This is a genomic window from Micromonospora sp. CNZ303, assembly GCF_004345505.1.
Window position 1 is genome coordinate 115,344 of the sequence record NZ_SLVT01000005.1, and the last position, 115,343, is coordinate 230,686.

General features: G+C 72.7%; 86 protein-coding genes and 1 pseudogene (2 of these 87 cut by a window edge). 42 read left to right on the forward strand and 45 right to left on the reverse strand.

What is annotated here, in order from left to right:
* Positions 1–2,069, reverse strand: the 5' portion of a protein-coding gene (locus EV374_RS10870; RefSeq protein ID WP_132234186.1) for a penicillin acylase family protein. The gene continues 1,117 nt to the left of window position 1, outside the view; 2,069 of the gene's 3,186 nt are visible here — the first part of the coding sequence; the start codon lies at positions 2,067–2,069; the stop codon falls past the left edge of the window.
* 398 nt (positions 2,070–2,467) lie between these two features.
* Between EV374_RS10870 and EV374_RS10875 the strand changes: the two genes are divergently transcribed.
* Both EV374_RS10875 and EV374_RS10880 read left to right on the forward strand, forming a co-directional pair.
* Positions 2,468–3,121: a hypothetical protein gene (locus EV374_RS10875; protein ID WP_132234188.1), complete on the forward strand. Its 654-nt coding sequence runs from the start codon at positions 2,468–2,470 to the stop codon at positions 3,119–3,121.
* 38 nt (positions 3,122–3,159) lie between these two features.
* A complete protein-coding gene (locus EV374_RS10880) occupies positions 3,160–4,407 on the forward strand; it encodes a DUF6357 family protein (protein WP_486485708.1) in 1,248 nt (415 codons plus the stop codon).
* Between the two features lie 137 nt (positions 4,408–4,544).
* Here the strand turns inward: EV374_RS10880 and EV374_RS10885 are convergent, their stop codons facing one another.
* Positions 4,545–5,096 (reverse strand): sugar O-acetyltransferase, encoded by a 552-nt coding sequence (locus EV374_RS10885; RefSeq protein WP_165947753.1) that lies wholly within the window; start codon positions 5,094–5,096, stop codon positions 4,545–4,547.
* Between the two features lie 89 nt (positions 5,097–5,185).
* On the opposite strand from EV374_RS10885, the gene EV374_RS10890 reads away from it, so the two are divergent.
* Entirely contained in the window at positions 5,186–6,115 is a 930-nt protein-coding gene (locus tag EV374_RS10890; RefSeq protein WP_132234192.1) for a LysR family transcriptional regulator, read from the forward strand.
* 33 nt (positions 6,116–6,148) lie between these two features.
* Here EV374_RS10890 and EV374_RS10895 read toward each other — a convergent pair whose 3' ends face one another.
* Entirely contained in the window at positions 6,149–6,718 is a 570-nt protein-coding gene (locus tag EV374_RS10895; RefSeq protein ID WP_132234194.1) for a hypothetical protein, read from the reverse strand.
* 148 nt (positions 6,719–6,866) lie between these two features.
* Here EV374_RS10895 and EV374_RS10900 point away from each other — a divergent pair, with 148 nt between their 5' ends.
* Positions 6,867–7,991, forward strand: a complete 1,125-nt coding sequence (locus EV374_RS10900) for a hypothetical protein (protein ID WP_132234196.1) — start codon at positions 6,867–6,869, stop codon at positions 7,989–7,991.
* 103 nt (positions 7,992–8,094) lie between these two features.
* Here the strand turns inward: EV374_RS10900 and EV374_RS10905 are convergent, their stop codons facing one another.
* On the reverse strand, positions 8,095–9,345 hold the full coding sequence (locus tag EV374_RS10905; protein ID WP_132234198.1) for a serine hydrolase domain-containing protein: 1,251 nt from the start codon (positions 9,343–9,345) through the stop codon (positions 8,095–8,097).
* Positions 9,346–9,551: 206 nt separating this feature from the next.
* Here EV374_RS10905 and EV374_RS10910 point away from each other — a divergent pair, with 206 nt between their 5' ends.
* The 4 genes from EV374_RS10910 to EV374_RS10925 all read left to right on the forward strand — a co-directional run bounded on the left by EV374_RS10910 (position 9,552) and on the right by EV374_RS10925 (position 14,072).
* On the forward strand, positions 9,552–9,866 hold the full coding sequence (locus EV374_RS10910; RefSeq protein WP_132234200.1) for a hypothetical protein: 315 nt from the start codon (positions 9,552–9,554) through the stop codon (positions 9,864–9,866).
* A 287-nt stretch (positions 9,867–10,153) separates the two neighbouring features.
* Positions 10,154–10,327, forward strand: coding sequence for a thiazolylpeptide-type bacteriocin (locus tag EV374_RS10915; protein WP_132234202.1), 174 nt, complete (start codon positions 10,154–10,156; stop codon positions 10,325–10,327).
* A gap of 129 nt (positions 10,328–10,456) precedes the next feature.
* Positions 10,457–12,145: a hypothetical protein gene (locus EV374_RS10920; protein WP_132234204.1), complete on the forward strand. Its 1,689-nt coding sequence runs from the start codon at positions 10,457–10,459 to the stop codon at positions 12,143–12,145.
* Positions 12,135–14,072 (forward strand): TOMM precursor leader peptide-binding protein, encoded by a 1,938-nt coding sequence (locus EV374_RS10925; RefSeq protein WP_132234206.1) that lies wholly within the window; start codon positions 12,135–12,137, stop codon positions 14,070–14,072. Before EV374_RS10920 ends, EV374_RS10925 begins: the two co-directional genes overlap by 11 nt.
* Positions 14,073–14,133: 61 nt before the next feature.
* On the opposite strand, the gene EV374_RS10930 is transcribed toward EV374_RS10925, so the two are convergent.
* Positions 14,134–15,852, reverse strand: coding sequence for a thiopeptide-type bacteriocin biosynthesis protein (locus tag EV374_RS10930; RefSeq protein ID WP_132234208.1), 1,719 nt, complete (start codon positions 15,850–15,852; stop codon positions 14,134–14,136).
* A complete protein-coding gene (locus EV374_RS10935) occupies positions 15,845–18,475 on the reverse strand; it encodes a lantibiotic dehydratase (RefSeq protein WP_132234210.1) in 2,631 nt (876 codons plus the stop codon). Before EV374_RS10935 ends, EV374_RS10930 begins: the two co-directional genes overlap by 8 nt.
* A gap of 572 nt (positions 18,476–19,047) precedes the next feature.
* On the opposite strand from EV374_RS10935, the gene EV374_RS10940 reads away from it, so the two are divergent.
* Positions 19,048–21,753, forward strand: a complete 2,706-nt coding sequence (locus EV374_RS10940; RefSeq protein WP_132234212.1) for a LuxR C-terminal-related transcriptional regulator — start codon at positions 19,048–19,050, stop codon at positions 21,751–21,753.
* A gap of 97 nt (positions 21,754–21,850) precedes the next feature.
* Here the strand turns inward: EV374_RS10940 and EV374_RS10945 are convergent, their stop codons facing one another.
* Complete coding sequence (locus EV374_RS10945; RefSeq protein WP_486485693.1) at positions 21,851–22,081, reverse strand: ferredoxin; 231 nt, start codon at positions 22,079–22,081, stop codon at positions 21,851–21,853.
* Positions 22,078–23,301 carry a cytochrome P450 gene (locus EV374_RS10950; RefSeq protein ID WP_132234214.1) on the reverse strand — a complete coding sequence of 408 codons (1,224 nt, stop codon included), beginning with the start codon at positions 23,299–23,301 and terminating at the stop codon, positions 22,078–22,080. Before EV374_RS10950 ends, EV374_RS10945 begins: the two co-directional genes overlap by 4 nt.
* A gap of 439 nt (positions 23,302–23,740) precedes the next feature.
* Here EV374_RS10950 and EV374_RS10955 point away from each other — a divergent pair, with 439 nt between their 5' ends.
* The gene (locus EV374_RS10955) at positions 23,741–24,223 is read left to right on the forward strand and encodes an SH3 domain-containing protein (protein ID WP_132234216.1); all 483 of its coding nucleotides are present in this window, start codon (positions 23,741–23,743) and stop codon (positions 24,221–24,223) included.
* 312 nt (positions 24,224–24,535) lie between these two features.
* Here EV374_RS10955 and EV374_RS10960 read toward each other — a convergent pair whose 3' ends face one another.
* The 4 genes from EV374_RS10960 to EV374_RS10975 all read right to left on the reverse strand — a co-directional run bounded on the left by EV374_RS10960 (position 24,536) and on the right by EV374_RS10975 (position 29,896).
* A complete protein-coding gene (locus tag EV374_RS10960) occupies positions 24,536–25,960 on the reverse strand; it encodes a hypothetical protein (protein WP_132234218.1) in 1,425 nt (474 codons plus the stop codon).
* Between the two features lie 345 nt (positions 25,961–26,305).
* Positions 26,306–27,316 (reverse strand): hemolysin family protein, encoded by a 1,011-nt coding sequence (locus EV374_RS10965; RefSeq protein WP_132234220.1) that lies wholly within the window; start codon positions 27,314–27,316, stop codon positions 26,306–26,308.
* The gene (locus tag EV374_RS10970) at positions 27,316–28,629 is read right to left on the reverse strand and encodes a hemolysin family protein (protein WP_486485694.1); all 1,314 of its coding nucleotides are present in this window, start codon (positions 28,627–28,629) and stop codon (positions 27,316–27,318) included. Before EV374_RS10970 ends, EV374_RS10965 begins: the two co-directional genes overlap by 1 nt.
* Before the next feature lie 325 nt (positions 28,630–28,954).
* Positions 28,955–29,896: a cation diffusion facilitator family transporter gene (locus EV374_RS10975; RefSeq protein ID WP_132234458.1), complete on the reverse strand. Its 942-nt coding sequence runs from the start codon at positions 29,894–29,896 to the stop codon at positions 28,955–28,957.
* 547 nt (positions 29,897–30,443) lie between these two features.
* Between EV374_RS10975 and EV374_RS10990 the strand changes: the two genes are divergently transcribed.
* Together EV374_RS10990 and EV374_RS10995 are read left to right on the forward strand one after the other, a co-directional pair.
* Positions 30,444–30,824, forward strand: coding sequence for a YccF domain-containing protein (locus EV374_RS10990; RefSeq protein ID WP_132234224.1), 381 nt, complete (start codon positions 30,444–30,446; stop codon positions 30,822–30,824).
* A 321-nt stretch (positions 30,825–31,145) separates the two neighbouring features.
* The gene (locus EV374_RS10995) at positions 31,146–31,727 is read left to right on the forward strand and encodes a hypothetical protein (protein ID WP_132234460.1); all 582 of its coding nucleotides are present in this window, start codon (positions 31,146–31,148) and stop codon (positions 31,725–31,727) included.
* A 95-nt stretch (positions 31,728–31,822) separates the two neighbouring features.
* Here EV374_RS10995 and EV374_RS11000 read toward each other — a convergent pair whose 3' ends face one another.
* The 6 genes from EV374_RS11000 to EV374_RS32905 are packed head-to-tail and all read right to left on the reverse strand — an operon-like array spanning position 31,823 to position 38,279.
* Positions 31,823–32,938: an endonuclease/exonuclease/phosphatase family protein gene (locus EV374_RS11000; protein ID WP_132234226.1), complete on the reverse strand. Its 1,116-nt coding sequence runs from the start codon at positions 32,936–32,938 to the stop codon at positions 31,823–31,825.
* Complete coding sequence (locus EV374_RS11005) at positions 32,935–33,972, reverse strand: glycosyltransferase family A protein (protein WP_132234228.1); 1,038 nt, start codon at positions 33,970–33,972, stop codon at positions 32,935–32,937. The genes EV374_RS11000 and EV374_RS11005 overlap by 4 nt, the downstream gene beginning before the upstream one ends.
* The gene (locus EV374_RS11010) at positions 33,969–34,982 is read right to left on the reverse strand and encodes a glycosyltransferase family 2 protein (protein ID WP_132234230.1); all 1,014 of its coding nucleotides are present in this window, start codon (positions 34,980–34,982) and stop codon (positions 33,969–33,971) included. Before EV374_RS11010 ends, EV374_RS11005 begins: the two co-directional genes overlap by 4 nt.
* Positions 34,979–35,947 (reverse strand): UbiA prenyltransferase family protein, encoded by a 969-nt coding sequence (locus EV374_RS11015; RefSeq protein ID WP_132234232.1) that lies wholly within the window; start codon positions 35,945–35,947, stop codon positions 34,979–34,981. Before EV374_RS11015 ends, EV374_RS11010 begins: the two co-directional genes overlap by 4 nt.
* Before the next feature lie 11 nt (positions 35,948–35,958).
* On the reverse strand, positions 35,959–36,975 hold the full coding sequence (locus EV374_RS32900; RefSeq protein ID WP_207914018.1) for an NAD-dependent epimerase/dehydratase family protein: 1,017 nt from the start codon (positions 36,973–36,975) through the stop codon (positions 35,959–35,961).
* Positions 36,969–38,279 (reverse strand): aspartate aminotransferase family protein, encoded by a 1,311-nt coding sequence (locus EV374_RS32905; RefSeq protein ID WP_486485709.1) that lies wholly within the window; start codon positions 38,277–38,279, stop codon positions 36,969–36,971. Before EV374_RS32905 ends, EV374_RS32900 begins: the two co-directional genes overlap by 7 nt.
* A 268-nt stretch (positions 38,280–38,547) precedes the next feature.
* Between EV374_RS32905 and EV374_RS11025 the strand changes: the two genes are divergently transcribed.
* From EV374_RS11025 to EV374_RS11035, 3 genes are all read left to right on the forward strand, one after another.
* On the forward strand, positions 38,548–39,558 hold the full coding sequence (locus tag EV374_RS11025; RefSeq protein ID WP_132234234.1) for a glycosyltransferase family 2 protein: 1,011 nt from the start codon (positions 38,548–38,550) through the stop codon (positions 39,556–39,558).
* Complete coding sequence (locus EV374_RS11030) at positions 39,555–40,271, forward strand: polysaccharide deacetylase family protein (RefSeq protein WP_132234236.1); 717 nt, start codon at positions 39,555–39,557, stop codon at positions 40,269–40,271. Before EV374_RS11025 ends, EV374_RS11030 begins: the two co-directional genes overlap by 4 nt.
* Before the next feature lie 182 nt (positions 40,272–40,453).
* Positions 40,454–41,260, forward strand: a complete 807-nt coding sequence (locus EV374_RS11035; protein WP_132234238.1) for an AfsR/SARP family transcriptional regulator — start codon at positions 40,454–40,456, stop codon at positions 41,258–41,260.
* 80 nt (positions 41,261–41,340) lie between these two features.
* Here EV374_RS11035 and EV374_RS11040 read toward each other — a convergent pair whose 3' ends face one another.
* Genes EV374_RS11040 through EV374_RS11050 form a run of 4 tightly spaced genes read right to left on the reverse strand, consistent with a single transcriptional unit; the run spans position 41,341 to position 45,333 of the window.
* Positions 41,341–41,961, reverse strand: a complete 621-nt coding sequence (locus EV374_RS11040) for a class I SAM-dependent methyltransferase (protein WP_132234240.1) — start codon at positions 41,959–41,961, stop codon at positions 41,341–41,343.
* Between the two features lie 52 nt (positions 41,962–42,013).
* Positions 42,014–42,979 (reverse strand): putative bifunctional lysylphosphatidylglycerol flippase/synthetase, encoded by a 966-nt coding sequence (locus tag EV374_RS33330; RefSeq protein WP_486485695.1) that lies wholly within the window; start codon positions 42,977–42,979, stop codon positions 42,014–42,016.
* Complete coding sequence (locus tag EV374_RS33335) at positions 42,976–44,013, reverse strand: glycosyltransferase family 2 protein (protein WP_486485696.1); 1,038 nt, start codon at positions 44,011–44,013, stop codon at positions 42,976–42,978. The genes EV374_RS33330 and EV374_RS33335 overlap by 4 nt, the downstream gene beginning before the upstream one ends.
* A 39-nt stretch (positions 44,014–44,052) precedes the next feature.
* Positions 44,053–45,333 (reverse strand): glycosyltransferase 87 family protein, encoded by a 1,281-nt coding sequence (locus tag EV374_RS11050; protein ID WP_132234242.1) that lies wholly within the window; start codon positions 45,331–45,333, stop codon positions 44,053–44,055.
* Between the two features lie 499 nt (positions 45,334–45,832).
* Here EV374_RS11050 and EV374_RS11055 point away from each other — a divergent pair, with 499 nt between their 5' ends.
* Complete coding sequence (locus EV374_RS11055; RefSeq protein WP_132234244.1) at positions 45,833–47,101, forward strand: S8 family peptidase; 1,269 nt, start codon at positions 45,833–45,835, stop codon at positions 47,099–47,101.
* A gap of 187 nt (positions 47,102–47,288) precedes the next feature.
* Here EV374_RS11055 and otnK read toward each other — a convergent pair whose 3' ends face one another.
* Together otnK and EV374_RS11065 are read right to left on the reverse strand one after the other, a co-directional pair.
* Positions 47,289–48,572, reverse strand: coding sequence for a 3-oxo-tetronate kinase (gene otnK, locus EV374_RS11060; RefSeq protein ID WP_207914022.1), 1,284 nt, complete (start codon positions 48,570–48,572; stop codon positions 47,289–47,291).
* A gap of 20 nt (positions 48,573–48,592) precedes the next feature.
* On the reverse strand, positions 48,593–49,420 hold the full coding sequence (locus tag EV374_RS11065; RefSeq protein ID WP_165947754.1) for a DeoR/GlpR family DNA-binding transcription regulator: 828 nt from the start codon (positions 49,418–49,420) through the stop codon (positions 48,593–48,595).
* Between the two features lie 87 nt (positions 49,421–49,507).
* On the opposite strand from EV374_RS11065, the gene EV374_RS11070 reads away from it, so the two are divergent.
* The 7 genes from EV374_RS11070 to EV374_RS32915 all read left to right on the forward strand — a co-directional run bounded on the left by EV374_RS11070 (position 49,508) and on the right by EV374_RS32915 (position 56,453).
* Positions 49,508–51,073: an FGGY family carbohydrate kinase gene (locus tag EV374_RS11070; RefSeq protein WP_165947755.1), complete on the forward strand. Its 1,566-nt coding sequence runs from the start codon at positions 49,508–49,510 to the stop codon at positions 51,071–51,073.
* Entirely contained in the window at positions 51,070–51,975 is a 906-nt protein-coding gene (locus tag EV374_RS11075) for a beta/alpha barrel domain-containing protein (protein ID WP_132234252.1), read from the forward strand. Before EV374_RS11070 ends, EV374_RS11075 begins: the two co-directional genes overlap by 4 nt.
* Positions 51,960–52,658, forward strand: coding sequence for an aspartate/glutamate racemase family protein (locus tag EV374_RS11080; RefSeq protein WP_132234254.1), 699 nt, complete (start codon positions 51,960–51,962; stop codon positions 52,656–52,658). Before EV374_RS11075 ends, EV374_RS11080 begins: the two co-directional genes overlap by 16 nt.
* Positions 52,659–52,686: 28 nt before the next feature.
* Positions 52,687–54,081 (forward strand): GH1 family beta-glucosidase, encoded by a 1,395-nt coding sequence (locus EV374_RS11085; RefSeq protein ID WP_132234256.1) that lies wholly within the window; start codon positions 52,687–52,689, stop codon positions 54,079–54,081.
* A 69-nt stretch (positions 54,082–54,150) separates the two neighbouring features.
* Positions 54,151–55,992 (forward strand): alpha-amylase family protein, encoded by a 1,842-nt coding sequence (locus EV374_RS11090; RefSeq protein ID WP_132234258.1) that lies wholly within the window; start codon positions 54,151–54,153, stop codon positions 55,990–55,992.
* Entirely contained in the window at positions 55,989–56,183 is a 195-nt protein-coding gene (locus tag EV374_RS32910) for a hypothetical protein (protein ID WP_207914024.1), read from the forward strand. Before EV374_RS11090 ends, EV374_RS32910 begins: the two co-directional genes overlap by 4 nt.
* 6 nt (positions 56,184–56,189) lie before the next feature.
* Positions 56,190–56,453: an FAD-dependent oxidoreductase gene (locus tag EV374_RS32915; RefSeq protein WP_207914031.1), complete on the forward strand. Its 264-nt coding sequence runs from the start codon at positions 56,190–56,192 to the stop codon at positions 56,451–56,453.
* Here the strand turns inward: EV374_RS32915 and EV374_RS11100 are convergent.
* Positions 56,409–58,502, reverse strand: coding sequence for a protein O-GlcNAcase (locus EV374_RS11100; protein ID WP_132234260.1), 2,094 nt, complete (start codon positions 58,500–58,502; stop codon positions 56,409–56,411). The two genes, EV374_RS32915 and EV374_RS11100, sit on opposite strands and share 45 nt — an antisense overlap.
* A gap of 103 nt (positions 58,503–58,605) precedes the next feature.
* On the opposite strand from EV374_RS11100, the gene EV374_RS11105 reads away from it, so the two are divergent.
* From EV374_RS11105 to EV374_RS11125, 6 genes and pseudogenes are all read left to right on the forward strand, one after another.
* A complete protein-coding gene (locus EV374_RS11105) occupies positions 58,606–60,504 on the forward strand; it encodes an MBL fold metallo-hydrolase (RefSeq protein ID WP_132234262.1) in 1,899 nt (632 codons plus the stop codon).
* Positions 60,505–60,526: 22 nt separating this feature from the next.
* A pseudogene (locus tag EV374_RS32920) lies at positions 60,527–60,697 on the forward strand (LacI family DNA-binding transcriptional regulator); the annotation flags it as partial.
* A 9-nt stretch (positions 60,698–60,706) separates the two neighbouring features.
* The gene (locus EV374_RS11110; protein ID WP_207914097.1) at positions 60,707–61,573 is read left to right on the forward strand and encodes a substrate-binding domain-containing protein; all 867 of its coding nucleotides are present in this window, start codon (positions 60,707–60,709) and stop codon (positions 61,571–61,573) included.
* Between the two features lie 263 nt (positions 61,574–61,836).
* Positions 61,837–62,877: an ROK family protein gene (locus EV374_RS11115; protein ID WP_132234266.1), complete on the forward strand. Its 1,041-nt coding sequence runs from the start codon at positions 61,837–61,839 to the stop codon at positions 62,875–62,877.
* The gene (locus EV374_RS11120; protein WP_132234268.1) at positions 62,870–63,451 is read left to right on the forward strand and encodes an SIS domain-containing protein; all 582 of its coding nucleotides are present in this window, start codon (positions 62,870–62,872) and stop codon (positions 63,449–63,451) included. The genes EV374_RS11115 and EV374_RS11120 overlap by 8 nt, the downstream gene beginning before the upstream one ends.
* A complete protein-coding gene (locus EV374_RS11125) occupies positions 63,448–66,264 on the forward strand; it encodes an alpha-mannosidase (protein ID WP_207914034.1) in 2,817 nt (938 codons plus the stop codon). The genes EV374_RS11120 and EV374_RS11125 overlap by 4 nt, the downstream gene beginning before the upstream one ends.
* Before the next feature lie 58 nt (positions 66,265–66,322).
* Here EV374_RS11125 and EV374_RS11130 read toward each other — a convergent pair whose 3' ends face one another.
* Entirely contained in the window at positions 66,323–68,257 is a 1,935-nt protein-coding gene (locus EV374_RS11130; RefSeq protein ID WP_207914036.1) for a YyaL domain-containing protein, read from the reverse strand.
* Positions 68,258–68,494: 237 nt separating this feature from the next.
* On the opposite strand from EV374_RS11130, the gene EV374_RS11135 reads away from it, so the two are divergent.
* The gene (locus EV374_RS11135) at positions 68,495–71,548 is read left to right on the forward strand and encodes a glycoside hydrolase family 38 N-terminal domain-containing protein (RefSeq protein WP_132234272.1); all 3,054 of its coding nucleotides are present in this window, start codon (positions 68,495–68,497) and stop codon (positions 71,546–71,548) included.
* Between the two features lie 70 nt (positions 71,549–71,618).
* On the opposite strand, the gene EV374_RS11140 is transcribed toward EV374_RS11135, so the two are convergent.
* Complete coding sequence (locus EV374_RS11140; RefSeq protein ID WP_486485697.1) at positions 71,619–74,369, reverse strand: glycoside hydrolase family 38 N-terminal domain-containing protein; 2,751 nt, start codon at positions 74,367–74,369, stop codon at positions 71,619–71,621.
* Here EV374_RS11140 and EV374_RS11145 point away from each other — a divergent pair.
* From EV374_RS11145 to EV374_RS11160, 4 genes are all read left to right on the forward strand, one after another.
* Positions 74,368–75,708: a type 2 periplasmic-binding domain-containing protein gene (locus EV374_RS11145; protein ID WP_207914044.1), complete on the forward strand. Its 1,341-nt coding sequence runs from the start codon at positions 74,368–74,370 to the stop codon at positions 75,706–75,708. The two genes, EV374_RS11140 and EV374_RS11145, sit on opposite strands and share 2 nt — an antisense overlap.
* 129 nt (positions 75,709–75,837) lie before the next feature.
* The gene (locus EV374_RS11150) at positions 75,838–76,809 is read left to right on the forward strand and encodes a carbohydrate ABC transporter permease (RefSeq protein ID WP_132234278.1); all 972 of its coding nucleotides are present in this window, start codon (positions 75,838–75,840) and stop codon (positions 76,807–76,809) included.
* Positions 76,806–77,753, forward strand: a complete 948-nt coding sequence (locus tag EV374_RS11155) for a carbohydrate ABC transporter permease (RefSeq protein ID WP_132234280.1) — start codon at positions 76,806–76,808, stop codon at positions 77,751–77,753. The genes EV374_RS11150 and EV374_RS11155 overlap by 4 nt, the downstream gene beginning before the upstream one ends.
* 399 nt (positions 77,754–78,152) lie before the next feature.
* Entirely contained in the window at positions 78,153–79,295 is a 1,143-nt protein-coding gene (locus EV374_RS11160; protein WP_132234282.1) for a hypothetical protein, read from the forward strand.
* Positions 79,296–79,479: 184 nt separating this feature from the next.
* On the opposite strand, the gene EV374_RS11165 is transcribed toward EV374_RS11160, so the two are convergent.
* The 10 genes from EV374_RS11165 to EV374_RS33340 form a co-directional block, all read right to left on the reverse strand.
* On the reverse strand, positions 79,480–80,283 hold the full coding sequence (locus EV374_RS11165) for a 4'-phosphopantetheinyl transferase superfamily protein (RefSeq protein WP_165947756.1): 804 nt from the start codon (positions 80,281–80,283) through the stop codon (positions 79,480–79,482).
* A 4-nt stretch (positions 80,284–80,287) separates the two neighbouring features.
* Positions 80,288–83,524: a S41 family peptidase gene (locus tag EV374_RS11170; RefSeq protein ID WP_132234286.1), complete on the reverse strand. Its 3,237-nt coding sequence runs from the start codon at positions 83,522–83,524 to the stop codon at positions 80,288–80,290.
* Positions 83,521–84,105, reverse strand: coding sequence for a GNAT family N-acetyltransferase (locus EV374_RS11175; RefSeq protein ID WP_132234288.1), 585 nt, complete (start codon positions 84,103–84,105; stop codon positions 83,521–83,523). Before EV374_RS11175 ends, EV374_RS11170 begins: the two co-directional genes overlap by 4 nt.
* Positions 84,093–84,542, reverse strand: coding sequence for a hypothetical protein (locus EV374_RS11180; protein ID WP_132234290.1), 450 nt, complete (start codon positions 84,540–84,542; stop codon positions 84,093–84,095). The genes EV374_RS11175 and EV374_RS11180 overlap by 13 nt, the downstream gene beginning before the upstream one ends.
* Positions 84,535–84,996, reverse strand: a complete 462-nt coding sequence (locus EV374_RS11185) for a GNAT family protein (RefSeq protein ID WP_132234292.1) — start codon at positions 84,994–84,996, stop codon at positions 84,535–84,537. The genes EV374_RS11180 and EV374_RS11185 overlap by 8 nt, the downstream gene beginning before the upstream one ends.
* Entirely contained in the window at positions 84,993–85,511 is a 519-nt protein-coding gene (locus tag EV374_RS11190; protein ID WP_132234294.1) for a hypothetical protein, read from the reverse strand. Before EV374_RS11190 ends, EV374_RS11185 begins: the two co-directional genes overlap by 4 nt.
* Entirely contained in the window at positions 85,508–86,638 is a 1,131-nt protein-coding gene (locus EV374_RS11195) for an acyl-CoA dehydrogenase family protein (protein WP_132234305.1), read from the reverse strand. The genes EV374_RS11190 and EV374_RS11195 overlap by 4 nt, the downstream gene beginning before the upstream one ends.
* Positions 86,638–87,243, reverse strand: a complete 606-nt coding sequence (locus tag EV374_RS11200) for an acyl-CoA dehydrogenase family protein (RefSeq protein ID WP_132234307.1) — start codon at positions 87,241–87,243, stop codon at positions 86,638–86,640. Before EV374_RS11200 ends, EV374_RS11195 begins: the two co-directional genes overlap by 1 nt.
* Before the next feature lie 28 nt (positions 87,244–87,271).
* A complete protein-coding gene (locus tag EV374_RS11205; RefSeq protein ID WP_132234309.1) occupies positions 87,272–87,538 on the reverse strand; it encodes an acyl carrier protein in 267 nt (88 codons plus the stop codon).
* Between the two features lie 94 nt (positions 87,539–87,632).
* The gene (locus EV374_RS33340; protein ID WP_486485698.1) at positions 87,633–87,761 is read right to left on the reverse strand and encodes a hypothetical protein; all 129 of its coding nucleotides are present in this window, start codon (positions 87,759–87,761) and stop codon (positions 87,633–87,635) included.
* A 230-nt stretch (positions 87,762–87,991) separates the two neighbouring features.
* Here EV374_RS33340 and EV374_RS11215 point away from each other — a divergent pair, with 230 nt between their 5' ends.
* Complete coding sequence (locus tag EV374_RS11215) at positions 87,992–89,857, forward strand: condensation domain-containing protein (protein ID WP_165947757.1); 1,866 nt, start codon at positions 87,992–87,994, stop codon at positions 89,855–89,857.
* A gap of 28 nt (positions 89,858–89,885) precedes the next feature.
* On the opposite strand, the gene EV374_RS11220 is transcribed toward EV374_RS11215, so the two are convergent.
* Complete coding sequence (locus EV374_RS11220) at positions 89,886–90,965, reverse strand: LuxR family transcriptional regulator (RefSeq protein ID WP_132234313.1); 1,080 nt, start codon at positions 90,963–90,965, stop codon at positions 89,886–89,888.
* 340 nt (positions 90,966–91,305) lie between these two features.
* Here EV374_RS11220 and EV374_RS11225 point away from each other — a divergent pair, with 340 nt between their 5' ends.
* The 7 genes from EV374_RS11225 to EV374_RS11255 all read left to right on the forward strand — a co-directional run bounded on the left by EV374_RS11225 (position 91,306) and on the right by EV374_RS11255 (position 102,416).
* Entirely contained in the window at positions 91,306–91,560 is a 255-nt protein-coding gene (locus EV374_RS11225) for a phosphopantetheine-binding protein (RefSeq protein ID WP_132234315.1), read from the forward strand.
* The gene (locus tag EV374_RS11230; protein WP_207914052.1) at positions 91,553–93,142 is read left to right on the forward strand and encodes an acyl-CoA ligase (AMP-forming), exosortase A system-associated; all 1,590 of its coding nucleotides are present in this window, start codon (positions 91,553–91,555) and stop codon (positions 93,140–93,142) included. The genes EV374_RS11225 and EV374_RS11230 overlap by 8 nt, the downstream gene beginning before the upstream one ends.
* Entirely contained in the window at positions 93,139–94,356 is a 1,218-nt protein-coding gene (locus tag EV374_RS11235) for a pyridoxal-dependent decarboxylase, exosortase A system-associated (RefSeq protein ID WP_132234317.1), read from the forward strand. Before EV374_RS11230 ends, EV374_RS11235 begins: the two co-directional genes overlap by 4 nt.
* An 80-nt stretch (positions 94,357–94,436) precedes the next feature.
* A complete protein-coding gene (locus tag EV374_RS11240; protein ID WP_165947758.1) occupies positions 94,437–96,929 on the forward strand; it encodes an AfsR/SARP family transcriptional regulator in 2,493 nt (830 codons plus the stop codon).
* A gap of 20 nt (positions 96,930–96,949) precedes the next feature.
* Entirely contained in the window at positions 96,950–97,846 is an 897-nt protein-coding gene (locus EV374_RS11245; protein ID WP_207914054.1) for an ABC transporter ATP-binding protein, read from the forward strand.
* Positions 97,836–98,597, forward strand: coding sequence for an ABC transporter permease (locus tag EV374_RS11250; protein ID WP_132234323.1), 762 nt, complete (start codon positions 97,836–97,838; stop codon positions 98,595–98,597). Before EV374_RS11245 ends, EV374_RS11250 begins: the two co-directional genes overlap by 11 nt.
* 54 nt (positions 98,598–98,651) lie before the next feature.
* The gene (locus tag EV374_RS11255; protein ID WP_132234325.1) at positions 98,652–102,416 is read left to right on the forward strand and encodes an SDR family NAD(P)-dependent oxidoreductase; all 3,765 of its coding nucleotides are present in this window, start codon (positions 98,652–98,654) and stop codon (positions 102,414–102,416) included.
* Positions 102,417–102,479: 63 nt separating this feature from the next.
* Here the strand turns inward: EV374_RS11255 and EV374_RS11260 are convergent, their stop codons facing one another.
* The 7 genes from EV374_RS11260 to EV374_RS11290 all read right to left on the reverse strand — a co-directional run.
* Positions 102,480–104,090 carry an acyl-CoA synthetase family protein gene (locus EV374_RS11260; protein WP_486485699.1) on the reverse strand — a complete coding sequence of 537 codons (1,611 nt, stop codon included), beginning with the start codon at positions 104,088–104,090 and terminating at the stop codon, positions 102,480–102,482.
* Complete coding sequence (locus EV374_RS11265; RefSeq protein WP_207914056.1) at positions 104,087–104,872, reverse strand: thioesterase domain-containing protein; 786 nt, start codon at positions 104,870–104,872, stop codon at positions 104,087–104,089. The genes EV374_RS11260 and EV374_RS11265 overlap by 4 nt, the downstream gene beginning before the upstream one ends.
* On the reverse strand, positions 104,869–105,933 hold the full coding sequence (locus EV374_RS11270; RefSeq protein WP_132234327.1) for an HAD-IIIC family phosphatase: 1,065 nt from the start codon (positions 105,931–105,933) through the stop codon (positions 104,869–104,871). The genes EV374_RS11265 and EV374_RS11270 overlap by 4 nt, the downstream gene beginning before the upstream one ends.
* On the reverse strand, positions 105,930–107,081 hold the full coding sequence (locus EV374_RS11275) for an acyl-CoA dehydrogenase family protein (protein ID WP_207914063.1): 1,152 nt from the start codon (positions 107,079–107,081) through the stop codon (positions 105,930–105,932). Before EV374_RS11275 ends, EV374_RS11270 begins: the two co-directional genes overlap by 4 nt.
* 7 nt (positions 107,082–107,088) lie before the next feature.
* On the reverse strand, positions 107,089–107,343 hold the full coding sequence (locus EV374_RS11280; protein ID WP_132234329.1) for an acyl carrier protein: 255 nt from the start codon (positions 107,341–107,343) through the stop codon (positions 107,089–107,091).
* 10 nt (positions 107,344–107,353) lie between these two features.
* The gene (locus EV374_RS11285) at positions 107,354–108,199 is read right to left on the reverse strand and encodes a 3-hydroxyacyl-CoA dehydrogenase NAD-binding domain-containing protein (protein WP_132234331.1); all 846 of its coding nucleotides are present in this window, start codon (positions 108,197–108,199) and stop codon (positions 107,354–107,356) included.
* 95 nt (positions 108,200–108,294) lie between these two features.
* A protein-coding gene (locus tag EV374_RS11290) for a type I polyketide synthase (protein ID WP_132234333.1) crosses the window boundary here: on the reverse strand, positions 108,295–115,343 show its 3' portion. Its footprint extends 1,996 nt past the window's final position; only the last 7,049 of its 9,045 coding nucleotides appear in the window; the start codon falls outside the window, past its right edge; the stop codon is at positions 108,295–108,297.

A 115,343-nucleotide genomic window follows, 5' to 3' on the forward strand; every position in this document is an offset into this window, starting at 1 on the left:
GCGCGGCCGAGCTTGCGCTGGGCGATCGCCGCGCGCACCGGGCCGTCGAGCAACTGACCCCGGTGTACGGAGCCGAAGCTGAAGTTGCCGTCCGCCGCCCCGAAGTCCCGCGCCTGCTTGTTGTTCCAGCTCACGTAGTAGTCCTGGTTGACCGACTGCGGGTGCGCCGAGAGCGGGGCGTAGGTGGCGTCGTTGGTGTCCGGGTTCCAGCCGACCCACTCGTACGCCGGCTCGGCCTTCGCCGGCAGGTTCGGGTCCATGGTGGCCGGGCGGACCGGGTTCGAGCCGGAGTTGAAGTACGCCGCCTCGGTGGAGTTGACGTAGAACCAGTTGAACGCGTACCCGACGTTCGCGGCGGACGCCTGGAACGCCGCCGCGCCGCCCATCGCCGACGGGTCGTTGAAGGCCTGGAAGCCGATCGCCGAGTCGGCCTCGTGCCGGTAGGTGGAGCGCAGCTTGGTGAACGCGGTCGGCTGCCCGTTCACCAGTCCCCGGTAGGCGACCAGCCCGTACCTGGTGCGCAGCGCGCGCAGCGTGTAGGACCCGGCCGGGGTGGAGTCGGCCAGCGTCGGCGACCAGGAGTTGCGCTGCTCCAGCGTCTCCATGGCGAGGCACTGGCCGTGGTAGAGGTAGCGGTTGCTGCGCAGCGTCGGCGCGCTGCCGTCGGTGGTGCACAGCGGCACCGCGTAGGTGTCGGTGAGGTCCTGCGAGGCGGAGGTGGCGCTCCACGCGTAGTCCTGGCCGCGGCCGAGCAGCACGTAGAGGTTCAGCCCGGCGAACGCGGCGCCGCGCGCGCTGATGCCCGGCCCCTGCAACTCCTGGAGCATCAGCAGTTGCGGGGCGAAGTAGCCGGTCTGCGGGCCGAACACGGCGACCGGGTTGCCGGTGGTGGTGTGCCGTCCGGAGACCACGACCGCGTTGGACATGCCGTGTGCGCGCAGGTTGGCCAGGCCGCCGATCAGCTCCTGGGTGGCGGTGCTGGCGCCGGTGCGCGCGGCGGCCCCGCCGGTCTGGTCGTAGGCGAGCGGCTCGGCGACCACCATGCCGGCGTCGGGGAGCACCGCGCTGGTCGCGCCGGGCGGCGTCGCGCCGTACGGGAAGCTCTGCCCGTCGTGCAGGGTCAGCACGGTCTCCGGGTCGTTCTGCGACCGGAACGCCGCCCACACCCGGTCGCCCTCGACGGCGCCGTACTTGGCCCGGGCGGCCACCCGGACCAGCGCGGACTGGATCTCGCTGCCGCCGCCCCCGCCGAAGAGGCCGCCGATCACGCCGGCGGTGGCGATCAGGTCGGTCATCGTGAAGTGCTTCGGTTTGCCGGCGCCGGCGAGCACGTACTCGCCGGGGTAGTTGTCGTCGGCGATCGACTTGTCGATGTAGGCGTTGATGCCGGCGATGTAGTCGACCACGTCGGTGTAGAGCTGCTGGCCCCGGGCGCCCTTGGTGCGCAGCGCGTTCACCTGGGCCTGGAGGTCCGCCTCGGTGTAGGGCGAGTTGGCCCAGACGCTCTGTTCCAGCTCCCGGTTGCCGGGGGCGCCGCCGGCGAACGAGGTGACCTTGCCGCGGCCGACGTGCCGCAGCAGGTCCATGACCCAGAGCCGGTCCTGGGCCCCGGCATAGCCGGCGCCGAACATGGTGCCGGCGCGGGTGGTGCCGGTGATGCGCGGGACGCCGGTGGCCTTGTCCCGCACGATGGTGACGTCGGCGCGCGGCGAGACGGTGCTCTCGACCTGCGCGGCGGGAACGCCGAAGGAGGCGTCGTTGAAGAAGTGGGCGATCTGCTCGTCGGTCAGCCCGGCGTAGTTGTAGACCAGGTTCGCGTACTCGTCGAGCTGGTCGCTGGAGTGCGCGGGGCGGGTGCCGAGCGCCTGGTGGGCCAGGATGGCGGCCAGCGTCGCGTTGCCGTTCTGCCCGGGCGGCAGGATGTCGGCGCACTGGCCGAGGCAGTAGTCGTTGGCGGCGAACGTGCTGGCTGCCAGCGCCGGTGACGGCGGGGTGACGGTCAGGACGCTCGCGGTCAGGACGGCGGCGGTGAACGCCGCGAGTTTGGCGCGGAGTGGGGGACGGGGCATGAGAATTCCTCCGGGGGACGCGGAGTCGGCCTTCGGTACGCCCGGCTGCCGTGCCGACGTCTCGCCCTCCGCGCCCGGGCGTTCCACCCGGAGGTGAGATTGGCTCATATCTATCTCGGGGCAATGATCGGCGGCCGACCACCGCCCGGGATAGCAGTCGTTCACCAACCGCCAATGTCGACGTTTCGCCCGCCGGCGCCGCTCCCCGGAGGTGTCGGTCGGGTGAGTCGCCGGTTGCGATGCGCGAGTCCGCTTCAGGGCTGGTCGGTTCAGGCTTGCGGGCGGCTGGTCGCTCGCGCGGGGCCGGCGCGCACCGTACGCCTGTGACCAGGGCCGCAGGCAGTTCCGCTTTGATCCACTACGGTGGTGGAGCTGCCACACCTGACCGGAGGACGCACATGGCCCGCCCCTACAGACCCGGACCGAAGCAGTTCGTCTTCTCGGTGGGTGATGGCAACGATCAACAGGTCTCGGTGGGTGACCCCCAGGAGGCCTACGTAGCGTTCTCCGCGTTCTTCCGGGGTCGCGAGTCCGACACCTACACCATCAGGGATGAGCCGGCGGGGCAGAGTCTGGTACTCATGCCCCGGCTGGGGGTGATTTCCCGGAACAAGGGCGCGGACCGACCCCGGTCGGAACACCTCCAGGTCGACAGGCCCAACCGCTACCTCCCGAGCGCGATGCTGTTCTTCGAGAACGGATACGCCGGCCTCGACCGATTCGGCCAGTGGTTCTCCGACCTCTCGGACCTCGACGCGTCACCCGAGACCCGCGGTGCCGCCCGCGCCGCCGCGATCACGACGGAAGCAGCGGCGATCGAAGAAGTCGGCCGGATCTGGGCGGATTCGGGTTGCGTCGACCCGAGCGACCAGTACTACGTCTTCTTCGAGTCGCACGATGTCGACGACGACCGGGCCGAACGAGCCGAACTGCTCCAGTTGATCGAATTCCTCGGTCTCGAACGAGTCGACGCCCCGGCCGGGGCCGCCGGGGGCGAGGTCTGGGTACGCACCGACCCACGCCTCGACGTCGAAGCTGCACGGTGGTCGTGAACAGCCGGTGCAGGGAGGCCTGAGCGGTGAGAGACGTCGTGTTCACGCGTCGCAGCGGCTGGATCCCGAACGTGGTCCGCGAGGACGGCGAGCTCAAGCTGATGCTCGCCGCCGGGGCCGACGCCAACCATGAGCCCCGCACCTTCACGTTCCCGATCGGGGCGGCCCATCTCGCGGTGATCCGGGAGGACCTGGCCCGACACCTGCTGCTGTGGAGTGCGCTCCTTCCGCTGTGCGATGCCGCCGGAACCCGGGGCCGGCTCGACGAGGACGCCGCCGTCGCGCTCCTGGACCCGGTCCTGCTCACCTCGCCCGCGGACGTCGACACGCTCTTCCGGCGCATCCCGTGGGACAGGAGCCGGCTCGTCGCCCATGGCGCCGACATCGAGCTACTGGAGCGCGGTCAGGTCTGCGAGGCGATGCGCGCGGCGACGGAGGGGTCGAACGAGAAACGTGCCCAGGAGTATCACGCCGACCGCCGTCGCGCCGAGCGCGGAGCAGTCCTCGGGCCACTCGACGCCGCGATTCTGCGGTACACGGGCCAGTATCTGCATGGCGCGACGATTCCCAGGCGGATACCCGATGCCGTCGACCCCGCGCTGCTCCCCCAGGTCATGCGTGTGATCGCCACCGCGGAGCAGGCATGCGCCGGGATGCGGGTCGGCCTCGATCCGCGGCGGGGACACCGGGCCACGGACAAGCGCGACTGGGACCGGATGGCGGCGACGGTCGACGCGGCCGTGCGCCGCGCGTACCCCGAACTCGCCGATGACGCGGTGCGGACGGTGAGCTTTCTGATGTGCTCGGAGGCTGCGGACCGCTCCAGGAGCACCCCGGCGGAAGACGAGGAGGCTGCCGACGACCACGCCGACCTCGGTGCGAGTGCGGGAAAGGCGGCCCTGTCGTTCACCGATGACAAGGGCGGCGAGAAGAAGTGGCTACGGGACGGTCCCCGCACCGCCTCCGCCGAGTTCTGGGAGTTCGTCGCCGATCGCTCTGCCGCGGACAACGAGGTGTTCACCATCGAGGACGAGGAGATGGGCGAGGGGATCCAGCTGCACTTCTACGCGGACTCCATCGCCCGGATCACGACGGTGCGACACGGGGAAGCCGGGTCGGATCCGCAGTACCAGGTCGAGTACAGCCTGGTCGACGGGATCGGCGGGTACCGGCACCTGGTGAGCGCCTTCGTCCGCGGCGGCTGCGCCGCACTCGAACAGCACGGTCCCTGGATGTCGGATGTCGCCGAGTTCGAGCGGGCGCGCCGTCGGCGCGCCGCCCGGTAGCCAGAGAGGCAACCCACGCTCGCCAGCGAAGGGCTCGAGACCTGCGCGGGGCGTGGCTCCACATCGGGGAACAGAACGCCTCTCCGGGCGAGCGCGCCGGCTGGGAGTTGGATGCCGGCACGCCCGCCTGGACGGGGTCAGTCGATCGTCTTGACCACCCGTGCGGGCACTCCCGCGACCAGGGTGCGGGCAGGCACGTCACGAGTGACGACAGCGCCGGCGGCCACGACCGCTCCGGCACCGATGGTCACGCCCTGAGTGACCACGGCGGCCGCGCCGATCCAGACGTCATCCTCGATCACGATCGGAGCGTTGGTGACGTACTCGCGCCGCTCGGCCAGCGGCAGAGGGTGGCCGCCGGTGATGAGGCTGACCTTCGGGGCGATCATGACATTGTCGCCAATGCGGATGCCGCCGTGGTCCATGAACGTGCAGCCCTGGTTGACGAAGACGTTCTTCCCGAACGTCGTGCCCAGGCCGTACTCGGTGAAGAAGGGCGGGTAGATCGTCACCGACTCTGGCAACGCAGCACCGAAGACAACCATCAGTAGTTCAGCGCGGCCCTCGGCGTCGCTGAACGGCAGCGCGTTCAACCGCGAGGTCGCGTCGGTCACCTGTGCGATCCGCTCCGCATAGCGCGCGAACTCGGGTGTCTGGACAAACATGACCTGGTCTGTGGTGGTGGGCATGCGCTGATCACAACACCTCTGGGAAGGCGCGATCAAACAACCCCGCACGCACCCAGACACAACCACTGGTTGTGCCCGTAGAGTGGGGTGTGGACGTCGAAGCGCTGCGCACCTTCGTGGCCGTGGCCGGGGCCGGCCAGTTCCAGGCCGCGGCCGACGAGCTCGGGATCAGCCAGCAGGCGGCCTCCAAGCGGGTCGCGGCCCTGGAGAAACACCTGGGAGTCGCACTGCTGGTACGCACCTCCCGCGGCTCCCGGCTGAGCCTGGACGGGCAGGTCTTCCTGCCGCACGCCAAGAAGGTGCTGTCCGCCGTCGAGCAGGCCAAACAGGCCACGCGCCCCGGGGTTCGCCCGCTGCGCGTGGACGTCCTCAACCGGCGCATCGCTCCGGCCCAGGCCGTCTACCGCTTCTACCGATCCCGTCCAGAGGCCACCCTGGACGCGGTCACGTTGAACGAGGAGAACGCCGTCCAGGCCGCCCGGGCCGTACTCGAAGGAACGATCGACGCCTCGTTCCGCGCCCTGGCCACGGACCAGGTCCCGGCCGGAATCAGCGCCGAACGGCTCCTGGACTCGCCCTTGGAGCTCCTGGTCGGGCCCAATCACCCGCTGGCCAGCGCGACCTGGGTCAGGCCCGCCGACCTGGCCGGACACCGAATCTGGATCCCCGGGATCAGGCCGGGCACCGAGTGGGCGCAGTTCTACCGGTCGCTGTCGCAGGCCTTCGGCCTGGGTATCGACGCGCTCGGCCCCAACTTCGGCGACGAAGCCCTGATGGACGCCCTGGCGGACTCGGCCTCGCTGGCAACCCTGGTCGGCAGCGGGGACCGCTACCTATGGCCCCAGAACTACCACCTGAGCCGCATCCCGCTGCGCGAACCGACCCCGCTATACCCGCACGTGCTGCTCACCCGCACCGGGGACCAGCACCCCGTGCTGACCGCGTTGCGGGACCACCTTCGAGCCTCAGGACCGCGAACCACCGATGACGTGTGGGTCCCGGACTGGGTGACCCAGTGACCAGCCGCCCGATTCACCCGCGCCGACAGGGACTCAGCGGGCCGTGTGGAGCGGCTGTGCCGATCGACTCGGGGCTGGCGAATTGTCGAACAGAGCGCCCAGTGCGACGGCGGACTCGTCGGTCAGGCGGTAGACGCCCTGGAGGCTGACGGAGCGTTCGAGACGACCGTCGACGACGTACTTCAGGGTGCGCTGGTCACCGCGCCGGTTGCGCCAGGTCAGCGTGCCGAGCAGGTCACCGGGAACGGTGACGTCGAAGCGGATCGGGGTGGCCTCGACATGCACCGGGACCGCTCCGCACCCGTCCGCACCGAGCATCGCCCAGGCGTCGTGGCCCGGATGGGCCGGGTCCCGCCAGGTCACCGGGGCGCTGCCGCAGCAGTCGCGCCGCTGCTTGTCGACGACGCGGAGGCGGCTCACCACGTGCAGCACGCAACGGTTGACGTGCAGCGCGAAGACGGAGTCGCCGACCCCGACGCTGGTCCAACTGGGCAGGGACTGGTGCACGCCGCTGAACGCAACCGGAGGCCGCTCGCCGACCCGGTGCCTGCGCAGTTCCCGGCAGACGTCCTGGGTCCACAGCGCGGTGAAGGCAGCCGACATGGCCGTGATCGTAGGAGCCCCAACCGACAGTTCCGGCCGTGACGCCATCGGCCGCAAGCGGACCACGGCGCCCGTCCCCGCACTGTGGACAGAATCGTCACCGCCGCCTGTTACCTTCGCACCTCCCCGACGCGGAAGGGTTGCCGCAGTGGAACGCACCACGGCCTACACCGACTCCTGGTACCCACAGCCCGACCCGGTCGAGCGGGAGGATGGCCGCCGGCTGACGAACCAGCACTGGGTACGCGTGGCGGCGGTGTGGCTGCTGGCGACGTGGTCGGCGGAGCAGGCTGCCGGCTGGTCGTCGACGGTGGTGTCCGGGCGGACCAGGTCCCGCCGGGACCAGCAGTGGCCGGAGCCGCCGCCGTTGACGGAGATCGCGGATGCCGCCCGCCTTCCGGAGGTCACCGGCGCGACGGTGCTGACCAGTCGGGTGTCGGTCGGGCCGGGGCGGTCGTACGAGCCGGCGCGCACCGACGAGGAGGTGGCGACCGAACTCGTCAGCCTGATCTCGGCCGTGGTGGGGACACCCGACCGGCGCGTGGAAGTGCTGGTGCGGTTCCTCGCCGACGAGTTGGCCGGCCCGTACGCCGATCTGCTCCGGCTGACCACCGACAGCGAGCGGCCGGACGAGCCGGACCGGCCGGAGCCGCTGCACCTGCTGCACCGCGACTTCGACGGCAGCACCCTGCGGGTCTCGCTGCATCCGGCTCCGGAGATTCGACAGCCGCCGGTCGTCGACTCCGATGGCGCCGACGCCGCCCTGCGGACCCGGCTGGCCTGCATCATGACGTTGCTGAGCGACCTGCTCTGGGTCAACAACAACAGCCCGGTCACCTTCCGGTTCCGGATCGGCCGGCTCGACCCCGGGGACGGCGATCCGGTGGCCGCCGCGGCCCGCTGGTGGGTCGCGAACCGCGAGGACGCGGACGAACACGACGAGGAGGCGTTCCGGCCCGTACCGGCCGCCGACCTGCGTGCCGGTCTCCGCAATCTGGTACGCCTGCACCTGAGCGAGCTGTTCGACGGGAGCTGGGACGGCATCGACGAGTTTCCGGAGCTTCCAGCCGACCACCTCGCGACGTTCCTGGGCGACGACCTGATCGATCTCGTCCTGGCCCGGATGGGCGCCGGCGTCCACATCGGCTACGCCGGCCTGCTTCCGACGACCTGGCCACCCGCCGACGAGGACTTCGAGGAAGATCCACAGACCACCGTGCTGCTGGTCGACCGGCACGAGGTCGCGGTCCTGGAGGTCGACATGACCTGCTGAACCGGTCACGCGGGCGAGCCGGACGCCAAGCGGGTCGGTGGGACGATCGCCCGGCAGCCACGACCGGAGTACGGGGTCCGGTCGCGGCTGCCGGGCGGCAGCGTCAGCGCTGCGGCAGTGGCCTGACCAGGGTCGGTGCGCCCGGCGCCGGGACGACCGCCGGCACCCGGGCGGCGGTGGCGGTCCGCGCCGCGACGGCGCTCTCCCCGACCAGTGCCGTGTTCAGGAACCTGCCGGCCGCCTCCCCGATCGGGTCCGGCGTGCCGGGCAGCGCGTAGTGCGTCACGTTCTGGGCGAGGCTCACCTGCCGCCGACCGTCCGGAGTGTGCAGCGAGATGGCGCTGTGCCCGAAGACCAGGCCGTCGTGCCCCCAGACGTCGCCGGTGGGCCAGGTCATCCGGTAGAGGCCGAGCCCGTAGCCGCCGGCCTCCGGCAGAGCCGGGTCGAACGGCACGGTGGTCTTCATCGCGGCCAGTTGAGCCGGGCGGAGCAGCCGGCCACCGAGCAGCGCCCGGAAGAAGGTGTTCAGGTCGGCCATGGTCGACACGAGCGCCCCGGCCGTCCATGCCCAGGACATGTTGCTGACGCTGAAATCGCGCAGCTCACCCTCGTACCACGGGACGTAGCCCCTGCTGTGTGGGCCGGCGATCCGGGGACGCACGCCGGGGAAGTACGTCTGGCGCAGCCCGAGCGGCCGGAGGATCCGCCGGTGCACCTCGTCGGTGGCGGACCGGCGGGTGACCCGCTCGATGATCAGCCCGGCCAGGATGTAATTGGTGTTCGAGTAGGAGAAGGCCGCGCCCGGTGCCCCGGTCGGCGGCTGACCGAGGCCGGCCTGGACGAGTTGACGCGGCGTGAACGTGGTGGACCGGTGCCGCTCGATGTCCTCCGGGGTGGCGAAGATGACGTGGTCGTAGTCGCTGATGCCGCTGGTGTGGTCGAGCAGCATCCGGACGGTCACTCCGGCGACCGCGAACTCCGGAAGGTACCGGCCGATCGGGGCGTCCAGCGCGATCCGACGCTCACCGACGAGTTGCAGCAGCGTCGCGGCCACGAAGGTCTTGGTGATGCTGCCGACCCGGTGCTGGAACCCGGGCAGCACCGGTCGACCGGTCGTCACGTCGGCCACCCCGCTGGCACCCCGCCACCGGTCCCGTCCGTCGCGCGCCTCGGCGAACACACCGGGCATGCCGGCCTCGGTGATCGCGCGCAGGTCGGCGGTGAGCGCCGCGTCCGGCAGCGACCCGGCGGGCGGACGGCCGGCCGCGAGTGCCGGGCCGGCACCGGCCAGCAGGGGCGTCGCGAGTGCCGTACCGGTGGTGGCCAGCAGGAAACTGCGGCGTGACAGGTGCATGTCGCCTCCCGTGTGACGTGACTGCTGCCCATCGTGCCCCGGGCCGACAACCGGAAACGTCAGTCTGCGGACCCATGTCGGCCTCCCCACTGGGAATGACCCGGGCTCCGACCCACGCGGGAGAGTCCCAGCTGTCCGTCGACAGAGCGTCCTGCTGACGGCACAGCCGAAGTACTTTCGTCGACAACCATCGATAGGATGACGCAATGACCGTTCGACGACTGCTACTGCACACGACGGCGGCCTGCCTCGCGGCGACCGCGCTGACGGCCCTCGTGCCGGCCGGGCCGGCGCAGGCGGCCTGCACGACGAGCAGCTTCACCGTCGTCTGGGACTACGCGGGTATGTACACCGCCCCCGACGAGTCGACCCTCTACGGCACCCGCCGCTACGGACAGGTCGTCACTGGCCCCACCGGCAACACCGCCAACGGCTGGACACTCACCTACGACTACTGGAACGGCCTGGCACTCTGGGCCTACATGAAGGACGCCGCGTTGCAGTACCGCGGCTGCGCCTGAAGCGGAACCGACGGGCCGGTCGGCACAGGGACGCATTTGGCTCGCTCGCGCGCCGGGCATCACACCCTGCGCCCCTGCGGGTTTCCGCCCCGCATGACTTCGATACATCACCCACCGAGGGGTCGCCCAGGGGCGGGGGCCCCGGCCGGGCAGGCAACGGTGGCCCCCGAGCGTGGGTAAGTAGTGATGTCGGCAAAACTACTGACGACGCCCCGCACCGGCCGCCGGAAGAATCTCTGCCATCCCGGCGTGCCCGGGCCTCATCCACCTTGAAGGGAGGTGACCACATGCCGATCGAACGAGAAGACGACGAGTTCGAGCTCGACGATCTCGACCTCAGCGGCCTGACCGTGACGGTCATGCGCGACACCGTCGCGATCCCGGAGACCGGGGCGTCCCGGATCAGCGCGTGCCTGGCGTCCTGCTCCTGCTCCATCAGTCCGGACGAGCCGATGCTGTAGCCGCCGTGGAGCGCGAACCGCGCTGCCTGAGTGACGAGGCGACTGTCGCCGGGCCCGGCGACAGTCGCCCTTTCAATCCCGGACCACTTCCGACGACCCCAGCCGTTCCCCGACCGGTGAGGCGAGCAGATGTCGACCAGTTCGTGGCAACTCCGCCCCACCGTGCAGGCGACCCGGATCGACGGCGGGCTGCACCTTCGGTCCTGGGACACCAGCCTCACCCTGGACGGCGCGCCACAGCTGTGGCGGCTCTGGCAACTGCTCACCCGACGCCTCGCGTCCGGCCGGACCACAGCCGACCTGCGCGACCTGTCGCCACGCCCGCCCGTCGCCCTCGCCCTGTACCGGCTGGCCGACCTGCTCCGGGAACACGACCTGCTGGTCCGGGTGCCGGAGCACTGGACCGGCACCGGGCACGCCCATGCCCCCGCCGACGCCCGCGGACCGGCCCCGGTGCCTCCACCCGCCGTCGCCACCTGGCTGGCCTCGGTCGCCACCGACCCCGCCGCGTCCTGGACCGGCATCGGCCGGAAATCGGTGACCGTCACGGGAGCGGGCCCCGCTGCCACCGCCGCGATCGAGGCGTTGACCGCCGCCGGAGCCCGGGTCCGGCGGGCCGCGACCCGCATCGACCCACCGCGCGACGCCGGACGCGTCACCCTCGCCGCCAGCGACGGGCGTGCCGTGGTGACCGGGGCCAGCGCCACGGTCGGCTACGTCACCCCCGTCGGCCCGGGCACGCAGCTGCGGGCCCAGTCCGGCCTGATCGCCGAGCGGCTCGGACTTGGCAGCGCGGCGACAACCCCTGGCGACCCGGTTTCCGTGGTGGCCGGCGCCTGCGCCGCGCACCGGCTCCTCGCCGCGCTCGCCGAGCTGACCGATCCGACCGCGCCGACGGCGCTCGTCGTGCGGAGCGACCCGCTGCGCGCCACCGCCCACCCGTGGCCGCCCGGCGTACGGTCACCGGCGGTCGACGCCCCCGACCGGCGGGACGACGCCGTCCATGCGGGCCTACCCACCTCCCTCACGGACCCGGAACTCGGTGTGTTGCCGCCGGTGGAACTCGACGACCTGCCACAACTGCCGGTGGGACTGGCCCGGTGCCGGGTCGGCGGTGTTCCCGGCCCGGCCGGTGGGACGCTCGTCACCGGGCACGGTCCGGACACCTCCACGGCGCGGTTGCACGCCACGCTGGCAGCGGTGGAGCTGCTCAGCGTGTCCACCGGAGGGGCCGCCGTGCTGGCCTGCGGGGTGGACCGCAGCCATGCCGAGGGAGTGCTGCTGCGCCGCCTCGCCCGCCGGTCGGTGGCCTGGGCCGGCGTCACGTCAGGCGAGGCTGTCCCCCCGTCGGCGTTCGACGCGCCGGTAGCCCGCCGCTGGTGGCGTACGCTGACCCGCCGCCTCGGCGTCCCGGCGACCGCGCACGTCCGCCGCCTCGCCCCCGGGGCGCAGCTGGCCGTCGTGTGCGGCCCGGACACGACGGACCCCGGTGGGTGGATGGAACTCGGCTGGGCGATCGAGGCCACGGCCCACGACGCGGTCGCCTTCGCCGCTCTCGCCGCGGTCGCCACGGTCGGCTGGCGTGCACACCGGCCCGGTCCGCCGTACTCGCACGGCCCCTGCGGAGCGTCGCCACGGGTGAGCCGCTCGGCCGCGCCCATGCTCGACGGGTCCGAACGGGAGGCCGCCCTCCGGCGGTCACTGCGGACCCTCGTCGGAGCCCCCGCGGAGCCGGTCGTGGTGACGCCGCCAGCTCCGCTGGCCGCCGCCCTGCGCACGGTCGGGCTCGTCGTCCTGCGGGCCGGCGATGACCGGTGACCCTCGGTTGCCCGGGGACGATCGGGACGGACCCCGGCAGCCGGACACCGACCCGGCCGGCCAGCTCGCCGAGGCGCTGAGGGGGGCGGGGTCGCCGTACCCGGTGCTGGCCGAGGACGACGGGTGGGCCGGCTCCGGCCCGGCGGTGGTGGTGTCGACCCGGTGGAGTCCGGCGCTGCTGAGCCGGCTGGCCGACCGGGGCACCGGGGCCGTCCTGCCCGTCCGGTTCGACGGCGGTACGGCGCTGGTGGGTCCGTTGGTCGACGCCGACAGTGCCACCTGCCTGCGCTGCCTGGAGGCCGCCAGGCTGGCGGCGCCGGGCGGCCGGACGCCGCACGGTGATGCCGAGCTGCGGCTCGGCGGTCGGCCGGCGCCGGCCCTGCTGCCCGTGCTCGCCGCGGTGGTCCGGTCGGCGTTGGCCGAGCCGCAGTCCGCCACCGCGCGGCTCTGGGTCGTCCCGCCCGACGGGAGCGTGTCCGCACATCCGGTGGCGCCGGTGGGGGTTCGCTGCGAAGGATGCCTCAGCCGGCAGCCCCCGGCTCCACCTGGGACCCCGCTCACCGGCAGCGGACAGCCGCCGGCCGACCCGGTGCGGCTGCGCCGGCCGAACCCGGCGACCGACCTGGCGGGACTTCGCCGGGCACTGCTGGAGCCACGGCTGGGCCACGTCGTGCAACTGCACCGGCACGAGGAGTACGGGCTGCCGGTCACCAGGGCGGTGGTCGCCGGTCCGGCGGTCACCGTGACGGGCTTCGGCCGGGCGACGACCGCCACGGAGGCTGACCGGTTGGCGCTCTTCGAAGCGGTGGAACGGCTGGCCGGGTACGCCCCCCACGGGCCCGCCGCCCGGCAGTGGGCGTCCTTCGCGGAGCTGGGACCGGAGCGCGCCGTCGATCCTGCGGCCCTCGGTCTGCCCGACCTGCCCAGCGCCCACCACATCCCGTACGCCCCCGACGTGCCGACGTGGTGGGTGCCGGGGTGGTCGCCCAGTCGGGCGGCGCCCGTGGCGGTGCCGGAGCACGCGGCGTACTGGGGTGACCTCGGGCAGCGCCCGTCGGTGACCTTCCTGTCGGAGTCCTCCAACGGCTGCGGTCTCGGCAACAGCCTGGAGGAGGCGGCCCTGCACGGCCTGTTCGAGGTGATCGAACGGGACGCCTTCCTGATGGCCTGGTACGCCCGTACCCCATTGGTGGAGGTCGCGCTCCCCGACGAACTCGACCTGGTCGGGCACCTCGCCGACAATCTGGACCTGCTCGACTACGACCTACGGTTGTTCGACGCGACCACCGACCTCGCCGTGCCGGCGGTCGTCGCGCTGGCGCACCACCGGATGCCCGCCGTGGGGGCGCCGACGGCGTTCTTCGCGGCCGGCGCCCACCTGGATCCCCTCTCGGCGATCCACTCAGCCGTGGTGGAGCTGGTCGTCAACCTTCACGAGGTTCGCGACACGTGGCAGGGGGATACGGCGCGGGCGGACCGCGACCGGCTACTGCCGATGCTCGACGATGCCGCGTTGGTCCGTCGGATGGACGACCACATGATGCTGCACTGCCTGCCGGAAGCACGGCCGCGCTACGAGTTCCTGCTCGGTGCCGGGCGGACCCGTGCCTGGCGGGAGGTGTGGCCGGGACTGCCCCGTCCCGTCGAGGACCTCGCGGCCCTGTTCGGCGCGCTATGCGCGGACCTGCACCACCGGGCCGGGGTGGAACCGGTCGTCGTCGACCAGAGCATCCCCGAGCTGCGGCGGACCCTCGGGTTGCACGCTGCCAAGGTCGTCGTCCCCGGCACCCTGCCGATGACGTTCGGTCACCGGAACCGGCGGACGCGGGGGCTGCCCCGGCTGCTGACTGTGCCGGCGGCGCTGGGCCGCCTGCCCGGGCGGCCCCGCTACGAGGACCTGGCACTGCATCCCCATCCCTTCCCGTGACCGTCCCCTTCCGGGCCCGACCAGGCGGTCGGGCCCGACGTGCGGGCCCGACCGCCAGGGGTCACCCGGCGGGCCGGCCGACCGGGAGCAGGTAGGCGAGAACCTCGTCGACCCCGTCGAGGAGGAGCAGTTCGTGGGCGATGTCGTCGTAGAAACCACCGACCATGCCCAGTCCGAGTCCCGTCGCCGCCGCCGTGAGGGCCAGGTTCTGGGCCAGGTGACCGGCCTCGAGCAGGCCGAAGCGCAGCGCCCGGAGGCCGTAGGTGGCCCGCAGCACGGGCAGGTCGACGTAGACCCCGAGCAGCGCCGGCAGCGCCGACAGGTCGATCCGTTCCTGGCTGGCCGGGCTGTCCGCCGACTGCGTCGCCGGTCCGGCCCTGAACCACATCGACGCGGTGGCCAGCTCGGCGTCGGTGGGCACCGGGCCGGTGGGCAGCAGGAGCCGGGACCCGGCGTCCACGTCGTACTGGTGAGCCGGGACGCCGGCCACGTCCCGGGCCAGTACGCGCAGTCGGACCGCGTACTTGGCGCCGGCGCTCGGGTAGGGTCGGCGGACCCCGGGCCTGTCGGCCCGATCACTCGCTCCGCTGGCGGTCCACAACAGAGTGGCCAGGTCTGCGGCGTCCAGCGGGCCGCAGAGCGTACCGCGTCCGCTGGCCCGCGCGGTGAGCGCGTCGCCGAGCGCGGCCGTCACGGGTGCGGCGGGGGGAAGGGCCAGAGGTTGACCGGACCGTCGCCGGTCGCCGTGCCGTGTCCGGTCCGGCGTCCGCGGCCGCTGCCCTTCGATCCGGCCCGGGGCGTAGCTGCTGGCCGCCAGGTACCGCCGGTCGGGGCTGGCGGTGCCGTCGGTGAAGAAGTCGGTGGGGCCGTCCGGCGCCAGCAGGGCGGCGGCGAGGAAGTGGTAGAGGGAGCGCTCCTCGTCGGGCATGATGCCCAACCGGTTGAGCAGCATGTGCAGTTGGGACGCCCACACCCCGGTCCACTGGCCGACGCCGGCAGAGCTCTCCAGTTGGGTGCGGGCGGCGCGCACCTGGGCGGCCCACCGGTCCCGGATCCGGGAGCCGTCCGCCGCGGAGGCGGTGATCTCGTGCCAGCGCCGTACCACCGAGCGGGCCTGCGTGGTGGCTGCGGCGAGCGCCGGCCCCTGCACCGTGCCCGCGGTCAGCGTGGTGCTCTCCGGGTGCCACCGCCAGGCGGTCGCGCTGCGGCGCAGCCATCGGGCCGCGGCGAGCATGTCCAGGTCGAGGGCGATCAGGGTGGCGAGGACCAGGTCGGTGGCCGCCACCATCCGCTGGCCGGGTCCCGGGGTACGCGCGACCACCTCGGCGGCGATCCGGCTGGAGGCGCCGAACACCGTCTCCGCCACCGGCAGCGCGGCCGGGCCGCCGTACCGTTCGGTCTCCGGCTCGTAGTCGACCTGCCGGGCCTGTGCGTGCCCCGGCCACCCCGGACGGCTGACGGTGCTGACGTCGAGCAGCGGATGGTCGGCGGCCCGGGCAGCGGCCACCAACTGTTCCTGCCACCGGCGGTGCTCGTGCGCCTCGGCGCCCCGCGCCCGCACCCTCAGGTGGGGACCGTCGTCGAAGTAGCGGATGTAGAACCAGTCGGCGATCGTCCCGTCCCGACGCAGTCCCTCCATGAGCGGTGTGAGTGTGCCCGTGATGAAGTCGTCGACGTGTTCCGCACTCCAGTGCAGATAACAGTGCAGGCTGTGGAACTTCTCCGGATCGTGGTGGTGGCGGACGACGTCGGCGGCGGCCGTCGGCCGGGGCTCACCCATCGGTGCCCGCACGGTACAGCTCGATCACGACCTCCGTCGCCCGCTGCCCGGGACGGGGGGCGGGCAGTGCCTCCTCCAGGACGACGCCGTCCGGGTAGCGGGCCAGGGTCCGGGACAGGCACCGCAGGTGCAGCGGGCTTGCGAGGTCGACGTACTGGGAACGGGGCTGTTCCAGGTAGGACATGAACGCCGTCAACCCCTTCGCGCCCTCGACGGCGGCGGCGCTGACGAAGACGTGCTCGGGCAGGCCGAGCAGGTGTCGCCAGCGCACGGCGGTACGTCCCAGCTCAGCGGGCCGGGCGTCCAGCTCGGCCCGCCAGGCGGCGACGATGTCCGCGGAGAGCCGCCAGTCCGCCCGGGAGAGGACCACCTCCCGGTACCGCAGCCGGGGCCGGCACCAGACCGGGCCGACCGGGGTACGGCGGAGCTGTCGGGCCGCCATGGCCCCGCCCGGTCCGACCGATCCCGTGCCCACGTCGGTGAGCATGCTGGTCAGGCGCTCCGGCAGCATCAGCGGCACCAGGAACCCGAGATAGACCACGTCCAACGGTTCACCGGTGGCGGTGACCACCAGCCGGACCTGATCGGTGGCGACGTCGTGGACCAGGTGCAGGTCGTCCGGGACCAGGGTTCCGTGACGGCGGTCGTCGGCGATCTCGTCGCCGACGAGCAGCGGATGCAGGTTGCCATTGAACCCGTTGACCGGGCGGAGCTGGGCCACCCGGGCGCCGAGGTGGCGCCGGAGCTGGGCGGCGACTGCCGTTTCGGCCTCCGGGGGGAGCTGCCGCAGGAAGCGGCTGGTGAACCGGCCCCAGCCGCCGTACACGTGATTGACACAGAACGACGCACCGTCGTGGCAGGACTGTCCGAAGACCGCGTACGAGCCGGGTCGGCTGGTGAGCCAACGGGGCAGCCTGGAGGCGACGGCGTCGGGCAGCCCGTCGGGAACGGTCAGGTTCCCGTCGTCGTCGGTCGTGACGGCGGCCACCAGCTCGGCCCGGAGCCGGGCCAGTTCGCGCAGCTCGTCACCGGGGGCGAGGTCGAGCGTCGGGTCCAGGGTGCCGTCGACGCCGACCAGGTGGGCCGCCTGCCAGACCGCACCGTACTCCTCGGCGAACTCCGTCGGCGACGCGCAGCGACCGCCCACGCCGTAGCGGGCGACGAAGCGGTCCCGGGCCAGGCGGCGGACCACCGCGTGCTGGTCGAGGAGTTCGAAGAGCGGGGTCAGCGCGGCGAGGGTGCCCCGGTGGTCCCGGCCGTGGTCCCGGCCGAGGCCCACCGGGCGGACCAGGGTCACGTCCTCGGTGACGGGTTGCGGACGACCCGTGCGGTCCGCGCCGAGCAGGGCGAAGGCCGCGTCCCAGCGGGAGCGTAGTCCGGCCAGGGCCGCCGGCCGTTCGGTCGCGTCGAGGCCGGCGAACGCGGTGGTCCTGGCATCGATCTCCCGCAGCAGCACCGCCACGTCGGCCAGGCCGATCCCGGCCAGCCAGTCGGCGACCGCGGCGAGGCCGTCGACGGCCTGCGGGTCCACCGGGTACGCGGGGCGGAGCACGCCCTCTTCGACGAGCGCGTGCAGGTACGCCCGAGCCGCCGCGGACGCCTGCGACGCCGGACGGGGCAGCCGGGTGGCCAGTTCCGTCGCGAGCTGGTGCGGCGTCGCCACCCCGCCGGGCTCCAGCAGATCCAGCAGGTGCCGCAGCGCCCGGGTCAGCGGCAGCGTCAGCGCCTCCTCCCGTTGCACCCCGGATGGCGCGTCGGGGGCCTGTGTCTGCCGACGCAGCCGGATCGCCGCCCCGTCCACCCACAGGCCCGGCGCCAGCGTGTGGGGCAGATCGCCGCGACGGTCGGGGTGCCGGAGCACGGCATGAACGAGGGCGGACAGGGTGGCCCGGTCGGCGTTGGCGACCGCCACCACCTCCGGGGAGCCGGTCGGGTCCGGCACCGGCCCGTCCCAGCGGCCCCAGCCCACCCGGGTGAACCAGGACAGCGGCACGGTCCTGGTGGCCGCCCGCAGCGCGTACCGGAGCACGGCGGCCTCCGACTTGCGGGCCCGGTCGTCGGGTGCCGGGCCCTGCTCGGCCGCCCGGCGCAGCGCCCGCAGCAGGTCCACGCTGGTCAGCGCGACGGCCCGGGACAGCTCCTCGGCGCGGCACAGCTCGGCCAGGGCGACCCGGTCGGCGGCGAGCGCCGGCGCGAGAAGGGCGTCGAGTTCCGCGGTGTGCCGGTCGATGTCGTCGCGGAGGCCCAGCCAGGACGCCAGGCCGGGCAGGTGGTCGGTCCAGCCGGCCAGCCGGGTACGCGACGCCACCGACGGGCTGCGCCCGTTGTGCACGTCGCGGCGCAGGGCCAGCAGCACCCGACGCTGGTCGGAAGCGGCCCGGACGACCTGCTCGTGCAGCACGTCGGCGAGCGCCGCGGCCATTCGCTCGGCGCGTGCGGTCAACTCCAGCAGGCGGGCGGCGACGCCCCGGAACTCCTCGGTCACGGCCGACGGTTCCGGGAGGGTGACACCGGCGACCCGCACCATCGCGTACGGCGCCACGGTGACCTCGGGCGCTCGGGTGACGGGCCCGACCCGGCGTACGCCCGGCGCCGGCGTCGCGCCGACCGTGCTCCCGATCATCCTCTCTCCTCTCCCCCATGACCGCTTCCTGGTGCAGGACGGTGACGGCGTGTCCGCCGACACTCGCAGCCGTGGCCGTGGGAGGCGTCCGCACAACTACGGGTCCGGTTACGTACTCGGTGGCAGGTGCCGGCTGCGTAGCCGGTTGCGTACTTCTCCGGATGGTGTCCGAGCTGACCGTCGTCGACACGCACGACGCAGCGGTCCTGCCGGAGCCCTGCGGACTGCCGCCTGGGACCGCGGCTCCACCGGCCTCGACCAGCTCCGGACGGCGGCGGGCACGCTCGTCGCCCGGCTGGAATCAACGGCCCGCAGTCTTCCTACCGCAGCGCCAGATCGACGGCAATCCTTCCTCCGCCGGGAAAGTACACCTGGACCGATCAACTCGAGATCTGGCCGGATCGAAGAGTGCGGTGGGCTGTTGACTATGAAGCGTCCGCCTTGTGTACTCGACATCCCCAAAGAGGATCTTCCCCCTAAGGATCCCTAATGCCAGGTAAACGGCCTTCTCTGAGCACACTGGGGTTGCGGTCGCGCACCCACAGCCAGCGGCCGTCCCGCGACACCGTCCGATGACGCCCGGTCCGGCCGACCGGCTCGTACGGACTCGACGGAAATCCGGTCGGACGCCCGGTCACCCGCTGCCCCGGACGGAATTCGCCGCACTCCGTCGTCAGCTCGACGACCTGCACGCGGGAACCGGCGCAGCCGTCGCCCTCGCCGGAGAACCGGGCATCGGCAAGACCACGTTGCTCTCCGCCCTCGCGGCGCAGGGCAGGGCGCACACCCTCACGGTGGTCGCCGCCACCGGCCGGACGGGGGCCGGTCCGCCGGTCGTGGTGGGAGCGGAACCCACCCTCGTCCTGCTCGACGACGCGCACCTGCTCGACACGGCGCACCGGGACCAGATGCAGCAGCTGATCGAACTGACCACCACCGCGCCGGTGCTGCTGGTCCTCGCCTACCGGGACCGGCAACTGTCGCGTGGGGCGGCGGCGGTGCTGTCCCGCGCGGCCGCACGCGGCCAGCTCACCCAGCACCGACTAGGTCCACTGGACCTCGGCCAGACCCGCGAGCTGCTCGGTGACCGGCCGGACCTGACCCGGCTGCACGCCGAGGGTGACGGCAACCCGCTCTACCTGCAACTGCTGGCCGCCGCAGACGCGCAGGCCATGACCGACGCCCACCTGATCCTGCTCGGCGAGCTGGCCGAGCTCGCCGACCGCGAACTGCGCGTCGCCCAGGCAGCCGCCGTGCTGCGTACCCCCGGTTCGGCGGAACTGCTCGCCGCGGTGGCCGGACTGGACGTCACGGAGACACTGTCCGCCCTGGACACCCTCACCGAGCTGGACCTGATGCGCCCGGTGCAGGTGCTGCCGCGCTTCGCGTTCCGGCACGACGTCGTCCGTCGGTTCGTCTACGCGCAGATCGGCCCCAGCCAACGCCTCGCCGCCCACCGGCGCGTGGAGACCGAACTGCTGACTCGCGGCGCTCCGGTCGCCCAGCGCGCCCACCACATCGCCCGGGCCCTCGACACGGGCCGTCCCGAGCAGGTGCCCGTTCTGATCGACGCGGCGCGGAGCACCATCCACGACGCACCGGCCGACGCCCTGGAGTGGTTGGAGGCCGCGCTGCAACTGCTGCCCGAGGGCGACGACCGCTGGTACGAAGCACAGGTGCTGGCCCTGCGGGCCCAGTTGCTGCGCGGCGGTCGATGCGACGTGCAGCAACTGGTGCACACCTTCCTACCCCGGGCGATCCGCATACCTGGCGGGGACTTCTCCTCGACCATGGCAGTCGCCGTCCGGGTACGCCGGATCCAGGGCCGGCACGCCGAGGCGTCGGTGCTGATCCGGGAGGGGCTGGCCCCGCTGCGGGGCACCCATCCCTCCGCTCCCTCCACGGCCGTGGCCATGCACACGGAACTGGCGGCACTCGCCCTCGACCGGCTCGATCAGGAAGCCGCCCGCCTGAACGCCCGCGAGGCCGCCACCATCGCCCGGCAGCACGGGGACCGGCTCGGGGAGGCGGCCGCCGTCGCCCAGATGGCGATGGCGCACCTGCTCGCCGCGGACAGCGACGCCGCGGACCGGGCCGCCGACATCGCGGCCGATCTGGTGGACACCACGCCGGACAGCAGCGTCGTCACCAACCTGCCGGCCCTCTACCTGGTGGGCACGACGGAGGACGCCCTGCACCGGTTCACCGAGGCGCAACGGCACCTGTCCCGGGGCGCCGAGGAGGCCCGCCGAACCGGACAACGGTTCATCCTTCCCGCCATCCTGACCTCGCTGGGGGCGGTGGAGTTGCAACGTGGACTACTCGACCGGGCCGGCCGCACCCTGGAGGAAGCTGCGGAACTGCTCGAGCCGGAAGGCACGTCGACGGCCCGGGCTTCGGTCGCCGCGCTTCTCGCGCTCGTACGGTACTGGCAGGACTCCGACCGGGAGGCCGCCGCGGTGATCGCCCTGGGTGATCAGGCCCTCGCCCTGATCCGGGACCAGGGGCCGGCCGCGGATGCGATCGTGCCCTGTCTCCTGGCGGACCTGCTGATCAAGGTGGCGGAGCCGGAACGCGGGCGCCGGCTGATGCTCGACGCCCTCGGCGGACCGGAGATGCCACGGATCGCCCCGCCGAACCGGTCCCGGTGGTACGAGGCGCTGTCCATGGCGGCGCTCCGGATGGGTGACAAGCGTGACGCGAGCCGGTGGGTCGACCTGGCCGAGTCCTCGGTGCGCAACCTCTCCGTCAGCCGTCAGGGCTTCCTGATGCGCGCCCGCATGCGGCTGTACGCCGCCCGCGGAGAAACCAGCCCGGCGCTGGCCGACGCAGAGCAGGCAGTCGAATGCTTCGCCGGTCGCGGACTGGACCTGGACCTGTGCCGGACGATGGCGGCGGCGGGAACCGTACTGGTCGACGCCGGCCGCACCGACGATGCCCGCGCCTGGCTCGGACGGGCCGCCGCGCTCGCCGAACAGTGCGGTTCGGCCCGTCTGGCCGATCGGGTCCGCCGACAGCAGAGCCGACTCGTCCCCGACGCGTCAACCAGGGGTGGCGACCCGCTGGCCGTGCTGACCGAGCGTGAACGGCAGATCGCCGATCTGGTGAGCCGCGGTATGACGAGCGTGGAGGTCGCACACGGGCTCTTCCTGAGCGTCCGTACGGTCGACACCCACCTGGGCCGGATCTACCGCAAGCTCGGCGTGTCGAACCGGGCGAGCCTGGCCCGGGCGATGCTCCGGTCGCACCCGACGACGCCGGCCGGGGATCCTCGGTGAGGTGCGCGGAGCGTCGCCCGGCGTACGCCTGGCAAGGGTGACGGACGCTCCCGGGGTCGGCGCTCCCGGAGGTCGAAGAGCGCAGGCTCCGGTGGCCTCAGACGACCCGGATGGCCCCGGCCGGGCAGAGATCGGCGGCACGACGGACCCGCTCGCCGCTTCCCGCCGGCGGCGCGGCGGCCCGCAGCAGCACCAGTCCGTCGGAGTCGTCCTGCACGAAGACCTCCGGCGCGGCGAGCACGCAGTTGCCCGACCCGCAGCAGGCGTCCCGGTCGACCTCCACCCGCACCGTCGCCTCCTCGCCGACGGGCCGGCCGCCGGCGGTCACCAGGTCACCGGCAGAGCGTCGAGTCCGAAGACGACCGAGCTGTCCCGGGTGCTCAACTCCTCGGGCCCGGCCGTCACCTGAAGGCCGGGAAAGCGGCGGGCCAGCGCCACCAGCGCGATACGTAGCTCGGCCCGGGCGAGCGGCTGCCCGATGCACTGGTGCACCCCGAACCCGAAGGCCACCTGCTGGTGCGCCTGCCGGTACGGATCAAACCGGTCGGGCTCGTCGAAGACGTCGGCGTCCCGGTTGGCCAGGGAGATCAGCACGACCGCGCCCTCACCGGCCCGGATCAGTCGACCACCGATCGTGACATCCTCGGTGGCCACCCGGAGCAGGCCGGTCCGCACGATGCTCAGGTAGCGCAGCAACTCCTCCACGACCTCCGCCGCCCGGTCGGGCTCGTCACGCAGGATCGCGTACTGCCCCGGGTCGCGGGTCAGCCGCAGGACGCTCAGCCCGATCATGTTGGCGGTGGTCTCGTGACCGGCGATGAGCAGCAGCAGTGCCATCCCGACCAGCTCGTCCACATCGAGCTCCCCCGGCTCGACGCGCTCCCGGATCAGCCGGCTGAGCAGGTCGTCCGCCCCTTCGGGCCGGGCCCGCTTGGCGTCGACGAGCGCCCGAATGTAGTCACGCAGTTCCTCGAAGTCGCGCTGGACCCGCGCCGGCGGCATCTCGCGGTCGAGCAGGGTGCGGCTGCGGGTCTGGAAGAAGTCGTGGTCGGCATAGGGGACGCCGAGCAGGTGACAGATCACCATGGACGGCAGCGGCAGGGCGAAGGACGCCACCAGGTCGGTCGGAGGCCCGGCGGCAGCCAGGGCATCGAGCGCCTCGTCGACGGTGCGCTGGATCAGCGGCTCGATCCGGCGGACATTCTTGATCATGAATTCGGCGGTGAGCATCCTCCGCAGGCGGGAGTGCTCGCCACCGTCCATCTGGATGAACGAACCCCTGCCGCCCTCGGCCGCCTGCGGCGGCAGGGGGCGCAGCAACGGAAAGCCGGGGCGGCGGAAGTCGGAGCTGAAAGCGGGGTGGCGCAGCAGTTGGCGGACATCGGCGTGCCGTGTGACCAGCCAGGCCGGAGCCCCGGTGGGCAGCCGCACCCGGCTCACCGGGCCGACGTAACGGTCTCGTTCGGCCTCATCCAACGGGGTGAACGGACCTCGGGTCGGATTGACCGGCGGCCAGAGGGGCAGTTCCGCCTCCGCAGCACGTGTCACATGGACCACCTCCGACGACAGCAGTGGGTAGCCATATCGATGCGCTACGTTACTCAGGGGCGAAGGTCGACACAATCCCCGTCACCCCGACCGGTGCGGCGCCCACGACCGTCCCGCCGGGCCGGCGGCCCGGCTCGGGCGACCGGCCGTCAGCCTCAGCAGGCGGCGGCACGCGTGCAGTTCCGCGTCCCGAAGTAGAGCGCCAGGTTGCCGCTGAAGCGCACCTTGATGTCGCTGCCGCAACCTCACCCCCGACCCGCCCTCTTCCAGTCGACCCGACGGCCCGCGGCAACCGGACACCGAGCGGTAAACAGCACGCCACGACAACCGACTGGACCGGGCGCGCTCCTAGGATGAAGTAGCTCGATATTTCGCCGCCGTTCCCGCTGCTACGGGTAGTGCCGCATGGCTGGGACGACTACGAGACAGGGAGTAGCACATGAAGCGCACCGCAGTCGCGCGCCGGACGGCGTTCGCCATGGCCCTCGGCCTACCGCTGCTGGTCGGGCCGGTCGTGGCCGCCGGCCCGGCGACCGCGCAGTCCGCTCCGCAGATCGCGCCCGCCTCGGGCGCGGGCGGCAGCACCGATGGCACCGCGCCGGCGGCGCGGATCTCCGCCGGCGACCGAGCCGGCACCGGCCCGGCCACGGCGATGGCGCCGCGCTGCGGTTGGCTGCCCGGCGCCTACGAGCCGTACAGCGTCGGCTTCTCGGGCGACGGTATCCGCCTGCGCACCGGCCCGTCGACGACCTGCACCGTGTTGGGCCTGGGCTACGCGGGCCAGAGTGCGACCCTGCGGTGCGGCGCGGTGGGTGACGACGGTTGGGGCTGGTACTACGTCAGGAACAACAGCACCGGCGTCACCGGCTTCGTCCGGGGTGACGGCCTGACGGGCGTACCGATCTCCACCCTGGCGTGCTGACGTCCGGTGTCGGCCGGCAGCGGTCGGCACCGACCATCGCCCCTCAAGCTGATGGCTGACGATCGTCGCCCGGACGGCGGAACCGACCAGCCGGGACACGTGTCTCTGGCATCGATCGTTCGGTGGATGAAGGGGCAGCGTGGCGGACCCACACGAGGCACAACATCCCCTAGCCCGGTGGAGCAGCCGTTGGCCGGAGGTTTAGTCAGTGCGCGAGCGGGCGCGCGGTAAGGCGGGTGGCACGGTGGGCGCCGCACCCGGTGCGGGCGGGCGAGTGCCCGCCGCCCGCACCGGGTCCGGATCAGCGGAGGGTCAGGTGTCGTAGCGACAGTTGCCGCTGGTGTTCGCCGTACAGTTGTTGAGCTGGAGACTGTCGATGTTGATCGCGTAGTTGCCGGTGGTCGACTGGTTGGGCACGGCCAGGGTGACCCGCACGGAGGCCGCGTTCGCCGGAGCGGTGGCGGTCAGCCGGTATTCCAGCCAGTTGCTGGCGAGCGTCGACGCGGTGCCGGAGCTGGTCGACAGCAGGGTGCCGCCGGAGTTGTACCAGGCGAGCTGGAGCTGTGTGGTCACCGCGGCGTTGGCCCGCAGCCTGGTGAAGAGCTTGTACGTGTTGCCGGCGGTCACCGCCGGCCGGTTGGTCAGCGAGATCGACGAGCCGTTGGAGGGGCCGGTGTAGGTGTTGAACTGCGCCGACCGACGCCCGTCGAAGTAGGTGCAGGAGATCCCCGAGGTGCCGCAGGAGGGGGTGACCTGGTGCCAGCCGCCGGACGAGGTCAACGTCGACGTGCCGCTGCCTGGCGTGGCCGCCTCGAACGTCCGCTGCTCGGCGGTGAGCGAGTCGTTGTTGGCGCCGACGTCGCAGCAGGTGGGGGCGGTCAGCATCGGGTGGTTGGCGATGTTCCCCTTGGACGTGGAGGGGTGCGGGTCGAGATGGAAGCTGGCCGACAGCTCACTCGGGTCGTAGTAGTTGCGGAAGCCCGGGTCTAGGTTCCAGTGGTCCCACCAGCTGTACATGATCTCGGGGTGGTACGGCGCTCCCGTCTCGGCCATCCAGGCGTGCGGAGCGCCGAGCACGTGTCCCAGCTCGTGCCCACCCACGCCGGTGGTCCACGACTCGGTCACCGCCGAGCAGTGCCCGCCGGAGGAGTTGTAACCGCCGCCGGTGGGGCACACGTAGGCGTCGGAGTTCGAGGCGAAGTCGGTGAAGACGAGATAGATGCGGTTGCTGTCGTCGTATCCCGCAGAGATCAGGTCACTGCGGACGACGGCCGCGCTGGTGTTCGGGTTGGTCCCGGCGTCGATCTTCTCGGGGACGATCAGCGAGCGGGCGTAGCCGGCGTAGGTGCTGGTGTCGTACCCGGTGCGGCAGCTCAGCTTGACATGCTGGTCGTAGTTGCTCGACTGGTCCAGCGCCCAGTCGATGCGGTCCACCACCTTGGCGATGTATTCGACGTTGGCCTCGTAGTTGTTGCCGTTGCCGTCGTGCCAGGCATAGATGACCTGGAGGGCGGGGCTGGCCCCGGTCGGCGCGGACGGGTTGGCCACCGTCGACTGGCACCCGCGTACGGGCACGTCGGGGAGGGCCGGCAGCGCGTACGGCAGAGTGGGTTCAGCGCCGGGCCCCCACGCGTGAGCGACGGTGGGGGTGACCACGGTGAGGGCGGCCGCAAGCAGGGTCGCGGCGGCGGCGGTGAGGGCGTGTGCCCGTCGTACCCGGAGGTGGAGCCTCGGCAAAGGGTTCTCCTCGGTCGGCATGTGCGCGCTCCCAGGATCGGGAACGCCCACCCATCTAAGCCAACTAAAGTGATGCACATCAATGCATGATCGTGAAAGTTTCATGAATGAATCGCCTTGCTGCGGCGCGGCGGAACGGTGTTGTCGGCGATTGCGGGAGTCGGGGGTCAGCGGTGCGGGTCGGCGGTAGCCGAAACCGGCTTCTCGAACGGCACAGGCCGCGGACCGCCTCCCGCCGAGCCTCAGGCACTCGATTCCGTCATGCCGGGACGCCGCGGGCGGTTGAAAGGCCGATCACTGGCCCAGTGTCCTGGCCCGTTCGCTCATTGGCGGGCTGGTGGTGGGTCAGCGGGCCCCGGCGGGGGCTCGGAGCAGCCGTTCGACCACGTCGGTCAGGGTGGCCACCGCCGGGCCGTTCGGGGTGGTGACCACCACGAGGTGGTGGCGGGTGGTCCGCATGATGGCCAGGGCCTCGTAGGCGAGCGTCGAGCCGTCGAGAACGAGGACGTCGCGCATCACCTCGCCGACGGTACGGTCGTCCGGCTGGTCCATGGTGTCGCGGACGTGGACCACGCCGACGGCCGCGCCGTCGCGCAGGACGACCACCCGCAGGTGGCCGGTGTCGCGGGCCACCGCGCGGACCGTCAGGACGGTGTCGGCCGTCCCCACCGCGGTCAGCTCACGCTCCGGGCCGGTGAGGTCGGCCAGGGTGAGTTGGTCGAGGTCGAGGGCATCGGTGAGTTGCGCGGAGTACGACGCGTCGAGCGCGCCGACGTTGGCCGAATGCTCGACCAGGTGGCGCAGGTCGGCGGCGTTCTGGCCGGTGGCGATGGTGTCCCGGGGCTCCACGCCGACCCGGCGCAGGCACCAGTTGGCGCTGGCGTTGAGGGCACGCAGCACCGGGCGGGTGAACCACATGAAGGCGCGCATCGGCATCGCCAGGGCGATGGCGGTCTTCTCCGGGTGGGCGATGGCGTACGACTTGGGGGCCATCTCCCCGATGACCAGGTGCAGGAAGGTCACGACCAGCAACGCCAGTGCGAACCCGGCCGCGTCGGCCGTCCAGCCGGGTGCGCCCCAGGACAGGAACATCGGAGTCAGCGCGTAGTTGACGGCCGGTTTGGTGACCGCGCCGAGCCCGAGCGCGCTGGCGGTGATACCGAGCTGGCAGCCGGCCAGCAGCACGGTCAGCTCGTCGAAGCTGCGCACCGCCGCGCGGGCCGACCGGCTGTGCTCGGAACGCGCGTCGAGGCGGTGCCGACGGGCTGCCAGCAACGCGAACTCGGCGGCCACGAAGAAGGCGCTGAGCACGATCAGCACAACGGTGACAGCGACCACCATCCACGGGTTGCCCATCAGCGGTTCTCCTCCGTCCGCAGCAGGACCAGCGACGGGACGTGCCGCTCCAACTCCAGCACCTCGAGTGTCAGGGCGACCTCGCCGAGGCTCAGCCGGGCCACGGCGCCGGGGGCGGGCAGCTCGCCGAGCAGTTCGATGACCAGGCCGGCGAGGGTCTCGCTGTCCGATTCGGGCAGGTCATGCCCGACGGTGCGCTCGACCTCGTCCAGCGGCAGCGTGCCGACCAGTTCCCAGGTGCCGTCCGCCGCGACCAGCCCGGCTGGCGACGTGGGTGCCGTGGCGTCGTCGTGCTCGTCCTCGATCTCCCCCACCAGTTCCTCGGCAAGGTCCTCCACGGTCACCACGCCGGCCAGCCCGCCGTGCTCGTCGAGCACACAGGCGAGCTGGGCTTTCCGCTCGGCGAGGGTCTGCACGACCCGGGGCAGTGGCATCGAGGTCGGAACCAGCACCGGCGGTCGCATGATGTCGGCCACCGTGCCGGCACCGGCGCGGTCGACGGCGAGCAGGTCGGCGAGGTGCACCACCCCGATCACGCCGTCGCGGTCGTCGAGCACCGGGTAACGCGAGTGGCCGCCGGCGATCTTGGTCCAGAGTTCCTTGGTGGAAAGGCCGGGCTCCACGACATCCACCCGGGCCCGCGGGACCATCGCGTGGGCGGCGTCGCGGTCAGGGAAGTCGAGCACCCGGTCGAGCAGCATCCACAGCTCGGCGGGCAGGTCCCCGGAGTCGCGGGAATCGCTGACGATGTGTTCGAGGTCGCGGCGGCTGGCGGCGTGTTCCACGTCGTGCACCGGTTCCATGCCGAACAGGCGCAGCAGGGCATTGGAGGACTTGTCGAAAAAGGCAATCAGCCACCCGAACACCCGTAGGTAGATCTGGGTGGATCTGGCCAGCCAGAGGGCCACCGCCTCGGGCCGCGAAATGGCGAGGTTCTTGGCGAACAACTCGCCGAACAGCATCTGCACGAAGGTCGAGAGCAGCAGCGCGGCCACCGTGCCGACGGCGACGCCGACACCGGTAGGGACGCCAACCCCGCCGAGGGCGGCGCCGACCGACTCACCGATCAACGGTTCGGCGACGTAGCCGACCAACAGGGCGGTCACCGTGATCCCGAGCTGGGCGCCGGACAGCATGAACGAGGTCCGGCGGGTCACGTCCAGCGCTCGCCTGGCGGCGGTGTCACCCGCCGCGGCGCGGGCCTTGAGCCGCGACCGGTCAACGGCCATGTACGCGAATTCCTGCGCCACGAAGTAGCCGGTGGCCGCGGTGATCGCCAATACCACCAACAGCCCCAGGAGGAGACTCAGCACCCACACGGGGCTACGCTCCTAATGCGGGTGGCGCCGGGTGAATCAGGCCCGCAGCGGCGGACCAGTGGTCTCGGACGTTGGCCGTCGCCCATCAGGTCGTGCTCCTCCTTGTATCAGCAGTGATCGGAGTGTGGCATGGCTGCCTGGCAGCAACCTGACAATTCCGCTGCTGACTGATCCCTGGTCCCTCTTCCTGATCCTTTCCGGGATGGGGCGGGTGCAGATGGGTGTGGGCGGGCGAGTGATGTGCACCGCGATGTCGATCGGCCGCTGGTGGATGAGAGGGGCCGAGTGGACAACTTCGAGCCCTCAGGGCGGGCGACGCTCAAGGGGTCAGGTGGGCATCGGTGCGTGTGGGCTGTCGGTCGATGTCGGGTTCGAGGTAGATCGTGGTGGCGGTGGGCAGGGCCAGCCGGATCCGCGCCTCGGCGTCGTCGATCGTGGCGGCGACGTCAGCGCCCTGCTCGGCGGTGCCGACGGCGATCTTCGCCACGACGAGGAGCTCTTCCGGCCCGAGGTGCAGGGTGCGCAGGTGGATGACCCGATCGATGCCGGGGGTGGACACCAGTTCGGTGTGGATCGCGGCGACTTCTTCGGGCAGGGCGGCCTCTCCGATGAGCAGGCTCTTGGTCTCGACGGCGAGGACGACGGCGATGGCGACGAGCAGGACACCGATGCACAGGGTGGCGATGCCGTCGAAGATGGCGTTGCCGGTGAGCACGCTGAGACCGACCCCGCACAGCGCGAAGATCAGGCCGAGCAGGGCTCCGGCGTCCTCGAGCAGGATCACTGGCAGTTCGGGGGCGCGGGCGTGGCGTACGAAGGAGACCCAGCCTCGGTCGCCGCGGACCTTGTTGGCCTCCTTGACGGCGGTGTACATGGCGTAGCTCTCCAGCGCGATCGCGATGACCAGTACGGCGACGGCGATCAGCGGTGCGGTCAGCTCGTGCGGATCACTGATCTTGTGGTAGCCCTCGTAGAGCGCATACAGGCCACCGAGGGTGAACAGGATGATCGCGACGATGAAGGCGTAGACGTAGCGTTCGCGGGCGTACCCGAACGGGTGCAGCGCCGACGGGGCGCGGCGGGCGCGTCTCCCTCCGACCAGCAGCAACGCCTGGTTCGTGGAGTCCGCCACCGAGTGCACGCCCTCGGCGAGCATCGACGCCGACCCGGTTATCGCTGCGGCGACGAACTTGCTCACCGCGATGCCCAGGTTCGCGACCAGCGCCGTCACCACGGCCTTGGTGCTGCCCTCCGCCGCCATCAGTTGTTCCCTCTCGTCGTACGTCATTTGTGTGGGTGGTCCTTGTGCCAGCGGTGCGGCGGGGTGGTGCCGCAGGTGCCGGCGGTACGGGCGGTGTGACGGTCAGTGGACGCGGCGGCGGCCGTAGGCGCCGGCGGCGGCCACGCCGATCACGGCGAAGACGACCTGGATGGCCAGTTCGATCCAGTCGACGCCATCCCTCCAGAGCTGTTGTCGTCGGCTCCGATCATTGCCCTGCCCTGCGAGTGCCGAAACCGCCGTGGGTCGCCTCGGGAATGCGGCCGAGGTGAGCCAGGAGCAGGCCCGCCACGGTGGTGTGGTCGCCGGTTTCGAGCGTGTCATGTCAACTACCCGCTGAACCGGCCCGTCTGGCTGTGGCCCGATTCCTCGTGGTCGGGGCCCTTGTCGCTGGCGGTGGGTGGCTTGTCGCCGTCGCCGCCATCCTCGGCGGCAGCATCAGCCCGTCGACGCACCCGTCGTCGAGGCCGACGAGCGGTCCCTTCCGCGGCGCCACCCCGGGTGGCGCCCGGCAGTCATGCTCGAAGACATGATCCGATTTGTGCTCAACGTGCTGTGGCTCGTCTTCGGCGGGGGTCTCGTGCTCGCCGCTGGCTATGGCCTCGCCGCGCTGATCTGCTTCGCTCTGGTCGTCACGATCCCGTTCGGCGTCGCGTCGCTACGCCTGGCCCTCTACTCCCTGTGGCCGTTCGGCCGCACCGTCGTGCCCAAGCCCGGTGCCGGGATCGCGTCAGGGCTGGCCAACGTCCTCTGGGTGGTGCTGGCCGGGTGGTGGTTGGCGCTGTCCCACATCCTCGCCGGCATCGCCCTCTGCGTCACGGTCATCGGCATCCCGTTCGGCATCGCCAACTTCAAACTCGTCCCCGCCGCACGCTGGCCCCTCGGCCGCGAGGTCATCGACGCACCATAGCCGACCGGACCGGCACGACGATGAGCATCGTCGATGTTGCCGGAGCGGTCCGGGTCGTGTTGCAATGGCTCACATCGCCGCAGCGCGGGGGCAACCGCGCTGGGAACGGCAGCACGGGAGCAGCAGCGCCGGCAGCGCGCCGGTCTCACCGGCCCTCGCGCGCCGCCTCGTCGGGCCGTCTCCACGTACGACGGGCACACCCCTGGGCAACCGTCCCCGCCGTACGTGTCCCACCACAGCCGACGCCGGAGATCCAACCGGCCGGAGGCATCCGGGCCGTCTGCCAGGGCACCGGAAACGGCGACCAGACAAGAGGTGAGCATGTTCTCCCGGCAGAGTTTCGCGGGATGGTACCGAAATCGATTCGTGTGGGTGGCGGCGATCCTGACCTTGACGGCCGGCGCGGTCGTACTGACCAACTCGGCCGGATCGGAAGCCGAGCCGACGGATCTGCGGACACGGATCATGGTCCGAATGCGGAGCACGCTCGAGCAGGTGGACCCGGGGCAACACCAGCACGCTGGGCATGACGCACCGCACGCCGCCACCGAGGGCAGGGCGAGACCGGCGGTGATCTGCGGAGTGCGCGTCTACGGTCACGAGCCGGCGGAAGCCACCGCCCTCGCCGACGTGCGAACGGTCTACGGCTTCCGCCTCTGCGGGATCGCCGAGCAGAAGCGTCCGTGGGACTGGGCCGTCAAGCTCGTCGGCCCGGTGATCATGGACATGTCCATCGAGCCCCCCGGCATTCGGGCGGTCGAGGCGAGCGCCGACGTCGCGTTCGTCGACCGGTTGCGCGAGATGTTCCCGCAGAAGTACGTGGAGCAGGCGCGCGAGGAGGCGCTGACCGGGCCGGAAATGGCAGACCTGCGTCGCCGGTACGACGCCGCGGCCGGGCTCTGACCGCGTCGAAAGGACCGGAACCGGCGGCCGGGCCCGGCGAGCGATCCCGGCCGGCGGGTGCCTGCGCACGGGCCGGTACGACCGGACGCGACGCGTCAGTTGTCGCCCAGCGACACCAGCAGCTCCTGCGGACGGTGGTCGGAGACGCCGCCCGCGTCGCCGAAGCGGTAGGAGTGCACCCGCACCGCCGGCGAGGCGAGCGCCCAGTCGAGCCGCCACCACCGCGGCCAGCCGGCGGACTCCGCCCAGCTCGCCGGGTAGAGCGACGACATCGCGTGACCGGCGTCGCGCAGGCCGTCGGGCAGCTTGCGCAGATCACCCATCGCCGGGCTGGTGTTCAGGTCCCCGGCGAGCAGCACCGGATGGGGGTTGGACCCCACGTCACGGGCCAGCGCCCGCCACTGCGGTTCCCGCTGGGCGTGCTGCTCGCGCAGCACCCGGTAGAAGTCGCCGTCGAACGGGCCGTGCTCGGGCGAGAGTTGCACGGGCAGATGCAGGTTGTACGCCGACAGCACGCGGCCGCCGCCGAGGTCCAGGTCGGTGCGGAGGGTCTTGTAGCGCCACTGGTCGCCGGCTCCCGCCACCGCCGGCGGCAGGCCGGCCGGCTCCAGCGGCACCTGCCGCAGCACCGGCAGCCGGGAGACGGTGACCAGTTCGCCGGCGACCACGACCTGGAAGCCGGGGAACTCGGCGCGCAGCCGGTCGAGCGTGGCCGGCGTCGGTCCGGCGCTCTTCTCGTACCAGTATTCCTGCAACAGGTAGACGTCGGCGTCCGCGTCGCGCAGCGACCGGTACAGCGCCTCGGTCTCGCCCCCCTCGTCCCAGTAGCCGGTGTTCCAGACGAACACGCGCAGGGCGTCGGGCGGGGCCGGGCCGTCCCCGCCCTGCCACCGGCGGACGTTGACGCCGCTCTGCCCCGCGCCGAGCAGCAATGCGGCGGCGGCGAGCAGCGCCACCGTGCGCCGCCGCCGCCGGACCGCCGCCGCGCCGGCCCCCAGCGCCAGGGGCGCCAGGAGAAAGAAGAGCGGCGGCACGGCGTCCACCGCGAGCCAGAGCCACCAGCGCCCGCTGAGCGCCAGGTGCGCGACGGTGAACGCGAGCCAGAGCGCGCCGGCGCCGGCCAGGACCGCCGCCGGCCAGCGCCGCGGCCGCGCGGTGGCGGGCGGCGTCGGCTCGGTGCCGGCGGCGGTCACCGGCGCGGCCGTCGTCACGCCGATTCCCACCGGGGGGTGCCCTCGACCGGGAACGAGGCGTCGTAGAGCTGCCGGAACGTGCGCGACAGCAGCCACTGCGCCGCGCCGGTCGCCACCCCGGCGGTGATCGTGACGTTGACCAGGAAGTGCAGGCCGGCGAAGCCGAGCAGGGACGGCACGCCGCGCCGGCGCAGCACGAAGCCGTACATCCCGGCGTCGCAGGCCAGGGAGGCGGCGAGCAGCGCGGCGGGAACCACCGCCCCCCACGGCCCCAGCAGCAGCGGTACGGCCAACGCCGGCAGGGCGGCGAACGCGGCGAGACTGCCCCAGGCGCGCGAGGCGGTCTCGAAGCCCTTGCCGAAGCGGCGTGCGCGTGCGTAGAGCGGGATGCGCAGCCGCCCCCGGTGGAACAGCTTGCGCAGCAGCCCGGAGAGCTCGTGGTCGTGGTCGTGCCGCCCGCGTACCTCGGAGGTGAGCAGCATCCGGTGCCGGCGGGTCAGCCGGTAGCCGTAGTCGACCTCCTCGGTCTGCCGCAGCGCCGGGTTGAACGGCCCGACCTCGTCGTAGACGGCCCGCCGGATGACGCACATGGCCGGGAAGAGGAACGACACGTCGCCTTCGGAGCTGATGGACCAGTAGTGGTACTGCAGGCCGCGGTACCGGGAGACCACCGTGTCGTGGAGCAACGGCTCGGCGTCCTGGATGCCGCAGACCGCCCCGACGGCGGGGTCCTCGACGAGCAGCCGGACCGCGGTGGCCACCGCGTCGGGCGCCAGCGCCAGGTCGGAGTCGACGTAACAGATCAGGTCGCCGCGGGTAGCCGCGGCGCCGACGTTGCGGGCGGTACCGCAGCCGCCGTTGACTCCCGTGCTGACCACGGGGACGCCGAGGGCGCTGGCCACCGCGACGGACTGGTCCGTGCTGCAGTCGTCGACCATGAGCAGCTCGATGTTCGGGTAGGTCTGGTCGAGGATGGAGCGCAGGCACAGGTCCAGGGACTCGGCGTAGTTGTAGTTCGGCACGATCACCGAGACGAGCGGGAGTCCGTTCATCGGGTGGCGACCTCCGGTCGGTCGTAGAGCCGCCGGAACCGGCCGGAGGTCAGCCAGGCGACCACGCCGCAGGCCGCGGCGACGGCGATGACCAGGTTCAGGAAGAAGTGCATCGCGACGAAGTAGACCAGAAAGAGCGGCCCGCGTTCGACCCGTACGAACCGGTGCATCGGCAGGTCCCCGGCGAGGAAGGCGACGAACGCGGCCAGCGGCACCAGCAGGTAGGCCGGGCCGAGCAGCAGGGGCAGGACGGCGGTGAGCAGGGCCAGCGGGGCGGCGATGCTGACCCAGGCCCGGGGGCCGCTGCTCAGCCCGCCGGGGAACTCCGGTTTGCGGGCGTACATCGGGATGTGCAGCGCCGTGCGGGTGAACACCTTGCGCACCAGCACCCCCAGCTCGTGGTCGTGGTCGTGCACGCCGCGCACCCGCGGGGAGAGCAGGATCCGGTAGCGCTGCGCGAGCCGCATCCCGTAGTCGGCGTTCTCAGTCTCCCGCAGCCGGGGGTTGAACGGACCGATCTCGCTGAACACCCGCGCCGGCACGGCCAGCAGCGCGGTGTAGAGCGTCATGATCGGTCCCTCGTCCGCGATGAGCCAGTAGGACTGCTGGAGGCAGCGGTACTCCTCCAGGAGGCTGTCGCGGATCAGCGGCACCGGGTCGTAGTTGCCGCAGACCGCCCCGATCGTCGGGTCGGCGGCCAGCAGCTCCACCGCGTTGGCCACCGCGTCGGGCTTGGCCGCCACGTCGGAGTCGATGAAGAACAGGATCTCGCCCGCCGCGGTCGCCGCGCCGAGGTTGCGGGCTGCGGCCGGCCCGCCGTTGCGTGGCGTACGCACGACCCGCGCGCCGTGGGCCTCGGCGACCGCGACCGAGTCGTCGGTGCTGCAGTCGTCGACCACGATGATCTCCAGATGCGGGTACGTCTGTGCCCGCAGTGAGTCGAGGCAGAGATGCAGCGCGCGGGCGTAGTTGTAGTTCGGCACGATGACCGACACCAGGGGATGGCTCATCTGTCCGTCCAGGTCAGCAGGTGGGGATAGCGGGCGGTGATCTGTGCCAGGGCCAGCGTGGCGCCAGCGAGTACGGCGCAACCGACGATCATCCGGTCGCGCAGCAGCATCCGGATCGGGTCGCCGCCGGCGCGCAGCACGAGCACCGCCTGCAGGTAGCGGAACGCGGCGAGCAGTCCCAGCGGTACGACGATCGCCAGCGCGACGGGCGGGTAGGCGTCGATCGGCGCGTCGACGTGCAGGTAGAGCAGGAAGGCGGTGCCGGCCAGGGTGGTGGTGAGGCCGAGCAGGTGGTCGGCGAGCAGCAGGTTGTAGCCGACCAGCGCGGGCCGGTGCGGCGTGCCGAGGGCGGCCAGCTCGTGCCGGCGCTTGCCGAGGATGAGCACCAGGCAGCCGCTGAACACCGCGGTGAGCAGGAGACTGGAAGCGGTCGCGCCGGTCGCGGCGTAGCCCTGCATGACGCGCAGCACGAAGCCGGCGGAGACCACGCAGACGTCCAGCAGCGGCACGTGCTTGAGCCACCTGCTGTACGCGGTGCTCAGCGCGAGGTACGCGACCAGCGGCCACCACGTCATCGCCGGCCCGTTGACGGTCAGCGCGGCCAGCAGCACGGCGAGGACGACCGCGTACGCCCCGGCCACCGGCACCGGGACGTGGCCGGCGGCGATCGGCCGGCGCCGCTTTGCGGGGTGCGCCCGGTCCAGGCGGTGGTCGGCGATGTCGTTGACGACGTAGATCACCGATGAGGCGAGCGTGAACGCGGCCACCGCCCAGACGCACCGCCACAGCGCGGTCGCCGTCCAGACCGGCGTGTCGGTCAGGGCCAGCGGGACGGCGAGCAGGTTCTTGACGGCGTGGCCCGGCCGGGCCAGCACCACGAGGTGTCGCAGCAGCGTGGGCACGCGCGCGACGGGTCCGGTGGCGACCGGGGCGACCGGTTCCACCACGCTTTCGACGGCGGTCATCAGGGCCCCTGTCAGAAGAAGATCTTCGCGGCGGCGAGGGCGCCCTGCCGCCAGGGATCGCGGCTGGTCCGTCCGTCCCGCGCCGGGCGCTCGCGGTGCCGCTCGGTCCGCCACCACTCGAAGGTGCGCAGGATGGCGTCCTGGTTGGACAGCTTGGGCTGGAAGCCCAGCCGCTGTCGGGCCTTGTCGATGCTGACGTACGAGTCGGCCATCAGCTTGTGCAGCAGTCGGCCGTAGACCGGCGAGAGCCGGCTGCGTTCCAGCAGGCTGAGCGCGGCGAGCGCGGGCCGGGCGGGCAGCGAGACCACCCGCCGGCCGTGCCCGGCGGCGTCCAGGACCGCCTGGAAGTCCTCCCGGAGGGTGCCGAAGCGCTCGGCGGCCAGGTTGTACGTGTCGTTGGCGACCTCGTCGGGGGCGTGCAGGACGGTCACCACCGCGTCGACGAGGTCGTCGACGGCGAACATCTGGATCCGCACGTCGCCGCGGCCGAGGACCGGGAAGTTACGGCCCTCCTCGGCCCACTCGAAGAGCATCGAGAAGAGTCCCATCCGGCCGGGGCCGAGGAAGGTCTTGGGCCGCAGCACCGCCACCGGCAGGCTGGCGCGGTGCCGGACGGCGATCTCCTCGGCCGCCGCCTTGGCCGCGCTGTAGGTGTCCACCGGCGCGTGCGGGTGTTCCTCCGGGGTGGGCACCCGCGTCGGAAGCCCGTAGACGGCGGTCGACGAGACGTGCACGACCCGGGCCACCGCGGCCCGCTCCGCGGCGGCGAACACGGCGCGCGTGCCCTCGACGGTGACGGAGCGGATCTGGTCGGCCGGGTAGCTGGGCAGCGCCGCCGCGCAGTGGATGACGACGGTGGCGTCGGCGAAGGCGCGGTCCAGCAGGCGGGAGTCGCGGACGTCCCCGACGTGGGTGACCCCGTTCTCCGGCCGCAGGTCGACACCGCGTACGTGGTGGCCGTCGGCGCCGAGGCGGTCGACCAGCCGGGAGCCGAGCATGCCCGCCGCGCCGGTGATCGTGATCACCACAGCGATCCCACCTTCTGCGCGACGAAACGGGTGACCAGGCGGTTCAGTCCCTGGGCCAGCACCTCGTCGAGGGCGTCGACGGCGCGTTGCGCGTCGGCCGGGTCGGTGACCAGAGACGGGCCGATGACCAGCGGGTTCAGGCCGTTGAGCGTGTAGTAGGTGAAGATGTCGTGGTCCCGGTAGAGCGCGTTGACGACGGCGCAGGTCACCAGCTTGGCCTTGAACCTGGGGTCCCGGGCCACGCCGCCGGGCGCGAGCCGGGCGACCAGGTCGAGGATCTTCGGCCCGCCGTCGATCTGCACGCCCCAGAGCGCCCCGGCGCCCGCCACCCGGCCGACCACCTCCGGATGTTCCTTGGCCAGCCGGGTCAGGGCCGGTTCCAGGACGCGTTCCAGCTCGCGGGCCCGCGCCGGGTAGTCGTCCTCCACCGCCACGTTGATCGCCTCGATGGCGGTGACGCACTCCTCCCCCATGCCGTAGTAGGTCGTGCTGGTGCTCTGCAGCAGCGCGTCGGTGAGGTTGTCGTACGCCTTGCGGAACACCGGTTCCCGGGCGACGAAGGCCGAAATGGACGACTTGCCGCCGCCGAACGACTTGCTCGTGGTCAGCACGTCCGGCACCAGGTCGGGGTAGCGCATGAAGTAGAAGAGGCTGCCCGTCTTGCCCCAGCCGGTGTAGATCTCGTCGAAGATCAGCACGATGTCGTGCCGATCGCACAGTTCCCGCACCCCGCGAAGGAAACTTTCGTCGCACCACTGAATGGTGGAGGCGCTGAACGGTTCGACGATCAGGGCATAGACGTCGCCGGGGTGCGCCTCGATAGCCGATCGGACGGAATCCAGGTCGCCGTAAGTAAACGGGACGATTCCGGGGATTGTCGGAAAATCGAAGTGGGGCTGACCGGTCAATCCGCCGGAGCCGAGCAACTTTCCGTGGAAACCGCAGTCCGCCCGCAGGATGGTTCCCCGCCGGCCGCCGTGGTATTTGAAGGCGAGCTTCACCGCACCCTCCACCGCCTCCGCACCGGAGTTGGGGAGAAACGACATCGAGAGGTCGCCGGGCAGCAGCTGTGCCAGGTTGTGGCCGAGCGCCGCGAGGTATGGCGAGAAGTACGTTTTGTGCACCTCCATCCGCTGGCGCTCCGCGAACCGTCGCCGGGCCGCTACGATGCGTGGATGGTTGTGGCCGTGGTTGAGCACCCCCACCCCGCCGGTGAGATCGAGGACGCGCCGGCCGTCGCGTAATGTCAGGTAGGCGCCCTCGGCGTGCTCGACCAATTCCCGGCCGAACCCGAACGAGGTCATGAGATTGACCTGGCTTGCGTTCACGTACCGACGATAGAGGTCGTGCACCTCGCGAACGGTGAGGCGCTCGCATTCCTCGACGCTGACCAGATTGGGCATGCCGAGACGCTATCCATCGCCCCGAAATCTTTCCTGGACCGAGGCTGGATGGAACCTTGACTACGCAAGGCAACCCTTGCGGGAGGGGGTTGCCGGTCGATAACTTGGTCGCGGCCCGACGGAATTCCCAGCGTCAATATACTTACGAATTACCCTACTTCCCGGTGAGGTGCTGATCATGCCGCCGACGGTGTCGGTCATCATCCCCGCCCACAACAGCGCGAAGACCCTGGGCGCGTGTCTGGAGGCGGTCCGCCGGCAACGACAGCCGGTGACCGAGGTCATCGTCGTCGACGACGCGAGCACCGACGACACCCGGGCGATCGCCCGGCGCTTCGGATGCCGGCTGCTGGTCACCGACCGCAACGCCGGGCCGGCGGCAGCCCGCAACCGCGGCATCCGGGCCAGCACCGGCGAGCTGCTCTTCTTCCTCGACTCCGACTGCGCCCCGGAACCGGACGCGCTGGAGAACGCCCTCGCGATCCTGCGCGACGAGCCGGACGTCGCCTGCGTACACGGCATCTACGCGCTCGAACCCCTGATCGACGACGGGCCGGTCGAGGCGTACCGGCTGCTGCACGGGCACTACTGGCGGCTGCGCAACGTCGGGCGGGTGCGCACCACCCTCTTCGCGGTCTGCCTCATCCGCCGCGAGGTCTTCACCTCGGTCGGGCTGTTCGACGAGAACCTGCGCGCCTCAGAGGACGTCGAACTCGGCGACCGGATGGGCGACAGGTACGGCATCGTCCTCACCGACACCGTCGTCTGCCGACACGACGACGACAGCCGCCTCGGGGCGCTGCTGCGCAAGCAGTTCCACCGCTCGCAGCTGCTGATCCCGGTGGCCCTGGCCGAGCGCGGACCGGCGGGCATCCGCGCCAACAGCCCCGTGGCCCTGGTCGCCGCGACGTTGGTGCCGGCGACCCTGCCGCTGGCCCCGCTCGGCGGCGGCTGGCCGGCCGCGTCGCTGCTCCTCCTCGCCCTGTTCGTGGTGGCCGAGCCCGGGCTGCTGCGGTTCGTCCTGCACCGGCGCGGGCCCGCGTACGCGGTCTTCTTCTTCGCCGTGCACCTGCTGGTCCAACTGGCCGTCGTCACGGGCGCCGTCGTGGGCGGGCTGCGCCACCTCGCCGACCGCGACTTCGGGCCGACCCGCGTGACCACCACGAGAACGCCCCGATGAGCGGCGCCCGGAAACCGGCCGCCCGGCTGGGCTCCCAGCTCTGCGCGCACGCCCTGCACTACCTGCTCTTCGCCTACCGCGGCCGGCAGCTCCTGCGCCGCCGCCCCTCGCTCGGCGGTCCCCGGCGACCGACCTTCGGCGTGCCGGGCGACGACGTGGCGCTCACCATCGACGACGGCCCGCACCCGCGGTGGACCGCGCCGATGCTCGACCTGCTCGACCGGCACGGCGTGCGGGCCACGTTCTTCCTCGTCGGCGACCGGGTGCGGGAACACCCGGAGCTGGCCCGGGACGTGTTGGCCGCCGGCCACCTGATCGGCAACCACTCCATGACGCACCCGCAGCCGTTCGCCGCGCTGGCCCGGCACGAGATCACCGCCGAGATCGACCGGACCCAGCGCGAGATCGAGGACGCGACCGGGCACACGCCGCGGCTGTTCCGCGCCCCCGGCGGCAACTGGTCGCCCGGGGTGCTGCGGACCACCGCCGAGCTCGGCCTCGTCCCGGTCGACTGGACGGTCAACCCCAGCGACTGGCGCAGCCCCGGCGTCGCCCGGATCGCCCGGACGCTGTCGCGCACCCGGCCCGGGCAGATCATGCTCTGTCACGACGGCGGCGGCGACCGGTCGCAGACGGTCGCGGCCCTGGCCGAGGTCCTCCCGAGGCTGACCGATCGCGGGCTGCGCTTCGTCACCGTCCCGGACGACCGGTAGGTGGCGCGGATGCCCCGAGGGCCCTCGCGCTGCGGGGAGCCGCCGAACGCGCGTCGAACCGTCGACTCGCCTGCCGTCCCGGACCCGCCCCGACGCCGTGGTTGTCCGGTGCCCGGACAGTGCCGTCGACAAGTGCCGAGCCGGGTCCTGGCGCCCGGTTCCTCTGGTGGGGGAGACACCTGATGTCGCACGATGAACTGTCCATACTGCTCCTGGGGCCGATCCGGACCCAGCGCGGGGACACGCACCTGTACCTGGGCACGCCACGGCAACGGGAGGTCCTGGCGGTGCTGGCGCTGCGCAGCGGCATGGTGATGTCCGTGGCGCAGATCGTCGACGGGATCTGGGCCGGCCGCCGGCCCGACTCGGTGGAGAACATGGTGCACACCTACATCGGCCGGCTGCGCCGGGTTTTGGAGCCGCCCGGCCGGCGGCCGGCCCTGGCCCGGGTGCTCCGGTCCACCCGGCCCGGCTACACCCTCGACATCCCGTCGGACGCCGTGGACATCATCCGCTTCGAACAGGACGTCCGGGCGGCCCGCGCCGCCCGGTCCCAGGCGGACCTGTCCCGATCGCTCTATCTCTTCCAGCGGGGCCTGGCCCACTGGACCGGCCGGGCCCTGCACGAGGCGACCGGCCCGCTCGCCGAGGCCGAACGCATCCGGCTGACCGAGCTGCGCCAGGACGTCCTGGAGGAGGCGACCGGCGTACGGCTCCTGCTCGGCGACGTCGAGAACGTGGTCGCCGAGCTGCGCTGGATGCTGGCCGAGCACCCGATGCGGGAGCGGCTCTGGGAGCTGCTGCTCGTCGCGCTCGGGCAGAGTTCCCGGCGGGCGGAGGCGCTCACCGCCTTCCAGGACGCCCGCAGCACCCTCTCCGACCGGCTCGGGGTCGAACCCGGGCACCGGCTCCAGGACCTGCATCGCCGGCTGCTGCGCAGCGAACCGGTGACGGTGTGGCCGTGGTGGGAGCGCCGGGTCTCCGTCTGAGCGCGGGGCGGGGCCCGGGGCGCGCGGGACGCCCGACGGGCCCCTCCCCTGCCCCGGCAGCGGCCGGGCGCCGGCGGGGTTCAGCCCGGCGGGGCGGCCGCGGGGGTCAGGACGAAGAAGGCGCCGGTCGCGCCGTCCGTCGGCAGCCGCGTCGTGACGTCCAGCCCGCAGCCGCGGATCACCTCGACGAACTGCTGGGACCGGTCGACGTCGTAGATCTGCACCATGATCCGGCCCCGCGCGGTGAGCATGTCCGGCAGCCGACGCAGCAGGTGCTCCGCCTCCGCCACCGAGAGGTAGTAGATGACCTCGCGCAGCAGGATGGCGTCGTACCGCTCCAGGCTCCGGTAGGCCCGGATGTCAGCCACCTCGTACGACGCGTCCGGCCGGTCAAGCGACCGGGCCGCCTCGATCGCCCGGCGGCTGATGTCCACGCCGTGGTAGTGCCGATACCGGCCCTGGGTCAGGGGAAGGTTGGCGCTGGTGCCGCAGCCGAGGTCGAGGATCGTCGGGCGCGGGGCCCACGTCTCGATCAGCGACAGCGGCATGGCCCCGTCGCCCGCGCCGTCCAGGTAGCCCCAGAAGCCCAGCGCGTACTGGGTGTCCCAGAGCGCCGCGTTCAGCCTCGTGCTGCGGCGCACCAGCGCCCGGACCGGGACTCCGACCAGCCGTGCCATCGTCCGCAGTGGCGCGATCGACATGGTGTCACCAACTCTCTGTCCGACTCAGCCTCGGACTCAGGTGACGGGCCGGTCAGCCGACCGGCGCCGCCCGCTCGACCGGGCCGACACGGCGCCGGTGCATGTACTGGGCCACCAGCAGTCCGCCGCCGCCGACCGCCACCTCGCTCAGCGCGCAGACCAGCCGGCTGACCAGCACCACCGGCGTCGCCACGGTCACCGGCAGCACGGTGGCCAGCCCGACCATGAGCACCGCCTCACGTACGCCCAGGCCGTCCGGGGCGACCATCACGACCAGGCCGGCGACGGTGGCCGCCGCGAAGCCGGCGACGCAGATCAGGTACGACCGCAGGGGCGGCGCGCCGGCAGCCACCGCGAGCAGCCACAGGTGGTGCCCGGAGACGAGCCAGGACAGCGACTGCGCGGTGATGGCCCGGCGGAGGCCGGCCGGGGACGCGGCGACCTGCGGGGGTGGTCGCCGCAGCAGCCGGGCCGACGCACCGAGCCCTCGGTTGAGCAGGTCCGGACGGGCGAAGAGCACGACCAGGGGGACCGTGGCGAGCAGCAGCCACCCGGCGGCACCCGACAGCAGCGCCGGCCCGGCCGCGAGCGCGACCGTCGTCCCGGTCATCGCGACCACCGCCCAGCTGAGCAGGAACACCCCGGCCAGCCGGACCGGACCCACCTCGATCTCCTTGCCCATCCGCAGCAGCAGCGGCAGGGCGACGAAGCGGCCCGGGACGAACTTGGCCAGGAACCCGACGAAGAAGATCCGGTACGCCGTCCACCGGTCGACCGCCGCCCCGAGGTCGACGAAGAGCGCCCGCCACGAGGCCAGCCCGAGCAGCAGCCCTGCCGAGTTGATCAGCAGGGCGGCGGCCAGCGCGGCGGTCACCCGGACGGGGTCGAGGCGGGCGGCGAGCGTCGCCACGGGCGTCCAGTCCTGGGCGCGCACGAACAGCACCAGACCGACGGTCAGAGCCACCACGAAGGCCGCGGTGAGGACATGGTTGGCCAGCCGCCACCAGCGGGCCCTCACCGCTGCGACACCGGGGCCACCCGACGGGCGCGGCCGGCACGGACCCGCCGCAGCAGCGCGCCGCACACCCCCAGCCCCATCCCGACGAACTCCGTCAGGTGCGTCAGCCACCGTAGCCCCAGGGCGTAGAGCAGGAACCACGGACCGCGGTGGCGCAGGGCGAATGCCAGCAGCTCCCGGTCGGCGACGACGAAGGCGGCGAGCGGGCCCAGCGCCAGCAGCGCCAGCCGCGGCGACACCAGGGCCAGCGACGCGGTGCCGACGGTCAGCGCGCTGGCCGCCATGCCCACCACGGAGGCGAGGTCGACCCGGTGCGGCGTCCGGCCCGCGCCGGCCGCGCTGGCCACCGGCCGCTCCCAGCGGGCCACGACCACGGCGTCGGCGTACGTCACCGCACGGCGGAACAGCTCCGACAGGTACGGCCACAGCCGGTCCACGTCGTCGTGGCGGCCGACGATCTCGTCGCTGACCCGGATCTCGTAGCGGCTCGGCAGGCGGGTGCCGAACTCCACGTCCTCGGCGTCGCGCAGCCGCTCGTCGAAGCCGCCGACCAGCTCGAAGACGGCCCTGGGCACGGCGGTCAGCGCAAACATGGTGGTCGCCGTCACCCCGGTGGCCCGGCGCCGCCAGAAGTGCTCGAACAGCGTCTTGTACGCCTCGACCGGCCCGTCGTCGTGCAGCGGGCGCAGGTCGTAGATGCCCTGCACCACGCCACAGTCGGGGTGCGCCCCGAGAGTGCGTACCGCGGCGGCCAGCGCGCCAGGCGCCAGCGCGATGTCGGAGTCGACGAAGAACAACACGTCGCCGGTGGCGCGGGCGGCGCCGGCGTTGCGGGCTGCCGAGACGCCCCGGTTGACCGGGAACGCCACCACCACGCAGGGGAACCCGGCTGCGATCCGCCGGGACCGGTCCGTGCTCGCGTCGTCGACGACGATCACCTCGGCCGGCGGCGGGCTCTGGGCGTACACCGCCGACAGGCACTCGTGCAGCGTCCGCTCCTTGTTGAAGTTGGGCACGACCACGGAGATCCTCACCGGATCCGGTCCTCGATGGCGTCGGCGCGGGTCACGGTCTCACCGTCCCTCTCCTGCGGTTGGTCGTGCCGGGGCGCGGCGGGCGCCGGCCCCGGTCGGGTCGGCGCCCGCCCGCGGCCCACCGGGACGCCGGGCCAGCACGCCCAACGCCACGAGCCCGGCCAGCACGTACGTGTTGCTGTGCAGCAGCTCCCAGCCCCGGAAGTGCAGGTCCTCGCCGCGCAGGCCGACGAGGATCCAGGCGGTGCTGGCCACGCAGAGCGTCCAGAGCAGCGCGGCGGCCAGCGCGGCGGCCCGGTCGGCCCGCGTCCGGGCCCGCGCCGCCAGCAGCACCAGCGCCGGTACGCACCAGACCCAGTGGTGGTGCCAGGAGACCGGCGAGACGAGCACACCCGTCGTCGCGCAGGCGAGCACCCCGCGCAGCTCGTCTCCGGCGCGGGCGCAGCGGGCCGCGACGACGATCCCCGCCACCGCCGTCAGCGCCGCCACCGGCAGCCAGACGGCACGCACGTCGGCGACGTCGCCGAGGCGCGCCAGCGCGCCGTGCAGCGACTGGTTCAGGACGGTGCGGGGATCGTCGGTGACCCGCGCGGTGTCGAGCAGGCCGCCGCCCCAGAACCGCGCCGAGTCGCTCGGCCGCCAGGCGAACCCCAGCCCGACGGTGGCGGCGAACCCGGCCAGTGCCACCCCCGCCGCGCGCCACCGGCCGGTGCAGAGCAGGTACGCCACGAAGATCAGCGGAGTGAGCTTGATCCCTGCGGCGATGCCGACGCCCAGGCCCCGCCAACGGTTCGCGGGGCCGGAGGTGAGGTCCAGCAGCACGATGAGCATGAGGAACAGGCCCACCTGGCCGACCTGGAGGTGACCGGCCACCGGGAACATCGGCAGCGCCGCGACGGTGCCCGCCAGCACCGCGCCGGGGCGTACCGGCGGGCCCGCGCCGGCGGCGCGCAGCGCCACGCGCACCACCGCGGACAACGCGACGACCGAGGCCATCGTCCAGAGCCCGACGCCGACGACGGTGTCGACGTACGCCAGCGGTTGCAGCAGCAGCGCGGCGAAGGGCGGGTACGTGAAGCCCAGCGCGATGCCGTCCGCGCCCCGGTGGGCGACGTCGTAGAGCTGCCCGTCGCCGCCGGCGGCCAGCGCGCCCGTCCGGTAGGCCGCGAGGTCGCCCCAGAACCGGCCGGTTGCCCGATACACGACGACCGCGGCGGCGGCCACCAGCACCGGGAGCAGCAGCAGGGCGGTGGCCGGAAGCGCCGGGCCGGGGTGACGTCGCGGCCGAGGGCCGGGGACTGGTGCCGACGAAAGGGTCATCACCGATCTCCCCCTTCAGGCGTCGGCGGGAGAACGGTAGCAATCGATGACTGAACGCATCCTGTAACTGGTCTGGATTACCCACCGTCCACAGCGGCCGGATCGACACCGGCCGTCGCGCCGTACAAGACTGTCGCGACAGGTCCGTACGCGTGTGCGTGGCGGGGGAAGTCCGGCGCTGGCCCGCAACGGCAGGCCGTCGAGGTGCAGGCACTTCGACGACGACCCCGAAATCCGCCGCGCGCGATCCCGCGGGACCTCTGCGGTCGCCGCGTATGGCGGCCAGGACGTGCGCCGATCTCCGCATGATGCGGCAGCGGCTTGTTTGATACATCTGAATCAGATTTTTTCAGTAACCGTCAAAATGACACACGCCTATGCATGCATCAATCGGAAGGGTCCCTCTGTGGCTGCCATTCGCTGTAGAGTCCGGCAAACCAACCAGGCAATGGACCGGCATTGGCGACGCATTGCCCCAAGGAGAAGAGGAGCTTGGTCAATGGAATATCCGCGCAGAGTGACACCCGTTGCCACCCGTCGACCCGGGCGTGCCGCCGTGTCGCTCGTCGCCGCCACGCTGGCTGCCGCCATATTCACTCAACCAGCGGCCTCGGCCGCCGATCCAGGACGGACTGCGGGTGCCGTCGGCGAGATCCTCGGTGCCGGCCGGGCGACCGCGGTGCCGGGCGAATACATTGTGGTGTTCAAGGACGGCGCGGTCGCGGGCTCGGCGGGTAGCCGGAAGTCCACCGTGTCCGGCGCAGCCCAGGCACTGGCCAGTCGATTCGGCACCATGCCGAACCAGGTGTGGAGCGACGCCCTCAACGGCTTCTCGGTGCGGACCTCCGAGGCGGTCGCCCGGCGGCTCGCCGCCGATCCGGCGGTGGCCTACGTGGAGCAGGACCAGGCCGTCAAGGTGCCCGAGGTGGCTGCGGTACAGCCGACCACCGCCCAGCCGAACGCACCCTGGAACCTGGACCGGATCGATGCTCCGGTCGGGCTCGACACCACCTACAACTTCGTGCACCAGGGCACCGGGGTCCGGGTCTACGTCATCGGTCCCGGAATCCGCACCACCCACCAGGAGTTCGGCGGTCGGGCCCGCCACGGCTATGCCGCCAGCTGCTTCAAGACCCTCGGCACGCATGTGGCCGGCATCATCGGTGGAACGACGTACGGGGTCGCCAAGAACGTCGAGTTGGTCTCGGTCGGCCTACCCAGTTGCAACGGCACGCTCAGCGCGTTGATCGGCGCCGTCGACTGGGTGGTCGCCGACAACAGCCCCTGGGATCCGCCCGCCGTCGGGGACTTCGTGCTGGCCGGCGGTATGAGCACCGCGCTGAACACGGCGGTCGCCAATGCTGTCGACGACGGCATCGTCATAACGACACCGGCTGGCGACGTAAACCAGAACGCCTGCAATGACTCGCCTGGTTCGGTGCCCACCGTCATCACCGTCGCGTCCATCCAGTCCGACGACGCCCGACCTTCCTACTCCAACTTCGGTCCCTGCGTCGACCTTTTCGCCCCCGGCGTGGACGTCGTGTCGGCCTCGCCTGACTCGGACACCGCAGTCAAGTCCATCAGCCTCACCCTCCAAGCGTCGGCGCATGCGGCGGGGATGGCCGCCCGGGTGCTGAGCAAGAATCCGACCTGGACCCCGGCGCAGGTGCACGCGTTTCTGGTCGAGAGCGCGACCCCGGGCGTGGTGACCAATCCTGGCAGCGGTTCGCCGAACCGTCTGCTCTACGGTTCACCAATGCTCTGACCGGCGTACGGATGTTCCTCCTTACAACTCCTGACGACAATGTCGGGCATGCCCTCGGGACGTGCGGATCGTTCTTTCCGAATGTGAGGAGGGTGAGCACGCCGTGGATCGTTTCCGACGAACTCTGGGCCGAGATCGCACTGCGGGCCGATGGCCGTCTCGCGACAGCGACGACTGCGGCTGGTCCTCAGGGGCAGTGCCGCCAGGCGGTGGTGAACAGGTCCGGTTCGCCGAAATTCCCCGACTTGAGCAACAAGGCGAGCGTGGGGCTGCCCTCGGAGACCATCCACGGCAGGCCCGGGCCGGCCGTCGGTCCCACCCGCAGTGTGCCGAGCTTGAGTGCCCGGACCACCGCTCCCGACGTCTCGCCGCCGGCCACCAACAGGCGGCGGACCCCGAGGGTGTCCACCGCGTGACGGGCGATCTGTGCGGTCGCCGCCTCCAGTAGTGCGGCGGCTCGTCCCGGGCCGAGCCGGGATTCGTACCGCGCGACGTGCTCCGGACCAGACGAGGAGGTGACCAGAACGGCTCCGCTCGTGTTCCGGTATGCCCCGGCCACCGCGGCGGCCACGGCGTTGACCGTCTCGGCGAAGCCGATGTCAAGGTCGACCGGGGACAGCGTCACCCGGGGCCCAGGGAACTCATTCACCTGTTCACGGGTCCGCTCGGAACAGCTGCCAGAGAGGATCAGCTGCCGGCCCTCCGGCACCACCGGTACGGTCCGCGCGGGGATGATCACGCCGCTCCGACAGACTCCGGCCGTCGAAGTCCGCGTCGCCGTGCCGGATGTCCGTGCCAGCGCAGCCGCCAACCCGGCGGCACCGCCCGCCAGCACCCCGTTCGGCATTGCCAGCAGAGCGATGGCCAGCGTGTCCAGATCCCGGTCGGCGAGGGAGTCGACGATCACGTGTCGGGCGCCGTTCCAGCGCGCGGCCTCAACCGCCGCGGTGACGGCGGCCGGGCCAGCGGCGACCGTGGTCTGGTCGACGAGCGCGACCCCACCCTCGGCCTGGCGGGAGAGCACCCGCACGAGGTCGGGGTCGCGCATCGGGGTGAGCGGGTGATCCCGCAGCGGCGACTCGGAGAGCAGTCGCCGGCCGACGAAGAGGTGCCCCTGGTAGACCGTGCGGCCCACCCGAGGCGTGGCCGGCGTGCCCACCGCGACGGCGTCGCCGATGAGGTCGACCAGGGCGTCCGCCACCGGGCCGATGTTGCCCGCGTCGGTGGAGTCGAACGTCGAGCAGTATTTCTGGTAGAGGGTGGTGCAGCCGGCGTCGAGCAGCCACCGCGCCGCGGCGAGTGACTCCGCGACGGCCTGGTCGCGCGGTGCGGTCCGGGACTTCAGCGCCACGACCACGCAGTCGCTGGCGGGCGGCGGCGCCGTGGGGCGGCCCACCACCACGACCGCCGACCCACCCGCCTCGCTCACCGCGTCCGCGAGGTCGCAGGCCCCCGTGAGGTCGTCGGCCACGGCACCGAGCCAGGGCCCGGTCACGGTCCGGCCAGCCGGGTGGCGCTCGCCGTTGGCCGGATCGCCGGGACGGCCGTCCCGGCGTCCAGCGGCGCGACCACCACCTCCCGGCAGGTCGCCCGCAGCAGCGCGAGCTGGTCGGCATCCGTCCCCGCGTCGACGACGACCGTGTCGACCGCCGCCAGGTCCAGGAACCGCATCGGGGCGTGCGCCGCCAGCTTGCCATGGTCGAGCAGCAGGACCACCCGGCGGGCGATGCGGGCCATCGCCCGCTTGATCTCGGCGTCCGCGGCGTTGGCGGAGTAGACCCCCGTCGGTCCGGCGGCCGTCGCGGAGAGCACGGCCACGTCCACCGCCAGGTCCTCCAGGCCGGCACGGGTGATCGGCCCGGTGAAGGAGCGGGTCGCGCGGTGGTAGGCGCCGCCGAGGGAGATCAGCTCGAGGTCCTCGCGCCCGGTGCACGCCAGGATCACCGGTATCGAGTGGGTGACGACGGTGAGGCCACCGGGCAGCCGGGCCGCGAGGGCCGCGACCGTGGTGCCGGCGTCGAGGGCCACCACCGCGCCCGCCGGTACGAGCGGCACGGCGGCCCGGCCGACCGCTTCCTTCTCCGCCGTCGCGGCATCCCTGCGCTGCTCGAACGGGACGCCGTACGCCGGCACGGGGGCGCTCGCGCCACCGGCGACCCGGTTCACCAACCCCTGGGCGGCCAGCTGCCGCAGGTCACGTCGGATGGTCATCTCCGACACGCCCAGCTCGGCCGCGGCGTCGGTCGAGGAGACGTAGCCGGCCTCGGCAGCCCGTCGCAGGAGTTCGCGACGCCGCTCGGGAGCCTGCGTGTAGCGCACCGGTCCATCCAAGAGCGACCTCATCCGTTTGTCAATCGCCGAACATCGACCTTGACCCGTTCGTTCGGAACCGAACAGAATGGCCCCGTGAATGGCGCCACGCGTCCTACCGACACGGCCGAGGCCGACCCGCCGGAGGCGCCGCGTGGCGGCCCCTCGGACGGTGCCTGCCTGAGCGTGGGCATCGACGTGGGGACCACCAACACCAAGGTGGCCCTCGTGGCGATCGACGGCTCCGCCGTCCGGGTACGCGCCGTCGCCACCGCCCCCACTCCTCCGCCCGACTCCCTGCGGCGCGTGCTGGTCGGCCTGCTCCGCCAGGTGCTGCACGGGTCGCCGGCGCCGGACGCCGTGGGCATCGCCTCGATGGCCGAGACCGGCGTGCCGCTCGACGCCACCGGAACGCCAATCGGTTCCTGGCTGCGCTGGGACGGCCACCGGGCCGGGACCGAGGCCGACGAGCTGTCCCGCCGGCTCGGCTGGGCGCACCTCGTCGCGGCGACGGGGGTACGACCCAGCGCCAAGGTTCCGCTGGCCACCTGGGCGTGGCTGCGGGCCAACCGGCCGGACGAGTGGCGGGCCATGGCGTCCTGGGCGGGCGCGGCGGACCTCGTCTGCCTGCTGCTCACCGGCCACCTGACGACCGACCACACGCTGGCCGGGCGGACCATGGCGTACCGGCTGCCCCGACCCGGTCAGCCGGTGCCGGAGGCCTTCGACACCGACCTGCTGGCGGAGGTGGGCCTGCGACCGGAGCAGCTGCCGACCGTCGTGCCGCCGGACACGTCCGCCGCCACCGTCCGGGAATCGGCCTTCGTGGACGCCGGGCTGCGGGCCGGGACACCGGTGGTGGTGGCGGGCCACGACCACGCCGTCGGCGCGTACGCCTGCGGGGTGCGGGAGCCGGGCGACGTGGCGAACTCGCTCGGTACGGCCGAGGCGGTGCTCTCCGTCGTCGCCGGCTGTCCTGACCCGGTGGCCGTGGCCCGGGCCGGCATGAGCACGGTCGTCCCGGTGGCCGGCCGGCACCGGGCGATCCTCGCCGGCTCGTCGAGCGCCGGAGCCACCATCGCCTGGTGGCTGGCCCACGAGTCGGGCGGCGTCCCGGCTGCCGAGCTGTCCGCCCAGGTGCTCGGCCGCGGCGACCGGCCCACCGACGTGATCGTCCTGCCGTACCTGTCCGGGCGGCAGGCCCCGGCGCCCGACCCGCGGGCCCGGCTGCGGATCCTCGGGCGGCGCCCCACGCACACACCGGCCGAGCTGGCCCGCGCGATGTTCGAAGGGCTGTGCCTGCAGACCCGGTGGATGCTGCACGAGCAGGCCCGGCTCGCCGGCGGGCCCGCCGACGCAGCGGTGACCCTCTTGGGTGGGGCCGGCGCGGCCAACCCCGCGTGGGTCCGGGTCAAGGCCCACGTCCTCCCCGCCGAGCTGCGGGTGGTGCCGGCGGCGCAGCCGGTGGCCGCGGGCGCGGCGATCGTCGCCGCCGTCCGGGCGCACCGGACCGGGCCGGGGGCCCCCGCGCTGGCCCGGCAGCCAGGACCGGCGGTCACGGGCGCCGGACGGGACTACGACGAGCCGTTCGCCAGGTTCGTGACGGCCGCGACCGATGCCGAGGCGGCTGACGACGATTCGCGAGGAGAAGAGGTCAGATGACGGGATCGGGAAGCGCGGCGCCCACCCTGGACGCCATCGCGCGGCCGGCGGGCGGGTTCGCGATGGTGGCGATGGACCAGAGGGAGAGCCTGCGCACGATGTTCGCCGAGGCGGGCGCCGGCCGGCCGGACCACGACGGGATGGTCGCCTTCAAGACCGCGGTGGCCCGCGCGCTCGGCCCGCTGGCCTCCGGCTTCCTCATCGACCGGACGACCGGCCTCGATGAGATCCGCCGCGACGGGCTGCTGCCCGCCGGGTGCGGGCTGATCCTCGCCGCCGACGCCCTCGACCAGGAGCCCGGCCAACCGGTCGAGGACACCCGGCTCGACGAGGTGGTCGCCGCGCCGGGGTTCGACCTCACCGGCGTACGGGCGATCAAGCTGTTGCTGCTCTGGCGCCGCGACGCGCACCGCGAGCAGCGCGTCGAACTGGCCCGGCGGTTCATCGGCCTGGCGGCGGAGCGCGACGTGCTCTCGGTGCTGGAGCCGGTGGTCCGGGCCACCCCCGAGGAACTGTCCGGCGGCCGGTGGGACCAGGACGCGTCGATCCTCGAGGCGGCCCGGGAACTCTCCCCGCTGCGTCCCAGCCTCTACAAGGCGCAGGTGCCGCGGCAGGGCCGGGGCACGACGGACGAGCTCCGGCGGGCATGCGAGGACCTCGGCTCCGCCGTGACCGGCCCCTGGGTGGTGCTGTCCCAGGGCGTTCACCGCGACGACTTCCTTGACGCGGTACGGGCCGCGTGCCAGGGCGGTGCCAGCGGCTTCCTCGCCGGCCGGGCGCTGTGGAGCGACGTGGTGGGCCGCCCCGACGTGGACCGGGCACTGGCCGAGATATCTGTGCCCCGCCTCGAACGGCTCGTCGAGGTGGTCGACCGGGAGGCGACGCCGTGGCGGAAGGCGTGACCGCCGGCCCGGGCACGGTCGGCCTGTTGCACACCGTTCCCGCGCTGGCCGCGACGTTCGACGACCTGCTGCGCGCCTCGACCGCGACGCCCCGCCGGATCCACGTCGCCGACGCCTGGCTGCTGGACACCGCACGCCGCGAGGGCGTCACGCCGGCCGTCCGGGACACCGTGCTCGCGCACCTGCGCCACCTGGAGTCGGTCGGGGTCGACGCCGTCCTGGTCACCTGCTCCTCCATCGGCGAGGCGGCGGAGGCGGCGGCCGGGCTGGTGCGCGTTCCGGTCGTACGGGTGGACGCGGCGATGGCCGACGAGGCGGTCGCCGTCGCCGCCGCCCCCGGGGCACGTGGACGCGTCCGCGTGCTCGCCACCCTTCCGTCCACGCTCGGGCCGACCGGACGGCTCGTCGAGCGGGCGACCCGCGGCGCCGGCCGGCCCGTGGAGGTGACCGCTGAACTGGTGGCGGACGCCGCCGAGGCGCAGGATCGCGGCGACCGGGAACGCGTGGACAGCCTCGTCGCGGCGGCCGTCGTCCACGCCGCGGCCGGCGCGGACGTGATCGTGCTGGCCCAGGCATCCATGGCCCGCGCCGCCGCGCTGGCCGACGTCGCGGTACCGGTGCTCAGCTCGCCGCACGGCGGCGTGGCCGCGCTGTTGCGTGTCCTGTCCGACCGGCCGGACTGATCCGGCAGCACCTTCGAGGAAGTGGCCGATGACGACACACCGCTTCCCGCCCGGCTTCCTCTGGGGCGCGGCGACCTCCGCGTACCAGATCGAGGGCAGCCTCGACGCCGACGGGCGGGGGCCCTCGGTGTGGGACACCTTCGCCGCGCGCCCGGGCACCATCGAGGGCGGCGGCGACGGCTCGCGGGCCTGCGACTCGTACCGACGGTGGGACCGCGACGTGGAGCTGGTCGCCGGGCTCGGCCTGGGCGCGTACCGGTTCTCGGTCTCCTGGTCCCGGATCCTGCCGCAGGGTCGCGGCCGGGTCGAGCCGCGCGGCCTGGACCACTACGAGCGGTTCGTCGACGCGCTGCTCGCCCGCGACGTGACGCCGGTCCTCACGCTCAACCACTGGGACATGCCGGAGGCGCTGATGGCCGACGGCGGCTGGGTGGGCCGCTCCAGTGTGGACGCGTTCACCGAGTTCGCGGCGGCGGTGGCCGACCGGCTCGGCGACCGGGTGCACTGGTGGATCACCCAGAACGAGCCGTGGATCATCGCGCTGCTGGGCTACCAGCTCGGCCTGCACGCCCCCGGCGTCCGGGACCTGCGCGCGTCGGTCGCGGCCGGTCACCACGTCCTGCTCGGGCACGGCGCGGGCGCCGACGTGATCCACGCCCGCACGCCACAGGCGCGGGTCGGCTGCGCGCTGAGTCTGTTCCCGTGCGACCCGGCCAGCGACGACCCGGCCGACCTCGCCGCCGCCCGGGGCTCGGACGGCTACGTGAACCGGTGGTACCTCGACCCGCTGCTCGGCGACGGCTACCCGGCGGACATGTGGGCGCACTACGAACGGGCCCTGGGTGGCGGCCTCGACGACATCATCCGGCCAGGCGACGCCGAGCTGATCGGTGGCCGCAGTGACTTCCTGGGCGTCAACTACTACACCCGCCGGGTCATGGCCGCGGCGCAGCCGGGCCCCGGGCGTCCCTTCCCGTGGCGGGTGGTGGGGCCCTCCGGTGACGTGACCCGCACCGACGAGGGCTGGGAGGTGGCCCCGGACAGCCTGCGCAACCTGCTGATCCGGTTGCACCACGACCACCCCGGGGTCCCTCTGATGATCACGGAGAACGGAGCGGTGTACGGCGACACCCCCACCCACGACGGACTGGTGCACGACCAGCGGCGCATCGACTTCCTGCTCGGCCACCTGCGGGCGGTGCGTGCGGCCGTCGACGCGGGCGCGGAGGTGGTGGGCTACCTGCACTGGTCGCTGCTGGACAACTTCGAGTGGGCGCTGGGCTACCGCCCCCGGTTCGGCCTGGTGCACGTGGACTACCCCTCCGGCCGGCTGACCGTGAAGGACTCCGGCAGGGTGTACGCCCGCATCGCCGCCACCGGCCAGCTTCCCGACACCCGCCCCACCGTGCCGCCGTTCGGCTGACATCGAAGGAGAACTCCCATCAAGCTCACCTCTGGGCCCGGCACCCACACCGTCACGGCTGCCGGCTACGTGTTGCAGGTACGCGCGCCGCAGCGGCTCGCCGTCCTGGCCGACGCGGACGGCCGGATCTGGTCCCGGCTGAGCCTGCTGGCCTCGGTGGACCGGGTCGACCTGGCGGACGAGTCGTACGACTTCGACGAGCCGGTGGTCTCCGCCGGGCGGTACGACGGCGAGGACGTCGTCGAGGTGGAACTGGCCTGCCGGAGCACCGCGTGGACGGCCAAGTCGGTCCGGCTCCGCTGCTTCGCCGACCGGATCGAGGCGTCGGTCAGCGTCACCGGCTCCGGCACGCTCGGCGACGTCCGGCTGCTGGGCGGCCGGGCGGTCCTGCCGAGCGGGGCGTGCGGCACCTTCCGTTCCTCGACCGACTTCGCCTCGGTGTTCAACCCCACCCCCACCGAGCCGGTCCAGGTGGTGCGGCCGGCCTCCACCGCCGCCGCCCTCGGGGTCGTCGGTGACGCCTCGGCCGGACGGCTGCACGCCGTCTTCTCCCCGCCGCCGCTGTTGCTGGCGTTCGGGAGGGAGACCGCCCGGCACGCCACCCACGTCCCCGACGGTGGCTGGCTCACCGCGGGAGTGCTGGGCCACGTCGCCGACCTGCGCTTCACCGAGTTGAGGTACGTCCCGCTGGACGGCGGTTTCCTGCTGGAGCTCGACTACGACGGGCACACGTGCGTCGACGGGTCGTTCGAGAGCCCCACCGTCGTGCTCCGGCCGGCGGCCGACCCGTGGCAGGGCCTGGCGACGTACCGGGCGGACCTGGTGGAGCGCGGCTTCGCGCCCGCCGCCGCGGCCATGCCCCGGGCCGGCTGGTGGACCGAGCCGATCTTCTGCGGCTGGGGCGCGCAGTGCGCCGCCGCGCCCATCCCGGGCCAGCCCATGTCGTACCCGTACCACCTGTCGGAGCTCGGGCCGGCGCTGGTGCCCGACGGCCTGCCGGTCGCCTTCGACCTGGCCCGTCAGGACCGCTACGACGGCTGGCTCGGCCGGCTCGCGGAACACGGCGTCGTCCCGGGCACGGTGGTGATCGACGACCGCTGGCAGCTGGCGTACGGCACGGCCGAGCCGGACCCGGCCCGCTGGCCCGACCTGCGGTCCTGGATCGACCAGCGGCACGCCGCCGGCCAGCGGGTGCTGCTGTGGTGGAAGGCGTGGGACCCGACCGGCCTGCCGGCGGCGGAGTGCGTGACCGACCCGGGCGGGCGGCCGGTCGCCGTCGACCCGGGCAGCCCCGCGTACCTCGACCGGCTGGCCGCGATCGTGACCGGGCTGCTCGGTCCGGACGGCCTGAACGCGGACGGCTTCAAGATCGACTTTACCCAGCGCGCGCCGACCGGTCGGGGGTTGCGGCGACCGGGAGCCCCGGCCGACGCCCCGTGGGGGATCGCCGCGCTGCACCGGATGCTGGAGACGCTGTACCGGGCAGCGAAGGCGGTCAAGCCGGACGCTCTCGTCGTCACCCACACGCCGCATCCCGGCTTCGGCGACGTCTGCGACATGATCCGGCTCAACGACATCCTCGAACGCGACCCCGTCGGCGGGGTCGTCCCGGCCGTCGACCAGCTCGCCTTCCGGCACGCCGTGGTCGCGGCGACGATGCCCGACCATCTCGTCGACACCGACCAGTGGCCGATCGCGGACCGGGCGGAGTGGCGCGCGTACGTCGAGGCGCAGCGCCGGCTCGGCGTGCCGGCCCTCTACTACGCCGAACGCGTCGACCGCTCCGCCGAGGAGCTGACCGGGGACGACCTCGCCCTGGTGGCCCGCACCTGGCGGGACTACCGGGCCGGGCGGGAAGCGGCCGGCGGCGCTCCGGCGGCGACCGCCCGCCGACCACTGGAGGTCGGATGAGCACGCCGGCCGAGGTGGTCGTGTACGCCGCCACCTCGGCCGGCGTGTGCGCGGCCGTCGCGGCCGCGGACGCGGGCGCCGACGTCGTCGCCCTCGGCTCGTACCACCTGGACGTCCGGGAGGTGCAGCGGACCTGGCGGTGGGTGCCCGAGCATCCCCGGCCGGTGGCCATGGTGTTCACCGAGGGTTAGCTGTCGGTGCCCGCGCCGCCGTACCCGATCCCGTACCGCGCGCGGGTCCCCCGCTACGCCGACTGCCTGAACCTCATCGTCCCGGTCTGCGTCTCCGCCTCGCACGTGGCGTTCTCGTCGATCCGGATGGAGGTGCAGTACCAGATGCTGGGGCACGTCGCCGGGTTGGCCGCAACGCTCGCGCTGCGCGACGGCCGACCCGTGCAGTCGGTGGACACCCGGCTGCTACAGCGACACCTCCGGGACGCGGGGCAGGTCCTCGGGCTGTGACGTCCCGCGCTGCCGGTTGGCTGCCGGGCCCGTCGTGACCGCGTCCGGCCGCTCCCCCGCGGCGGGCGCGGGACGGCCCCGGGCCGCGCAGGCGTCCAGCGCGGCCACGACCAGCGTCCTGCCCTCGGCGGTCATCAGCCACGGCGCCAGGCCGTCGGCGCCCAGGAACACGCCGACCCGCGGCGCGGGCGCGACGGTCCCGTCCGCCAGTCGGGCACCTCGCGGGTAGCGGAACAGGGCCGGGCGGTTCTCGTCCAGGACCAGCGCCACGACCTGCGCGTCCGGCCCGACCTCGGCGACCGTCAGCTTGGCCGGTCCCCGGTAGACCGACACCACGTCGTCGAGCCCGGCGGCGGCGGGGTCGGCCGGGTCCACGATCCGCACCCGGTCGCGGGCGAGCAGCACCTCGCTGTGCCGGGCGAGCCCGAGCGGGACGAGGCCGTGCCAGGCCAGCAGCGGTGCGCCGGCGTGGGCGACCGCCTCGATCGCCGGTCCGTCGGCGCCCCGGGTGACGACGACGAGCGCCGCCGCCGCGACCTCGTCGGGGCCCGGCGCGTGCTGCCGGCACACCGCGTACCCCCGCCCGCCGAGCAGCGCGGCGACGGCCTCGTCCCCGGCGGTGCGGCGCTCGCCGGTGACCAGCAGCGCCACCGGCCGACCATCGGCGCGAGCGGCCGCGTCCCGCTCCGCCGGTCCGGCCGGTCCCAAATCCTCCTGGCCGGTGCGGTCCAACACCTCCCGCACGAACGGCGGGATGACCGCGCGCAGGACGTCGGCGTAGTGGCTCTCGGCCCGCGCGAGGGCCCGCCGGGTCTCCTCGACCGCGTCGGCGGTCGCGGTGTCCAGCAGGCGGGCGGCCGCCAGTCCGGCCGCTGCCATGTCGGCGCCCGCGACGAGCCACGGTCGCAGGGCCGCCACCAGGAGCTCCGGCTCGGCCGCCGCGCGGCACGCCCGGGCCAGCACGGTGAGACGCCCGGTCAGCACCCCGGCGGCGCCCGGCCGCCCGGCGAGGGTGTCGGCCACCGCGCGGGCCAGTTCGGCGTCCGGTTCGGCGCTCGGCGGCCAGGAGCCGCACGCTCCGACCAGCGGCGCCAGGTGCTCCGCTCCGGCCCCGGCCACCGCCTCCAACGCCCGCCGACCCGACGCCGCCGGGTCGTAACGGTCCGGGTCGCGGGCCCAGTCGGCCACCGACATCAACGGGATCCGCGACGGCACGGCCTGGATCATCGGGTTGGCGAGCACCCCGGCCAGCGGCGAGCCGGCCAGCTCGGTGGTGCGCCCGGTGAGCGGCCCGAGGAAGAGCCGGCTCGGCTCGAAGTCGTTGACCGGGAAGTTGTCCCACAGCATCAGGCGGCGGCGGTAGCTGGCGGCGGCCCTGTCGATGTCCGACCGGCTCACCTCGCCCACCACGATGTCGTGCCCGGTCCAGGCCACCACGACGTCCGCCGGGGCGGTGGCGGCGAACCGCCGTCGGTACGCGGTCTCCTCGACCCCGGCGTAGTCCGTGGGGCAGACCAGCAGCGGCTCCCGGATGCCACGGGGCGTGAGGAACTCCGCCACGAACCGGGTGCACGTCTCGCCGTGCGCGGCGCCGGCCGCCCCGGCGCCGGGCCACCGGTCCACTTCCTCGGGCCGGGTCAGTTCGGCCGGCACGTCGTCGAAGAACAGGGCGAACGAGTCCACCCCGGCGTCGTGCAACTGGGCGGCCTTCGCGGCGAGCGCCTGGTAGTCCACCTCCTCGGCGAAGCGCATGGACAGGCCGGGGCTGATCGCGTACGTGAAGCGGATGCCCAGCGTACGGGCGGTCTCCGCCAGCTCGGCGAGCCGGGCGAGGTCGGGTGCCGGGTACCGGTGCCGCCAGCGGGCCCGGTGGTAGGGGTCGTTCTTCGGGGCGTAGACGTACGCGTTCAGGCCGACGCGGGCGGAGAACTCCAGGTGCGCCATGCGCTCGGCGTGCGACCAGGGCGGGCCGTAGAAGCCCTCGACGGTGCCGCGGGTGGACAGGACGGGGGGTGGTTGACCAGCCGGGGAGGGGATGGGAGCCGACATTCTGGGAACGTTATCAGTAGGTCCTTCCCTTATGAACCAACGCTTCTGGTGGTGCGAATATTGAATCTTCCCCAGGGCCTATGGGATCGATACCATGCCGCACATGACCGCGTCGCGCGTATCGGAGATTGCGCCCGGCATCTTCCGGGTAAGGGACATCTGCAACGTCTACGTGGTGCGCTCGCCGGAAGGGTCGGAGGGACCGGACGGCGTGACCGGCCGGGACGGCACCTCGGCCCCACGCACCGCCTTCGCCATCGACTTCGGCTCCGGTCTCGCGCTGGATCACCTGGCCGAGATGGGGATCGACCGGATCACCGACGTCCTGATGACCCACCATCACCGCGACCAGGGGCAGGGCCTGCCACTGGCGGTGGCCGCGGGCATCCGGATCCACGTGCCGCCGGTCGAGCGGGACCTGTTCGCCGACGTGGAGGGGATGTGGCAGGCGCGCACCCTCCACAACGACTACAACCTGCGGCAGGACAGGTTCTCGCTGTTGGAGTCGGTACCGGTGCACGACGTGGTGCCCGAGTACCGGCGCCGCACGTACGCCGGAACCACCGTCGAGGTGGTGCCCACGCCCGGACACACCACCGGGTCGGTGACCTACCTCGTCGAGCGCGACGGCCGTCGCCTCGCGTTCACCGGCGACCTGCTCTACGCCCCCGGAAAGGTCTGGTCGCTGGCCGCCACGCAGTGGTCGTACACCGACAACGAGGGCCCTGCGATGACGGTGCTGAGCTGCTACCAGCTCATGGAGCGCGACCTCGACCTGCTGCTGCCCTCGCATGGCGAGCCGATGGACGATCCCGAGGCGGCCCTGGGCCTGCTCGCCACCCGGATGGGCCAGTACGTCGACTCGCGCCGTCCGTACCCCTGGGACCTGCGGGACCGCCTGGACAACCCGTTCACCGCGCTCACCGAGCACCTGCTGCTGAACCGGACCAGCAACTCGTGCAGCTACGTCCTGCTGTCGGAGACGGGCGCGGCACTCGTGATCGACTACGGCTACGACATGACCACCGGCCTGCCCTCGGGCACCGACCGGGCGTCGCGCCGCCCCTGGCTGGCCTCCCTGCCAGCGCTGCGGCGCAACCACGGTGTCACGTCGATCGAGGTGGCCCTGCCGACCCACTACCACGACGACCACGTGGCCGGGATGAACCTGTTGCGGGACGTGGCGGGCACCGAGATCTGGGCGCCGGAGAACGTGGCCGGGATCCTCGAGGCGCCCATGGTCCAGGACCTGCCGTGCGTCTGGTACGACCCGATCCCGGTGGACCGGCGGCTCCCGCTGGGTGCGAGCTTCACCTGGCACGAGTACGAGATCATGGTCCACGAACTGCCCGGCCACACCCTCTACGCGGCGGCGTACGAGTTCGTGGTGGACGGGGTGACCGTGCTGGTGACCAGCGACCAGCAGGTCGGCTCGGGAGTGCGGGGCGGCCCCCGGGAGGTGCTGAACTACCAGTACCGCAACCGCTTCCGCATCGGCGACTACCAGGCAAGCGCCGCCCTGTTCCGTCGGGTCGGCCCGGGGCTGATGGTCTCCGGGCACTGGGCGCCGCGCTGGGTCACCGACGACTACCTGGAGCTGTTGACCGAGGCGGGCGACGAACTCGTCCGGATCCACCAGGACCTGCTGCCGCTGGACCAGGGCGAGGTGGTCGCGGACGGCGTACTCGCCCGAATTGCGCCGTACTACTCGCGGGCGCAGACTGGCACGGTCGCCCGCTTCGTCGTCAGCGTGAGCAACCCACGCCCCTCCGTCGAGAAAGCCGTGGTATGTCTTGTGCTGCCGGTAGGCTGGGTCGCTGTGCCGGACGTCGCGGCGATCTCGTTGCCCCCGCTCGGGCGGGGAGAGATAGAGGTCGAGGTGACGATGACAGGGCCGGCGCGACGACGGGCCCGGATGGCCGCCGATGTGAGCATCGGCGATCTCCACCTGGGCCAGCACGCGGAGGCACTGGTGGACGTGACAGAAGCTGGGTCGACGTGACGGAAGCGGGACGGGTGGCCGAATGAAGAGTGGGCTGACAGTGCCCGACGGGTTTCCTCCGGCACGTCGGCCTACCATCAGGGAGGTCGCCGAGACGGCGGGGGTGTCCCGGTCGACCGCCTCCCGCGCGTTGACCGGGCGCGGTTACGTCGCACCGGCCGTGCGGGATCGGGTCCGGGAGGTCGCCGGCAGGCTCGGCTATGTGGCCGACGCGACCGCCCGGCACCTGCGGCAGCAGGCCAGCCAGTCGATCGGTGTGCTGGTGTCGGATCTGAACAACCCGTTCTACGCCGGCCTCGCGGCAGGCATCGGCCAGCAGGCCCGCAAGCGGCAGTACACGATGATGCTGGCCGACGACGGCGGCTCCCCGGAGGTCGAGGCGGAGGCGGCCGAGGCGTTCGTGGCCCTGCGGGTGGCCGGGGTCATCGTCACTCCCGTGTCGGCAGAGATCAGCACCTACCTGGCGCGGCAGCGGATCCCGGTGGTGGAGGTGGACCGCCAGTTCTCGCTGGGCGCCTGCGACGCCGTCATGGTCGACAACGGCAGCGCCGCCCGGCAGGTCACCTCGCAACTGCTGGAACTCGGCCACCGGCGCATCGCGATGGTGATCGACGAGATGCACTGGACCACCGGCCGGGACCGCCTCGCCGGCTACCGGGCGGCGTTCGCGGCGGCCGGCGTGCCGTTCGACGACTCGCTGGTGGTCAGTGCCGGATGGGACGTGGACGCCGCCCGGATCGAGGCGCACAAGCTGCTCAGCCGGCCGGAGCCGCCGACCGCCGTATTCGCCGCCAACAACGTCCTGGCCGAGGCCGTGTGGCGGGCCGCGACCGAACTCAACCTCACCATCCCCGACCAGCTCAGCCTTGTGTCGTTCGACGACGTCTCCTGGATGAGCCTGGTCCAACCCGGCGTGACCGCCGTGGCGCAGGATCCGGTTGCCCTCGGCGAGGCCGCCGTCTCCCAACTCTTCGAGCGCATCCAGTCGCCGCAGGCGCCCGTGCGCACCGTGCTGCTCTCGGCCACGATCACCTCCCGCGGCTCGACGGCCCCGCCCCGCACGCGCTGACCGACCGCAGCGACGCGCTGGCCCGACCGCACCGGCGCGCACGGCCGCTCCGGTCCCCCCCGGACTGGGCGGCGGAGACGCGCCGCCGCACCCCGCCACGCGCCGCAGCACCACCCGGTTGCCCTCCCTTGACGATGTCCGGGCTCACTCATAGGCTCTGCCTGGGATCGATCCCATAGACCGCCGGCCTTCCGACGGCCGCCCCGGGGGACCCCGCGGGCATCCCGCTGCGCCACCCCCCGGGGCGGACCGAGAGGACTCCCATGACCGACCCTGACCCGTTCGCCTTGGCGCCCGCCGGCAGTCCGGGGCCGGTTCTGGCCCTCGACATCGGCGGCACGAAGCTGGCCGTGGGCGTCGTGACGGCCGACGGCTCCAGCCACGGCCTGGTGGTGGAGCCCACCCGCCGGGAGGACGGCTGGCGCGTCGTGACACGACGGCTCTTCGACATGGGCCACCGCGCCGTCGAACTCGCCGACGTCGGTCCCGTCCAGGCCGTGGGCATCGCCTGCGGCGGGCCGCTGGACGGGCCATCCGGCAGGCTGCTGTCCCCACCACACCTTCCCGGCTGGACCGACGTGCCCATCGGGCCGCTCGCGGCGGACGCCTTCGGGGTGCCGTTCGCGCTGCAGAACGACGCGACCGTCGGCGCCATCGCCGAATACCGGTTCGGCGCCGGCCGGGGCACCACCACCATGCTCTACCTGACCGTCTCGACCGGAGTCGGCGGCGGCGCCGTCATCAACGGCACCCCGTACCGCGGCGCCGCGGGCAACGGCGGGGAGTTCGGGCACCTGACCGTGCACCGGGGCGGACGGCGATGCGGCTGCGGACGACGAGGCTGCGTCGAGGCGTACGCCTCCGGCACGTCGATCGCCCAGCGCGCCCACGAGGCCCTGGCCGGTGGCGCGGCCTCGTCGATGTCGGCGCTGCCCACGGTGACCGCCGCGGACGTCTCGGCGGCGGCCGCCGCTGGCGACCCGCTGGCCGTGCGGGTGTGGACCGAGACCGTCGACCTGCTCGGCGCGGCGGTCACCGACCTCGTGAACGTGTTCGAACCCGACATGGTGGTGCTGGGCGGCGGCGTCACCCGGGCCGGAGCCATGCTGATCGACCCGGTCCGCGCCCTCGTGGCGCGGGAGGCCATGGCGCCGGCCGCCCGCGCCGCCCGCATAGCCCTGGCCGAACTCGGCGACCTGGTCTGCGTGGTGGGCGCCGGAGCCATCGGCCACGACCTGCTCGCCGAGGCCGCTCTGGCCGGCGGGCTGACCCGGAACCTGCGAGTGGAGCGAGCCCATGTCTGACTGGCTGACGACCCAACTGGACGAGCACGTGGCCGTCGCCGAGGCGACCACCACGCTGGCCGACGACATCCGTACGGTGGGCAGCCTCGTCTGCGACCGGCTCGCCCGCGGCGGCGTCGTCTACACCCTCGGCAACGGCGGCAGCGCCGCGGACGCCCAGCACCTCGCCGGCGAACTCATCGGCCACTACAAACGCGACCGCAGGCCACTGCCCGCGGTGACCCTGAGCACCGACGCCAGCGTGATGACCTGCATCGCCAACGACTACTCGTACGAGGACGTCTTCTCCCGGCAGGTGCGCGCGCTCGCCCGCCCGGACGACGTGGTCATCGCCTTCACCACCTCGGGGCGGTCCCCCAACGTCGTGGCGGCCCTCGCCGCCGGGCAGGCCGGCGGCGCCACGACCGTGCTGTTCGCCGGCGGCGACGGCGGTCCGGCCCGGATCCACGCCGACCACGCCCTGCTGGTGCCCAGCAAGAGCACCCAGCGGATCCAGGAGATGCACACCCTGATGTTGCACGTGATCAGCGAGATGGTCGACGCGTGGGCCGCCGGCGAGGAGCCCACGGCGTGACCGCGCCCGACCACCGCGACGACACCACCACCGCGACCCCGCCACCGCCAACGGAACCGCCCCGGCAGCGCACGGCGGCGGAGGCCACCACCGGACGCCCGGCGGCGCCGGTCGCCAACGCCCCCTCCGGCGACCAGCCGCCCGGCCTGCATCCCGCGCGCCGTCCGGCGGCGACGCCGCAACGCACCCTGCACATGATCGGCAACGCCCACCTCGATCCGGTCTGGCTGTGGCCGTGGCAGGAGGGCTACCAGGAGACCCGGGCCACCTTCTGGTCGGCGATCCACCGGATGGAGGAGTATCCGGACTTCGTGTTCACCTGCAACCAGGTGGTGCTGCTGAGCTGGGTGGAGGAGTCCGACCCCGAACTGTTCGCCCGGATCCGGCAACGGGTCGCCGAGGGCCGCTGGCAGATGGTCGGCGGCTGGTGGGTGGAGCCGGACTGCAACATGCCCTCGGGCGAGTCGTTCGTCCGGCAGGGCCTGTACGGCCAGCGCTACCTCAAGGAGAAGTTCGGGGTCACCGCCACGGTCGGCATGAACGTCGACCCGTTCGGGCACCACGGCATGCTGCCGCAGATCCTGCGCGGGCAGGGCATGCACGCGTACTGCTTCCTGCGGCCCGGCCCGCACGAGTCCAGTCTCACCGGCACCGCCTTCTGGTGGGAGTCGCCCGACGGTTCCCGCGTGCTCGCCTACCGGATCCCGTTCGAGTACTGCAGCCCACCCGGTGACGTGGCGGGGCAGACCGACAAGTCGCTCGGCGTGCTCGACCACGGCCTGGGCGACATGATGATCTACTTCGGTGTCGGGAACCACGGCGGCGGGCCCACCCGGGCCAACATCGAGTCCATCCACCGCTACGACCGGATGGGCTCGTTCGGCCGGATGGTCATCTCCTCGCCGGCCCGCTACTTCGACGAGTTCACCAGGAACCAGGGCGACGAAGGGCTGGCGAAGCTGCCGGTCTGGCGGGACGACCTGCAGATGCACGCCCCGGGCTGCTACTCGGCGCATTCCGGGATCAAGCTCTGGCAGCGCCGCGCGCAGGCCGCGATCCTGTCCGCGGAGCGGTGGGCGGTGCTCGGCTCGACGCTGTTCGGGCTGCACTACCCCACCGACGACCTCGGCCGGGCCTGGCGGCAGATCCTGTTCAACCAGTTCCACGACGTCCTGCCCGGCTCCGCGATCGAGAGCGCGTACGACGACGCCCGCGACCAGCTCGGCGAGGCGGTGGCGGTCGCCAAGCGGATCATCACGCGTACGCACAACGTGATCGCCCGGCACGTCGACATCCCACTGGTCGAGGGCACCCAGCCCGTCCTGGTCTTCAATCCCCATCCGTGGCCGGTGACGGCGCAGGTGGAACTCCAGTACGGCGCCCAGCCCACGGGGGTGCACGTGGTCGACGCCGACGACCGCGTGACGCTCGCCCAGCGGACCCAGTCGGTGGCCACCACCGACGACAAGGGACGCGGGGCGACGGTGTTCGAGGCGGTGCTGCCGCCACTGGGCTACCGGCTCTACCGGCTGCGGTCCGGCGCCGCGCCGACGGACACGCCGATGGGTGAGCGGCCCGCGGGCAACCTGCGGGCCACCGACACGGTCCTGGAGAACGACCTGCTCCGGGTGGAGGTCGACCCGGAGACCGGATGGCTGCGCGGGCTGCTCGACAAGCGGACCGGGGTGGACCTGCTGTCCGGCGCCCGGGGCGAGCACACCCAGATCTGCCAGGACCCGACGGACACGTGGGGCCACCGGGTCGTCTCGTACCGGTGGCCCGGGGCGCCCATGCGGACCAGCCGCGTCACCCTGCGCGAGGCGGGGCCGCTGCGCGCCCGGCTGCGGGTGGAGCGGGCATGGAACCGTTCCACGATGGTGGAGGAGTTCGTCCTCGGGCACCGCGACGACCACGTCGAGGTCCGGGTGACCCTCGACTGGCGGGAGCAGGCCCACCTGCTCAAGCTCTGCTTCCCGACGGCCGTGAGCGACCCGGTCGCCACCTACGAGATCCCGTTCGGGTCCATCGGGCAGCCGGTCGACGGCGGGGAGAACCCCGCACAGTCGTGGGTGGACGTCAGCGGCACCGTGGGCGGCCGGCCCGCCGGGCTCGCGGTGGTCAACAACGCCAAGCACGGGTACGACGTCTCGCCCGGCGATCCCGACGGGGACACCCCGAGCATCGGCATCACGGCCGTCCGCAGTCCCGTCTACTCCTGGCACGATCCGCGCCAGCTCGATCCGGACGGCTTCTACTCGTACCAGGACCAGGGGATCCAGTCCTTCCGCTACCTGCTCGTGCCGCACGGGGGCGACTGGCGGCAGGCCGGCCTGTTCCGGCGGGCGGCCGAGCTGGGCGGGCCGGTCCGGGCCATGCTGGAGAGCTTCCACCGGGGCCCGCTGCCCGCCCGGCAGAGCTACCTGTCCGACGGCGGTGACCAGGTGATGGTGACCGCCGTGAAGGGCCACGAGGACGGCGGCGACACCCCGGACCTGATCGTCCGGGCGGTGGAGACCACCGGCCGGCCCGCCCGGGCCCGGATCGAGCTGCCGGTGCTCGGACGGGTCATCGAGGCCGACTTCGGCCCCAGCCAGCTCCGCACCTTCCGGGTGCCGGTCGACGGGGGCGCCGTCCGGGAGGTCGACCTCATCGAGTGGGACCTCGCCGAGGCGTCGCCCGGGTCGGTCGCGGAGTCGGCGGTCCCGGCGGCACCGGGCGGGCGGCGCAGCACCGAGCCCGACCACGAGTCCTCCGACGCGACGATGCCGGCCGAGCGGCTGGCCCCGAACCAACGCCGCCGCGAGGGCGGCTGAGCCCCGGCGCGGGACCGTTCCGCCGCTGACCCGCCCCCCGCTGCGCGTCCGGGGCGGCTCAGCGGGGCGGGGCCAGGAGGGTGGGGTCGGCCAGCGCCTGCTCGCAGCCGAGCAGCAGCACCCCCACGCTCCACGCGTGCGACAGCGTCAGCAGCATGCCCTTCGGCTGGAAGCAGGCGGTCTGGTAGTACCGCTCGCTCACCATCCCCCGGTAGGCGTTGAAGTCGCCGTCGAAGCGCGCGACGAACTGGCGGAAACAGGCCAGCGCCTCGCGCGCGCGCTCGACGTAGTGCGGGTCGCCGCAGGCGGCGGAGAGTTCCGCGAACTCGGCCGTGCAGATCAGCCCGTACGCGTGCAGGTGCTGGTTGGAGGGCGAGGCGTTGTCGGCCCCCCGGGTCGCGAAGCGGTAGGTGTGCAGCAGGGTGCCGGCCGGAAACGTGGTGTTGTACGTGTACCGGAAGGTCAGCGTCCAGTCGGCGGCGCGGCGGGCGAGGTCCAGCCAGCGCCGCTCGGCGGTGCGGCGGTACAGCGCCAGGTACGCCATCACGGCGACGTAGCCGTCCTCCGAGGTGGGGGCCAGGTCCACGTCCTCCGGCGCACCGTGCAGGAACTCGCTCTCCACGAACGGCGCGTAGTACTCCCCGGCCCGGACGGCGGCGGCCAGGTACCCGCCCCCGGCACCGTCCGGCCCGTCCCAGCGGGTGGCCTCGGCCAGCGCGCCCACCCAGGCCAGTCCCGCGCAGCCGGTCCAGGAGAGCACCTCGCCGGTCAGCGCGTGATGGGTCGAGCCGAGGTTGCCGTCCGGCCGTTGCCGGGCGACGACCGCGTCGAGGTTGGAGCGGACCGCGTGGACCCACGCCGGCCGCGAGCCGCCCGGGGCGCCGTCGAGCTCCAGGGCCCGGACGAGGAACTGTGTCGCCTCGGCGAGGGTCCGCGAGTGCAGCGTGTGCGGCACCGGTGACCAGCTCTGCGACCAGCCCCGGTGGCGGTACCAGACGCCCCAGAAGGTGCCGGACGGGGACAGCTCGGCGCAGCAGAAGTCGATGACCCGTTCCGCGGCCGCGACGTCGGCCGTCGCGCCGACCCGCCGGCCGTGGGCCAGCAGGGCGTACGCCCACGGGATGCCGCTGACCCAGCCCACGTGCATGGCCTGCCGGTCCACGGGCAGCCCGTCCTGGCCGCTGATGCCCCGGTCGAACGCGACCGTCTCCAGCAGGACGCCGGGCTCGGCGTAGTGCCACCGGCGCAACCCCTCGGCGGCCAGCGCGCCGGCCTGCGTGACGTCGACCCAGGGGCGCAGCGGCGCGGCCGGGGCCAGGCGGGCGTGTTCCTCGCGCAGCACGGCCGCGTAGCCGTGCCGGTCCCGGTCCAGCGCGTAGACGGCGAGGTCCAGTTCCACCCGCTCGCCCGGACGCCAGGTGTACGTGCTGACCTCGGCGGGCCTCGGTGTCGCGGAACCGTCGTAGCTGACCGGCGCCTCCCGGAACGGAAACGTCAGGTGCAGGTGCCCGCGGCCCCGCTCGGCGTCGTGCCCGAACCCCAGCCCGGTCATGCCGAGGGCGGTGGTCTCGTCGGCGACCAGGGCGACGCCGCCCCCGCCGGCCCAGCCGAAGACCGCCGGGGTGGCCGCCCGGTCGGCCCGAAACTCCCAGTGGTCGCTCACCATGCGGGCGTGCTCGGCACCGCCGACCGCGAACCGGGGATACGCCCGCAGGCACTCCGCCGGCCGGTTCTCGCCGTAGAACGCGCCGGGCAGCAACCACCACGGCGCGTCGGGGTCGGCGACGAGGTCGACCCGGTACCGGATCCCCGCGTCCACCACCGCGTCGCCCCGGTACTCGACGGTCAGCCGGACGTTGCGTCGCCCGGTGGCCGACGGCGGCGCCCAGTCGAGGGTGGCCGTGAACGGCCCGTCGGCGGCCGGCTCGGCACGGCCGTCGGCCCAGACGACGTCGACCGTCCCGGGCGCCGAGCCGACCGTCTCACCGGCCACGTTGCACAGTGGCGTGGGGGCTGCGACCGCAGCTGGCAGGGGACCGGTCACCGTGACGTGCACATCCTTCGGCTATGGGATCGATACCACTATTGACCCGCCAAGATAGCGGAAGTACCCCTACTGGGCCAGGGATCGAACGGACGGAACGCATTGACACAAGCAAAAACCGTGTGGTTGCGTCTCTGGATTCGTTCCCACAAGCGGCCCGCCGCTCACTCCCCCGGGAGCTTCCCGATGCATCGCTCTCTGTCCAGCCTGACCCAACGGATCGACCGGGTTCTGCGCGAACGGTTGATCCCCGCGATCTACCGCGACGTCGAACCCGTGACCGTCGAGGCAGCCCACCTGCCCGGCGAGCCGGTGCCCGCCGACGTCGGGCTGGCGCTGCCCTACGCGCCGTTCGCCGTGGGCCAGTTCTGGGGCCCCGCCTGGAGCACCACCTGGTTCCGGTTCACCGGCGAGGTGCCCGAGCGGATACGCGGCGGGCGGGTCGAACTGATCGTCGATCTCGGCTTCGAGCGGGCCGGGCCCGGCTTCCGCTCGGAGGGCCTCGCGTACACGCCGGACGGCACGCCGATCAAGGGCATCGAGCCACGCACGGCGTACGTGCCGGTGGCGCGGGAGGCGACCGGCGGCGAGCAGGTCGAGGTGTACGTCGAGGCCGCGGCGAACCCACGCTTCGACGGCACCGTCACGCAGCTCGGTGACCGGGAGGCCGCCCCCGACACGCCGCTCTACCGGCTCGACCGGGCGGAACTGGCGCTGCGGGACGAGGAGGTGTACGCGCTCGTCCTGGACGTACAGGTGCTGCACCAGCTCGCCCTGGAGCTGGCCGTGACCGACCCGCGGCACCACGAGATCCGTCGCGCCCTGGAGCTGATGCTCGACGAGCTGGACCTCGGCGACCTCACCGGCAGCGCGCCCGCCGCCCGCAAACGGCTGGCCGGCGTCCTCGCCTCCCCGGCGGCGTCGAGCGCCCACCGGGTCACCGCCGTCGGCCACGCCCACATCGACTCGGCCTGGCTCTGGCCGGTACGCGAGACGATCCGCAAGTGCTCGCGCACCTTCTCGAACGTCGTGGCGCTCGCCGACGAATATCCCGAACTCGTCTTCGCCTGCTCCTCCGCCCAGCAGTACGCCTGGCTGCGCGAGCACCACCCGCAGGTGTACCGCCGCGTGGCGGAGAAGGTGACCAGCGGGCAGTTCCTGCCGGTCGGCGGCATGTGGGTGGAGTCCGACACCAACATGCCGGGCGGCGAGGCCCTGGTGCGCCAGTTCACCCAGGGCAAGCGGTTCTTCGCCGCCGAGTTCGGCATCGAACCACGCGAGGTCTGGCTGCCGGACTCGTTCGGCTACTCCGGATCCCTGCCGCAGCTCGCCCGCCTCGCCGGCTTCCGCTGGTTCCTCAGCCAGAAGATGTCCTGGAACCAGACCAACCGCTTCCCGCACCACACCTTCTGGTGGGAGGGCATCGACGGGAGCCGGGTCTTCACCCACTTCCCGCCGGCCGAGACGTACAGCTCGGAGCTGAGCGGGCGCGAGCTGGCGTTCGGGGTGGCCAACTTCACCGAGCACGGGCGCTCCACCGTGTCGCTGCTGCCGTTCGGCTACGGCAACGGCGGCGGTGGGCCCACCCGGGAGATGTTGGAGATCGCCCGCCGGGTCGCCGACCTCGAAGGCTCGCCCCGGCTGGCCATCCGCACCCCGGCCGAGTTCTTCGCCGAGGCGGAGCACGAGTACCCGGACGCGCCCGTGTGGAACGGCGAGATGTACCTCGAGTACCACCGGGGCACGTACACCAGCCAGTCGGCGATGAAGCGCGGCAACCGGCACACCGAGCACCTGCTGCGCGAGGCCGAGCTGTGGTGCGCCACCGCGGCGTCGCGGACCGGCCACGAGTACCCGTACGACGAGCTGGACGCCGTCTGGCAGGAGACCCTGCTGCTCCAGTTCCACGACATCCTGCCGGGCAGCTCGATCGCCTGGGTGCACCGCGAGGCCCGGCAGACGTACGCGAGACTGGCCGACCGGCTGGAGACGCTGATCGACGCGGCGCTCGCGGCGCTCACCGGCCCGGGGTCGGTGCCGCTGGTCGCCAACGCCGCGCCGCACGCGCGGCCCGGCGTGCCGGCGCTCGGGGTCGCGACGACCCGCGTGGACGGTGCCGGGCCCGACGGCGGCGCCCGGCAGGTGTCGGTGCGGACGGGCCCGGACGGCACGGTGCTGGACAACGGTCTGCTCCGGGTGCGCATCGCCGCCGACGGGACCGTCGCGGCCATCCGCGACCTGGTGGCCGACCGGGAGGTGCTGCCGGCCGGTGCCTCTGCCAACGTGCTGCAACTGCACCCGGACCTGCCGAACAAGTTCGACGCCTGGGACGTCGACGAGTTCTACCGCAACCGGCGCCACGACCTCACCGAGGTCACCGAGCTGACCGTCCAGGCCGACGATCCCCGGTGCGTGCGCGTGCGGATCAGCCGCAACGACCGGAACTCCGCGTACGTGCAGACGGTCTCCCTCGCCGCCGGGGAGCGGGTGCTGCGGTTCGAGACCGAGGTGGACTGGCACGAGCGGGAGACCTTCCTCAAGGTGGCCTTCCCCGTCGACGTCCAGGCCCCGCACTCCAGCTCGGAGATCCAGTTCGGGCACCTCCAGCGGCCCACCCACACCAACACCTCGTGGGACGCTGCGCGCTTCGAGATCTGCGCGCACCGGTGGCTGCACGTCGGCGAACCGGGATACGGCGTGGCGCTGGTCAACGACGGCACGTACGGCCACGACGTGACGCGCCGGCCGCCCGGTGACGCGCAGGGCGCGCAGCCGACCACCGTACGGCTGTCCCTGCTGCGCGGCCCCCGCTACCCCGACCCGGACACCGACCGGGGCGCGCACCGCTTCGGCTATGCGCTGGTCTGCGGGGCGGAGATCGAGGACGCGGTACGCGAGGGCTACCGGGCCAACCTGCCGGTCCGCCGCCGTACCGGCGGGCACCCGGTGGATCCGCTGATCGAGGTCAGCGACCCGGCCGTCGTGGTGGAGGCGGTGAAGCTGGCCGACGACCGCTCCGGCGACGTGATCGTCCGGCTGTACGAGTCGCTCGGCGGACGCGCCCGTGTCCGCCTGAGCGCCTCGTTCGCCCTCGCCGGGGCCCGGGTGGTCGACCTGCTGGAGCGGGCGGACGAATCGGTCGCCGCGCTGGCCCCGGTCACGGTCGGGGGCGAGGCCGTCGACCTCGCCCTGACGCCGTTCCAGGTGGTGACGCTCCGGCTGACGCCGGCGCGGGCCTGAGAGAGCGTGGTCACACCCGGGCGTGATCTTCGCTGAGTCCGTCAGCGAGGATCACGCCCGGTCTCCGGGGTCAGGACGGCGGTTCGGCGCGGCGCAGCGTCACGTCGGCGATCCCGTGGCCGGCGACGGTCACCGGACCACCGCCGGTCACCCCCGGGCCGGCCCACTCGACGGTGGCCGCCACCGGTTCGGCGCCGATGTTGCGCAGCCGTACCCGCACCGTCTGATCGCCGGCCGGCCGGACCTCGGCGAGCAGGCGGTCCGCCGGTTCCACCCGGAGCCCGCTGCCGCCCGCCACACCGACCGGCCCCGCGTACCGCCGCGCCTGCAACGGCTCCAGCAGGTTCCGGCCGTACACCCGGACCTGCTCGCGGGTCACCGGGCCGGAGCGCGCGGCGAACCGGTAGCGGTACCGCCGGGTGCCGTCCTGGCTCGCCTGGAAGTTGGTGAAGTGCAGGTTGTTCATCAGCCAGCTGTTCACCTGCCCACCGGCCACCGCGAGGGTCCGCGCCCACCGCCCGGTGTGGAAGCCGCCCACCTGCACGAGCGGCGCGTCGAAGCTGCCCCACAGGATGCCGTGGTCACGGTTGGTCACGCCGACCGCGTGCTGGACCGAGTGCCAGTCCCTGCTGGTGTCCGGGAGCTGTTCCGTCCCGGCCGTGTACACCGCGCCGGCGGTCTCCAGCAGGAACTCCGGGTCGGGCACCGCGAACGGGAACGCCACGAAGATGCTCTCCGGTTCCAGCCGCGCGGGCTTGACCAGGTGCACGTCGAGGTCCACGACGTCGGCGTCGCGGTAGAGCGTGAGCGTCACGGTGGCCGCCGGGAGATTCACCGGGGTGACCCGCCACGTGATGGTGGCCAGCTCGGCCGACTCGGCGATCGCCGGTTCGTCCTCGCCCCGGGCGACCAGCCGCTCGAAGTCCGGTCCCGGGAAGTCCGGATGGAAGTCCTTGGGCGAGCGCACCACCATCGGATGGTCGCAGCCGGTGGGGATCCTCTCGATCACCACGGCGCCGAGCCCGTGCGGCACGGCGGGGTCCACCAGCTCCCGGCCGTCGCGCCGGTCGACCAGGGACACCACGCCGCCGCGCGCCGGATCGACCACCACCCGGTACGGCCCCTTGGCGATCTCCCGGCCGGTCCGCGCCGTCGGCGCTCCGGGCGTCGGCAGCAGTGCCACACCGAAGGCCGGCGCCCGGGCGACCAGCCGCGCCCGGCGGGTGGTGTCCAGCTCGACCTCGACGGGCTCGGTCCGGTCCCGCTCGGTCGGGTTGACCACGAGGATCCCGTCGCCAGCGGCCGGCACGGGCGCCGCGCCGGCCGGGTCCACGCCGCTCGCCGCGAGCCGGAACATCCCCTCGACGGCCAGGTCACGCGCGAGGTCGTACGCCTGGTAGGCGAATCCGGCCTTGGCGTTCCAGTGCGAGTGGCTGAAGGTGGAGTGCGGCTTGGAGTACGTCTCCCAGGAGCCCCAGGTGTGCTCGCCGAACAGCAGCAGGTCCTCGTCCACCCTGGCCAGATCGGCGACCACCTCGGGTTCGTCGCGCAGCCGGGTCGGCCCGCGCCGGTAGCCGAGCACGTGGGCGAGCGCCGGTTCGCCGTCCCCCCTGAGCAGGGTCAGCCCGAGACTCGTCTGGGCCGCCCGGGCGAACGACCGGGCCTCCCGGTAGACGGCCACCTCCCGGGCCGTGGAGCCGTGGCCGTGCGACCACCAGTCCGACCACTCGCCGCGTACGACCGGCACGTCCGCCCGGCCGGCCTGTGGCTCCAGCAGGTCGAGGGCCTCGTCGATGGTCGCGGTGCGCATCGGCGGGTTGCCCGGCACGGCGTTCCAGTGCCGCACCACGTCGAGGAACAACGGCGTCGGCCAGCGGTTGTCGTTCGCCGCGTGGACCACCGCGACGTCGTACGGGTAGTCCGGGCGCGCCGCCAGCCGCTCGACGAAGGCCGCGATGTGGCGTTGCGCGGCGACCACGTCGCCGTCGACGATCCCCCACTCCTCGCCGATGCCGTAGTGCGTGGACAGCCACACGAACACCCGCTGGCCGCTGGGCCCCTCCCACCAGAACCCGGTCGGCTGCTCGTACGGTGCCCGGCCGTGGTCGGGGTTGAGCGCCATCACGAGCCGGGAGATTCCCGCCCGGCGCATCGCCTCGACGGTGCCCCAGGCGATGCCGTTGACGTCGCCGTGCTGTTCGGTGCGCACCGGCAGCCCGGCGGCCCGGAGCACCTGGACCGCGTCGTACGCCGCCCCGAACTCCGCATCGGACGGCAACTGGGTCATGTTGAGGTAGCCACCCGTCACGGCGATCCGGCCCTCGCGCACGAGACGCCGTAGTCGCGCCGCCCCGGCTTCGCCGGTCTCGGCAAGGTGGCGCAGCACCGGCCGGGCCACCTCGAACGTCCAGCGGAACTGGGCCGGGCCGGGTTCCGGGTCCACCTCGCAGAGCCGCAGCACCTCGGCGACGACGCGTCGGTGTTGCTCGTCCAGCAGCCGCGGGCTGTTGGTGTAGCCCACGTCGTGGTGGGTATGTCCGACAAGGAGGATCTGGCTGATGGTCGGCACTCTGGCCCCCGATTGTGGCATCGTTGTCACACCGGATCCAACTCCACTTTGGCCCTTCTGGCAACCCCAGCTTCGCCTCTGACCTGGGCCGACACCAAATGGAAACATTCCCCACTTGTGTCCGGTCTCACGTTCGGCTACGGTCCCGCCTGGTACGGATTCCATGCTGACTTCAGCCTCTTTAGGGCCGGTCCCGCCGGCCCCGCACGCCGTCGAAGGGACCCAGATGAGGAAAAGGCGAGCTGCCTTCATGGCCGCAGGCGTCGCCGCCGCACTTGTCGCGACCGCCGCCTGTGGATCGTCCGAAGGCGACAGCGGCGGCGAGGCCGCGAACTTCGACGCCAAGCCCACCGGGACCTTGAGCGCCTGGGGCTTCAACAACGCCGACGACGTCGGCAAGGCCCGGATCGAGTACGCGGCCAAGCAGCTCGACGGCGTCAAGATCGAGATGGACCAGACGGGCTTCGACGCGCAGAAGTTCACCACCCGCCAGGCCAGCGGCAACGTTCCCGACGTGGTGCAGATGGACCGTGAGCTGGTCCTCACCTACGCCGCCCAGGGCCTCATCCAGCCGCTCGACAAGTGCCTGGAGGTCAACAAGGTCACCAAGGACCGCTGGTACCCGGCGGTGGCCAACGACGTCACGTACAAGGGCCAGATGTGGGCGGTGCCGCAGTTCTACCAGCCGGCGGCGATCATCCTGAACAAGAAGGCCATGGACGCGGCGGGCGTGCAGGACGCCGACATCGACACGTCGAACCCCGACAAGCTGCTGACCGCCGTCGCGAAGATGTACAAGGCCAACGGTGGCGTGCCGACGACCCTCGGGTTCAACCCGCAGGCGACCGGCCAGATCAACCTCTGGCTCGTCGGCATGGGCGGCAAGCTCGCCGACGCGGACGGCAAGCCCACCCTGGACGACCCGAACAACGTGGCCGCGCTCGAACTGCTCAAGAAGATCGTGGACGCGCAGGGCGGGTTCGCCAAGTACAAGAGCTTCACCGACTCGTTCGACATGTTCGGCGAGAAGAACCAGTTCGTCCAGAACCAGGTCGGGGCGGAGGTGGACGCCCAGTGGTACCCCAACGTCCTCTCGCCGTACAAGGACAAGATCAAGCTGGGCGCCGTGCCGTTCAAGGGCAAGGACGGCAACCCGGTCACCCAGGCCGGCGGCACCTCGTTCGTGATCCCCGCCCAGGCCAAGAACCCCTCGGCCGCCTGCAAGTGGGCGCTCGCGCTGACCGAGGAGGGCTCCTGGAACGCCGCCGCCGAGGCGCGGGCCAAGACGGTGGAGGAGAAGAAGTCCATCAACACCGGCCTGTTCACCGGGTCGCCGGTGTCCGACAAGGCCATTCGGGAGAAGTACGTCAAGCCCAGCGGTGACGCCGGCTTCGACCAGGTGATCAGCACCTACTACGAGGTCGCGGACGCCGGCAAGAGCGTGGGAGCGTCGCCGGCCGGCCAGCAGATCAAGCAGGAACTGCTGAACGCCGTCACCGCGACCCTGCTCGGCAGCAAGCCCGCCCAGCAGGCGCTCGCCGACGCCCAGACGGCATCGATGAACGCGTACAAGACCGTTACCGGCGGCTGACCGCCAGCAACGTTCCTCGTGGGCGTGGCGGGCCTCGCATGGCGCGGGAGCCCGCCACGCCGCATTGTGGAGATCTTGCGATCCACCCCCCGGGAATCTCCGGCACCCGGCACACCATGGAGGCGTTGGATGACAAGTACCACCGTCGCACCCTCCGGCGACGGCACTCGCGACAGCAGCAGGAAACGGCCGGGCCGGGGAAGGAAGTACAACCGCCGGGAGGCGCTGGCCGGGTACCTCTTCATCTCACCGTGGATCATCGGCTTCCTCGTCTTCACCGCCGGATCGATGATCTACAGCCTGGTCATCTCGTTCAGCAAGTACAACCTGGCGACGAACGTCATCCGGCCGACCGGGACCAGCAACTACGAGGCGCTGCTGGAGAACCCGAAGGTCGCCAAGTCGCTGGCGAACACCCTGTTCTACGCCGTACTGGCCGTACCCCTGGAGATCTGCTTCGCGCTGCTGCTGGCGGTGCTGCTCAACCGGGTCGGCCGCGGCGCCGGCTTCTTCCGCACGGTCTACTACCTGCCGAAGATGACCCCTGCGGTGGCCACGGCATCGATCTTCTTCCTGCTACTCAACGGCAACACCGGCGCCATCAACCAGGGCCTGCGCCTGATCGGCATCGAGGGCCCGCAGTGGCTGGTCGACCCGACGTGGGTCAAGCCGTCGATCGTGCTCATGGCCCTCTGGACGGTCAGCGGCACGATGGTCATCTTCCTGGCCGCGCTGAAGAACGTGCCGCGTGACCTGTACGAGGTCGCCTCGCTCGACGGGGCAAGCCCCGTCCGCCAGTTCTTCTCCATCACCCTGCCGATGATCTCCGGGGCGCTGTTCTTCAACGTCATCATCCTGACCATCGCGGCGTTCCAGATCTTCGACCAGGCGTACCTGCTGTTCTGGCGGGACCAGAACAATCCAGCGCCGGAGGCGTCGCTGTTCTACGCGGTCTACCTGTTCCAGGAGGCGTTCCGGCAGTTCAACTTCGGGTTCGCGGCGGCGATGGCCTGGCTGCTCTTCGTCATCCTGATGATCCTGACCTTCATCCAGGTCAAGGTCGGCAACCGCTTCGTGTACTACGAGGGAGAGCGGTCGTGACGACAATCGGCCCCAGCACCGCACCCACCGCGGCCCCCGCCCTGGCCCAGGCCGTGGACGCCGCGCCCCCCGGAGGCCAACGGGAGCCGGGGCGCCGACCCACGAGATGGACGATCGGGCGGGTACTGCTCACCCTCCTGCTCGTCGGGTTCGCCGCGTTGTTCCTGTATCCCCTCGTCTGGCTGGTCGCGGCCAGCCTCAAGCCGGCCAGCCAGGTGTTCGACAACTCGTTGATCCCCAAGACCTGGCGGTGGGACAACTACGTCCAGGTCTGGAGCGAGCTGCCGCTGCTGCACTGGGTGTTCAACAGCGTGGCGATCGCACTGCTCGCCGCGGTAACGGTCGCCATCTCCAGCTCGATGGTGGCCTTCGGGTTCGCCTACTTCCGCTTCCCCGGCCGCAACATCCTGTTCGGGCTGGTCCTGGGCACGATGATGCTGCCCGGCGCGGTCACGATGATCCCGATGTACCTGATCTGGAAGGAGACGGGTCTCCTCGGCACCTGGGTGCCGCTGTTCGGGGCCAACCTGTTCGGCTCGGCGTTCTACATCTTCCTGCAACGGCAGTTCTACCTGAGCCTGCCCCGGGAACTGTTCGAGGCGGCCCGGATCGACGGAGCCAGCTACTGGCAGCTGTTCTGGAAGATCGCCATGCCGCTGTCCATCCCGTCGTTCGTCATCGTCCTGCTGTTCGAGTTCCAGGCGGCGTGGAACAACTTCCAGGGCGCGCTGATCTATCTCAACGGGGAGTCGATGGAGGACTTCACCGCTCCCCTCGGCATCGCGTACGCCATGACGAAGTACAGCCCCACGGCTGGCGGACAGGGCGACTACCAGTACGTCATGGTCGCCTCGCTGCTCGTCACGCTACCCATGCTGCTGCTGTTCAGCTTCGGCCAGCGGTACTTCATCGAAGGCGTCGCTACCCAGGGCCGTAAGGGCTGACCTCCGAAACGCGGCTTTGGGCTCGGCGTGAAACCGGGCCCAAAGCCGCGCTTCCCCGCCGGGGTGAAATCGCCGCAAGCCGCTGAAGCAGAAGAAGCCGCTCGCCACCACGGTGGGGTCCCGCTGCGTCGGCCGAATGACGGTAACCCGATCGATGTCGATATACGGACAACGTTGCGGAGAGGTTCCTGTCACGCTCTGGATCATCGCCCGCCGGCGCTGTCGACAGACAGCGCCGGCGGGCGTGCGGTCCCGTCGCGAACAGGAGTCCCATCCATGCTGAGATCAAGAAGACGAGCGCGGGTACTCGCCGCCGTTCTGGTGAATGCGGTACTGGCCGTCGCCGCCGCCCATCCCGGGGTGGCGCGGCCCGCGCTCGCGTCGACCACGGCGGGTCCGGTGTCAACCGCTTCGGCGTGGCACGTCGAGGACCTCGGCGCTCCGGTTCCGAACCTGGGATATGCCAGGGTGGTCGGGGCGGTGAGCCTCCAGGACGGCCCGGCGAGCGACCCCCGACCGTACATGTTCAACGTGATCAATGATGCGCTGTGGGTGGTGTCGCCGGTCGCGGGCAGTTGGAGATGGACCGCGCGCGGCGCACCCCCGGTGAGCCGGATCAGGGGCTCGGTTGGTGTCATCAAGTTCCTGGACCAGGCCACGTCCATCGAGCGTGCCTACGTCTTCGTCTACACCGACGATGGTCACCTGTGGGGTAACTGGTGGGACGGCAGCCGCTGGGCCTGGACCGACATCGGCACGCCCGGCGGCACCACGGTCAGCGCACCGGTCGGTGCGGTGGCAGTACAGACTGCTCCCGGCAGTCAGGCGGTCCCGTACATCTACGTGATCGGCGCCGACGGGCATCTCTGGTGGAGCCGGAAGAACAACACCGGACAATGGACCTGGACGGATCAGGGTGTCCCGGCGGGGGTGACCCTGCACCGCTTCGCCGACCCGGTCGGTGCGGTCAACCTGCGGCTGTCGCCCACCCAGCCCGACCTGCCCCAGGTGTTCGTGCTGGACGTGCAGGGCAACCTCTGGCGCCACGGCTTCGACGGCCTGACCTGGCGCTGGTATGGCCACGGTTCACCGCAGCCCAGCTACAACGCCCACGGTGTGGGTCTGGTCGCCGTGCAGAACGGCCCCAACGCCGCATCCCGACCCGAAGCATTCATCGGCGTCAACGGCCAGGTGCTGGAGCTCACCTGGTACAACGACGCATGGACGTGGTCCACCCATTCCAGCTCGGGCACCACCTATGTCCGGCACGCCGGCACAATCGCCGTGCAGGACGGCTGGGACACCCAGCAGCGACCCTACGTCTTCTCCTGCGACCTGGAGGGCGGCCCGCTGCGCACCAACTGGTGGACCGGGGCGCAATGGGTGTGGTCGGTGCTGGCCGGCACCGACGCCGCCGGACTCGACCCCAGCTGCGGGGATGCCGTCGCCCTGCCGAACAGATTCACCGGCACCCGGTACCCCTACGTCTTCTACTGGTCCCGGCAACAGCCGATGCGACTCATGCTCACCTGGTGGGGCTGACCGGCACCCGTCGTCAGGCCAGCGCCGCGCCCACGGCCTAGGCTACGTCCTGACGCGGGACCACCTGCGGATCACGCCACCTCGGCGTCGTGGGGAAGCGCCGCCGACCTTCCGGACGGCAGCCGGGCGTCGGGGGTCGCCTGCCCCGCCCCGCCGCCCTGATCGCCCTCCACCGTGGCCGTCGTCATTCGGTGGCCCGGAAAGCACGCTCGCCGGCCACCGGGAAGGACCGCACCGCGCGGACCGGAACGGTGCTGGCAAGCGCGGCCGCGTGACCGGCCGGAGCAGGCAGGTCGTGCAGGTGGACAGGGATGCGCGGCCAGCCGGGAACGCTGCCCACGGTGACCGTCGGCCCGCTCACGTCCAGCTGGCCGGGCGGTGCCCGCAGCCCGAATCCCGTCAACTTCATCGCCGCTTCCTTGCGCGTCCAGGCGGTCAGGAACCAGCCGGGCCGATCGGCGGGGGGCACCCGGGCGAACAGCGCCCGTTCATTGGCGGTCAGCGCGACCGCGGCGAGACCGTCGGTGTCCCGGTCCGTGCTCGACCGCTCGACGTCCACCCCGATCAGGCCCACTCCGGCCACCGCCAGCAGCACCCAGTCCTCGGTGTGCGAGACGGAGTAGTCGACCTGGGGATCAGCGAACCTGGGCCGGCCGTGCGTCCCCGCGCAGTACTGGCAGTCGCGGTCGATGCGCACCTGGGCCGGCGGTACGCCGAGATAGCGGGAGCCCAACCGGCGCTGGGCCGCGCGGGAGGTCACGAAGACGTCCCGCGCCGGCGAGCCGAGCAGGCCCTCGGCCCGGAGGCGCTCGGCCGGGTCGAGCAGGTCGACGCGACCGCCACCCGGCCGGACCGGCACCCACCAGGTGTGCGGCTGTCCGGCCGCGGGCACGTTCGGCGGGCCCGGGACGGTAGCGGGCGGCGGGCCGTCCGGCGCGGCGGGCAGCACGGCGGTCGCCGGCGGTGCTCCCAGGTCTCCAACCGTCACTGGGTCACCCGACCGACCTGGAGCGGGTCGACAGCGCGGCCAGCGGTCGCGCTGTCGGCCGGGCCGGCGCCGGCTGCCCGAGGCCGGCCAGCAGATGCGCGACGGCGGCGGCGAGCTGGGGGTCGGCCCCGGCCAGCACGCCCTGCGGCGGGTCCGGCACGACGACGTCCGGCTCGACGCCGTGGTTCTCCAGGCCGGCACCGATGCCGTCGAAGACGTAACAGAACTCCGGTTGCGTGGTGACCGTGCCGTCGACCAACTCGTGGCGTGGCCAGGTGGCGATGGTGCCGCCCCAGGTCCGGTTCCCGATCAGCGGCCCCAGGCCGAGCTGCCGGAACATGTGGCTGAAGATCTCCCCGTCCGATCCGGTGTGCTCGTTGATGAGCACCGCCATCGGGCCGCGCGGCGACTCGACCGGGTACGGGGTGGCGCCGCTCCAGCGCCCGTGTTCGGCGCCACCACGGCGCCGGGCGAGCCGGTCGAGCAGCAACGGCGAGACCTGTCCGCCGCCGTTGAAGCGCACGTCCACCACCAGCCCGTCCCGGTCGAGCTCGGAGAGGAAGCCCCGGATGAAGTCGGCGTAGCCGGTCCGGAACATGTCCGGCACGTGCAGGTAGCCGAGCCGGCCCCGCGAGGTGGATGCGACCAGGGCGCGGTTGCCCTCCACCCAGTCGCGGTAGCGGGCCCGGCCCTCGGCCCGGATCGCCCGCACGCACACCCGGCGCGGGGCGGCGCCGTCGCGCAGCACCGTCAGCTCGACCTCTCGGTCGGCCTGGCCGACCAGCAGTTCCCCCGGCCCGGCCGGGCCGACGGGTTGCCCGTCGATGGCCGCCACCGCGTCACCCGGGCGCAGGTCGACACCGGGCCGGTTGCACGGCGAGGTGGCATCGGGGTTCCACGGGTCACCGCGCAGGATGCGCTCGATGCGCCACTGTGCCGGCGGATCGCCGACCCCGCTGGTGGTGGCGCTCCAGTCCACTCCGAGAAACCCCTGCGCCTGCTCGACAGGCCGGCGGTAGTCACCACCGTGTTCGTAGGCGTGCGAGGTGGCCAGCTCGCCCTGCAGTTCCCAGAGCAGGTCGGAGAGCTCCGAGCGGCACCCGACCAGATCCACCAGGGGCAGGTAGCGCTGGTACAGCCCGTCCCAGTCCAGCCCGGACATCTCGGCGTGCCAGAAGCTCTCCCGCTGCAGCCGCCAGGTCTCGCGATACATCTGCCGCCACTCCGCGGCCGGCCGGATCGACACCCGCAGCCGGGTCAGGTCGATCCAGCCGTTCTTCCGGGTCGGCGGGGCGCACCGGGCGTACGGGTCGTCGTCGGCGTCCTCCGCCTCCTCGGCGGCGAGCACCCGCAGCCGGTCACGCACCTGGCAGAGCAGTGTGCCGCCGTCCGGGCTGGCGCTGATGTCGTCGACCCCGAGCAACTGCTCCTCGGTGACCTCCGCGGTCTGCAGGTCGACCACGGTGACCATGCCGACCGGGGCAGCGTCCGGCTTGACCGGGTCCGGCGCGGTGACCGGCACGGTGTGCAGGAGCACCCGGTCGGGCAGTCCGACGATGCTGGCGTACCGCCCCTCCGGCACCGGGAAACCGACGATCCGGCGATCGATGTCGGTGAGGTCTATTTCGACGAACGGCGGTCCGGCTCCGGCCTCGGTGCCCCGCCGCGCACCGTCGACGGGCCGCGGCACGAACGGCGACGCCTCGGTGGCCCGCAAGGTCACCAGGTACGGCCGGTTGCCGAAGGGGAAGCCGACGTCGAAGCGCACCTGGTCGTGCTCCGGGGTGAGGTCGCGCTGGCCAAGGAAGTAGAGGTAGCGCCCGGCCGGGTCGAACGCCGGCCGGCTGTCGCGCAGCACCGGTCGGGTGACCTGGAACGAGCGCCGCAGCGCCACCTCCGCCAGCTTGATCGCCGAGGTGCGCGGCGTGTCCGGAAACGTGTAGGCGAGCCACCGGCCATCCGGAGACCAGGCCAGGTCCTCGATCCGCTCGAACGCACTGCTGTCCAGCAACCGCGGTGTCGGCAGCACGCTGTCGGTGTCCAGCAGCCACAGCTGCTGGCGGTTGGTGGCGAAGGCCACCTGGCCGGACGCCGACGAGGCGACCAGCTCGGTGACGCAGCCGATGTCGGTGAGCGGGATCTCCACCGAGGCGGTCCCGCCCTCGGCCGGGAGGAGCACCAACCGCTCGTCCGGTCGGTCGTCGGCGGCGACCGCGACCAGCCGGCGGCCGTCGGCCAACCAGCTCAGCAACCGGTGCCGCGTCCCCTCGGCGGTGCCGTGTCGGCGCACCGGGCCGGACCAGTGCGCCATGGTGAACGCCTTGCCCCGCGCGACGAGGGCCAGGTTGGTGCCGTCCGGGCTGAGGCGGGCGCTGTCGAGGAACTCGGCGGCCGAGACGGTCCGCCGGGCCTGCTGGCGGCGCGAGCTCACAAGTGAGACGTCGAGCCGCCGGGGCGCGTCACCAGGGGTGTCCAACGCGTACAGCCGGGCACCGGCGTGGTAGACGAGCCGCTGTCCGTCGGTGCTCAGACCACGGGCGTAGAAGTCGCGGTGTCCGGTGTGCCGGGTCAGCGCGCTGCCGTCCGGCCGGCACGAGTAGACGTTGCCGGTGCCCTCGTGGTCGCTGATCAGGAAGATCCGGTCACCGACCCAGCACGGGTTGGCCACGTTGCCGGGCAGCGCCAGCCGGGTGAAGGAGCCGCTGCCGTCGTGGTCGACCCAGAGTTCACCGGCGGCGCCCCCGGTGTACCGCTTGCGGCGGGCCGGGTCGGCGAGGTTGCGCCCGATCACCAGCGCGCCGCCGGGGCCGTACGAGAGGGTGCTGGCCCCGCCGTGGTCGAGCAGCCGGGTCGGCCCGCCGTCGACCCCGACGGCGAAGAGCCGGTAGCCGAAGCCGGTCGGCTGCTCGGCGGTGCTGGCGTAAATGATCTCGTCGTGGTGCGGGTGCCAGCCGACCACCACGCACCGGGCCGCCTGGAAGGTGAGCCGGCGGGCCGGGCCGCCGGCCAGCGGCAGCAGGTAGACCTCGCTCGGTCCGTCGTCCGAGCCGACGAACGCCACCAGCTTGCCGTCCGGGGACAACCGGGGGTGGGCGTACTCGGTGCCGCCGGCGGTCAGCCGGCTCGCCGGTCCACCCTCGGACGGCACCCGCCACAGGTCGTCCTCGGCGGTGAACACCACGGTGTCGCCGGCGACGGTGGGGAACCGCAGATAGCCTCCGGTCGCGCCATCGGTGTTCACCGGGCGCGCTGGGTCATCGCGCGGATCCGCTCGGCGACCGCGGCGCGGCGGTCCTCGACCTGGGACCGCTGCGCCTGCGCGTCCTGCTGGTTCTCCGACCAGTAGCAGGCGGTGCGCCACTGCCCCACCGTGTACGAGTCGTAGGCGCAGCGCACCCGGCGCTGCGCGGCCAGGTTCTCCGAGGACAGCAGCATGGTGTTGTGTTCGAGCACCTGGTTCACCACGACCCGCATGTTCAGCTCGGTACGCAGGAAGGTGTGCGCGGCGGCCACCGCCGCGGCGCCGAAGGCCCCCCGGAACCGGGGCAGGATCCCGAACGACAGCTCGCAGCACTGGCTGCGCCAGTCGATGGTGGTGATCCAGGCGAACCCCACCACCTGCTCGCGCGGGCCGCAGAGGGTGAAGTGCCGCTTGATGTCGTGTTCCTCGGTGATACCCACCCGCTGGCGGTGCTCCAGCGCGTCGTCACCGGTGACGACCGCGTAGTCGGTGAGGTTCGCCTGGAACCGCGACTCGCGCATCAGCGCGGTCCGGATGGGGATGTCGGCCTCGGTGAGATGCCTGACCGTCACGAACGGCACGTGTCCTCCCCACGGACGAAGTACACCGACACATCCTGGTAGGCGCCGGACTGGTAGCGGTGCTCGCGCAAGGTGCCGACCCGGGTGAACCCACAGTCGTGCAACGCCAGCACCGGGGGGCTGTCCGCCGGCACCAGGGCCACGAACGAGGTGCACCGCTGGAAGTTGCCGAGGAAGCCGAGAAAATCGCGTAGCGGCTCGGGATCGGGCGAGGTGCTCGCCACGTACGCCTGGCGTGGCTGTTCCTCGTTGGGCAGGTAGCCCAGCAGCGTGTCACCGGTCCGGAACACCTGCGCGCCCAGCCGGGTCAGTTCGCGGACCAGCAGGGCGTGGTTCTGCGTGACCGGGTCGACGCCGAGGAAACCCCGGGCCGCCCCGGGTACCGCCGCCAGCGCCGAGGCGGCGGCTGCGGTGTCGAGTCGCTGAATCTCAGTCATGGCGTACCGCTCCCCAGATCTGCCGGTCGACGGGACGGCCGGCGAACCACCGGCCGGCCGGAACCGTCGCCTCGCCGACGAACCCGGCGTCCTGCAACAGGTCCACCGGCGCAGCCGCCGCCGGGGTCACCCAGCCGTACAGCCGGTGCAGGTTGAGCACCCGGAAGCCGTGCGAGACGGCGGTCTTGAGCAGCGCCGGGGCCAGGTCCTCGGCGCCCGGCTGCACGCCGATCTCCAACCGGGCCCGGCGGTGCACCCAGTCCAGCTCGGCGAAGCGGACGAAGGCCGCTCCCGGCAGCACGCACAGCTCCACGGTGTTGTCCTTCGGCGCCTCGACCTCCGCAGGCACCACCATCGCCGGTGCCTGCTCCAGCGGCATGCCGAGCAGTTCGCCGGCGAGCCACGGCCCGGTCAGCAGCGGTAGGTCGGTACTGCGGTACCCGCGCAGTGTCATGATGTCGGCACCCAGATCTGCGAGAAGAAGACATACCCGTACCGGCGTCCCTCGTGCACGACCACGTCGGCGAGGGTGCCCTCCTCGGTCAGCCCGGCCGCCCGGGCCGCATCGAGTCCGGCCTGGTCGTACTCGCCCACCAGGACGGAGATCCGGACCACCTCGCGCCGCCAGCGCAGCGCCCGCACCGCCTCGTCGTACGCCTGGCACCACCAGCTCAGCGGGGCGCCGGAACGCAGCCGCAGGTGCAGTTGGTAGTGGCAGCCGTGCTCGGCGCCGACCGCTTCGGTGGCGAACAGGCCCACCGGCTCACCGTCGGCGAGCAGCACCTCGGTCTCGGTGCCGAGCAGATCGAGCAGTTCCCACTCACCGCGGGTGTCCGGTTGGGCCGTGCGGAAGTAGAAGTCCGGCTCGGTGAACATCGCCAGCACCTGGTCGCGGTCCGCCTCCGCGTAGGCCCGGACGGACCAGCGCGGTGGGCGTACCCCGTCCGGCGGCGTCGCGGTCAACGTCATGACGTCGGCCTCCGGGTGGCGATGCCGTGCGTGATGTGCAGGCGCAGGATGTTGCTGGTGCCGTCCATGAACTCGAAGGCGCGCACGTCGCGGCACCACTTCTCGAGCAGCGGGTGCAGCAGCAGGGAGCCCGGGCCGAGCGCGTTCGCCGCCCAGCCGGTGACGTGCACGGCCAGGTCGGTGGCGTGCAGCTTGGCGATCGACGGCGTCCGACGGTCGTCGGGCGAAAGGTCGACCTCGTTCGCGGCGTCGTAGAGCAGGGACCGCGCCGCCGCCAGCCGGGCGGTGATCAGCTCGTGCCCGGACCAGCCCGGGCGCTGTTCGCAGACGTAGTCGCGGGCGGCGAAGGCCACCCCGAGCGCCATCGCGGCGATCTGGATCCGCATCACGTTGAAGGTCCGGCTCGCGCCCCAGATCCCACGACGGGACGCCGGCAGATGGGCGCCGAGCAGCATCTCGCGCGGTACGTGCACCCCGTCGAAGGAAAGCTCGCTGATCCGCGCGCCGCGCAGCCCGGTCATCTCCAGCGCGTGGCCGGCGAAGCCGGGGGTCGGGCAGCTCAGGATGGCCGCCCTGATCGACAGCGGGGAGCGGCCGGTCCGGGCGAACACCACCCCGGTCGCACCCCGGGAGCCGTTGCCGACGTATCGCTTGGCGCCGAAGAGGCGGTAGTCACCGTCGGGATCCGCGTCGAGGCGGGTCTCCATCGCGGTCGCGTCGCTGCCGCGGGCGTCCTCGGTCATCGCGAAGAAGGTCCAGGTCCGGCCGTCGGCGATGGACTCGTAGAAGAACTCCTGCTGGGCCTCGCTGCCGAGCGCGTCCACGGCGATGCCGGCGAGCGCCGGGCCGGTGTTGGCGGTCAGCAGGCCGGCGTCACCGCAGGCCAGCTCGAGGCTGGCCACCGCGCGGGACAGGCAGCTGTCGGTGTACTCGCCCTGCCAGCCGGACGGGTCCTGGAAGCGTTTGGGGGTGCTGGCCGCCCGGACCATCGCCAGCGCCGGCGAGTCCAGGTGCCCGGTCATGTCCTCCGGGTCGACGTCGACCGACAGGGCCCGCGAGCGCAGGTCCGTCGCCGCGTCCCGGCACTGGTCCCGTAGGGCGCGCAGTGGCGGATCCAGCTCGATCATCAGACACCTTCCCGGGGGAGCCAGCAGTTCGCGGTCAGTTGGGCCACGTACGCGCCGCGGGTGGGGGTGCCGGCGACGTATCCGCTGGCGCCCAGCAGCTTGGCGGCCTCCCAGTCCAGGGTGGTCGCCCGGTCGTGCACGTCGAGCACCGCGGCCGGGACCGTGCCGGAGACCCGCAAGGACCGGCGGGCCGCCTCGACGGCGGTCTGCACGTCCGCCAGTACGCCCAGCACCAGCTGTTTGCGGATGGTGGGCTCCCCGCCGACCGTCCGGCCGGAGAGGTACTCCACGGCCCACTCCAGCAACCGTCGGGTGACGCCCAGCCGGACCGCGCCCAGGTGCGCGCAGAACTGGGTGAGCTGCCCGTCGGCGGGGCCGGGGTGGCCGTCGGTGGTGGCGAAGCTGATGCCCTCCTGACCGGCCATCCGATGCCCGACCGTCGAGGCGGGCGTGGTCGCCCAACCGGCGGGCAGGGCGGCGGTGGGAACGGCGGCGACCCGGCCCGGCGGCGTGATGCCCGGCGCCTCGGCGAGCGCCACGGCCAGCCCGGCGGCCAGCCCGGCGGAGTACGCCGTCTGCTCGCACTCGTCGATCATGTCCCGCATGCGGTCCTCCTGTGCCTGCCGCGAACGGCTAACGGGCGACGTCCACCTGTTGCAGGCGGGTCTGGATGTAGTCGGCGAAGGACCCGACCGACTGGAACACCTCCGGCTCCAGCGATTCGGGATCGACGTCGAGCTGGAGGGTGTCCTCAAGGCTCATTATCAGCTCAATGAAACGAATCGAGTCGATTTCCAGGTCCTCAAGGATCTGCGTCTCGGCGGAGAGCTCGGGCAGTTCCCGGTTGAGCACCACCGACAGCGAGATCCGCAGGTGCTCGATAATCTCCGAACGTTCCATTGACCCGATCCTTCCCTTGTGCGGATTGATGGTGCATGGCCGGCGAAGCCACCTTCAGGCAGCTCACCGACCATGCCACCGAACCCTCTGAGACTTAGAGGGAGTTCTTCGCAGCGGCCTTCGCGGCAGCCTTCGCAGCGGCCTTCGCGGCAGCCTTCGCAGCGGCCTTCGCAGCGGCCTTGGCAGCGGCCTTCGCAGCGGCCTTGGCAGCGATCTTCGCCATGGTAATCACTCCTTCTCCGGGTTTGCTGAACCAGTTTCCCGAGCCTGTTGGATCGGTACGCAGAGATTTGCCGACCGGGTCACCCGGTGTCAATAGTGCCGGGGAAAATGCCCGCCGCCACCCGATGGCAGCTCTTTGCCGTCAATTATTGTCACCGGCACTGACTAGCCGAAACGTTTCCGGCGGCCGATCATATGGGCGGACGAACGCGGGAAGAGGAGTCAGTTTCTGTGGAGAAGAGCGCGAATCTCTGCTGGGGCCAGCGCTACCACTGGCTCCGGTACCAGCACGTACCCGCCGGGAGCCGGCACGACGCACACATCGTCGCCAACTGCCCGCTGCCGGAGGGCATCTCGGTCGCCGATCTGCGCGCCGCGATCAACCACCTGGTCCGCCGGCACGAGGCGCTGCGTACCGTCATCCTCGCCGATCCGGCCGGTTGGCCGCAGCAGCGGGTCCAACCGCCCGCACCACTGCCGGTACGGCTGGTGTCGACCGAGTCGGACGGCACCCCGGCCCCGGCCGCGGTGGTCGCGGAGCTGACCGTCGCCGACTTCGACCTGGCCCGGGACTGGCCGATCCGGGCCTGCGTGGTCACCACCGGTGGCCGGCCCCGGCGCCTCGTGGTGGTGCTCAACCACATCGCCTTCGACGACTGGAGCCTGAACACCTTCCGTCGCGAGTTCGAGGCGATGCTCGCCGCGATCACCGCCCGCCGCCGGGCGGTGTTGCCGCCGGTGGCGCACCAGCCGGTGGACCTCGCCCGGCAGGAGTCGAACCGCGACGCCGCGGCGAACGCCGTCGAGCTGGCGCACTGGCGCCGGGAGATCGAGCGGCTGCCGGCGGACGTCTTCGCCTCCCGGCGGTCCGCCGCCCCCGGGCCGGGCACCGCGTTCAGCGCGTCGATCACCTCACCGGGGCTGCTGGCGGCGAGCCGGGAGATCGCGGCACGGCACGGCTGCTGGCCGTCGGCCGTCCACCTGGCCGGCTACGCGTTGCTCACCGCCGGCTACACCGGCGAGGCGTCGGTCCCGTTCAGCTGGCTCACCAGCCACCGCGCGGCCAGCCAGCACATGTCCGTGATGACGTGCATGTTCTCCCCTACGCTGGTCTCCGTGCAGCTGGCCGACGATCCGCCGTTCAGCGAGTTGCTGCGCCGCACGGCGGAGCGGGTGGAGCAGGCGCAGCGGCACGCCTACGTGCCGTACGACGAGATCGCCGAGCTGATCGCGGCCGAGAGCTTCCGGCGCGGCCAGCCGGTGCGGATCGCCTCGGAGGTGAACTTCCTCAGTTACGCCCCGCGCTCCTGCGGAGCCCGCCGGGACCGGTTCGCCTGGAACACCCCGCCGGCGGCCTGGGCGCAGGCCGGTTCGGACAGCTACCTCGGGATCTACGAGTGGCGCGACGGGGTGACGGTGGCCCTGCACGCCCAGTCGGCGGTGCTGCCCGCCGAGGCGGTGGAGCGGTTCCTGCGCGGTCATGTCCGGCTGATCGAGGCGCACCGCGACCCCTCGGTGGACCTGCGGGCCAGCGAGGCGGCCCAGGAGCTGGGATTCGCCCCGCCGGCCCACCGCGAACTGGTCCGGGTCGGGTCGGACGCGGTGTGCGTCGAGGCGACCCGGGCCGCGCTGCGCTCGCATCCCGCGGTGGTCGACGCGCGGGTGCGGGTGCGCGCGGGCGAGCTGGTCGCCCGGGTACGGACCCGGGCTCCGCTCACCCCGGCCGAACTGCGCACGCATGTCCTCGGCACGATGTACGACCGGCCGGCGGTGCGTTGCCCGGACCGGTGGGAGCTCGTCGACGCCGGGGACGTCGACACCGACGCGCACGCCGACCTCGATCGCCCGGCGACGACGGCCGGCGGCCGGTCGCCCGGGCCCGCCGAGGAACTGCTCACCGAGGTGGTCGCCCTGGTCAACGAGCTGGCCGCCGTGGACGGCTCGGACAGCTACACGGCCGCCGGCGGCCGGGCTCTGCGGGTGCCCCGCACCCTGTCCGCGCTACGCGAGCGGGGCTGGGCCGGGATCACGCCGGATCAGCTGGCCAGCGCCCGGCCGTTGCGGACGCTGGCAGCCCGGCTGACCCGGGTGGGCTGAGCCGGTCCCCGCGCCGGTGCGGCGGGCATCAGGTGCCGAGCGGGGACCCGGTGGCGAAGCGGGTGGCCACCTGCACGCCGGCCTGGAAGCGGCTGACCGAGCCGAGACTGCGCAGCAGCGCGGCGATGTGTCGGCGGCAGGTGCGCACCGACATCCCGAGCCGGCGGGCCACCGCCTCGTCGGTGAGGCCCTGGGCCATCAGCAGCGCGATCGAGCGTTGCAGGTCGTCGGCGACCTCGTCGGCGTAGCCGGCCTCGTCCGCGGCCAGCGGTGCCGCGCCCTCCCAGAGCTGGTCGAACATCTCGATGAGGTACCGCACCACGTTCTCGTCGCGGACCCGGTGCCCCGTGGGCAGCAGTCCGTCGGCGGACGTCCCGAACACCACCGCGAGCGAGCGGTCGAAGACCACCGAGGCCTGCGGGACCTGGCTGATGGTCCGGATCGCCGCGCCGCCGTCGATCAACCGCCGGGACTTGGCCCGGGAGGCGAAACCGGCCCGGCTGCGGTGCGGCGAGATGATCCGGACGGAGACGCCCCGGTCGAACACGCCGTGACAGGCTTCGAGGAGCCGGTCGAGCACCTCGTCGTCGTCGTGGCTCGGCCGCAGCACGACGAGTTCGTCGCGGCACACGTCAGCGGCCTGCTTGAGCAGGCCGCGCAGCTCCGCCACGCCTTCGAGCCGGTCGATCGAGCCGCCGGGCACCACGGCGGAGTCCCCTGCGCCGGCGATCGAGTCGATCCGCTCGCGCAGCTGGTCGGCCAGCTCCCGCTGCTGGTAGATCGCGCGTTCGATCGGTGAGACCAGCAGGGTGGCGGCATACTGCGGGTCGACCGGGACCAACCGGCCGCCGACCGCGCCGTCGGTACGTAACAGGCGCAGCTCGACGAGCTGCATGATCGTCGAGACCACTTCGTGTCCGGTCCAGCCGAGTTCCACCGCCACCCGGTCGAATCCGGACGGCACGATCGCGCCGTGTCGCACTATATAGTGATACACTTCGATGCACTGCGCGTTCACGCGATCCTGGGCGTCGATGCCGTCGTCCTCGACGAGGCGTCCGCCGAAGCGGGGCGTCCAACTGATCCGCGACAGAGCCTCTGTCGACATCCGCTGCCTCCCGGTCATGTTTCCCGAGTTCCGCTGGCGGTTCACCGCCGCGGGCTCCACGGTGACAGCAGCGGCAATCACGCCAACCTCACTCGCGCACCGCGCCACCCGGCCGTGCGGCACCGTCGCTCTCATCCCGCTATCACCGGCACCACCGGGGCGACCGGACGACCCACGACGACAGCCGGACCAAGAGCCGGACGATGGCAGGTTGAGAGAGCGCCGTGATGAGGTTCCTCCGTCGGCGGGCCGGGCCCGCCATCCGGTCCAGGCAGGTGGCCGGCCGACGCGTCGCGACGACGCTTAGCGATCGAGAGGGACCACGGTGACGAACGCGGACATGCCTCGCTCATTCCAGGAGACGCTGCTCCCCCACCTTCCGTACGCCGAGGGCGGCGAGCTGGCCCCGACCGACGACCTCACGGCCCTCGGCCTCGACTCGATGGGCGTGGTGCAGCTGCTGGCCGACCTGGAGGACCGGTACGGCCTGGAGATGCCCGACGAGCGGCTGACCGAGGAGACGTTCGCGACGGTCGGGTCGCTGTGGACGACGGTCGCCGAGTTCGTCACCGTCGAGACGGTCACCGGTGAGTGAGCTGGTCACCGCCGCTCCCGGCACTCCACTGGTCCGCGTCGACCAGCTGACCCGGTACGGCGCGGCGGACCGGCCCGCAGTCACCTTCAGGTCGGAGACGATCGACTACCGCGAGCTGACCGACCGGGTCACCCGGGTCGCCCGCGGACTGCACGAGCTGGGAGTACGCCGCGGTGACCGGATCGCCGTGTACGCCGAGAAGCGGATCGAGACCGTCGTCGCGATGCTGGCGATCTCGGCGGCCGGCGCGGTGTTCGTCCCGGTCAACCCGCTGTTCAAGGCACGGCACCTGGCGCACGTCACGGCCGATTGCACGGCCCGCATGGTGATCACGACGGCCGAGCGGTTCGAGACCGTACGCGCCGCGCTGAGCGAGAGCACCTCGGTCACCGACATCGTGCTCGTCGGCGCCGACGCCGTCACCGGGCCCGCCGGGCGCTGGCGGATCACCGACTGGCAACGGCTGGCGGCGACCGCCGCCGACCGGGTACCGGACGGCGCGGTGGTGATCGACACCGACATCGCGGCCATCTTCTACACCTCGGGCAGCACCGGCGGCCCGAAGGGGGTGGTGCTGTCGCACCGTAACGTGCTGGCCGGCGCGGCGAGCGTCGCCGGCTACCTCGGGCACACCGCCGACGACACGGTGCTGGCGGTACTGCCGCTCAGCTTCGACGCCGGCTTCAGCCAGCTGACCACCTCGTTCATCGTCGGCGCGCACGTGGTGCTGACCAACTACCTGGTACCGCGGGACGTGGTGCGGCTCTGCGCCCGGCACCGGGTGACCGCGCTGACCTGCGTACCTCCGCTGTGGATGCAGCTGGCGGCGCTGGACTGGCCGGCGGAGGCCGGTGCCGGGCTGCGCTACTTCGCCAACACCGGTGGCCGGATGCCGCTGGCCACCCTGACCCGGCTGCGCGCGCTGCTGCCGAACGCGCGGCCCTACCTGATGTACGGGCTGACCGAGGCCTTCCGCTCCACCTACCTCGACCCCGACGAGGTGGACCGTCGACCGGACTCGATCGGCAAGGCGATCGGCAACGCCGAGATCCTGGTGGTGCGGCCGGACGGCACGAACTGCGCGCCCGGCGAGCACGGCGAGCTGGTGCACCGGGGCGCCCTGGTGGCCCGGGGCTACTGGAACGACCCGGCACGCACCGCGCTGCGGTTTCGGCCGACCCCCGGCGCCGACCCGGCGATCCAGCCGGAGATGGCGGTCTGGTCCGGTGACACCGTCTACCGCGACGCCGAGGGCTTCCTGTACTTCGTCGGGCGTACCGACGACATGATCAAGACCTCCGGCTACCGGGTCAGCCCCACCGAGATCGAAGAGGCCGCCTACGCGACCGGGCTGGTGAGCGAGGCGGTGGCGCTGGGCGTCGGCGACGAACGGCTCGGGCACGAGGTGGTGCTGGTCGTCGGCGGCGACTGCGACACCGAGGTGCTACGCAAGTCGCTGGCGCACGACCTGCCGACGTACATGTTGCCGCAGCGGACCGTCGTACTGCCGCAGCTGCCCCGCTCGGTCAACGGGAAGTTCGACCGGGTCGAGCTGCGCCGCCTGGTGGAGGCCGGCTCGTGAGCGCGCCGGTCGGGTTCACCGCCACCGGCGGCCAGCTCACCGTGGGCACGGTACCGGTGGAGCGGCTGGCCGCCCGGGTCGGCGGCACGCCGTTCTTCGCCTACGACCGCCGCCTGGTCTCCGAGCGGGTCGCGGCGGTCCGCGCCGCGCTGCCGCCGGGCATCCGGTTGAGCTACGCGGTCAAGGCCAACCCGATGCCCGCGCTGCTGCACCACCTGAGCGGCCTGGTCGACGGCTTCGACGTGGCCTCCGCCGGCGAGCTGCGGCACGCGCTGGACACGCCGATGCCGGCCGAGCAGGTCAGCTTCGCCGGGCCGGGCAAGACGACCGACGAACTCACCCGGGCGGTCGCCGCCGGTGTCCTGATCGAGCTGGAGTCGGCGGGCGAACTCGCCCGGCTCCGCGAGGTCGGCAAGACCCTCGGCATCCAGGCCCGGGTGGCGCTGCGGGTGAACCCCGACTTCGCGGTACGCGCCTCCGGCATGCGCCTCGGCGGCGGTCCGCAGCAGTTCGGCGTCGACGTCGAGTCCGTCCCCGACCTGCTGCCCGAGCTGGCCGTCGACGAGATCGACTTCCACGGCTTCCACGTCTTCGCCGGCTCGCAGAACCTGCACGCCGAGAACATCTGCGAGGCGCAGCGTCGCACCGTCGACATGATCCTCACGTTGGCCGAGCTGACCCCGGCACCGGTCCGCTACCTGAACCTCGGCGGCGGCTTCGGTATCCCGTACTCGGCCAGGGACCAGCCGCTGGAGCTGGCCCCGATCGGCGAGAACCTGGCCGACCTGCTCGACACCCGGATCCGCCCGAACCTGCCGCACGCCCGGGTGGCCGTGGAGCTGGGCCGCTACCTGGTCGGTGAGGCCGGTGTCTACCTCACCAGGGTCGTCGACCGGAAGACCTCCCGCGGCAAGACCTTCCTGGTGGTCGACGGCGGGCTGCACCACCAGCTCGCCGCGTCCGGCAACTTCGGCCAGGTGATCCGGCGCAACTATCCGCTCGCGGTGGCCAACCGGTTCGACGCCGCGCCGGAGGAGACGGTCACCGTGGTCGGCTGCCTCTGCACCCCGCTGGACCTGCTCGGCAACGACGTGTCCCTGCCCCGGGCGGAGCCCGGCGACCTGATCGCGATCTTCCAGGCCGGCGCGTACGGCCTGACCGCGAGCCCGACCGCGTTCCTCGGCCATCCACCGCCGACCGAGGTCCTGCTCTGAACGCGCGCCCGCACGCCGCCGCAGCCCGACACTCCGAACCGTCGTCGTCGCAGTACCGCTGAATGAGGCAGGTGGATCAATTGGTCAGGCAGGAAGACGACGAGCGCGGCCCGCTCTGCTTCCGGGTCCTCGGACCGTTGCAGGTGCAGGGCGATGAGCCGGTCACCGTGACCGCGCGCCGGCAGAGCGTCGTGCTGTCGCTGCTGCTGCTCAGCCCCAACCAGGTGGTGGCGCTGAAGTCGATGATCGACGCGGTGTGGGGCGAGACGCCGCCCACCACCGCCCGGGCCCAGGTGCAGACCGCCGTGTCGGTACTGCGCCGGTCGCTGGCCCGGGCCGGGCTCGGCGAGCGCATCCGGATGCAGGGCACCGGCTACCTCATCGACCTGACGCCGGGCGAACTCGACCTGCACGTCTTCGCCGACCTGGTCGCCCGGGGGCGGGCCGCCGGCGTGGCCCGGGATCCGCAGGCGGCGCGGACGGCGTTCCGCGCCGCGCTGGCCCTGTGGCGCGGTGAGCCGCTCTGCGACGTGGACAGCGACGCGGTCAGGGCGAAGCTGGTCCGGATCGCCGAACGGCGGGTCGAGGTGCTCGAGGAGTGCATCGAGGCCGAACTCGACCTGGGCCTGCACCACGAGGTGATAGGCGAGATCCGGGCCCTGGTCGCCGAGTACCCGCTGCGCGAGCGACCGGCCGGCCAGTTGATGAGGGCGCTGCACCGGTCCGGTCGGCAGGCCGAGGCGTTGGCCACGTTCCAGGCGGTGCGCAAGACCTTCGTGGACGAGCTGGGGCTCGAACCGAGCCCGGCGCTGCACCGGCTGGAGTTGGCCATCCTGACCGGCGCCGACCAGCTGGCGACGCCGGTGGCGGCCGGGCCCGGGCCGCAGTTACGGATGCCGGTGCCCCGGATGCTGCCGGCCCGGACGCCGGACTTCACCGGCCGCGCGGAGATGCTGCACCTGTTGCGGCACCGGCTCGGCGACGCAACCGGCACAGGGCGCAACCGCCACTCGTTCGACGTGGCGGTGATCACCGGCTTCGTCGGGGTCGGCAAGTCGACTGTGGCCATCGAGACCGCACACGCGCTGGCCGGCGAGTTTCCCGACGGCCAGCTCTACGCCCGGATGCCGCCCGGCCCGGACGGCGCCGCCGAGGTGCTGGAGCGGTTCCTCCGGTCGCTCGGCTTCCCCATGTCGACCATTCCGGAGACCCTCGACGGCCGGGAGGCGCTCTACCGCAGCGCCCTCGCCGACCGGCGGATGCTGGTGGTGATCGAGGACGTCACCGACCCGACGCAGGCCCGCCCGCTCCTGCCCGGTACGCCGGCCTGTCGGCTGATCGTGACCACCCGGGCCCGCCGGGCGTGGCTGCCCGGCGCGCACGTCTTCGAGATCGACCGACTCGACGCCCACGACGGCATCGAGTTGCTGGCCGCCATGGTCGGCCGGGACCGGGTCGCCGCCGAGCCGAGCAAGGCCCTCGAGCTGGTCGAGCTCTGCGGTGGTCTGCCGCTGGCGCTGCGGATCGCCGCGAACCGGCTCGCCGCCCGGCCGCACTGGAGCCTGGGACAGCTCACCGCCCGGCTCGTCGAGCCCGGGCAGCGGCTGGGTGGGCTGGTCCACCAGGGCCTCGACGTACGGGCCGGGCTGAGGGGGACCTACGACGCCCTGCCGCCGGCGGCACAGCTGCTGTTCAGGCACCTCGGCGAGCTGGAGACCGACACCTTCGCGGCCTGGGTGGCCGCCCCGCTGCTACAGCTCGACGCGGACTCCGCCGCCGAGGTACTGGAGACCCTCATCGACGCCCGGCTGGTCGACGTGCTCAGCGGCACCGGCGGGGCCACCCGCTACCGACTGCGTGACCTGGTCCGGCTGCACGCCCGCGACCTGTCGCTGGCCGAGAGCAGCGCGGCCGACCGGGCCGCCGTGATCCGACGGATGCTCGGCGGGTGGCTCCTCCTGGCCGACGAGGCCCGGGTACGGCAGGGCGGCCACCGCATCGCCCGCCATTCGGCCGCGGCCGTCTGGCCGCTGGCCGAGCCGCTCGTCGACGCCGCGCTGACCGATCCACTGGCCTGGTACGAGCGGGAACGCACCGCGCTGCTGGCCGCGGTCCGGCAGGCCGCCCGCGCCGGCGAGGTGGCCTACTGCTGGAACCTCGCCGCCGCCGTCGCCGCGCTCGCCGAGACGCAGTCCCGCTTCGGCGAGTGGCGGGAGAGCAACCTCTGCGCCCTGGAGGCCGCGGTGCGGGCCGAGGACCGACTCGGTGAGGCGGTGATGCTGTACGGGCTCGGCCGGCTCGACCTCTGCGAGCAGCGGCTGGACCGTGCCGCGGCCCGGCACGAGGTGGCCCTGGAGGCGTTCGACCAGCTCGGCGCCCTGGACTGGCGGGCGATCACGCTGCGCTCGTTGAGTGCGGTGCACCGGATGAGCAGCCGGCCTGCGCAGCTGGTGCCCGACACCCGGGCGCCGCGTCGGGACGACCGGCATCCCGAGCACCGGGTCGCGGTCGGCCGCATCCCGTTCCGGCAGCACCAGTTCGGGCTGGCCAGCGGCATGGCGGAGGACCAATGACTCAGGGAAGGGACGCTGATGTGAGCACGATCAAGGCGCAGCCGGTCGGATCGCCGGCCCGGCACCAGGATCAGGAGTGGACGTCGCTGGAGGCGATCGAGGTCACCAAGCGCTACGGCGACGTGGCCGCGCTGGCCGGCTTCAGCCTGACTGTCGCCCGGGGCGAGATCGTGGGACTGGTCGGACACAACGGTGCCGGCAAGACCACCTTCGTCGAGGTGGTCTCCGGCCTGATCCGGCCGGACAGCGGGGTGGTGCTGGTCGACGGCCGGACCCCCACCCAGGCGCGCGGGCAGATCGGCATCTCGCCGCAGCACATCGCGCTGTACCCGCCGATCACCGTCCGGGAGCACCTGCGGCTCTTCGGCGGCATCGCCGGCCTGCGACGCCAGGCGCTGCGTACCGAGATCGACGACCTCGCCACCGGCCTGCACCTGACCGGGTTCCTGGACCGGCCGGTCGGGGTGCTCTCCGGCGGGCAGCAACGCCGGACCCAGGCCGCGGTGGCCCTGATCCACCGACCGTCGCTGCTGCTGCTCGACGAGCCGACCGCGGGTGCCGACCCGGAGACCCGGCAGGCGCTGCTCAACGTGGTCAAGCAGCGGGCCGGCGAGGGGGCGGCGGTCATCTACACCACTCACTACCTCAACGAACTCACCGACCTGCAGGCCAGTATCGCGGTTGCCCGACGCGGCCGGATCATCGCCCGCGGCAGCAGCGTGGAGCTGCTTGAGGGGTTGCCTGGCGAGGTCCGGGTGACCTTCGCCGACGAGGTGGTGCAGGTCTCCACCACCGACCCCACCACCGCCCTGGTGGAGCTGCTGAAGGGCACGGACCGTCAGGTCGAGTCCGTCGAGCTGCGCCGTCCCGATCTTGACGACCTCTACCACTCGCTGGCGGTAACCGATGTCGACTGACGCCCTTCGCCGTACCGGCCTGCTGGTCCGGCACAACGCCGTGCTCCGGCTGCGCGACCCCGCCCAGCTAATCAGCTACATCGCCCTGCCGATGGTGCTGATGCTGGTGCTCAAGCCGCTCTACGAGGAGGCGCTGGACAGCGGCACGCTGCAGGCGGTGACCGGGCCGCTGGTGATGTTCTCGGTCTTCGCGCTGTCGATCGTCGGCAACTCGATCCTCGTCGAGCGGGAGTGGCGCACCTGGGACCGGCTGCGGGCCAGCCGGGCCGGCCGCGTCGAGCTGCTGCTCGGCAAGACCGGTCCGGTGCTCGTCCTGCTGCTGTTGCAGCAGGCCGTGCTGTTCGCGTTCGGCTGCCTGGTCGTCGGGCTGCCGCTGCCCCGGCCGTCCGCGGTCGGCTACCTGGCCCTCGCGGTCGGCATCTGGGGACTGACCCTGCTCGCGGTGGGCGCCGCCCTGGCCACCGTGGTACGCAGCCGCGGCGAACTGAGCGTCGCCTCCGACCTGGGGGCGATCATGGTCAGCGCGCTGGGCGGCGCGCTGGTACCGGTGTCGCTGATGCCCGGTTGGGCGCAGCACGTCGCGCCGGTCTCCCCCGGTTACTGGGCCATGTCGATGCTGCGTGCCGCGGTCGACAGCGACCCCGCCGGCATGCTCCGCCCGGCACTGGTCTGCCTGGGCATCGCCCTCGTCGCCGGAGGGCTGGCCTGCTGGCGGCTCGCTCGGGGCTGGGGCCGCAGCCGGCTGATGTGAGCGGCACCCGAGCAATCCGTCCGAACCCCCGATCCGGTGTACCTGGAGGTCATCGTGACTGAAACTGACTACGACTCCGCGGTCGCGCTCATCGGTATGGCCGGGCGCTTTCCGGGGGCGGCCGACGTCGGCGAACTCTGGCGCAATCTGCGCGACGGGGTGCCCGGGCTGCGGCCGATCACCGACGAGGAGCTGACCCGCGCCGGCGTCGACCCGGCCCGGGCCGCCGACCCGGACTACATACGCGTCGGTGGCCCGGTCGACGACCTCGACCTGTTCGACGCGGGCGCCTTCGGCTTCAGCCCGCGCGAGGCCGAGACGATGGAGCCGCAGCACCGGCTCTTCCTGGAGTGCTCCTGGCAGGCGCTGGAGGCCGCCGGCTACCAGCCGGTCGACCCGGGCGCCCGGGTCGGTGTCTTCGCCGGCTGCGCGTTCCCGGACTACATGATCAACAACGTCGCGCACATGGTCGACGAGCCCGGTGAGGGCCTGCTCTTCGCGGTCGGCAACGAGCGGGACTCGCTCACCTCGCTGGTCTCGTACAAGCTCGGCCTGCGCGGGCCGAGCGTGACCGTGCAGACGTTCTGCTCCACCTCGCTGGTCGCGGTGCACCTGGCCTGCCAGAGCCTGCTGACCTACGACTGTGACGTGGCCCTCGCCGGTGGCGCCTTCCTGCCGCTGCCCCAGCCCGCCGGCTACCGCTACGAGCAGGGCGGGATCCTCTCCCCGGACGGCCGGGTGCGCAGCTTCGACGCGGCGGCCAACGGCAGCGTGATGGGCTCGGGCGTCGGGGTGGTGGCGCTCAAGCGGATGACCGACGCGCTCGCCGACGGCGACGTCATCCACGCGGTCATCCTCGGCTCGGCGGTCAACAACGACGGCCCGGAGCGGGTGGGTTACACCGCGCCCGGCGTCGAGGGCCAGGCCGAGGTGATCGAGACGGCGCTGACCGTCGCCGGCGTGAAGCCGGAGACCATCGGCTACGTCGAGTGCCACGCCACCGGCACGCCGCTGGGCGACTCGATCGAGCTGGCGGCGATGAGCCGGGTGTTCCAGGCGACCCCGCCGACCCCGTGCGTGCTGAGCTCGGTCAAACCGTCGGTGGGGCACCTGGACCGCGCGGCCGGGGTGACCGGCCTGATGCGCGCCGCGCTGAGCCTGCGGCACGAGATCCTGCCGGCGGTCGCCGGCTACACCGCACCGAACCCGACGCTCGCCGCGGCGGCCGACCGGTTCACCGTGCTCACCGAGCCCCGCCCCTGGCCGGCCGGGCCCGATCCGCGCCGTGCCGGGGTCAGCTCGTTCGGGCTCGGCGGCACCAACGCGCACGTGGTGTTGGAGCAGGCGCCGACGCGTACCCCCCGGGCGGCGGCCGGTCCGCAGCTGCTGACCTTCTCCGCCGCTGACCCGACCGCGCTGCAAGCGCTGACCGACCGGCTGCGCCAGCACCTGGTCCAGCACCCGGAGGCCGACCTCGCCGACGTCGCTTACACCCTCCAGGTGTCCCGTGGGCGCTTCGCGCTGCGCCGGGCGGTGGTCTGCCGGGACCGCGACGACGCGATCGCGGCCCTGGCCGACGCCGGCCGGTGGATCGACGGCGAGACCCGTCGGCGCGATCCGGCGGTGCTGCTACGCGCCGGTGACGGCGTACCGGACGCCTGGTGGGCCGAGCTGTCCGCGGCGGTCGGCCCGCTGCTGCCGGCCGACGGCGCAACGCGTGGCACCGACCGGAACAGCGTGCTGGCCGACCTCGGCACCGGGCTGGCCCGGCTCAGGGTGGTGCTGACCGGCGAGCCGGCCGGCTCCGCCAGCCCGGTCGAGGTGCTCGTCGCCCCCGGGGAGCAGGTCGCCGCCGAGTGGGTCCTGACCACCCTGGCCCAGCTCTGGCTGGCCGGGGCGACGGTGGACTGGGCGGCGCTGCACCTGGGTGCCGGCCGGCGCGTCGAGCTGCCGACCTACCCGTTCCAGCGCAGCCGCTACTGGGTCAAGCCCCGCCCGGCGCAGGCCACTGCTGCCCGGCCGGTCGAGGGCCGCGTCGACGACCCGGCGGAGTGGACCTACCTGCCGACCTGGACACCGCGCCCGCTGGACACCGCCGACCTGGACGAGCGGCTGCGCGCCGCCGGCCCGTGGCTGGTGCTCACCGCCGACGTGCGCGGCGAGGCGCTGCTCGCCCGACTGGCCGAGGCCGGCGCCGAGGTCTGCGCGGCCCGGCCGGGCGAGGCGTTCGAGCAGGACGAGGCCGGCGACTTCACCGTCCGCGCGGACGCGCCGGACGACCTGGCCGAGCTGGTCCGTGCCCTCTTCGTCGCCCCGCGCACCATCGTGCACGGGTTCAGCCTGGGCTCCCCCGAGAGCACCGGCGGCGAGCACTTCGAGCGGGAGCAGGACCGGGGATTCCGCTCCGCGCTCGCCCTGGTGCGGGCGCTGGCCGACGACCCGGACACCCCGCCGACCGAGCTGGTGCTGCTGACCTCCGGGGCGCTCGGGGTGCTCGGTGCCGATCTGCGCCACCCCGAGCACGCCACGCTGGCCGCGCTGGCGCCGAGCCTGGCCCAGGAGAACCCGTTCCTGGCCTGCCGGCACGTCGACGTGGCCGGCACCGTCGACGTCGAGCAGGCGCTCGCCGCCAGCGTGCACCCGCACCAGGGGCCCGTCGCGGTCCGGGACGGCGACGCCTGGTCCCGGCACTACCGACCGCACCCGCTGCCCGCCCCGACGGCGGACCGGCCGATCGTCAGCGCCGGTGACACCGTGCTGATCACCGGCGGGCTCGGCGACGTGGGACTGGTGCTGGCCCGGCACCTGGCGGAGCGCTACGGCTGCCGACTGGTGCTCACCGCCCGGACCGCGCTGCCGCCACGCGAGCAGTGGCCGGCGCGGAAGGACGGCGATGACCGGGTCGCCCGGCACATCCGCAACATCCTCGACCTGGAGCGGCAGGGCGCCGCGGTGCTCGCGACAGCCGCCGACGTCGGGGACGAGGCGCGGATGCGCGAGGTGGTCGACGCCGCGGTGTCCGAGTTCGGCGGGATCGACGTGGTGGTGCACGCGGCCGGCATCCAGAGCCCGGAGCACTTCGGGCTGGCCCACCTCTCCGACCGGGCGTCCTGCGACGCGCACCTGAACGCCAAGATCCACGGCTTCCACGTGCTCCAGGCGGTGCTCGGTGAGCACGCCCCGGACCGGCGCATCACGCTGTCCTCGGTCTCCGCCGTGCTTGGCGGGATCGCGCTGGGACCGTACTCGGCGGCGAACGCCGGCCTCGACGCGTACGCCCGGGTGGCCCGGCTGCGTGGCGAGGGGCGCTGGATCACCGTCGACTGGGACACCTGGGCGATCGATCCGAGCCGACCGGACGGGATGAGCGGGCAGACGGTCCGCGAGTACGAGATGTCGCCGGCCGAGGGGGTCGACGTCTTCGGTCGGGCCCTCGCCGCCGTCGGGCACGTCGGCCACCTGGTGATCTCCACGGGTCCGATCGAGGCCCGGATCGCGCAGTGGGTCACCAACGACCCGGCGGCCGGCGGTGCCGAGGAGGTCGAACGCGAGCGCCATCCCCGGCCCACGCTGGCCACCCCGTACGTCGAACCGGAGGCCGGGGTGGAGCGCACGATCGCCGACATCTGGGCGGCCACCCTCGGCCTGGAGACTGTCGGCGCCACCGACAACTTCTTCGAGCTGGGCGGACACTCGCTCATCGCCATCTCGCTCGCCACCAAGCTGCGCAGCAACGTCTCGGCGCAGCTGCCGGTCACCGCGCTGGTGGAGTACCCGACGGTCCGCCAGCTGGCCGCCCTGGTCGGGCAGGATCAGTAACAGTCAGGCTGAACCAAGGGAGGGGGCACCGGCGGTCTGCCGGTGCCCCCCTCGCTCGCCGGGTCAGCTGCCGACCAGCTCGGCGGCGGTCGCGGCCAGCGCCCGACGGTCGGTCTTGCGGTTGGTGTTGAGCGGAAACTCGGCCAGGAAGACGAACCGCCGGGGCAGCAGTGCGCGCGGCAGGGTGGCGGCCAGTTCGCCGGCCAGCACGGCGGCCGGACGGCGTACCCCCACGCAGAACGCCACCAGCACGTCGTCGACCACCACCGCGACCGCGTCCTGGACGCCGTCCAGCGCGCGCAGCCGGCACTCGATCTCGGCCAGTTCGACCCGTACCCCACGGATCTTGACCTGGTGGTCGACCCGGCCGAGGTAGGCCAGCTCGCCGCCGCCGATCGGCCGGACCAGGTCACCGGTGCGGTACCAGCGCTCGCCGCCGTGGCGCAGGAACCGGCCTTCGTCGTCGGCCGGGTCGAGGTAACCGGGGAACATCTGGTCCCCGGTCACGCACAGCTCACCGATGGTACCGGCGGTGGCGCCGGGCAGCTCGATCCCGGCGTCGTCGGCCGCCTCCCGGGCGACCGGTCGGATCAGGTGGCGCATGCCCGGATGCATGGTGCCGATCGACACCACGTCGTTGACACAGCGGGCCGGCGACGAGTCGGGGTCCCACCGGTGCACGCTGCACGAGATGGTCAGCTCGGTCGGGCCGTACAGGTTCTCCACCAGGCTGCCAGGTGCGGCGGCCTGCCAGTCGGCGGCGTCGTGCGCGAGCAACGGCTCCCCGCAGAACAGGCTCCAGCGCAGGCCGGGAAAGGCGTCGGGCGCCAGCCGGCGCAGCCGGCGGGCCAGCGCGACCACGCTGGGCGAGGAGAACCAGACGGTGATCCGGTGCTCGGTCAGGAACTCCGCGAGGTTGGCGTAGCAGGTGGGCGGGACGGTGACCACCGTGCCGCCGCTGCCCCACCCCGCGAAGAGGTCGAACATCGCCAGGTCGAAGGTCAGGTCGAAGGTCTGGGAGAAGACGTCCGCGGCGGTGAAGCCGTACCGGTCGTGCACGAACCGCAGGTACGCGTCGACGTTGCGGTGCAGCACCGGTACGCCCTTGGGCCGGCCGGTGGAGCCCGAGGTGAACAGGATGTAGGCGATCTCGTCGGCACCGACCTGCCGGGGCGCGGTCAGCGGGGTGCCACCCGGCTCGCGGACCACCACCACGTCGGTGAGTTCGGCGGCCAACTCGGGCAGCACCCGCTCGCCGTACTCGTCCACGATCAGCGTGTCCAGCCGGGCCGCCGCCATCATCTGCCGGGTCCGCTCGGCCGGGAAGTCGGGGTGCAGCGGCACCACCGCCGCACCGGAGTAGACCGCGGCGAGCAGACCGGCGTACGCCTGCGGGGTGCGGCTGGCCAGCAGTCCGACCCGGCGCGGCGCCGCGCCGGCCGTGGTGACCAGGTCGCCGGCCAGCGCCAACGCCCGCTCGTGCAGCCACCGGTAGCTGTAGCTGTGCCCGTCGACCCGCAGCGCCTCGGCCGTCGGGTCGATCCGCAGCCCCCGGTCGAACCACTCGGCGAGCACCCGGGGCGACGCCCCGGCCGGCACCGGGGCCGGCCGGGGCGGATCGTCGACCGACCGCTCGGGCAGCGGCGACCGCGTCGCGGTCTGCGCCGTGCTCACGGGGTCCCTCCCACCGGCCCGGCGCCGGCGAGCACACCGAGCGCCGCGCCGATGTACCGGTGGGTCACCGAGGGTTGTTCGAGGACGGCGAAGTGTCCACCACCGATGCTGTGCGCCCGGAACCGCCCGGTGGTCTCCTCGCGCCAGCCGTGCATCGACACCGCGCTGGCGCGTGGGTCGTGGCTGGCCGCGATCGCGGTGATCGGCACCCGCAGCGGCGGCTCGGTCCGGTACCGGTAGTTCTCCTTGAGCGCGAAGTCGCCGCGGAACGGCGGCAGGATCATCCGCCGTACGCTCGGGTCGGCCAGCATCCAGTCCGGTGTACCGCCGAGCCGGCGCAGCATCGCCACCACCTGCTCGTCGTCCAGCCCGGTCACCTGCGGGTCGGTGTCCGGCGTGCCGGGTGCCGGGCTGGCGGAGACGAAGAGGTGCACCGGGTCCGGGCCGCCGCGCCGGCGGATCTCGCGCACCAGCTCGAACCCGACGACCGCGCCCAGGCTGTGTCCGTAGACCGCCCAGGGCCGGTCGTCCTCGGTGAGCACCACCTCGGCCAGCTCGCCGACCAGCGCCTCCACCCCGGTGAACGGCTCCTCCCGCAGCCGGGTCTCCCGGCCGGGCGGCTGCACCGGGCAGACCGCCACCGGCCCCAACCGGCCGAACCAGGGCCGGTACGCCGACGCCGACCCGCCGGCGTGCGGCAGGCAGTAGAGCCGCACGTCGCCGTCGGACATGCCGAACGGCAGCCAACGGCGCAGCCGGGTGTCGTCGACCGTCCCGGTCACCGCGGCACCTCGATCCGGACGTAGTCCGGCGGCTCCTGCAGGTTGTCCAGGTTCGCCGCCAGCACCAGGTGCGAACCGTCCCGGCTGATCTCCCGGAAACCGCTGAACGCGTAGGTGATCTGCATCATCCGGTTACGGCCGGTCTCCACGAAGTCGGCCCGCAGGCCGGCCCCGGCCGCCTTCGCCTGGCTCATGATGTGGCCGAGCAGCACCGAGCCGACGCCCCGGGACATCACCCGGCAGGACATCAGGATCATGTGCAGCCGCCAGTCCGGCTCACTCTTCTCCACCAGGGCGACGCCGATCTTGCCGTACGAGCCGAACCGGTCGGTCAGCGTCGCGACCAGCAGCAGGTGGTCCGCTGACTCGCGCAGCGCGTCGAGCTCGTCGTAGGAGTACGTCTTGCCGGTCGAGTTGAGCTGGTTGGTGCGGACGGTCAACTCCTCGGCGCGCTGCAGGTCCTCCCGCCGGGCCGGCTCGATGGTGAAGGTCATGTCCAGGGTGGCGAGGAACTCCTCGCTGGTCCCCACGAAGTCGGCGGCCACCTCGTCGCGGGTCAGCTGGCTCTGGTACATGCCCCGGCGCTGGGCCGACTCGTCAGTGATGAACCGCGGCCGGAACTCCACCCCGGTCAGCACCTGCTCGATGTCGGCGGCGTCCACACAGGTCACCTCGGGCAGCGCGTACGCCACCTCGGCCAGTTCGAACTCCTGGTCGTCGACGAAGGCGAACGCGTCCAGGCCCAGGTTGAGCTTCGCGGCGATCTGCCGGATCGACTCGGACTTGGCGTCCCAGCCGATCCGGGGGAACACGAACATCTCGTCCAGGCCGAGTTCGCGCAGCTTGGCCATGGCCGCTTCGTGGTCGTTCTTGCTGGCCACCGAGTTGAGCACGCCCATCGCGTCCAGCGCGCGGATCTGCTCGACCGCGGCCGGCCGGACGGTCACCTCGCCGTCCTCCAGGAGCACCCCGTCCCAGACGGTGTGGTCCAGGTCCCAGACCACGCACTTGATGCGGCCCTGCTTGGGCTTGGTCGGCGGGGCCTGCGCCAGCACGCTCATGCCGCCCACCCCCGGTAGGCCTCGCCGGCGATGGTCATCCGTTGGATCTCGTTGCTGCCTTCGATGATCTCCATGACCTTCGCATCCCGGTAGTAGCGGGCGACCGGGTACTCCGGGCTGCACCCGTTGGCGCCGTGCACCTGGACCGCCTCGGCGGCGTGCCGCGCGGCGGCGGTGGAGGCGAAGTACTTCGCCACCCAGGTCGCCATGATGGTCGAGGCGTCACCGGCGTCCTTGAGCCGGCCGGCCTCGGCGACCAGCATCCGGGCCGCCCGGACGTCGGTCACCATGTCGGAGATCTTCGCCTGGATCAGCGGCAGGTCGCGCAGCGGCGAGCCGCCGACCCTGCGGCGGGAGGTGTAGCCGACGCAGGCGTCCAGGCATGCCTGGAGGATGCCGACGCTGCCGGTGGCGACGCTGTACCGGCCGAGGTCCAGCGTGCCGGTGAGCACCATCCCGGAGGCGAAGGCGCTCGGGCCGAGCTGGGCTTCCCGGCCGAGCAGCACGTCGGTGAAGGTGATCTCGGCCAGCATCGACGCCCGGGTGCCGAGCATGTCGTGGATCGGCCGCACCGACACCCCGGGGGTGTCCCGCGGCACCAGCAGCGCCACGATGCTCGACGCGGTCCGGGCGAAGACCAGGAACAGGTCCGCCCGCTGGCCACCGGTGGTCCAGGTCTTCACCCCGTTGAGCAGCCAGTCGCCGCCCCGGGCGACCGCGGTGGTGGCCAGGTTGGAGGTGTCGCTGCCGGCGCCCGGCTCGGAGAGGCAGAACGCCCCGAGGGTACGCCCGCTGGCCAACTCCGGCCCCCAACGCGCCAACTGCTCGGCGTTGCCCCAGCGCTGCACCGCCCAGGAGGCCATGGTGTGCACGGTGAGCAGGCTGCGTACCGAGGAGCAGCCCCGGCCCACCTCCTCGTGCACCTCGCCGAGGGTCACCAGGTCCAGCCCGGCGCCGCCGACCGCCGGGGGCAGGAACGGCGCCCAGAGCCCGGCGTCGCCGATCCGCTCCAGCAGTTCCTCGGGAATGGCGCCAGCCCGGTCGTAGGCGTCGGCGTACGGAGAGATGTGCTCGTCGACGAAGGCACGGGTGCTGGCCCGGGTCACCGGTCCGGTCAGCAGCAGCGGCGCCTGCATGAGACTCGTCATCGCCGCACTACCCGACCGTCACGCCGCGACGCTGCCGGTCCACCAGCGCGGTCATCGCGCTGACGGTACGGAAGTTGTCGATGCTCAGCTCGTCGTTCGGGATCGTGAACTCGAAGGTCTTCTCGAGGAACATCACCAGCTCCATGGCGAAGAGCGAGTTGATGTAGCCGCAGGCGAAGATGTCGTCGGTCTCGCCGATCTGCGCCTGCGGGAAGCGACCCTGGATGAAGGACAGGATCTGGATGTTGACCGTCTCCGACATGGTGTCGTCCTCAGCTCTCGTAGTTGTAGAAGCCACGGCCGGTCTTCCGGCCGTGCAGTCCGGCGTCGGTCATCTGCTTGAGCAGCGGGCACGGGCGGTACTTGCTGTCCGCGTAGTGCTCGTAGAGGACCTCGACGCTGTAGAGGATCGTGTCGACGCCGATCAGGTCGGCGGTCTCCAGCGGACCCATCGGGTGCCCGAAGCAGCCCCGGAACACCTCGTCGACCGACTCGGCGGTGGCGACGCCCTCGTGGACCAGGAACGCCGCCTCGTTCACGGTCAGCATCAGCACCCGGTTGGAGACGAAGCCGGAGGCGTCCTTGACGTCGACCGCCTTCTTCCCCATCCCGCTCAGCAGCTCCCGGGTGCGCTCGACGGTCGACGCCGAGGTGTGGAAGCCGGGGATCATCTCCACCACCGGCTTGGCCGGTACCGGGTTCATGAAGTGCACCCCGATGACCCGCTCCGGGTGCTTGCCGACCGCGGCGACCCGGGTGATCGGGATCGCCGAGGTGTTCACGATGATCACCGTCTCCGCCGGGCACACCTCGTCGAGGCGCTGGTGGACCTCGCGCTTGATGTCCCAGTTCTCGGTGACGTTCTCGATCACGGCCGAAGCCTTGTCCAACGCCTCGACCCCCACCGCGGTGGTGATCCTCGCCAGGATGGCGTCCGGGTCCAGCGCCGGTCCGCCCATCAGCCGGCTCATCCGGCAGTTGCGGGCGATCACGGCCCGGGCCCCGGCGAGGATCTCCTCGGTCCGGTCGACCAGGACGACCTCGTACCCGTACTGGGCCAGATTCTGTGCCACTCCGACGCCCATGACGCCGGCGCCGACTACGCCGATGACGGTCATGACTTCTCCCTTTCCGTACCCTGGTTGGCTGAACTTGCCGAGCACCCGCCCGCCGACGGGTCGCGTGCGCTGGTTGGCGGAGACGGACACCGTCGTCACGACGCGCGGCGGCGGGCCGCCGCGGTCTTCAGACCGGACCGGCGCAGCTGTGCCCGCAGCTGACCGTCGTCCGCGGCCGCGGCGGCGGCCCGGGCGGCGGTGCCGTCGATGACTCGCGCGAGCGCGGCCACCGTCGGTGCCTCGTAGAGGATGTGTGGCGGCAGTTCCGCCTCGGTGAACCGGCGGCGCAGCGTGTTGAGCAGCGCGATGCCGAGCAGCGAGTTGCCGCCGAGTTCGAAGTAGTTGTCGGCGACGCCGACCCGCTCCAGCTTGAGCGAGTCGCACCAGACCTCGGCCACGCCCAGCTCGGTCGGCCCGGTCGGCTCCTGGTAGCGGGTCACCAGTTCCGGCCGCGGGTGGCGTGCCTCGGAGCTGGCCGCCCCGTTCGGCGCGGTCACCGCCTCGACGTTGAACCACCGGCTGAACCGGACCATCGTGGCCAGGTCCTGGGTCGCCGCGACCAGCTGCGACTCCCCCGAGGCGAGCGCCCGCAGCAGGGTGCGCCAGCCCTCCTCGAAGGTGATGCCGAAGCGGGCCCGGTTCGCCGAGAAGAACGCCTGCACCTCGCTGTCGAACCCGCTCAGCCCGCCGTCCCAGGCGTTCCAGGCCCACTCGCCCCAGTCCACCGAGAGGGTGGGGCGTCCGGCGGCGGTGAGCATGTTGGCGTAGCGGTCCAGATAGGCGTTCGCGGCACAGTAGTCGACCTGGCCGGGGCCACCACCCGTGGCGGAGGTGATCGACGAGAAGAGCACCAGGAAGTCGAGCCGGATCTCGTCGTCGGCACCGACCCGCAGCGCCTCGACGATCGCCCGGGTGCCGGCGACCTTGGGCGCGAGCACCAGGTCGGAGTCGGTGGGCAGCTTGAACTGCATCAACCCGGTGCCGGGTACGCCCGCGGTGTGCAGGATGCCGTGCAGCGCGCCGAAGCGCTCCCGGGCGGTGTCGACCGCCCGCCGGACGTCGGTCGGGTCGGCGACGTCACCGACCACCATCTCGACCTCGGCCCCGGCCTCGACGAGCGCCTGGACCCGTTCCACCCGGCTGCGGGTGCTCTCGTCCACCTTGTCGGAGCCGGCCAGGATGCCGGCCCACCGCTCGGCCGCCGGCAGACCGGTGCGCCCGAACAGCACCAGCCGGGCCCGGCAGTCCTGCGTCAGCTGCGCGGCCAGGCCGAGCCCGATGCCGCCCAGACCACCGGTGATCAGGTACACCCCGCCGTCGCGGAGCACCTGACGGGCGGTGTCCAGATCGGCCGGCGGGATCGACTCGTAGCCGCACACCCAGCGCCGACCGGCGCGGATCGCCACCGTCGGCTCGGTCCGCGGGCGACGCAGCTCGGCGACGACCGCGCCGGCCGGGGTGGCCGGCTCCACGTCGACCAGCCGGGTGCTGACCGACGGGTACTCCAGCGGGATGACCAGGGCCGGGCCGAGCACGGTGGCGCTGGCCGGCCGGGCCTCGGCGCCGTCGAGCACCTGCTGTGAGCCGGTGCTGACGATGTCCAGAGCCCACCGGTCCAGGCCGAGTTCGGCCGCCGCACGGGCCAGTGCGACCAGGGTGTGCAGGCCCAGCGACACCGTCCGGTCCTCGTCCGGCAGCTCGCCGAGGGTCCACAGGTGCACCACCCGGTCCAGTCCGACCCCGGCCGCCCGCAGGGCGCGCAGCATGGTGAGCGCGTCCGTCGGGTCTCCCGGCCGGACGGTGTAGCCGTCGGCGGCCGCGTGGTACTCCGCGCCGGCCCGCACCACGGTCAGCCGCGCGCCGGTGGCCGCCGCGGTCCGCTCCAGCTCGGCGAGCACCCCGTCGGCGGTGGCGCCGGTACCGGCGTAGACCAGCCACGAGTCGGGCTGCCGATCGTCGGCGGCCGGGGCTGCGGTCTGCCGCCACACCGGCAGGTGCAGCCACTGCTCCTCGGGCAGCCGCGGGAGCCGGCCGATCTCGGCCAGGCTGGTCGGTTCGGCCGGCAACTCGGCGCCGCCCTCCCGCCCGGCGGCCATCGGCGTCTGCTCGATCCAGTACCGCTGCCGCTCGAACGGGTAGGTGGGCAACGGAATCCGGCCGGGGGCGGCCCGGTAGACCGGGGTGGCCCCGTCGCCGCGGCCGTGGTGTGCCGCCCAGTCGATCTCGACCCCGGCCAGCCAGAGCCGGGCCAGCGCGTCGGTGAGCACCAGGTCGGCGGGGCGCGGGTCGCTGCCGGCCGGCAGCGTCGCGGTGATTAACGGCCAGCGCTGCGGCGGGCAGCCGGCGGAGCGCACCAGCGCGCCGAGCGACTGGCCGGGGCCGATCTCGACCAGGGCCAGTTCCGGGTCGGCGAGCAGCACCTGCACACCCGCCTCGAACTGCACCGGCTGGCACATGTGCCGGGCCCAGTAGGCCGGGTCGCGCACCAGCGCGGCGTCGGCCAGCGCGCCCGTGACGTTGGAGATGTAGGGCAGCCGGGGCGGGTTGAGCCGGATGTTGGCGGCCACCCAGGCGGTCAGCTCGTCGCTGATCCCGGCCAGCATCCGGGAGTGGAACGCGTGGCTGGTCTCCAGTGGCCGGCACGGGATCTCGGCCTGACGCAGGTCGGCGGCGAGCTGGTCGAGCGCGGCGGTCGGACCGGCGACCACCACCGTCTCCGGCCCGTTGATCGCGGCGATGTCCAGCCCGCGCTGCTCCAGCCGGAACCGGCGGCGCAGCTCGTCGGCGGCCAGCGGTACCGCGGCCATCGAGCCGGTATCCAGCGCCCCGATCAGCTTGGCCCGGTGCACCACCAGGGCGATCGCGTCGGGTAGCGACAGCACCCCGGCCAGGCAGGCCGCGACGTACTCGCCGAGGCTGTAGCCAAGCATCGCGGTCGGCCGCAGCCCCCAGGCCAGCAACGTGCTGGCCAGCGCGTAGTCCACGGCGAAGAGCAGCGGCTGGGCCACCTCGGTGCGGCGCAGGGCGGCGGTACGCGGGTCGGTGCCGCCGCCCCGGCCGAGCAGCGCCGCCAGGTTGGAGCCGCCGCCGCGGGGCCCGGTCAGCAGGTCGGTGAGGTCCAGTTCGGGCAGTGCCGCGGCGATCGGGGCCAGGCACTCGTCCAGCGCGGCGCGGAACACCGGTTCGCGCCGGTACAGCTCACCGACCAGTCCCGGGTACTGCTCGCCGACGCCGGCGAGCAGGAACGCCACCGGTCGACCCTGTACCGCCTCCACCCGGCTCATCGGGGGCTGGGCACCGTCGCGTCCGGTCAGGGTGCCGACCGTCTCTTCGCAGGTGGCGGTCACCGCCACCCGCCGGTGCTCGAAGGTCTTGCGTCCGACCTGCAACGAGAACGCCACGTCGGCCAGCCTGGCGTGCGGCTGGCGATCCAGGTGCTCGCCGAGGCGCCGCACCGCGCGGTCCGCCGCGCTCGCGGTCCGGGCCGACACCGGCACCACCTGGTACCGGCGGGTGTGCGCCGGGCCGGTGAGCTCGTCGGTCTCCGGCACCTCCGGGCGTACCGGTGGCTCCTGCACGACGACGTGCACGTTGGTGCCTCCCATCCCGATGGAGTTGAGCCCGGCGATGCGGGGCCGGCCCTCGATGGCTGGCCACTCGGCGAGGTCGACGTTGACGTAGAACGGGCTGTTCTCGAAGTCGATCGCCGGGTTGGCCTGCGTGTAGTGCAGGGTCGGCGGGATCACCCGGGACTGCAGGGACAGCGCGGTCTTGATCAGGCCGGCGGTACCGGCCGCGTGGTTCATGTGCCCGACGTTGGTCTTGACCGCGCCGATCGGGCAGTACTGCCGCTGCTCGGTGCTGCCGAACGCCCGGGTCAGCGCGGCGACCTCGATCGGGTCGCCCAGTTCGGTCGCGGTGCCGTGCGCCTCGACGTAGCTGATCTCCTCGGGGCTCACCCCGGCGTCGGCCATCGCGTCGGCGATCACCCGGGCCTGTCCGGCGACGCTCGGCGCGGTGTAACCGACCTTCAGCGCGCCGTCGTTGTTCATCGCCGAGCCGCGGATGACTCCGTAGACGTGGTCGCCGTCGCGCAGCGCGGCGTCCAGCCGCTTGAGCACCACGACGGTGGCGCCGTCGCCGAACATCGTCCCGCTGGCCTGCGCGTCGAAGGTGTGCACGTGCCCGTCGCGCGACTCCATGCCGCCCGGGGTGGACAGGTGGCCCTGCTTGTCCGGCACCCGGATCGACACGCCGCCGGCCAGCGCCATCTCGCAGTCGCCGCTGCGCAGGCTGCGGACCGCCAGGTGCACCGCGACCAGTGAGGTGGAGCAGAAGGTCTGCACCGCGACGCTCGGGCCGTGCAGGTCGAACAGGTACGACACGGTGGTGGTCAGGGCGTCCTTGTCGTTGCCCATGATGAGCTCGTACTCGCTCAGGTCCTCGTGCATGCTCAGCTGGCCGAGCGCGCCGAGCAGGTAGGTGCTGATGTTGGTGCCACCGAAGACCCCCACCCGCCCCCGGTGCTCCGGCCGGCAGTAGCCGGACTGTTCGAGCGCCTCCCAGCAGACCTCGAGGAAGAGCCGCTGCTGCGGGTCGGTCAGCGCGGCCATCCGCGGGCTGATGCCGAAGAACCCGGCGTCGAAGCCGGCGATGTCGTCGAGGATCGGGCGGGCCGGTACGTAGGCCGGGTCGTGCGCCAGCTCGGCCGGCACGCCCGCCTCGACCAGCTCCTCCGGGGTGAAGAAGCTGATCAGCTCCTCACCGGCGCAGAGGCTGCGCCAGAAGGCGGCCACGTCCTTGGCGCCCGGGAACCGTCCGGCCATCCCGACGATGGCGATCCGCCGGTCCAGCTGCTCCCCGCCGAGCACCGGCGCGGTCGATGCCGCCACGACGAGTTCGGTGCCGCTGGGCGCGGCCGGTGCGGCGACCGGCACGGGTGCCACCGGCGCGGCGACGGCGGCCGGCGCGACGGCCGGCTCCCCGGTCCGGGCCGGCGCCGCCGGGGCCGGGCCACGCTGCTGATCGAGCAGCGCGCTGAAGGACCGGACGGTCGGCGCCTCGAACAGCGACACGGTCGGTACCGCCACCGCGAACCGGTTCTTGACCAGCCCCAGCAGCCGGGGCACCAGCAGCGAGGTGCCGCCGAGGTCGAAGTAGTTGTCGTGGATGCCGACCGGCTCGATGCCGAGCACGTCGGACCAGAGTTCGGCCAGCGCCCGCTCCGTGCCGGTCAGCGGCGGGGTGTAGGGCTGCGGCAGATCCGGGCGCGGGTGGCGGATCGCGTCTCCGCCGACCGGCTCGACGGTCGCGCCGCCGAGGCGGGGCAGCCGGTCGTCCAGGCCGCCGGCGGCGACCACCACGGCGGGCAGCGCGGTGCCGACCAGCCGGTCGAAGGCGGCCAGGGCCTCGGCGTCGCTCATCGAGTGGCTGGCCATGCTCGCGCCGATCCCGTCGCGCAGCCGCTGCAGGGTGCAGGCCCAGGTGTCCCAGCCGGCGGAGATCCACCGGCTGCGTCCGTCGGTGCCGGCGTGGGCGAGCGCGGTCAGCGCCGCGTTCGCCGCGGCGTAGCCACCGAAGGTCACCCCGCCGAGCAGGGCCGAGGTCGAGGAGAAGAGCAGGCACCAGTCCGGTACCAGCCGGTCGTCCAGTCCGGCGACGATCCGGGCGATCACCCGGGCACCGTCCACCTTGGCCCCGAACTGCCGGGCCACCGCGGCCCCGTCGAGGTCCCGCAGTGCCACGAAGGTGTCGGTGCCGGCGTCAGCCGCCGCGTGCACCACGCCGTCGATCCGGACGTCGGTGAAGAGCGCCCGCATGGCCGCCTCGTCGGTGACGTCGACGCGCGGGGTGCGCACCGTCGCGCCGAGCGCGCGCAGGGCCGCCACGGCGGCGTGCCGGGGGTCGTCCGGGTCGTCGGGTAGCCCACGCCGGCTGGTCAGCACCAGCCCGGCCGCGCCGTTGCGCACCAGGTGCCCGGCGATCGTGAGACCGATGTCGCCGAGACCGCCGGTGATCAGGTAGGTGCCGCCGCTGGCCACCGGGTGGGTCTCCAGCGGCGTCGCCGGTGCCTCGTACGTCGGCAGGTACCGGGTGCCGCCCCGGTGGGCGACGAGCACCTCGCCGGAGCGGCGGCCCAGCTCGGCGGCGAGGGCGTCGGCCATCGCGCCGGGGCCGTACTCCGGGTCGAGGTCGACGTTGACGCTCTCCAGGTCCAGGTACTCCTGATTGGCGACCACCGGCAGCACCGCGACCGCGGCCTGGGCCGGCGCGGTGCCACCGACGGTCACCCCGGCACTGTCCGCCACCGCCTGGCCGCCCTGGGTGACCACCATCACGCGGGTACCGCTGTGGCCGCTACCGCCGCAGGCGGCGAGCACCCCCGAGGCGCCGTGCACCGCGGCGGTGGCCGCGTCGGCCGGCACCGGCTGCGTCATCGACAGGTCGACCACCGTGTTGGGGCCGGCACCGAGCAGCGCGACGAGGTCGCCAGGGCAGGTCGCCAGCACCACGTCGCCGCCGGAGCGGCGCAGCCGGGTGGCGAGTTCGTCGGCCACCTCGGTGGCGGTACCGGCAACGGCCGGCGCGAGCAGCACGTACCGCCCGGCGGCCGGGACGGTGGCGGCACCGGTGGGCGCCGCTCGCCATCGCTGGGTCAGCAACCGCACGTGCTCGTCGCCCGGGGCGGGCTCGGCCTCGACCGCCTCGGTGCGCGGCCGGGTCACAGCCGGGCCGGCCGGTCGGTCGAACCAGTGCCGCTGCCGCTGGAACGGGTAGGTCGGCAGGTCCGCCAGCCGGGCCGGGCCACCGCGCAGCGCGGACCAGTCGAGGGTCACCCCGATCTCCCACAGCCGCCCGCAGGTGTCCAGCAGGCTCGCCACCTCGGCCGAGTCCCCGCCGGTCGCCCCGGCGGGCAGGGTGCCGAGCAGGACGGTGTCCGGCTGATCGGGGAGCTGGCTGGCCAGCAGGTCGCCGAGGACGGTACCCGCGCCCAACTCCACCAGGACGTCGACGTCCCGCGGCAACTGCCGGGCCAGGTCGGTACCGTCGGCCGCGACCGTGACCACGGGGATCGCCGGCGCCTGCCGGGTCACCGGGTCGGGCCCCTCGGCCGCCTCGGTGCCGCCCGCCGTGTCGTCGGTCG

What these genes read in the sequence shown, in the direction of transcription:
- EV374_RS11035 (WP_132234238.1), top strand. Translation starts at nt 40,454, where the DNA reads ATGTCGCACGATGAACTGTCCATACTGCTCCTGGGGCCGATCCGGACC.
- EV374_RS33340 (WP_486485698.1), bottom strand. Translation starts at nt 87,761, where the DNA reads ATGGCGAAGATCGCTGCCAAGGCCGCTGCGAAGGCCGCTGCCAAGGCC.
- EV374_RS11185 (WP_132234292.1), bottom strand. Translation starts at nt 84,996, where the DNA reads ATGACACTGCGCGGGTACCGCAGTACCGACCTACCGCTGCTGACCGGG.
- EV374_RS10935 (WP_132234210.1), bottom strand. Translation starts at nt 18,475, where the DNA reads ATGATCGGGAGCACGGTCGGCGCGACGCCGGCGCCGGGCGTACGCCGG.
- EV374_RS10905 (WP_132234198.1), bottom strand. Translation starts at nt 9,345, where the DNA reads ATGCACCTGTCACGCCGCAGTTTCCTGCTGGCCACCACCGGTACGGCA.
- EV374_RS11205 (WP_132234309.1), bottom strand. Translation starts at nt 87,538, where the DNA reads ATGGAACGTTCGGAGATTATCGAGCACCTGCGGATCTCGCTGTCGGTG.
- EV374_RS11200 (WP_132234307.1), bottom strand. Translation starts at nt 87,243, where the DNA reads ATGCGGGACATGATCGACGAGTGCGAGCAGACGGCGTACTCCGCCGGG.
- EV374_RS11280 (WP_132234329.1), bottom strand. Translation starts at nt 107,343, where the DNA reads ATGTCGGAGACGGTCAACATCCAGATCCTGTCCTTCATCCAGGGTCGC.
- EV374_RS11100 (WP_132234260.1), bottom strand. Translation starts at nt 58,502, where the DNA reads ATGTCGGCTCCCATCCCCTCCCCGGCTGGTCAACCACCCCCCGTCCTG.
- EV374_RS11195 (WP_132234305.1), bottom strand. Translation starts at nt 86,638, where the DNA reads ATGATCGAGCTGGATCCGCCACTGCGCGCCCTACGGGACCAGTGCCGG.
- EV374_RS10995 (WP_132234460.1), top strand. Translation starts at nt 31,146, where the DNA reads ATGTTCTCCCGGCAGAGTTTCGCGGGATGGTACCGAAATCGATTCGTG.
- EV374_RS11270 (WP_132234327.1), bottom strand. Translation starts at nt 105,933, where the DNA reads ATGAGCGTGCTGGCGCAGGCCCCGCCGACCAAGCCCAAGCAGGGCCGC.
- EV374_RS11120 (WP_132234268.1), top strand. Translation starts at nt 62,870, where the DNA reads ATGTCTGACTGGCTGACGACCCAACTGGACGAGCACGTGGCCGTCGCC.
- EV374_RS11190 (WP_132234294.1), bottom strand. Translation starts at nt 85,511, where the DNA reads ATGACGTTGACCGCGACGCCGCCGGACGGGGTACGCCCACCGCGCTGG.
- EV374_RS11150 (WP_132234278.1), top strand. Translation starts at nt 75,838, where the DNA reads ATGACAAGTACCACCGTCGCACCCTCCGGCGACGGCACTCGCGACAGC.
- EV374_RS11115 (WP_132234266.1), top strand. Translation starts at nt 61,837, where the DNA reads ATGACCGACCCTGACCCGTTCGCCTTGGCGCCCGCCGGCAGTCCGGGG.
- EV374_RS11105 (WP_132234262.1), top strand. Translation starts at nt 58,606, where the DNA reads ATGACCGCGTCGCGCGTATCGGAGATTGCGCCCGGCATCTTCCGGGTA.
- EV374_RS10990 (WP_132234224.1), top strand. Translation starts at nt 30,444, where the DNA reads ATGATCCGATTTGTGCTCAACGTGCTGTGGCTCGTCTTCGGCGGGGGT.
- EV374_RS11040 (WP_132234240.1), bottom strand. Translation starts at nt 41,961, where the DNA reads ATGTCGATCGCGCCACTGCGGACGATGGCACGGCTGGTCGGAGTCCCG.
- EV374_RS10895 (WP_132234194.1), bottom strand. Translation starts at nt 6,718, where the DNA reads ATGTCGGCTGCCTTCACCGCGCTGTGGACCCAGGACGTCTGCCGGGAA.
- EV374_RS11145 (WP_207914044.1), top strand. Translation starts at nt 74,368, where the DNA reads ATGGCCGCAGGCGTCGCCGCCGCACTTGTCGCGACCGCCGCCTGTGGA.
- EV374_RS11180 (WP_132234290.1), bottom strand. Translation starts at nt 84,542, where the DNA reads ATGACTGAGATTCAGCGACTCGACACCGCAGCCGCCGCCTCGGCGCTG.
- EV374_RS11015 (WP_132234232.1), bottom strand. Translation starts at nt 35,947, where the DNA reads ATGACCGCCGTCGAAAGCGTGGTGGAACCGGTCGCCCCGGTCGCCACC.
- EV374_RS11135 (WP_132234272.1), top strand. Translation starts at nt 68,495, where the DNA reads ATGCATCGCTCTCTGTCCAGCCTGACCCAACGGATCGACCGGGTTCTG.
- EV374_RS10920 (WP_132234204.1), top strand. Translation starts at nt 10,457, where the DNA reads ATGTCGACCAGTTCGTGGCAACTCCGCCCCACCGTGCAGGCGACCCGG.
- EV374_RS10885 (WP_165947753.1), bottom strand. Translation starts at nt 5,096, where the DNA reads ATGCCCACCACCACAGACCAGGTCATGTTTGTCCAGACACCCGAGTTC.
- EV374_RS10955 (WP_132234216.1), top strand. Translation starts at nt 23,741, where the DNA reads ATGAAGCGCACCGCAGTCGCGCGCCGGACGGCGTTCGCCATGGCCCTC.
- EV374_RS11030 (WP_132234236.1), top strand. Translation starts at nt 39,555, where the DNA reads ATGAGCGGCGCCCGGAAACCGGCCGCCCGGCTGGGCTCCCAGCTCTGC.
- EV374_RS10940 (WP_132234212.1), top strand. Translation starts at nt 19,048, where the DNA reads ATGACGCCCGGTCCGGCCGACCGGCTCGTACGGACTCGACGGAAATCC.
- EV374_RS11250 (WP_132234323.1), top strand. Translation starts at nt 97,836, where the DNA reads ATGTCGACTGACGCCCTTCGCCGTACCGGCCTGCTGGTCCGGCACAAC.
- EV374_RS11085 (WP_132234256.1), top strand. Translation starts at nt 52,687, where the DNA reads ATGACGACACACCGCTTCCCGCCCGGCTTCCTCTGGGGCGCGGCGACC.
- EV374_RS10925 (WP_132234206.1), top strand. Translation starts at nt 12,135, where the DNA reads ATGACCGGTGACCCTCGGTTGCCCGGGGACGATCGGGACGGACCCCGG.
- EV374_RS11285 (WP_132234331.1), bottom strand. Translation starts at nt 108,199, where the DNA reads ATGACCGTCATCGGCGTAGTCGGCGCCGGCGTCATGGGCGTCGGAGTG.
- EV374_RS32910 (WP_207914024.1), top strand. Translation starts at nt 55,989, where the DNA reads ATGAGCACGCCGGCCGAGGTGGTCGTGTACGCCGCCACCTCGGCCGGC.
- EV374_RS11050 (WP_132234242.1), bottom strand. Translation starts at nt 45,333, where the DNA reads ATGACCCTTTCGTCGGCACCAGTCCCCGGCCCTCGGCCGCGACGTCAC.
- EV374_RS11010 (WP_132234230.1), bottom strand. Translation starts at nt 34,982, where the DNA reads ATGAGCCATCCCCTGGTGTCGGTCATCGTGCCGAACTACAACTACGCC.
- EV374_RS10930 (WP_132234208.1), bottom strand. Translation starts at nt 15,852, where the DNA reads ATGGGTGAGCCCCGGCCGACGGCCGCCGCCGACGTCGTCCGCCACCAC.
- EV374_RS10965 (WP_132234220.1), bottom strand. Translation starts at nt 27,316, where the DNA reads ATGGGCAACCCGTGGATGGTGGTCGCTGTCACCGTTGTGCTGATCGTG.
- EV374_RS10915 (WP_132234202.1), top strand. Translation starts at nt 10,154, where the DNA reads ATGCCGATCGAACGAGAAGACGACGAGTTCGAGCTCGACGATCTCGAC.
- EV374_RS11220 (WP_132234313.1), bottom strand. Translation starts at nt 90,965, where the DNA reads ATGTCGACAGAGGCTCTGTCGCGGATCAGTTGGACGCCCCGCTTCGGC.
- EV374_RS11005 (WP_132234228.1), bottom strand. Translation starts at nt 33,972, where the DNA reads ATGAACGGACTCCCGCTCGTCTCGGTGATCGTGCCGAACTACAACTAC.
- EV374_RS10910 (WP_132234200.1), top strand. Translation starts at nt 9,552, where the DNA reads ATGACCGTTCGACGACTGCTACTGCACACGACGGCGGCCTGCCTCGCG.
- EV374_RS11225 (WP_132234315.1), top strand. Translation starts at nt 91,306, where the DNA reads ATGCCTCGCTCATTCCAGGAGACGCTGCTCCCCCACCTTCCGTACGCC.
- EV374_RS11075 (WP_132234252.1), top strand. Translation starts at nt 51,070, where the DNA reads ATGACGGGATCGGGAAGCGCGGCGCCCACCCTGGACGCCATCGCGCGG.
- EV374_RS11055 (WP_132234244.1), top strand. Translation starts at nt 45,833, where the DNA reads ATGGAATATCCGCGCAGAGTGACACCCGTTGCCACCCGTCGACCCGGG.
- EV374_RS10875 (WP_132234188.1), top strand. Translation starts at nt 2,468, where the DNA reads ATGGCCCGCCCCTACAGACCCGGACCGAAGCAGTTCGTCTTCTCGGTG.
- EV374_RS11140 (WP_486485697.1), bottom strand. Translation starts at nt 74,369, where the DNA reads ATGAAGGCAGCTCGCCTTTTCCTCATCTGGGTCCCTTCGACGGCGTGC.
- EV374_RS32905 (WP_486485709.1), bottom strand. Translation starts at nt 38,279, where the DNA reads ATGACCTCGTTCGGGTTCGGCCGGGAATTGGTCGAGCACGCCGAGGGC.
- EV374_RS10975 (WP_132234458.1), bottom strand. Translation starts at nt 29,896, where the DNA reads ATGGCGGCGGAGGGCAGCACCAAGGCCGTGGTGACGGCGCTGGTCGCG.
- EV374_RS11275 (WP_207914063.1), bottom strand. Translation starts at nt 107,081, where the DNA reads ATGACGAGTCTCATGCAGGCGCCGCTGCTGCTGACCGGACCGGTGACC.